We start from the raw sequence: 115,343 nt of genomic DNA, 5'->3' as shown, positions 1-115,343 counted from the left end.
CGGAGAACGCCGCCGCCGTCGCCGGCCGGGTCCGCAACGCAGGTGCGGTCTTCGTCGGCCCCTGGTCGCCCGTCTCCCTCGGCGACTACTGCGCCGGCTCCAACCACGTCCTGCCCACCGGCGGCTGCGCCTGCCACTCCTCGGGCCTGTCCGTGCAGTCCTTCCTGCGCGGCATCCACATCGTCGACTACTCGCGTGACGCGCTCGCCGAGGTCACCCACCACGTGGTGACCCTCGCCGAGGCGGAGGACCTCCCCGCCCACGGCGCCGCGCTCAAGGCCAGGTTCGGCTGGAAGGTTCCGCAAGCGTGACGAACAACAGCAACGCCTGGGACGCGCTCCCGATCCGTGACGAGCTGCGCGGCCAGTCCCCGTACGGGGCGCCCCAGCTCGACGTACCGGTCCGGCTGAACACCAACGAGAATCCGTATCCGCTGCCCGACGCGCTCGTGGACCGCATCGCCGAACGGGTCCGGGAGGCCGCGCGGAACCTCAACCGCTACCCCGACCGCGACGCCGTGGAGCTCCGCACCGAGCTGGCCCGCTACCTCACCCGCACCGCCGGGCACGAGGTCGGACACACCAACGTCTGGGCGGCCAACGGTTCCAACGAGGTGCTCCAGCAACTGCTGCAGACCTTCGGCGGACCCGGGCGCACCGCGATCGGCTTCGAGCCCTCGTACTCCATGCACGCCCTCATCGCCCGCGGCACCGGCACCGGCTGGATCTCCGGGCCGCGCAACGAGGACTTCACCATCGACGTGGAGGCGGCGAAGAAGGCCATCGCCGAGCACCGGCCCGAGGTCGTCTTCATCACCTCGCCCAACAACCCCACCGGCACCGCCGTCGACGCGGACACCGTCCTCGCCCTGTACGACGCCGCCCAGGCCGCCCGGCCCTCGATGGTCGTCGTCGACGAGGCGTACGGCGAGTTCAGCCACCACCCCTCGCTGCTCCCCCTGATCGAGGGCCGCCCCCACCTGGTGCTGTCGCGCACGATGTCCAAGGCGTTCGGCGCCGCGGGCCTGCGCCTGGGCTACCTCGCCGCCGCTCCGGCCGTCGTCGACGCGGTCCAGCTGGTGCGCCTGCCGTACCACCTGTCCTCCGTCACCCAGGCCACCGCGCTCGCCGCCCTGGAGCACACCGATACGCTGCTGGGGTATGTCGCGCAGCTCAAGAGTGAGCGCGACCGGCTGGTCGACGGGCTGCGGGAGCTCGGCTTCGCCGTGACCGACTCGGACGCCAACTTCGTCCAGTTCGGCCGCTTCGCCGACAGCCGCACCGCCTGGCAGCAGATCCTCGACCGGGGCGTCCTGGTCCGGGACAACGGCGTACCGGGATGGCTGCGGGTCTCCGCGGGAACCCCGGCAGAGAACGACGCGTTCCTCGATGCGGTGCGCGAACTGAAGAAGGAGCACGACGCATGAGCCGCGTAGGCAGGGTGGAACGGACCACCAAGGAGACCTCCGTACTCGTCGAGATCAACCTCGACGGGACCGGCAAGGTCGATGTCGCGACCGGGGTCGGCTTCTACGACCACATGCTCGACCAGCTCGGCCGCCACGGCCTCTTCGACCTCACGGTCAAGACCGAGGGCGACCTGCACATCGACTCGCACCACACGATCGAGGACACCGCCCTCGCGCTCGGCGCCGCCTTCAAGCAGGCGCTCGGCGACAAGATCGGCATCTACCGCTTCGGCAACTGCACCGTCCCGCTGGACGAGTCGCTCGCCCAGGTCACCGTCGACCTCTCCGGCCGCCCGTACCTGGTGCACACCGAGCCCGAGAAGATGGCGCCGATGATCGGCGAGTACGACACGACGATGACCCGGCACATCCTGGAGTCCTTCGTCGCCCAGGCGCAGATCGCCCTGCACGTCCACGTCCCGTACGGCCGCAACGCCCACCACATCGTGGAGTGCCAGTTCAAGGCCCTGGCCCGCGCCCTGCGCTACGCCAGCGAGCACGACCCGCGCGCAGCCGGGATCCTTCCGTCCACGAAGGGCGCCCTGTGACCGGCCTCAACACCGTGCTCATCGTCGTCGGCCTCTTCCTGGCCGGCGGCGTCTACTCCTTCTGGAAGCAGGGCATGCCCAAGGGCGTCGTCGTGCTTCTCGGGATCGGATCCGTGATGTGCCTGGTCGCAGGCGTCATGCGGATCCAGGGAATCTGGGACTGAGGGCAGGACTGTGAGCAACACCAAGAAGGTCGTCGTCTTCGACTACGGCTTCGGCAACGTGCGTTCCGCCGAGCGGGCCCTCGCCCACGTCGGCGCGGACGTGGAGATCACCCGCGACTTCGACACGGCGATGAACGCCGACGGGCTGCTCGTCCCCGGCGTCGGAGCCTTCTCGGCCTGCATGGAAGGCCTGAAGCAGGCACGCGGCGAGTGGATCATCGGCCGCAGGCTGTCCGGCGGCCGGCCCGTCATGGGCATCTGCGTCGGCATGCAGATCCTCTTCGAGCGCGGCATCGAGCACGGTGTCGAGACCGAGGGCCTCGACGAGTGGCCCGGAACCGTCGGCCCGCTCAAGGCCGACATCGTCCCGCACATGGGCTGGAACACCGTCGAATCCCCCGAGGGCTCCCAGCTCTTCGCCGGACTCGACCCCGGGGCCCGCTACTACTTCGTGCACTCCTACGCGGCGCACGACTGGTCCCTCGAAGTGACCAACGCCAAGATCCGTGCCCCCAAGGTCACTTGGGCGACACACGGAGAGCGGTTCGTGGCGGCCGTGGAGAACGGCGCGCTGTGGGCCACCCAGTTCCACCCCGAGAAGTCCGGCGATGCCGGCGCCCAGCTGCTGACCAACTGGATCGAGACGCTGTAATGCCGAAGCTTGAACTGCTCCCCGCCGTCGACGTCCGCGACGGCCAGGCCGTCCGCCTCGTCCACGGCGAGTCCGGCTCCGAGACCTCCTACGGCTCCCCGCTGGAAGCCGCCCTCGCCTGGCAGAGCTCCGGGGCCGAGTGGCTGCACCTCGTCGACCTGGACGCCGCCTTCGGCACCGGCGACAACCGCGCGCTGATCGCCGAAGTGGCCGGCGCCATGGACATCAAGGTCGAGCTCTCCGGCGGCATCCGCGACGACGCCTCGCTCGCCGCCGCCCTCGCCACCGGCTGCCGCCGCGTCAACCTCGGCACCGCGGCCCTGGAGACCCCCGAGTGGGTCGCCAAGGTCATCGCCGAGCACGGCGACCAGATCGCGGTCGGCCTCGACGTCCGCGGCACGACGCTGCGCGGCCGCGGCTGGACCCGCGACGGCGGCGACCTCTACGAGACGCTCGCCCGCCTCGACTCCGAGGGCTGCGCCCGCTACGTCGTCACCGACATCGCCAAGGACGGCACACTCCAGGGCCCCAACCTGGCCCTCCTGCGTGACGTCTGCGCCGCCACCGACAAGCCCGTCGTCGCCTCCGGCGGCGTCTCCTCGCTGGCCGACCTGCGCGCGATCTCCCTGCTCGTCCCGGAAGGCGTCGAGGGGGCCATCGTCGGCAAGGCGCTGTACGCGAAGGCGTTCACCCTGGAGGAGGCACTGAAGGCGGTCTCCGCATGACGGACTCCGTACGCCGCATCTCCTCGGGCGCCCCGTGGGAGGAGAAGTTCGGCTACTCCCGCGCGGTGGAGCTCCCCGGCGGTCTGGTGCTGGTCTCCGGCTGCACCTCCGTGGTCAACGGCCAGATCTCCGCGGGCGGTCCGTACGAGCAGACCGTCACCTCCTTCCAGGTCGCCTTCGACGCCCTGAAGCAGGCAGGGCTCGGCCGCGAGGACGTCGTCCGCACCCGGATGTACCTCACGCACGCCCGGGACGTCGACGAGGTGGGCCGCGCCCACAAGGAGCTGTTCGACGACGTGCGCCCCGCCGCCTCCATGCTCATCGTGTCCGGCTTCGTCGACCCCAGCCTGGTCGTCGAGGTCGAGGTCGAGGCCTTCCGGGCGGGTGAGCGATGACGCTCGCCGTACGGGTCATCCCGTGCCTGGACGTCGACAACGGACGCGTCGTCAAGGGCGTCAACTTCCAGAACCTGCGCGACGCGGGCGACCCCGTCGAGATGGCCAAGCTGTACGACGCCGAGGGCGCCGACGAGCTGACCTTCCTGGACATCACCGCCTCCAGCGGCGACCGCGAGACGACGTACGACGTGGTGCGCCGCACCGCCGAGCAGGTCTTCATCCCGCTCACCGTCGGCGGCGGGGTCCGCACTACCGAGGACGTGGACAAGCTGCTGCGGGCCGGGGCCGACAAGGTCGGGGTCAACACCGCGGCCATCGCCCGCCCCGAGCTGATCCGGGAGATCGCCGAACGCTTCGGGCGCCAGGTGCTCGTGCTCTCCGTCGACGCCCGCCGCACCCCCGAGGGCACCTTCGAGGTGACGACGCACGGCGGCCGCACGGGCACCGGCATCGACGCCGTCGAGTGGGCCCACCGGGCCGCAGAGCTCGGCGCGGGCGAGATCCTGCTCAACTCGATGGACGCCGACGGCACGAAGGACGGCTACGACACCGAGATGATCAAGGCGGTACGGGCGCACGTCACCGTTCCCGTCATCGCCTCCGGCGGTGCGGGCCGGCTCGCGGACTTCCCGCCGGCCGTCGGGGCGGGCGCCGACGCGGTCCTGGCCGCGTCCGTCTTCCACTTCGGTGACCTGCGGATCTCCGAGGTCAAGAGTGCCCTCCGGGAGGCCGGACACCCGGTCCGCTGACCCGGGCCGGGAAGGGGGCCGGTCGCGAAGACCGGCGATCTCGCCGATGTGCGCGCACGGGGTGCACCGCGAAAGTGGCGACCGCCAACGAATGACGGCGGTACCCACGCGGTGCACCCGAAGGCCCCAGGACGACGGGGCCGACGGCTGCCGCGTCGTGGTCCGCCACGACCGAGAGGACCCCCCTCGTGCAGCACCTCCCCTCCGGCGACACCTCCCCGCGCCGCCACCGGATGTCGAAGAGCCGCTCCGTCAAGCTCGGCCTCGCCGCCGCAGCCGCCACCGTCGGTCTCGTTACGGCGCTGATACCGGGCGGAGCCCAGGCCGCCGACAACCCGTACGAGCGCGGTCCGGCGCCGAGCAATTCGAGTATCGAGGCGAGCCGCGGCTCGTACGCCACGTCCCAGACGTCCGTGTCCTCGCTGAGCGTCAGCGGCTTCGGCGGCGGCACGATCTACTACCCGACGTCCACCGCCGACGGCACCTTCGGCGCGGTCGTCATCTCGCCCGGCTTCACCGCCTACCAGTCCAGCATCGCCTGGCTCGGGCCGCGCCTGGCCTCGCAGGGCTTCGTCGTCTTCACCATCGACACCAACACGACGGTGGACCAGCCCGACAGCCGCGGCAGGCAGTTGCTGTCCGCACTCGACTACCTCACCCAGCAGAGCTCGGTGCGCGGCCGGATCGACTCCTCCCGGCTCGGCGTGATGGGCCACTCCATGGGCGGCGGCGGCACCCTCGAAGCCGCGAAGAGCCGCCCCTCGCTGCAGGCGGCGATCCCGCTGACCGGCTGGAACACCGACAAGACCTGGCCCGAGGTGCAGACCCCGACGCTGATCGTCGGCTCGGACGGCGACACGGTCGCCCCGGTCGCCTCGCACTCGAAGCCCTTCTACAACTCCCTGCCCAGCTCGCTGGACAAGGCGTACCTGGAACTGCGGGGGGCCACCCACTTCACCCCGAACTCCTCCAACACCACGATCGCGAAGTACAGCATCTCGTGGCTGAAGCGCTTCATCGACAACGACACCCGCTACGAGCAGTTCCTCTGCCCGCTGCCGTCGACCAGCCTGACGATCGCGGAGTACCAGGGCAACTGCCCGCACACCTCGTAACCACGGGGGACGGAAAGGGGGCCGGGCCGCGCGTACCGCGGTCCGGCCCCTTCGCGCGGTCCGGCCCCCTCGGACCTCGCAGCCGAGCCCCCGGACCTCAGTCCTCGGACAGGAACCGGGTGAGGGACTCCGCGAACCCCGGGTCGCGTACGACCGTGAGATGGTCGCCCGGCAGCACGGTCAGCTCCGCCCCCGCGATCGCGTCGGCCAGCACCCGGGGGCGTATCGCCAAGGGGTCGCTGTCCCCGGCCAGCACGAGCGTGGGGACCTTGATCCCGTCCAGCGGGAGCGCGCCCCGGTGCACCGAACGGATCTGCGCGGCCAGCGCGAGCCGGTCCGCGCCCGACGCATCGGCCAGCACCCGGAAACCGCGCGTCCGTTCGGGGACGTCCGCCGCGTCGTCGGCCGTCAGCGCCGCCGACACCAGCTCCGGCGGCATCGCCCGGGTGTCCAGGCCGCCCACCTCCACCGCGCCCGCGCCGATCCCGCCGACCACCAGGCGGCTGATCCTGGTGTCGTCGGCCGTCGCGAGCAGCGCCACCACGGCGCCCATGGAATAGCCGGCCAGATGTACGCGGTCCGCGGCCACACGGTCGATCAGCAGGCGCACGTCACGGGCCATCAGCGCCTCCCCGTAGAGCGTGTCGTCGTGCGGCTTGTCCGAGTCGCCGTGACCGCGCGCGTCCAGGGCGTACACCCGGCGGCCCCGCGCCACCAGGGCCTCGACGATTCCCGGGCCCTCCCAGTTCAGCCGGGCGTGGACGGCGAAGCCGTGCAGCAGCACCACCGGCGGCAGGGCGGCGTCCGGGTTCCGCGACCAGGACCGGTAGCGAAGGGTCAGACCGTCGTGTGTACGGAATTCATCAGTCATGCACCGACGTTACGGGCGCGGTGCGGGCGGCCGGGCCCGACTGTGCCCGCGCACAGCCCGTACCGGCTTCTGTTGGGAGCGCGCACCGCACCCGGCCACCCCGGGACGGGGAGCGGACGCGAACCTTCCGACGCTGTTTACGCGGAAGTAACGTGAGAGCGTGACCCCATCGACGACCGTGCACAGTCCGCTCCGGCTGTACGGCCGCAGCGGTGAAATCGCCATTCTGGGTTCCCTGTTGGGACAGCTGCGGGCAGGGGACGGCGGAGCGCTCGTGCTGACCTCGCCGCCCGGCCTCGGCCGTACCGCCCTGCTGGGACAGACCGCCGCCGACTACCGCGCGGGACGTGCGGGGCCGGTGCTGTACGCCGCCGCGGCGCCCGCCGAGGAACGGCTGCCCTACAGCGGGCTGCACGCCCTGCTGTGCTCCGCCCCCGGCCCGCTGCCCGTCCCGCCCGACCGGGTCCTGCGCTCGGGCATCACCCCGGGCGGCCTGCTCGCGCTGCTGCGCGGCCTGGGGGCCGAACAGCCCCTGCTGGTCTGCGTGGACGACGCCCACGCCTGGGACCCCGACTCCCGGGCCGCGCTCGGCTTCGTGGCCCGCAGACTCGGCGCGGGCAGCCGGGTCGCCATGGTGATCGGCGCCGCCCACGAGACCTGCTTCGCCGGGCTGCCCGCGCTCCGCCTGGGCCCCCTCGACACCGACGCGTCGGCCGCGCTCCTGGACCGCCTCACCGAGGGCGCGGGCGACCTCGACCCCGTCGTACGCGACGAACTCGTGCGCGAGGCGGCCGGCAACCCGCGGCTGCTCGCCGGACTCGTCGGCCGCCTCACCCCCGACCAGCTGGCCGGGCGGACCGCGCTGCCCTGTCCGCTGCCCGGCGCCGAGAGCGTCCTGGACGCCCACGCCGCACAGCTCGACGGGCTCTCCCCGGACACCCGCACCCTCCTCCTGCTGGCCGCAGCGGCGGAGGAGCACGAGCCGGAGGGCGCGGGCGCGGACGCCGCCCTGCTGCTGCGGGCCGGTGCCCGCGCCGGGCTGACCGCCGCACACCTCGACCGGGTGCTGTTCGCGCCCGCGGGAAGCGCCGGCGCCCTCCAACGGGCGGGCAGCCGGGTGCACTTCAGCCACCCGCTGCTGCGCCGCGCGGTCCTGCACCGGGCGCCGCCCGGCCGCCGCCGGGCCGTGCACGAACTCCTCGCCACGCTCCTCGCAGGCCCCGGCGCACCCCCGCTGCCCGCACTCGTGCAGCGGGCCTGCGCCCTGCCCGGCCCGGACGCCGCGCTCGCCGGGCAGCTGGAGGCGGCGGCCACCGCCCCGCACCCGCACACCGAGCGGTCGGCCGCGCTGGCCCGCGCCGCCACGCTCTCCACCGACGACGCCGCGCGCGCCGCCCGGTTCACCGCCGCCGCCGACCAGGCCAGACTGGCCGGGGACGCAGGCCGGGCGCGTGCTCTGATGGCCCGCGTCGGCAGCGACCTCGCCGGGGGTACCGCACCCTACGTACGCGGCATGCTCGCCCTGCGCGACGGACCGGCGGCCGACGCCCGCGAAGCACTCCTGACCGCGGCGGTCCTGCTGGCCCCGCACGACGCGCGCCGCACCCTGGACGCCCTGTTCGGCGCCGCGGAGGCCGCCTGGGACATGGGGGACGCCATCGCCTACCTGGACGCCATGAACCGCATCCCCGTCCCCGCGGCCGACCGGCCCATGGCGCAGTACCGGGCCGGGATGTGCGCCGTGCTCGCCGGACGCACCGAACGCGGCCACGCGCTGCTGCGGTGCTGCCTGGACGCCGCCGAACGCGCCGAGGACCCGGGCGAGCTGCTGCGGGCGGGCGTGTCCGCCCTGGTGCTCGGCGAGGTGGACGCGGCCTGCCGGACCGGGGCCCGCGCCCTCGCCGCCGTACGCACCCGGGGGCCGGACTCCCTGCTGCCGCAGGCCCTGGAGCAGCTCGCGTACGCCGAACTGCGCGCCGGGCAGCACGCCAGGGCCCGCACCCACGCGCTGGAGGGGCTGCACGCCGCCCGGCGCACGGGCCAGCCCAACTCCGCCACCCACCTGCACGCCGTACTCGCGCTCGCCGCCTCCGTGGAGGGGCCCGCCGAGGCCTGCGCCGCCCATGCCGACGCCGCCCTGGCAGGCGCCGGACCGCACGGCCTGACCCAGGCGGCCATGCTCGCCACCTGGGCGGTCGCCCGCGCGGACCTGGCGGCCGGACGGCCGGGAGAGGCGGCGGCCCGGCTCGGACCGCTCGTCAGACCGGGCCCGAGGACCGGGCACTTCGCCACCCGGCTGCTCGCCGTACCCTGCTACGTCGAGGCCGTGGTCCTCTCCGGCCGCGCGGACGAGGGGGCCGGTGAACTCGCGGCTGCCGTCGGTGAGTTCGCGCTGTGGACCGCCCGGACCACCGACCCGCAGGCCCCCGCCCAACTGGCCCGCTGCCGCGCCCTGCTGGCGTCCCCTCAGGAGGCCGCCGCCCACTACGAGGAGGCGCTCGCCCACCACGAGCGCGCGGGCGGCGACTTCGAGCGCGCCCGCACCCAGCTGCTCCACGGCCAGTCCCTGCGCCGCCGCCGGCGCACCCGGGAGGCCCGCGGCCCGCTGCGCGACGCCCTCGTCGCCTTCGAACGCTGCTCCGCCCGCGCCTGGGCGGACCGGGCGGGCGGGGAACTGCGGGCGGCAGGCGAGGCGGTGGACGTGCCGGACCGGACCGGCACGGGACCGCTGGCCGGGCTGACCCCGCAGCAGCAGCGCATCGCCCGCTGCGTGGCGGAGGGCGCCACCAACCGCGAGGTGGCGCTGCGCCTCTCGGTGAGCCCGCGGACGGTCGACCACCATCTGCGCAACGTCTTCGCCGCCCTGGGGGTCCGGTCCCGGACGGAGCTGGCACGGCTGCTGGACCACTGACCCGGCCCCCGGACGGCACCGGCTGTTACGGCGAGGTTGCAGGACCGTGATGAGAAGAACGACGCAGACCCCTAGGTACCGACCGGGCGGTATGCCATTCTGCGGTCGTCAGGATCATTCGGTGTGCACCTGCCCAATGCCGGGGCCGGCCGCGCACCGGGCCGGCCTACCCGGAGCCGGCCGATTCCCGGTGGAGGCCGCCATGCCACAGGTCGTTCGTTCACGGATCAGGGCGCTGCACGTACCGCCCCCCGTCGCACCGCTGCCGCACCGCTTCCGCTCGCTGGCCGACCGCGAGGCCGTCGCCGTGCTCCACCGGGCGGCCCACGTGCTGCTCGAATCGCTGCCGGAGCTCACCGACCGGCTCGTCGAGGCGCTGCGGGAGCAGGAGCCCGCCTACCGCACCGCGATCGAGACCGAGCCCGCCGAGATCTGGCAGGAGGTCCACCACTCGCTGCGGCACAACATCGCCTCCCTGATCCAGCCCCGGGAATTCCGCGACGCCGCCCACCGCACCTCCCGGTGGATCGGCGAGACCCGGGCCGAGCAGGGCGTACCGCTCGACGCGGTCATGCACGCCTTCCGGATGGGCGGGGCGATGGTCTGGCAGGACCTGGTCGACGAGACCGCCCGCCGGTACCCCGAGGACGTCCGCCTGCTCGTCCATGTCGCGGCGGACGTCTGGAACTTCGTCGACGAGCACTGCGGGGTCGTGGCCGAGGCCTACCGGCAGGCCGAGCGGCGCCTCACCTGGCGCCGCGAGAACCAGCAGCGCCTGATGACGGCGGCCCTGCTGGACGGCACCGCCCGGATCGCCGACCTGCCCGACGCCGCGGCGGTGCTGGGGCTCCCCGTGCAGGGGCGGTACGCGGTGCTCGCGGTCGCCACCGCGCGCCGCGCCCCGCACGGCACGGACCGGCCACCGCTGACCCTGCCCGAGGGCACCCCCGTGCTCTGGCACACCGGGGGCGACGTCGAACTGGCCGTCCTGCCGCTGGGCACGGTGCCGGTGGCGGCCGAGGAGCCCGCCCCCGGCGAGGGGGAGGCGGACGCCGACACCACCGGCACGCCGCCCGGAACCCCGCGGCAGGACGAACTCGCCGCGGTGGCGGCGGAACTGGCCGCGCCGCCGGGCACCCGCATCGGGATCAGCTCCGTCGTCGACGGGCTCGCCTCGGTCGGCGACGCCCGGCGCCTCGCCGAGACGGCGCTCCGGGCCTGCCCCGCGTCCGGCGGCACCGTCCTGCTCGACGAGCACCTGCCGGCCGCCCTCGTCGTGTCCTCACCCGGCCTCGGCACCGCGCTGGCCGACCGGGTCCTTGGCCCGCTCGACCGGATCGACCCGGCGGACCGCGACGTGATCATCGAGACACTCACCGCCTGGCTCGACTCCGACGGATCGGCGCAGCGGGCGGGCGCGCGGCTGTACTGCCACCGCAACACGGTGCTGAACCGGCTGCGGAGGTTCGAGCAGCTGACGGGACGCTGCCTGACGCGCCCGTCGGACGCGGTCGAGGTGTCACTGGCGCTGGCGGCGCGCCAGCTGCTCGGCGGCTGAGGCCGGGGCGGGCGCCGCCCCGGCCCTGACGGCACAACTCGGAGGTCAGGGACCCGCGTTGTGCGGACGCACACATCCGGGCCGCGACGGCTGTACGGGCGCCGCGCCCGCGCTCCGTCCCCTGTACCGCACCCGCCCCGCCTGATGCCCTGGCCCGCATGCCATCAGCTGCCCCATGTACGGCCGAACCGGCGGAGCGAACCCGGTGAGCGGCGCGATCGACGGACGGTCCCTGGCCGTGGTCATCTTCCTCGGCTTCGTCGCCGTGTCCCTGCTGCTGTGCGGCCTGGCCGCGGCGGACCAGGACGACCCGGAGCACTTCTACGCGGGCGGCGCCTCCCTCGGCCCCGTCGGCGGCGGGCTCGCCATCGCCGGTGACTACGTGTCCGCGGCCACCCTCCTGTCCACCACCGGATCCGTCGCACTCGCCGGATTCGACGGCATCCTGTTCGCCCTGGCCACCGTCGCCTCGCTGGTCCTGGTCATGCGCGTCTTCGCCGAACGGCTGCGCCGCCAGGGCGTGTTCACTCTCGGCGACTTCCTCGCGGACCGGCTCGGGGACGGCTCCGTACGCCGCGCTCTCGGCGTCGCCACCCTCGTGGTCCTCGCCCCGCTGCTGCTCGTCCAGCTGACCACCGCCGGGCACGTCATGACGGCCATGTTCGGGCTCCCCGACGGGGCGCTCACCGGCTGCACGGTCGCCAGCGGCGCGCTGATGGTCTGCTACTCGGCGTTCGGCGGCATGCGCGGGACCGGCTTCATCCAGATCCTCAAGGTCGCCGTGGTGCTGGCCGCCGTCACCCTGCTCGCCGGACTCGTCCTCGCCCGCTTCGACTGGTCACCCTTCGCCCTCTTCGGCGCCGCCCGGGCGGGCAGCGGGGCGGGCGGCGACTACGCGCTGCCCGGGCTGCAGTTCGGCCACGGGCTCGCGGGCGGCCTCGACCTGGTCGGCTTCCAGCTCACCCTCCTCCTCGGCGCCGCCTGCATGCCGCACATCACGATGCGGCTGCACCCGGTACGCGACGCCCTGACCGCACGCCGGGCCGGGGTCTGGGCCGTGGCCCCGGTCGCCCTCCTGTGCACCGGCATCGTCGTCGTCGGGCTCGGCGCCTCCGCCCTGATCGGACGGGACCTGCTGCGCGCCGCGGACCCGGCCGGCGGCACCGCGCTGCTGATGGTGACCGGCGCCCTGGACCCGGGCGCCTCCGGGCCTCGGGACAGCCCGCTCTTCGCGCTCGTGGCCTGCGCCGCCTTCGCCACCACCCTCGCCGCGGTGGCCGGGATCACGCTGGCCGCCGCCTCGTCCCTGGCCCGCGACTTCGCGGCGAAGTCCGGCGCCCAGGGAGCCGGCAAGGCCTCCGGCAGGGAGATCCGCAGGGCCCGCTGGGCGGTCCTGGCGATCGGGGCGCTCGCCGTGCTCCTCTCGGCGTACACCCACGACCGGAACCCCCAGGTGCTGCTCTCCCTCTCGTTCGCCGCCGCGGCCTCGATCCTGCCGCCCGTCCTGCTGTACGCCCTCTTCCGGCCGGGCTTCAACGCCCGCGGGGTGCGGTGGACCGTATACGGAACGCTGCCGCTGATCGCGGTCCTGATGATCCTGTCGCCGGCGTTCTCCGGCACCCCGGTCGCGCTCTTCCCCGAGTGGGACTTCGCCGTGTTCCCGCTCCAGACCCCGGGCCTGGTCACGATCCCCGCCGGGTTCCTCCTCGGACTGCTGGGGTCGAGACCCGGGCGGGACACACCGCGGGACGGACCCCGCCACCGGGCCCGCTGGGCGCCCGTGGGGGCGGCCGGCGACGCCTGAAGCGGCAGCGGAGGCGCCCCCGGCCGCGCGGACGAGCCCCTACAGGCCGAGCTCCGCCGTACGCAGCCGGGCCAGCGCGTCCTTGTCGCCGTCCAGCTCCACCTGCGCGGCGTCCTGCCTGCCCGCCGCGAACAGCAGCAGCTCACCCGGCTCGCCGGTGACCGTCACCACCGGGGTGCCCTTGTGGGCGACCACCGTCTGGCCGTCCGGGCGGCGCAGCACCACACCGACCGGGGCCCGGCGGCCCAGCATCCGGGCCGTCTTCTCGGTACGGGACCACAGCACATCGGCGAAGACCGGGTCCAGCTCCCGCCGGGACCAGTCCGGCTGCGCCCGGCGGACATCCTCCGCGTGGATGTAGAACTCGACCGTGTTGGCCGCCTCGTCCAGCTGCTTCAGCCCGAAGGGTGACATCCGCGGCGGCCCCGTACGGATGAGCTGGATCAGTTCCTCGTACGGCTTCGCGGCGAATTCGGCCTGCACCCGCTCCAGCCGGTTCTTCAGCACACCCAGGACAATCCCGCCCGCGGCGTCCGCACGGCGCTCGCGCACCACGACATGGGCGGCCAGATCACGGGTCTTCCAGCCGTTGCACAGGGTCAGGGCCTCAGGACCCGCCGCCTCCAACAGGTCGGCGAGCAGAAGACGTTCACGCTTCGCATGGGTCGACATGCCCGCCAGCGTACGACCGGCGCCCATGGTCCGCCCAGTGGACGCACACCCGGACGGCCCCGCGCGGCGCGGCACAATGGGGCGCATGACCAGCACGCCCGGCACCACGCCCGCCAGCAACCTCGACCCGGCCGTCGCCGCCCGCCTCAAGCGCGGCCCCGACGGACTGGTCCCGGCCATCGCGCAGCAGTACGACACCGGCGAGGTGCTCATGCTCGGCTGGATGGACGACGAGGCGCTGCACCGCACCCTCACCACGGGCCGCTGCACCTACTGGTCCCGCAGCCGCCAGGAGTACTGGGCCAAGGGCGACACGTCAGGCCACATCCAGAAGGTCGTGTCCGTCGCCCTGGACTGCGACGCCGACACGGTCCTGGTGAAGGTCGACCAGACCGGTGCCGCCTGCCACACCGGTGACCGCACCTGCTTCGACGCAGACGTCCTCCCGCTCTCCGCGCCCCAGTAAGGTCAGCCGCCATGGATCTCGAGACCTTCCGCAAGCTCGCCGTCGACCGGCGCGTCATCCCCGTCAGCCGCCGGCTCCTCGCGGACGGTGACACCCCGGTCGGGCTCTACCGCAAGCTCGCGGCCGAGCGCACCGGCACCTTCCTCCTCGAATCCGCGGAGAACGGCCGGACCTGGTCCCGCTACTCCTTCATCGGGGTACGCAGCGCCGCCACCCTCACCGCCGTCGACGGACAGGCCCACTGGATCGGCACCCCGCCCGTCGGCGTCCCCCTCGACGGGGACCCGCTGCAGGCCCTGCGCGCCACCGTCGAGACCCTGCACACCCCGCGCGACCTGGTCGGCGGCGAAGGCCTGCCGCCGTTCACCGGAGGCATGGTCGGCTACCTCGGGTACGACATCGTGCGCCGGCTGGAGAAGATCACCGAGCACGGCGGCGACGACCTGAAGCTGCCCGAACTGACGATGCTGCTCACCTCGGACCTCGCCGTGCTCGACCACGGGGACGGCACGGTCCTGCTGATCGCCAACGCGATCAACCACAACGACCTGGACACCGGCGTCGACGAGGCCCACGCGGACGCGGTCGCCCGGCTCGACGCCATGGAGCGGGACCTGTCCCGGCCCGTGGAGAACGCCCCCGCCGTCCTGCCGCCCTCCGAACTCCCGCCGTACACCGCCCTGTGGGGCGGCCCGGCCTACCAGGACGCCGTCGACGACATCAAGGAGCGCATCAGGGCCGGCGAGGCCTTCCAGGTGGTGCCCTCCCAACGCTTCGAAACACCGTGCACCGCAACCGCGTTGGACGTCTACCGGGTACTGCGCGCCACCAACCCGTCGCCGTACATGTACCTCCTGCGCCTCGACGGCTTCGACGTCGTCGGCTCCAGCCCGGAAGCGCTCGTCAAGGTCGAGGACGGCCGGGCCATGGTCCACCCGATCGCCGGGACCAGGCACCGCGGCGCCACCCCGCAGGAGGACCAGGCGCTGGCCGACGAGCTCCTCGCCGACCCGAAGGAACGCGCCGAGCACCTCATGCTCGTCGACCTCGGCCGCAACGACCTCGGACGGGTCTGCGAACCCGGCAGCGTCGAGGTCGTCGACTTCATGTCCGTCGAGCGGTACTCGCACGTGATGCACATCGTCTCCACCGTCACCGGACGCGTCGCCGAGGGCCGCAGCGCCTTCGACGTCCTCACCGCGTGCTTCCCCGCGGGCACCCTCTCCGGCGCGCCCAAGCCGCGCGCCATGCAGATCATCGAGGAACTCGAACCCACCCGCCGGGGGCTGTACGGCGGCTGCGTCGGCTACCTCGACTTCGCCGGGGACTCCGACACCGCCATCGCCATCCGGACCGCCCTGCTCCGCGACGGCACCGCGTACGTCCAGGCCGGAGCGGGCGTCGTCGCCGACTCCGACCCGTTGGGCGAGGACACCGAGTGCCGCAACAAGGCCGCAGCGGTGCTGCGCGCCGTCCATACGGCGAACCGGCTCCGGTCCCACTGAGGCGGTAGGGGATAGTGGAGTACGTGAGCGCAGTCCCCGTACCCCAGCCCCGTGCCCGTGCCGCCTCCGCGCCCGACAGCGCGGGAAGCCGCCGCAGCCTGGGCGCCGGCCTGCTCCTCGGGGCCGCCGGCGCCACCGTCGTACTCCTCGCCTCCGGGCAGACCTGGGCGGAGGGCAGGGCGTCCGTCGGCGGCGGCACCCTGCCGCTGACCGCGGACGGCCAGGACGTCACCGGCCTCCCGGCCGCCCTGGCCGTCGTCGGCCTGGCCGCCCTCGTCGCCGTCTTCGCCGTCCGCAGCAACGGCCGGATGCTCGTCGCCGGACTGCTGGCCCTCAGCGGCCTCGGTGCCGGACTGAGCGCCTTCGCCGGAGCGTCGGACAGCGAGGCACTCGACGAGAAGGCCGCGCAGACCACGGGCGACGCCTCGGCCACCATCCAGGCCCTCAGCCACACCGCGTGGCCGTACGTCACGGCCGCCGGCGGACTGCTGATCCTGCTCGCCGGACTGCTCGCCCTGCGTTACGGCAGCCGCTGGCCCGCGATGTCCGGACGGTACGAGCGCGACGGCACCCCCCGCCCGCGCAAGGCCACCGGCACCGCCCCGGACCCCGACCGGCCCGAGGACCTGTGGAAGGCCCTGGACCGCGGCGAGGACCCGACGCGCGAGGCATGACCCCCCAGGCTCGGGTCCCACGGCACGTACGGGACAATGGCACCGAGCTTTCTGTACAGCGATACCTTCAGCGCAACACCAACGAGGAGCAACTCATGGCGGGCAGCAGCCACGGACACACCCCGGCCGCCTGGACCGGTGTCATCATCTCGTTCATCGGCTTCTGCGTCGCAGGCGTCTTCATGGTCGCGGCGAACCCGCTCGGCTTCTGGGCCGGTATCGTCGTCATCCTCCTCGGCGGGGTCGTCGGTCTCGCCATGAAGGTCGCCGGACTCGGCATGCCGAAGGAGCCGGCCGAGCTGGCCGCGGCCAGGGCCCGCGCCGGGCAGGCGCAGATCTCCTCCTGAGGACCGTGCCGTCCCAGGAACACGACGCGAGGCGCAGCCCGGGCCGGGCTGCGCCTTTCCGCGTCAGCGGGGACAATCGGCGGGTGGACGCTTCAGCATCTCCCGCGGCCCCCGTACCCGCCGAGCCCGAAGGGGCCGCCCCGGCGCACCCGGCCGGTCTCGGCCCCGTGTTCCCCCCGGCGCCCGTACCGGCCTCCCGGCTGCGGCGGCTCGCCACGCCCGTCGGGCTCATGGCCGTCGTCGTCGGAGCCTTCGGCTACGTGGCCGCCGTCGACCCCAACGAACCCGGCCACTACCCGGTCTGCCCCCTGCTCCGGTTCACCGGGGTGTTCTGCCCCGGCTGCGGAGGGCTGCGCAGCGCCCACGCCTTCGCCCACGGCGACCTCGTCGCGGCGCTGGGTGCCAACGCCCTGGCGGTCGTCGGCTACGTCGTCCTCGCGGCCGTGTGGCTGCTCTGGATGGTCCGCGCGAGCCGGGGTCAGCCCCTGCGTATCGGTCTCGGGCCTGTCGGCCTGTGGGGCCTGGGCGCCCTGCTGCTGGTCTTCTCGGTCGTCCGGAATCTGCCGTTCGGGTCAGGACTGGCGCCGTGACTGCCCAGGTAGTGGGACGTGGCGTCACCGGATGCGGGCCCTACGGCCTCCTGCGGATACCATCGAGAAGGCTGATCCTGTTCCCTCATCACCGTTCCGGAAGGGGGCCGCTCGCGTGAGTGTGCTCGACGAGATCATCGATGGCGTTCGCGCCGACCTCGCGGAGCGGCAGACGCGTGTCAGCCTCGACGAGCTCAAGGAACGCGCGGCGCGCGCTCCCCAGGCCAAGGACGGAGTCGCCGCCCTGCGCGGCGAGGGTGTGACCGTCATCTGCGAGGTCAAGCGCTCCAGCCCCTCCAAGGGGGCCCTGGCCGCGATCGCCGACCCTGCCGCACTCGCCGCGGACTACGAGGCCGGCGGCGCGTCCGTCATCTCGGTCCTCACCGAGCAGCGCCGCTTCGGCGGTTCGCTCGCCGACCTGGAGGCCGTCCGCGCCAGGGTCGACATCCCGATCCTGCGCAAGGACTTCATCGTCACCTCGTACCAGCTGTGGGAGGCACGGGCCTACGGCGCCGACCTTGCCCTGCTGATCGTCGCCGCCCTCGACCAGGAGGCCCTGGTCTCCCTGATCGAGCGCGCCGAGTCGATCGGCCTCACGCCGCTCGTCGAGGCGCACGACGAGGAGGAGGCGGAGCGTGCCGTGGACGCCGGAGCGAAGATCATCGGTGTCAACGCGCGTAACCTGAAGGACCTCAAGGTCGACCGTTCCACCTTCGAACGCGTCGCCCCCGAGATCCCCGACCACATCGTCAAGGTCGCCGAGTCCGGTGTCCGCGGCCCGCACGACCTCATCGCCTACGCCAACGCCGGCGCCGACGCGGTGCTGGTCGGCGAGTCCCTGGTCACCGGCCGCGACCCGCGGTCCGCCGTCGCCGACCTGGTCGCCGCCGGCGCCCACCCGGCGCTCCGGCACGGACGGGGCTGACCGCACCCGTGCACGACCGTCCCGCGCCCCGCGTCCGGCCGGGCCTGCGCCCCGCCGGGGCGACGGCCCGGGATCCGCACGTCCTGCCGCTGCCGCCCGGCTGCCGCCCGGCCGTCCCGCGCGACCACCCCCAGCCGAGGCGCTGCGCGCCTCCGTTCTGGCACCGCGGCTGCCGCGCCCCCGCCCGGCGGGTGCACGGCCGGCGCGTCCGGTACGTGATCGGCGACGAGCCGGGACAGGTCAACGGCATGCGATGGCGCACGGGGTCCGCGCCGTAGCGAACCCCGGCCGTCGCCCCTCCCTCCGCGCACCTCGCGCCCGGGGAGCCGCACGACCCACCGCACCGACCGCCCACCGGCCGGTACGGCACTCCGCTCACGGCGCATACGGTGAAACCACCCGTTGCAAGGTCGAGGAGTACGCCGCATGTCGTCCGACTTCTTCATTCCGGACCCCGAGGGTCTGATCCCCAGCGCCGAGGGGTATTTCGGTGCGTTCGGTGGCAAGTTCATCCCGGAGGCGCTGGTCGCCGCCGTGGACGAGGTCGCCGTCGAGTACGACAAGGCCAAGGCCGACCCGGCGTTCGCCGCCGAGCTCAACGAGCTCATGGTCCACTACACGGGCAGGCCCAGCGCCCTGACCGAGGTCCCGCGCTTCGCCGAGCACGCCGGAGGCGCCCGGGTCTTCCTCAAGCGCGAGGACCTGAACCACACCGGCTCGCACAAGATCAACAACGTCCTGGGGCAGGCGCTGCTCACCAAGCGCATGGGCAAGACCCGGGTCATCGCCGAGACCGGAGCCGGCCAGCACGGTGTCGCCACGGCGACCGCATGCGCCCTCTTCGGGCTCGAGTGCACCATCTACATGGGTGAGATCGACACCGAGCGGCAGGCGCTGAACGTGGCGCGGATGCGGATGCTCGGGGCCGAGGTCATCGCCGTGAAGTCCGGCTCCAGGACGCTCAAGGACGCCATCAACGAGGCGTTCCGCGACTGGGTCGCCAACGTGGACCGCACGCACTACCTCTTCGGCACGGTCGCCGGACCGCACCCTTTCCCGGCGATGGTCCGCGACTTCCACCGGGTGATCGGTGTCGAGGCCCGCCGCCAGATCCTGGAGCGCACCGGCCGGCTGCCGGACGCCGCGATCGCCTGTGTCGGCGGCGGTTCCAACGCCATCGGCCTCTTCCACGCCTTCATCCCGGACGCGGGCGTCCGGCTGATCGGCTGCGAGCCCGCCGGACACGGCGTGGAGACCGGCGAGCACGCGGCGACACTGACCGCGGGCGAGCCCGGGATCCTGCACGGCTCCCGGTCGTACGTCCTCCAGGACGACGAGGGCCAGATCACCGAGCCGTACTCCATCTCGGCGGGCCTGGACTACCCGGGCATCGGCCCGGAGCACGCCTACCTCAAGGACGTCGGCCGTGGCGAGTACCGCGCGGTGACGGACGACGCCGCCATGCAGGCGCTGCGCCTGCTGTCCCGCACCGAGGGGATCATCCCGGCCATCGAGAGCGCGCACGCGCTGGCCGGGGCCCTGGAGGTCGGTCAGGAGCTGGGCAAGGACGGGCTGATCCTGATCAACCTGTCCGGCCGTGGTGACAAGGACATGGACACGGCCGCACGGTACTTCGGCCTGTACGACCAGGAGGGGGAGAAGTGAGCGGCAACCGAGAGCTTCTTGAGGCGACGCTGGCGAAGGCGGCAGCCGAGGACAGGGCCGCGCTCATCGCCTACCTGCCCGGCGGCTTCCCGACCGTCGACGGCGGCATCGAGGCGGTCAAGGCGGTCGTCGCGGGCGGCGCCGACGTCGTCGAGGTGGGCCTCCCGCACAGCGACCCGGTGCTCGACGGACCGGTCATCCAGACCGCCGACGACATCGCGCTGCGCGGCGGCGTCCGGATCGCCGACATCATGCGCACGGTCCGCGAGGCGTACGAGGCCACCGGTGTCCCCGTCCTCGTCATGACGTACTGGAACCCGATCGACCGCTACGGGGTGGAACGCTTCACCGCCGAGCTCGCCGAGGCGGGCGGCGCCGGGTGTATCCTGCCCGACCTGCCGGTCCAGGAGTCCGGACTGTGGCGCGAGCACGCCGAGAAGCACGGTCTCGCCACCGTCTTCGTCGTCGCGCCGAGCAGTCAGGACGCGCGGCTCGCCGACATCACGGCAGCCGGCTCCGGCTTCGTGTACGCCTCCTCGCTGATGGGCGTCACCGGCACCCGCGAGTCGGTCGGCGAGCAGGCCCAGGACCTGGTGCGGCGCACCCGCGCCACCACCGACCTGCCGGTCTGCGTCGGCATCGGCGTGTCCACCCCCGAGCACGCCCGGCAGGTCGCGGCCTTCGCGGACGGGGTGATCGTCGGCTCGGCCTTCGTCAAGCGGATGCTGGACGCGCCGGACGAGGCCGCCGGTCTCGTCGCCGTCCGTGAGCTGGCCGCCGGGCTCGCCGAGGGTGTTCGAAAGCGCTGACCTCGGTCCGCACACGTACGGGTGAACCTGGAACCGGGGAGGCGCTGACGTGCCTCCCCGGTTCGTTTGCGCGGTGTGAGCGACAAGAACAACGAGCGAAAGAGAGCCGCGCGCGACCGGCTCGTACAGCAGCGTGAGCTGGACCGTGCGCGGGAGCGCCGCAGGCGCACGCTGATCGTCGCGACCGCCGTGGTGGGGGTGCTGGCGCTGGCCGCCGTCATCGGCCTGATCGCCGCCAACGCGGGCAAGGACGACGGTGACAGCCAGGCGGGCCCCGTGGTCACCCCGTCCGGCGCCACCGGCGAGGACGGCCTCACCCTCCAGGCCGGGGCGGACGACGCGCCGTCCACGCTCACGATCTGGGAGGACTTCCGCTGCCCGGTCTGCGCCCAGTTCGAGGACGCCTTCCGGGACACGATCGCGGAGCTGGCGGACAGCGGCCAGCTCAAGGTGGACTACCACCTGGCCACGATCATCGACGGCAATCTCGGCGGCAGCGGCTCGCTGCGGGCGGCCAACGCGGCGGCCTGCGCCCAGGACGCCGGCAAGTTCGCCGCGTACCACGACGTGCTCTACCGCAATCAGCCCGCCGAGTCGGACGACGCCTTCGCCGACAACAGCAAGCTGATCGAGCTGGCGGGCTCGGTGGACGGCCTGGACACGCCCGCCTTCCGTAGCTGCGTCGAGGACGGCACGCACGACAGCTGGGTCGAGAAGTCCAATACGGCCTTCGGCGAGGGCGGCTTCGAGGGGACTCCGACCGCGCTGCTCAACGGCGAGTCGGTCTTCCCGAAGAAGGGCGACGAGGAGATCTCCGTCGCGAACCTCAAGAAGTGGGTGGCCGAGGCCAACAAGGGCAAGAAACCGGCCACGCCGGGGGTGACACCCTCCTCATGAGGCGCCTCGTTACCCAGAAGTTGCCGGACGGCTTGCCGTACGTCCCGTCCGGCAGGGTAGCGTCGACCCCGTCATGAACCTTGCCTTCATTCCCAGCCCGTCGACCGGCGTGATCGAGCTCGGCCCGATCCCGCTCCGCGGCTACGCGTTCTGCATCATCATCGGTGTCTTCGTCGCCGTCTGGTTCGGCAACAAGCGCTGGATCGCCAGGGGCGGCAGAGCCGGCACCGTTGCCGACATCGCCGTCTGGGCCGTGCCCTTCGGCCTCGTCGGCGGCAGGCTCTACCACGTGATCACCGATTACCAGCTGTACTTCAGCGACGGTGAGAACTGGGTGGACGCCTTCAAGATCTGGGAAGGCGGCCTCGGCATCTGGGGCGCGATCGCGCTCGGCGCGGTCGGTGCCTGGATCGGCTGCCGCCGCCGCGGGATCCCGCTGCCCGCCTGGGCCGACGCCCTGGCACCCGGCATCGCCATCGCCCAGGCGATCGGCCGCTGGGGCAACTGGTTCAACCAGGAGCTGTACGGCAAGCCGACGGACGTGCCGTGGGCCCTGGAGATCAGCAAGGGCGCGAACCGGGTGGCGGGCACCTACCACCCGACGTTCCTGTACGAGTCGCTGTGGTGCCTCGGCGTCGCGGCCCTGGTCATCTGGGCGGACCGCCGCTTCAAGCTCGGACACGGCCGGGCGTTCGCGCTGTACGTCGCCGCGTACTGCGCGGGCCGTGCGTGGATCGAGTACATGCGGGTCGACGAGGCGCACCACGTGTTGGGCCTGCGGCTCAACGTGTGGACGGCGATCATCGTCTTCGTGCTGGCGGTGACGTACATCGTGATCTCGGCGAAGGTGCGCCCGGGCCGCGAGGAGATCGTCGAGCCCGCCGCCGCGGACCTGACGAAGACCGAGGCGGACGAGGACGGCGAGTCCGGCAAGGACGACGCCGAGGAGACGGCCGCCACCCAGGACGCCGACGCGGAGGACACCGCCGACGCGGAGGCGAAGGCGCCGGAGGGCGACGAGGCCCCGCAGAAGGCCGACAAGAGCTGACGCACCCGCACGCACAGGGGCCGCCGGACCGCGAGGTCCGGCGGCCCCTGTGCGTGTGCCACGACCGGGAGCCCACCCGGGGCACCCCCGGGTGTTGCCGTCAGGGGGCACGTCAGCAGGACCGAGCGCACACCCGGGCCCGCTCCGCTCCGGCGCACCCGCCCAGCAGGACTGGCAGGGGCATGCCGCCGGATGGCTCACCCCGGGGCGTCGCCGCCCCGGGGATCACCCCGGGCGTTACCGCCGACGCCGCCCCGGACGTCCCGCCGATGCGGCTTGGCCCGGGGCAGGTGGCCGACGCGGCTCGCCCCGGGTGTCCTGGCACCACTCACCCCGGGGCAGGTGGCCGACGCGGCTTGCCCCGGGTGTTCCGGCCCGCTCACCCCGGGTGTCCCGGACCGCTTGCCCCGGGTGTCCCGGCCCGCTCACCCCAGGCGTCCCGCCAGGGTCAGGGTGCGGCGGGCCGTGGCCACCACCGCCGCGTCGACGAATCTTCCGTCCGGCAGGGCCAGCGCTCCCGCCTCCGTCCGTGACGCCTCCATGATCTGTTCCGCCGCCTCGATCTCCTGGGCCGTGGGCCGGAACGCCCGCTCGATCACCGGCAGCTGCCGGGGATGGATCGCCGCCCGGCCGAGCAGCCCCAGCCCCCGCCCGTGCGCGCACGACGAGCGCAGTCCGGACAGGTCCTTGACGTCGGGGAACACCGACATGACGGGCGGGTCGAGCCCGGCCGCCCGGGCGGCGACCACGACGCGGCAGCGCGACCAGTCGAGCCCGGCGTCGTCCCGTACGCCCAGATCCGCCCGCAGGTCCGCCTCGCCGAGCGCGATGCCCCGGACCTCGTGATGGGCACCGGCGATCGAGTACGCGTGCTCGATCGCCAGCGCCGACTCCAGCAGCGGATACAGCGCGACCCCCGGTGCCAGCGCCGCGACATGGTGCACGGACGCCGCGTGGGTGATCTTGGGGAGCCGCATCCCGGACAGCCCGGGCAACTCCTTCAGGGCCGTCACGTCGTCCTCGCCGTGGACCCGGACATGGACCGGCACCGCCAGTGGGTCGGCCGTGACCGGATCCGTGAGGAGTTCCACGGTCGCGGCCCGTGCGTACTCCTTGCGGTCCGGCGCGACCGAGTCCTCCAGGTCCACGATCACCACGTCCGCCCCGGAGCCGAGCGCCTTACGGACCACCGCGGGCCGGTCCCCGGGGACGTACAGCCAGGTCAGCGCCACCGCCGGGGCACTCACAGCGCCCCCTCCTCCCGCAGCGCCGCGATCTTCGGGGCCGACAGGCCGAGTCCGGCCAGGATCTCGTCCGTGTCCGCGCCGTGCGGCCGGCCGGCCCAGCGGATCGCCCCCGGTGTCTCCGAGAGCCGGAACAGCACGTTCTGCATCCGCAGCGGCCCCAGCTCGGGGTCGTCGACCTCGGTGATCGTGCCCAGTGCCCGGTACTGGGGATCCTCCATCACGTCCCGCACGTCGTTGATCGGCGCGATGGCCGCCTCCGCCTTCTCGAACGCCGAGAGCGCCTCCTCCCGGGTGCGCCGGGCGATCCAGTGCCCCACGGCGTCGTCGAGTTCGTCGGCGTGCTCGGCGCGCGTGGTCCCTGCGGCGAACCACGGTTCGTCGATCAGGTCAGGGCGCCCCACCAGACGCATGACGCGCTCGGCGACCGACTGGGCCGAGGTCGAGACGGCCACCCAGTGGCCGTCGGAGGTCCGGTAGGTGTTGCGCGGGGCGTTGTTGCGGGAGCGGTTGCCGGTGCGTGGCTGGACGTAACCGAGCTGGTCGTACCAGAGCGGCTGCGGTCCCAGCACCGTCAGGATCGGCTCGATGATCGCGAGGTCGACCACCTGCCCCCGCCCGGTGAGGTCCCGCCCGGCCAGGGCCGTCATCACCGCGTACGCCGTGGCGAGCGCCGCGATCGAGTCGGCGAGCCCGAACGGAGGCAGGGTCGGCGGCCCCTCCGGTTCCCCGGTGACGGCGGCGAAGCCGCTCATCGCCTCGGCGAGCGTGCCGAAGCCGGGCCGGTGCGCGTACGGGCCGGACTGGCCGAAGCCCGTGACCCGGGCCAGCACCAGCCGGGGGTTGACGGCACGCAGTTCCTCCCAGCCCACGCCCCAGCGCTCCAGCGTCCCGGGCCGGAAGTTCTCGATGATCACATCGGTGTCCGCGGCGAGCCGCAGCAGAACGTCCCGCCCGCCGGGGCTGGACAGGTCGAGGGTCAGGGTGCGCTTGTTGCGGCCGAGCAGCTTCCACCACAGGCCGATCCCGTCCTTCGCGGGACCGTGCCCGCGCGAGGGATCGGGCCTGCGCGGATGCTCGACCTTGATGACCTCGGCGCCGAAATCTCCGAGCATGGTGGCCGCGAGCGGCCCGGCGAACAGCGTGGCGATGTCCAGGACCCGCAGGCCGGCGAGGGGAGCGGTCGTCGTGCTCATACGGCATCGATCTCGCTTCGGTACGGCATCGACGTGGAGGCGCCGGGTCTCTGCACGCAGAGCGCCGCGGCCGAGGACGCCCAGGCCAGCGCCTCCGGGACCGTCCGGCCCTCGGCGAGCGCCACGGCGAGGGTGCCGACGAACGTGTCACCGGCACCGGTCGTGTCGACCGCGGTGACCTCGGGGGCCGGGAACCGGATCGTCTCGCCGCCCCGGGCCGCGTACAGGCATCCCTTCCCGCCGAGGGTGATCAGGACCTCCGGGACCCGCCGGAGCAGGACCTCCGCCGCCGCACGCGGTTCCGCGCACCCGGAGAGCGCGGCGGCCTCGTGCTCGTTGGGGACCAACAGGTCGACGGCGTCGAGGAGCCCGGGGGGCAGCGGCTGTACGGGGGCGGGGGTGAGGATCGTCCGCACACCCCGGGCCTTCGCGGTCCGGGCCCCCTCCGTCACGACGGAGAGCGGGAGTTCCAGCTGGAGGAGCAGCAGACCGGCCGCGGCGATGGCGGCGTTCTCGCCCGGGCCGAGCGCGGTGACGGTCGCGTTGGCGCCGGGGATCACCACGATGGCGTTGGAGCCCTCGTCGTCGACGACGATGTGCGCCGTACCGCTCGGGCCGGCGACGGTGTGGAGCAGATCCGTGTCCACGCCCGCGTGTTCCAGGTTCGCGCGCAGCCGGGAGCCGTACTCGTCGGTGCCGACCGCGCCGATCATCACCACCTCCCCGCCCGCGCGGGCCGCGGCGACGGCCTGGTTGGCCCCCTTGCCGCCGGGTACGGTCCGGAACTCCCGTCCGGTGACGGTCTCCCCACGCCCGGGTGCCCGGGCGGTGTAGGCGACCAGATCCATGTTGGTGCTGCCGAGTACGGCGATCGCTGTCATGGGCGGCGTACCTCCTGGTAGGTCAGTCGGGCGAGGGTGTCGAAGCCGATGGAGCCGAAGCCGGACACGGACGTGGCGAGCCGGTTCTTGAGCGGGGCCGTCCACCGGTCGGGCAGTGCGGCGGGCCGCCCGGCCAGCAGGCCCGCGAGCGAACCGGCTGTCGCGCCGTTCGAGTCGGTGTCCCAGCCGCCGGACACCGCGCGGCAGACGGAACGGCCGAAGTCGCCGTCCGCGTGGGTGAGGGCCGCGGCCAGCAGCGCGGCGTTGGGCAGGACGTGCACCCAGTGGTGGGTGGCGGCGTATGCGGTGTGCAGCCGGTCCACGACCGTGTCGAAGTCCGGTTCGGCGCGGGCCGTCGCGATCCCGAGGCGCACCGCGTGCGCGTAGCGGGAACGGGGCGGCACCACGCGCAGCCCGGCCGCCAGGCAGCCGTGGACATCCGTCTCGCCGCCGGCCGCCTCGGCGATCGTGGCGGCGACGAACATCGCCCCGTACACCCCGTTGGAGGTATGCGTGAGCACCGCGTCCCGGTGCGCCTGCTCGGCGGCGGCCCCCGGGTCGCCGGGGTGGGTCCAGCCGTGCACGTCGGCCCGGATCTGGGCGCCGATCCACTCCCGGAACGGGTTGCGCCGACGGGCGGTGTCCGGTGGTTCGAGACCGTCGAGCAGATTGCGGTACGCGACGCGTTCGGCGGTGAAGACGCGGCCCGCCGGGAGTTCGTCCAGCCAGAGCCGGGCGAGGTCGGCCGTGGTGAAGCCGCGGCCGTGCCGCTGGAGCAACAGCACGGTGAGAAGGGGGAAGTTGAGGTCGTCGTCCTCCGGCATGCCGTCGATGTTCTCGGCGAGGGAGGTGGCCGCCGAGCGCCGGTTCCAGGGGTGGGCCGCGGCCAGTTCGGCCGGCAGCCCGCGGGCGGTGAACCAGGTGGTGAGCGGCCAGTTCCCGGTGGCGCGGGCCAGGGCGCGGATGCCGGCCAGGGGCAGCTTCTCGACGGGCTTGCCGAGCAGGCAGCCGGCCGCCCGGCCCAGCCAGGCCGCGTGCAGCTGTTCGGGACCGAGGGCCGAGGGGCGGGACCGGGGAGCGGGCCAGCGCGGACAGGCGGCCCGGACGGCGGCCAGTCCGGTCGGCTCGTACTCGGCCAACGGGCTCTCCAGCAGGGCGAGTTCGTCGAGCAGCCGCTCGGCGAGCGCCCGCAGCCCGGGGGGTGCGGGGGATTCCGAGGCCCCCGCACGCTCCGGTGCGGGGGAGCCGCCGGCCGCGTACCAGCTCCGCTCGATGTCCCCGGCGTCCCGGCCGTCCTGCGCGGCCTGGCGCAGCTCGTGCCCCACCAGGTCCTCGGGCTGGACCCACGTCAGCCGTACGGTCATCGGGGGCCTGCCAGCGTCGCGAACGCCGCCTCGTGGGCCCGGCGGCGGGCGGTGTCCCGTACGAAGACCTCGCGGGCGACCTCCGTCAGGGCCCGTGCCGGGGCGTGCAGATCGAGACGGCTGGCCTCGGCGACCGTCTTCACCCAGGCGTCGGGGATCGCCGGCTCGCCGTGGAGCGCACCCGCGAGCGCGCCGCTCATCGTCGCGATCGAGTCGCAGTCCCGGCCGTAGTTGACCGAGCCGAGCACCGTGTGCCGGAAGTCGCCGCCGCCGACGAGCAGCATCCCGAGCGCGACCGGCAGTTCCTCGATCGAGTGCAGCCGGGAAGGCCGCCGGGCGCCGAGCGAGGGGTCGCGGTAGTGCGGGCCCACCGTGTCGAACGGGGCCACCGCGGCGCGGATCGGCGCCAGCGCGGACTCGAAGTCGGTGTACCGGGAGGCCACTTCGCACACCGCCTCGATCGCCGACCGGGTGCCGTCCTTGGCGAGCGCCAGAGCGGCCGAGACGACGGAGCCGGGCGTGGCGCCCGGTACGCAGGCGGCGGCGACGGCCGCGGCGAGGACCCCGGCCGCCTCCCGCCCGTACGAGGACTGATGGGCACCCGCCACGTCCAGCGCCTCCGCGTACGCGGCCTCCGGATGGGCCGCGTTCACCAGCCCGACCGGGGCCATGTACATCGCCGCCCCGCAGTTGACGATGTTCCCGGAGCCGGCCTCGCGCGGGTCGGCGTGGCCGTAGTGCAGCCGGGTGACGATCCACTTCTCGGCGAGGAAGATCCGCTGCAGGGGGAGCGCCTCGGCCTCCAGCTCCGGGATCCAGCGCGGACGGGACATCAGATCCGGTACGAGGTGGTCGGCGACGGCGTACGCGTCGAGATGGCCGCGCACCGTCTCGTACACCCGGATCAGCGCATGGGTCATCAGGGTGTCGTCGGTGACGTGCCCGTCGCCCTTGTGGTACGGGGCGATGGGGCGTGCGGTGCGCCAGTCGTCGCCGTGCCAGGGGCCGACGATCCCCGTCACGCGGCCGCCGTGGCGTTCGGCGATCTGCTCCGGGGTCCAGCCCTCGACGGGGCCGCCGAGGGCGTCACCGACGGCCGCCCCGACGAGCGCACCGGTGATCCGCTCATCCAGGGTGAGCGTCGTGGGGGTCGTGCCTGCCGCGAGCGGTGCGGATGCTTTGGGTGTCATGCCGGAATTGTCCACCCGGGGTGACCGGTTCCGTGGCTGCCAGCAGCCCGGCGAGTTCGATGAGATCCGTACCGGCGAGCCGGGGCAGCGCGCACCCGGCCAGCGTGCGGCAGGCCTCGCGCCAGCCCGCGGGTACGGTGGCGATCCCGCCCAGCGCACCGGTCAGCGCTCCGGCGAGTGCGGGCGCGGAGTCCGCGACCCGGGACAGGCAGGCCGCGGCGGGCACGGCCTGGGCGATCTCGCCCCGGGCGGCGGTGGCCAGGGCCAGGGCGACCGGCACGGTCTCGGCCGCGGCGATCCCGTAGCTGTACACATGGTCGACGATCTGGTGTTCCAGCACAGGGACGAGGGCGAAGGCGCCCGCCGCCTCGCCCGCGAACTCCCGGGCCAGCCGCACGGCGTGGACGGCGTTGCGGGCGATCTCGGTGCCCTCGGGGAGCCGGTCGAGCGCCGCGTTCACCACGGTGTCGACGTCCGCCCCGGCCAGGGCCTCGGCGATCGCGGCGGCGATGGCGCGGGCACCGTGCACCCCGTCGCCGTCCTGCGTGTACCGGGCGTCGAACTCGGCGAGTTCGGCGGCGGCGGCCGGATCACCGGGGTGCACGACCGCGAGCACGGCGGCCCTGACACAGGCCGCGTCGTCGAAGTAGTGCGGGTTGTCGTGGCCGGTGGCGGGCGGGCGCAGCCCGGCGGCGAGATTCCCCAGCCCGGCCCGTACGGAGATCCGGGCCCGGAGCGGGAGGACGGCGGACTCGACCTCCGGCGCCCGCGCGCTGGCCGCGGCCACCTTCGCGGCCAGGGCGTTCCACGACCGGTCGATCGCGTCCCGCATCCGGTGGCCGGGGGAGAGGCCGGGCGCGTGGTCCGCGGCGGCGGCCAGCACGGTCCGGGCGGTGAACGCGGCCCACTCGGCGTCGTCGGAGGGGCCGAGCCGGAGCGGTTCGGGCGGCTGGTTGAGGGCGATGGGCACCGGCAGCGTGGTCGTCGCGTTCTGCTCGGCGAAGGTGTCCAGCTCCCGGGTGAGCCGCCGGGTCCACTCGGGCATCCGCGCCGCCCGGTGCCGCGCGGCGGGCCACCCGGCGGCGTCCCCGGCCGCCAGCCCGAGCAGCAGCCCCTCGATCCGGGCCTGCCGGCCGGTCGCCCGCGCGGCCGACCCGCCGGTGCGGGGGCGGTCGGCCGGGCCGGCGGTGATGTGGATGGCGACCCGGGGGACCGCGTCCGGTGCGGCGGCACCCTGGCGGGGGTCCGCCGCGGCGGTGCCCTGCCCGGGGGACGGGGTCTCCGGGGCGGGTGGGGCGGCCCCGCCCCCGTGCACGGCGGTCATCGGGCGGCTCCGTGGCAGGCCGCCGTGCCGTCCCACGGGGAGCCGGGGGCGTCCCGCGGCGGGGGTTCGGCGGGGCGGTCCCGGCCGGCCGGGGTGTCGTCCGCGTCGTCCGGGGTCAGCAGCTCCGCGATGTCCAGGACGTGATAGCCCCGCATCGAAGGCAGGCAACTGCCCCGCACCGGGCCGATCGCCGACGCCCAGTCCCGCGGGATCGCCGACTCCCCGTGCAGGGCGCCGGCCAGCGCCCCGGCCACCGCGGCCGTCGTGTCGGCGTCCCGGCCCATGTTCACGGCCGTCAGCACCGCCGTACGGAAGTCGCCGCGCGCCGCCGTGAACGCGCCGAAAGCCAGCCCCACCGCCTCCGGGGCCAGGTCCGTCCACGGATACCCGCCGATCACCACCGCGGAGCGCACCGCGCGTTCCCTCGTCAGCCGGTCCGGGTACGGCCGCTGCGCGGCGGTGACCGCGCGCCGCAGTGAACGGGCCGTCCAGGAGTCCATCGGCACGACCGAGAGCGCGGCGGCGATCACGGAGACGAGCCCGGCGCCCACCATCGCCGCGGCCACCCCCGCCGCGACCGCCTGGCCGCCGTAGATGCCCTCCCCCTCATGGCTGACCCGGCCGTCCACCGCCACCAGCCGGGCCGCCTCCGCCGGCCGCCCCGCCGCGAAGACGCCGAACGGCGCCGCCCGCATCGCTAGACCGTCGCTCCATGCGTGCCGGTGCTGCGCCGAGATGGGCGCGGCCAGGCCCCGTCGCAGATTCTCCAGCGTGCCGCGCTCGCTGAACCCCGCGCCGCGGAACGGGCCCTCGTCGAGGTCGGCGATCCAGTGGTGCCACGCCCGCTCGACGTGCGGGACCGTCAGCGCCGAACCGTGCCGTGCCAGCAGCAGCCCGGAGAAGATCGCGTACTCGGTGTCGTCCGTGCCGGCCGGGTCGTCGCTGACGAAGCCCTCGATCCGGCCCCAGCGCCGGCGGATCTCCGAGGGCCGCATGTTCTCCGCCGGGGCGCCGAGCGCGTCCCCCACCGCGAGCCCCAGCAGTGCCCCCCGGGCCCGGTCACCCGTACTGCCGGGCCCCGCACCCGGCAGCGGCCCCGCCGGACTGTCCGCCATCAGCTCCATCGCGTCGACCCTTCGCTCACCCCGGCAGATGCCGGCTGAGCGATCTGTGCCACGCGAAGGCCCCCACGAGCCGGATCACGGCAACAAAAGGGCCACACGGATGATGCCGCGAAGGAGGCCCCCGAGGCGGGTAAGTACGGCCTTCCTTGCTGGCGGGAGGCCTTTTTCATGCGTACGTTCGATCATGTCGAGCGGGGGCCGGAAGCGGGGAGCCCGCTTCCGGAGAAGGGGAGAACTGTGTCCATCATCGAGACCGACGCCGTACTGCACGAGGCGCACCGGGACAACCACACCCACCGCGACGTGAACGGCGGCTGGCTGCGGCCCGCGGTGTTCGGCGCCATGGACGGCCTCGTCTCGAACCTCGCCCTGATGACCGGGGTCGCCGGTGGAGCCGTCTCCCAGCAGACCCTCGTCATCACGGGCCTCGCCGGTCTGGCCGCGGGCGCGTTCTCGATGGCCGCCGGTGAGTACACCTCCGTCGCCTCGCAACGCGAGCTCGTCGAGGCCGAGCTCGACGTGGAGCGCCGTGAGCTGCGCAAACACCCCAAGGACGAGATGCGGGAGCTCGCCGCGCTCTACGAGTCCCGGGGCGTCGAGCCCACGCTCGCCCAGGAGGTCGCGCGCCAGCTGTCCAGGGACCCGGAACAGGCGCTGGAGATACACGCCCGCGAGGAGCTCGGCATCGACCCGGGCGACCTGCCCTCCCCGCTCGTCGCGGCCGTGTCCTCCTTCGGCGCCTTCGCGCTGGGCGCCCTGCTGCCCGTGCTCCCGTTCCTGCTCGGCGCCACCGCGCTGTGGCCCGCCGTGCTGCTGGCCCTGCTCGGCCTGTTCGGCTGCGGCGCGGTGGTGGCCAGGGTGACGGCGCGCAGCTGGTGGTTCAGCGGACTGCGCCAGCTCCTGCTCGGCGGGGCCGCCGCCGCGATCACGTACGGTCTGGGCAGCCTGTTCGGCGTGGCGGTGGGAAGCTGAGCGGCGTCCCGGACGTTGCACCGGTGTGACATACGTCTTGACGCACGTCACTGGGCGGATGGGGCAGTGCGGCCCTAAAATGAGATCCTATGCGGCGCTACACATAAGTAGCCGTTACCCAGCGGTTTCGATTCCATGACCGCAGGGCAAGAGCCGTAGACACCGCGGGCAACGACGCCTGTGCTCTCCGGTCCCCGCGGGCGGTGCTCCACAAGGAACCGTCCGATCGTGACCCACCTCCACCACGACTCCGTGGTGTCCGCATGCTGGAACGGACTATTCGCTTTTTGAGAAGCGTTCCATCATGTAACCTGCACGAAATTTCGCAGAGGGCCAACGTCGTCCCTCGGCACAGCACATGCCACGACGACGACGGGAGAGCCGATGCGTTCCGACGCCTGGTCGCCCATGGACGGTCGCCCCGCCCAGCAGGGGATGTACGACCCCCGTAACGAGCACGACGCCTGTGGCGTCGGGTTCGTGGCCACTCTGACCGGTGTGGCCAGCCATGAGCTGGTCGAGCAGGCGCTGACCGTACTGCGCAACCTCGAACACCGCGGCGCCACAGGATCCGAGCCCGACTCGGGCGACGGCGCCGGCATCCTGCTTCAGGTCCCGGATGCCTTCCTCCGTGAAGAGGTCACCTTCGACCTCCCCGAGGCGGGCTCCTACGCCGTGGGAATCGCGTTCCTGCCCGCGGAGGACTCCGCCGAGTCCGTCCAGCAGATCGAGAAGATCGCCGTCGAAGAGGGCCTCGACGTCCTCGGCTGGCGCGAGGTCCCGGTCACCCCGGACCTCCTCGGCAACGGCGCCCGCGCCACGATGCCCGAGTTCCGCCAGCTGATCGTCGCCGACGGCACCAGCACCGGTGTCGTCCTCGACCGCAAGGCCTTCGTGCTGCGCAAGCGCGCCGAGCGTGAGGCCGGGGTGTACTTCCCCTCGCTCTCCGCCCGCACGATCGTCTACAAGGGCATGCTCACCACCGGGCAGCTGGAGCCGTTCTTCCCGGACCTCTCCGACCGCCGTTTCGCCACCACGGTCGCCCTGGTCCACTCGCGCTTCTCCACCAACACCTTCCCGAGCTGGCCGCTCGCCCACCCGTACCGCTTCGTCGCGCACAACGGCGAGATCAACACGGTCAAGGGCAACCGCAACTGGATGAAGGCCCGCGAGTCACAGCTCGCCTCCAGCCTCTTCGGTGCCGCGCAGCTCGACCGGATCTTCCCCGTCTGCACCCCGGACGCCTCCGACTCGGCCTCCTTCGACGAGGTCCTGGAGCTGCTCCACCTCGGCGGACGCTCGCTGCCGCACTCGGTGCTGATGATGGTCCCCGAGGCGTGGGAGAACCACGCCTCCATGGAGCCCGCACGGCGCGCGTTCTACCAGTACCACTCCACGCTGATGGAGCCCTGGGACGGCCCGGCCTGCGTCACCTTCACCGACGGCACCCAGGTCGGCGCGGTCCTCGACCGCAACGGCCTGCGCCCCGGCCGCTACTGGGTCACCGACGACGGCCTTGTCGTCCTCTCCTCCGAGGTCGGTGTCCTGGACATCGACCCCGCCAAGGTCGTCCGCAAGGGCCGCCTCCAGCCCGGCAAGATGTTCCTCGTCGACACCGCCGAGCGCCGCATCGTCGAGGACGACGAGATCAAGGCGTCCCTCGCCGCCGAGCAGCCCTACGCCGAGTGGCTGGAAACCGGCGAGATCGAGCTCGAGGACCTCCCCGAGCGCGAGCACGTCGTCCACACCCACGCCTCGGTCACCCGCCGCCAGCAGACCTTCGGCTACACCGAGGAAGAGCTCCGTATCCTCCTCGCCCCGATGGCCCGCACCGCCGGCGAACCGCTGGGCTCCATGGGCACGGACTCGCCGATCGCCGCGCTCTCCGAGCGCCCCCGGCTGCTCTTCGACTACTTCACCCAGCTGTTCGCCCAGGTCACCAACCCGCCGCTGGACGCCATCCGCGAGGAGCTCGTCACCTCGCTGCGCTCCACGCTGGGCCCCCAGGGGAACATCCTGGAGCCGAGCCCGGCCGCGTGTCGCGCCGTCACGCTGCCCTTCCCGGTGATCGACAACGACGAGCTGGCCAAGCTCATACACATCAACGCCGACGGCGACATGCCGGGCATGAAGGCCGCCACCCTGGCCGGTCTCTACCGGGTCAGCGGCGGCGGCGACGCCCTCGCCGCCCGGATCGAGGAGATCTGCACCGAGGTCGACGCCGCCATAGAGGACGGCGCCCGCCTGATCGTCCTGTCCGACCGGCACTCCGACGCCGAGCACGCACCGATCCCCTCGCTGCTGCTCACCTCGGCCGTCCACCACCACCTCATCCGTACCAAGCAGCGCACCCAGGTGGGCCTGCTGGTCGAGGCCGGTGACGTACGCGAGGTCCACCACGTCGCCCTGCTGATCGGCTACGGCGCCGCTGCGGTCAACCCGTACCTCGCGATGGAGTCCGTCGAGGACCTCGTCCGCGCCGGTACGTTCATCGAGGGCATCGAGGCCGAGCAGGCCATCCGCAACCTGATCTACGCCCTCGGCAAGGGCGTCCTGAAGGTCATGTCCAAGATGGGCATCTCGACCGTCGCCTCCTACCGGGGCGCCCAGGTCTTCGAGGCCGTCGGCCTGGACGAGGCCTTCGTCGCGCAGTACTTCAACGGCACCGCCACCAAGATCGGCGGCGCCGGACTCGGCATCGTCGCCAAGGAGGTCGCCGCCCGGCACGCCAAGGCGTACCCCGCCTCCGGCATCTCCGCGTCGCACCGCGCCCTGGAGATCGGCGGCGAGTACCAGTGGCGCCGCGAGGGCGAGCCGCACCTGTTCGACCCGGAGACGGTCTTCCGCCTCCAGCACGCCACCCGCAACCGCCGGTACGACATCTTCAAGAAGTACACCGGCCGGGTCAACGAGCAGTCCGAGCGCCTCATGACGCTCCGCGGCCTCTTCGGCTTCCAGTCGGGCCGCGAGCCGGTCTCCATCGACGAGGTCGAGTCCGTCTCCGACATCGTCAAGCGCTTCTCCACCGGCGCCATGTCGTACGGCTCCATCTCGCAGGAGGCGCACGAGACCCTCGCCATCGCCATGAACCAGCTGGGCGGCAAGTCCAACACCGGTGAGGGCGGCGAGGACGCGGACCGGCTGTACGACCCGGCACGCCGCTCGTCCATCAAGCAGGTCGCCTCCGGCCGCTTCGGCGTGACCAGCGAATACCTGGTCAACGCGGACGACATCCAGATCAAGATGGCGCAGGGCGCCAAGCCCGGCGAGGGCGGCCAGCTGCCCGGCCACAAGGTCTACCCGTGGGTCGCCAAGACCCGGCACTCCACCCCGGGTGTCGGCCTGATCTCGCCCCCGCCGCACCACGACATCTACTCCATCGAGGACCTGGCTCAGCTGATCCACGACCTCAAGAACGCCAACCCGGCGGCCCGCATCCACGTGAAGCTGGTCTCCGAGGTCGGCGTCGGCACGGTCGCGGCCGGTGTGTCCAAGGCCCACGCGGACGTCGTCCTCATCTCCGGCCACGACGGCGGCACGGGCGCCTCCCCGCTCACCTCCCTCAAGCACGCGGGCGGCCCCTGGGAGCTCGGCCTCGCCGAGACCCAGCAGACCCTGCTGCTCAACGGCCTGCGCGACCGCATCGTCGTCCAGACCGACGGCCAGCTCAAGACCGGCCGCGACGTCGTCATCGCCGCACTGCTCGGCGCCGAGGAGTTCGGTTTCGCGACCGCGCCCCTCGTCGTCTCCGGCTGCGTCATGATGCGCGTCTGCCACCTCGACACCTGCCCCGTCGGCATCGCCACCCAGAACCCGGTCCTGCGCGACCGGTTCTCCGGCAAGGCCGAATACATCGTCAACTTCTTCGAGTTCATCGCCGAAGAGGTCCGCGAGATCCTCGCCGAGCTGGGCTTCCGCACGATCGAGGAGGCCGTCGGCCACGCCGAACTCCTCGACACCGACCGGGCCGTCACGCACTGGAAGGCACAGGGCCTCGACCTGGCGCCCCTCTTCTACGTGCCCGAGCTGCCCGAGGGCGCGGTGCGCCACCAGATCGCCGAGCAGGACCACGGCCTGGCCAAGGCACTCGACAACCAGCTGATCAAGCTCGCCGCCGACGCCCTGGGCGCCGACAGCGCCGAGGCCGCCCAGCCGGTCCGCGCCCAGATCGCGATCCGCAACATCAACCGCACCGTCGGCACCATGCTCGGCCACGAGGTGACCAAGAAGTTCGGCGGTGCGGGCCTGCCCGACGACACCATCGACATCACCTTCACGGGCTCCGCAGGCCAGTCCTTCGGAGCGTTCGTCCCGCGCGGTGTGACGCTGCGCCTGGAGGGCGACGCCAACGACTACGTCGGCAAGGGCCTCTCCGGCGGCCGCGTCGTCGTCCGCCCGGACCGCGGCGCCGACCACCTCGCCGAGTACTCCACCATCGCGGGCAACACCATCGCCTACGGTGCGACCGGCGGCGAACTGTTCCTGCGCGGCCGGACCGGCGAACGCTTCTGCGTCCGCAACTCCGGTGCGACCGTCGTCTCCGAAGGCGTGGGCGACCACGGCTGCGAGTACATGACCGGCGGCCACGCCGTCGTACTCGGCGAGACCGGCCGCAACTTCGCGGCAGGCATGTCGGGCGGTGTCGCGTACGTCATCGACCTGGACCCCGACAACGTCAACACCGGCAACCTCGGCGCCGTCTGCACGCTCGACGACACCGACAAGCAGTGGCTGCACGCCGTGGTGCGCCGCCACCAGGAGGAGACCGGTTCCACGGTCGCCGAGAAGCTGCTTGCCGACTGGGACACCGCGGTGGCCCGGTTCAGCAAGATCATCCCGTCCACCTACAAGGCAGTGCTCGCCGCCAAGGACGCCGCTGAGCTCGCCGGTCTCTCCGAGCAGGAGACCACCGAGAAGATGATGGAGGCGGCGACCAATGGCTGACCCCAAGGGCTTCCTGACCACCGGCCGCGAGGTCGCCGAGACCCGCCCCGTCGGCGAGCGCGTCAAGGACTGGAACGAGGTCTACGTTCCGGGCTCGCTGCTCCCGATCATCAGCAAGCAGGCCGGCCGCTGCATGGACTGCGGCATCCCGTTCTGCCACAACGGCTGTCCCCTCGGAAACCTCATCCCCGAGTGGAACGACTTCGCCTACCGCGAGGACTGGTCGGCGGCGTCCGAGCGCCTGCACGCCACGAACAACTTCCCGGAGTTCACCGGGCGGCTGTGCCCCGCTCCCTGCGAGTCGGCGTGCGTGCTCGGCATCAACCAGCCGGCCGTCACCATCAAGAACGTCGAAGTCTCCATCATCGACAAGGCCTGGGACAGCGGCGACGTCACCCCTCAGCCGCCCGAGCGCCTCTCCGGCAAGACCGTCGCCGTCATCGGCTCCGGCCCGGCCGGTCTGGCCGCCGCCCAGCAGCTCACCCGGGCCGGCCACACGGTCGTCGTCTACGAGCGCGCCGACCGCATCGGTGGCCTGCTGCGCTACGGCATCCCCGAGTTCAAGATGGAGAAGTCGCACATCAACCGCCGCATCGAGCAGATGCGCGCGGAGGGAACCAAGTTCCGCACGGAGATCGAGATCGGCCGGGACATCGACGCGGCGAAGCTGCGCCGCCGCTACGACTCGATCGTCATCGCCGCCGGTGCCACCGTCTCCCGCGATCTGCCCGTCCCGGGCCGTGAGCTGAACGGCGTGCACTTCGCGATGGAGTACCTCCCGCTCGCCAACAAGGTGCAGGAGGGCGACCTGACGGTCACCCCGATCACCGCCGAGGGCAAGCACGTCGTCGTCATCGGCGGCGGCGACACCGGTGCCGACTGCGTCGGCACCGCCCACCGGCAGGGCGCGGCCTCCGTCACCCAGCTGGAGATCATGCCTAAGCCGGGCGAGGACCGTAACGCCAACCAGCCCTGGCCGACCTTCCCCATGCTCTACAAGGTCACCTCCGCGCACGAGGAGGGCGGCGAGCGGGTCTACTCCGTCTCCACCACCCACTTCGAGGGCGACGAGGACGGCAACGTCCAGTCCCTGCACCTCATCGAGGTGGAGTTCAAGGACGGCAGGCTGGAGCAGAAGGCCGGCACCGAGCGGGTCATCCCCGCCCAGCTCGTCACCCTGGCCATGGGCTTCACCGGCACCGACCAGGCCAACGGCCTCGTCCAGCAGTTCGGCCTCGGCCTCGACGAGCGCGGCAACATCGCGCGCGACGAGGACTACGCGACCAACGTCGACGGCGTGTACGTCGCCGGTGACGCCGGCCGCGGCCAGTCCCTGATCGTGTGGGCCATCGCCGAGGGCCGCTCCGCGGCACGAGGCGTGGACCGCTTCCTCACCGGGACCAGCGCACTGCCGGCCCCGATCCGCCCGACGGACCGCTCACTGACGGTCTGATCACGGCACACACAGACGTCCCGTACAACGGCGTACGGAACTGAACACGGCGCCCGCCTCGTCCCCGACCGGACCATGGCGGGCGCTGTGGCGCGTCCGGGGCCGGTTCCTCCCGCCGGCGTACGCCGGACCGCCCCGCCACCGGACGGGGCGGAGCCGTACCGCGACGGGCCGTCAGGCGACGCCGGTCAGCGAAGCCGTCCGCAGGGCCACCACCAGCGCCAGCAGGGCGACCAGGACCACTCCGCCGGCCAACTGGGCCCCGGAGGTCCGTAGCTTCGCCGGGGCGTAGGCGAGCCCGTAGGTCACCAGGCCACCGGTCAGGAGACCGCCGAGGTGGCCCTCCCACGAGGTGAACGCGGCGGAGATGACCATCCACAGCAGGAACCCGGCCATGAAGCGGTTGACCGGCCGCATGTCCCGGCCCAGGCGGCGGTTGATGACGTAGAACGAAGCCGCCAGACCGAAGATCGCGCCCGAGGCACCCACCGCCGTCGTCTCCGGCGAGACCAGGTACACGAGCACCGAACCGCCCACCGCCGACAGCAGGTACAGCGCCAGATACCGTGCCCGGCCGAGCTGTCCCTCGACGACCCGGCCCAGATTCCAGAGCGCGAACATGTTGAACACCAGGTGCATCACGCCGAACGAGGCGTCCGGGGGCAGATGCAGGAAGGCCCCCGTCAGCAGCCGGTACCACTCGCCGTCGGCCACCCCGATCAGGTCGAAGCCGGGAACGGACCCGCCCTCGTAGTAGTACTGCCCGCCCTCCGGATCGACCAGCACCGCGCCGAGCATCCCGAACCGTTCCACGGTCTCGGAGCGGACCACCTCGACGACGTACGCGAGGATGTTCAGCACCATCAGCGTGTACGTCACCACCGGCGTCGCGGCCGTCGGCACCGCACCGCCGAACAGCGAGCGGGCCCGGCGGACCGAACGCTGCCCCTCCTTCACGCACTCCACGCAGTGATGACCGACCGCGGCCTCACGCATGCAGTCGGGGCAGATGTACCGGTCGCAGCGCGTGCAGCGCACATACGTCTCGTAGGACGGGTGGCGGTAACACGTGGTGGCGGCGGCCTCCATGGCCGACTCCTTCATTCGTTTGCGGAGCGGAGGGGCCGCTGGGGCGGCGGCGCTCAAGATAGCGAACGCCGGGGGTGACGGGCACACCTGGGTCGGCGGGCCCGTAGTCTCGAAGGTCCCGCCGCCGGAGCCGCGGCAGCCGAAACCCCCTGATCGGAGGCCGACATGGCCGACTCGTCCATCGTCCCGGGGCCGGCCATCAGCCTGAGCAAGGTGCGCGAGCGGGCACCGGCACTGGCCGGCCCGTACGAGAGCGCACGGGTGTCACTGGACAAGCACGGAGCGAGCGGCCTGCGCGCCGCCGTCTACCTTGTTCTCGACTACTCCGGCTCGATGAGGGAGTACTACCGGGACGGCAGCGTCCAGGCGCTGGCCGACCGGGTGCTCGGCCTGTCCGCCCACCTCGACGACGACGGCCGGGTGCCCGTCGTGCTCTTCTCCACGGACGTCGACGCGGTCACCGACATAGCGCTGGACAACCACCACGGCCGGATCGACGCGATCGTGGCGGATCTCGGACACATGGGGAAGACCAGCTACCACCTGGCCATGGACGCCGTCATCGACCACTACCTCGACAGCGGCTCCACCGCGCCCGCCCTCGTCGTCTTCCAGACGGACGGCGGACCGATCAGCAGGCACGCGGCGGAACGCTACCTCTGCAAGGCGGCGAAACTGCCGCTGTTCTGGCAGTTCGTCGGCTTCGGCGACAAGCGGAGCTCGCAGTTCGACTTCCTGCGCAAGCTCGACGAACTGGCCGTACCCGAACGGCGTCCCCTCGACAACGCGGGCTTCTTCCACGCCGGAGCCGACCCCAGGGCCGTCCCGGACTCCGAGCTGTACGACCGGCTGGTCGCCGAACTCCCGCACTGGCTCGCCGAGGCGCGTGCCCAGGGGGTCGTCCGATGACCCTGCGCGTACTGCGGGCGGCCGATCGCACGCCCGTGCCCTGGCACAACGGCGGGGGAGTGACCCGGCAGGTCGCGGCTGCCCCCGAGGACGCGGCTGCCGACACCGCCACCTGGCGGATCAGCCTGGCGGAGGTGTCCTGCGACGGCCCCTTCTCGCTCTTCCCCGGCCTGGACCGCACCCTGACCGTCGTCGAGGGCGAGGGCATGGACCTCGTGGTCGGCGGCGAGCACCACATCGTCGACGAGCCGTTGTGGCCGCACGACTTCCCCGGCGACCTGCCGACCGACGGCCGGCTCCTCGCCGGCCCGGTCGTCAACCTCAACGTGATGTACCGCAGGGACCGTCCAGCGGCGTCGACCGCCGTCGTACGCGGCACCGTCCGGCTGATCCCGCCCGACGGCGGCGCGGTCGTGGCCGTGGCGCTGGAGGACGGTGCGGTGCTGGAGGGCGCCACGGACGTCGAACTGGCCCGCTACGACGCGGTGCTGGCCGTCGGCGAGTCACCGGGCGTGCTGCGGACGTGCGGTTACGCGGTGGTCGTCACCCTGCCGGGGGTGTGAGGCGGCCGCACGGGAGGGCCGTCACGCACCGGGCACCCAGTAGCGGTGCACGGGGGAGACGGCCGGAGGCCCGGAGGCCGGGGGCAGACCCTGCTTCTCGGCGATCGGCATGATCAGCGTGCCGAACTTCTCCATGGCCTCCTCGGACTCCCAGAGGTCGTAGATCTCCAGGCCCGCATCGGTCGGCACACACACGTGCGAGAGGCATCCGGCGAACGTGTCACCGGGGAGCGCCTGCAGTTCCGCGTTGAGCGCGTCGTACTGCTCGGGCGTGGTGCCGGGCAGTACGGCCTTCATGAAGACCGCCATCTCACTCACCTCGGGTGGACCGGGGGCCCTCCCCGCCGCCGGGCGACGACGCACCCCTTCCAGCACACCACGACCGCACCGGGGCGGCATCCGTTCCGGTGACGTCCGGAGAGTCCCGGGAATCCCGACAGGGGATGTCGGGATCACAGGATTCGATGGACCCATGACATCGAGTTCGTGGCAGGACTTCCGGACGGCCGAGCCGGCCTTCGCCGACACCGTCCGGAAGCGGTTCCAGCAGTACAAGCACCATGTCCTGGCCACCCTCCGCAAGGACGGGTCGCCCCGGGTGACCGGGCTGGAGGTGGAGTTCCGGCTGGACGAGATGTGGCTCGGCATGATGCCGAACTCCCGCAAAGCACTGGACCTGCGGCGAGACCCCCGCTTCGCCGTCCAGGCCAACCCGGGACCCGACGCGGAGATGGCCGACGGCGACGTCCGGATCTCCGGCCGGGCGGTGGAGATCACCGACCCGGCCGTGCTCGCCGGCTTCGTCGAGGCGGTGACGCCGCCGGAACCCTTCCTCCTCTTCCGCGCCGAACCGCACGAGGTGGTCCGCACCGGGATCGACGGGGACGACCTCGTCGTCCAGGTCTGGCGGGCCGGCGCCCCGCTGCGCACCCTGCGCAGGGGCAACGACGACAGCCCGCCCCACGAGACGTGAGCCGATTCGCCGGCTCTCGTCCCGGGCATGACCTGAACCACCGCCCCGGCGTGACCTGACCGGTGCGGGGCCTCCGTCCGACCGGCTCCGGGCCGGTCGGACAATGGGCGGGTGCCCAACAAGAAGAAGTCCCCGGCGACCTCCTCACCGGAGCGCCGCGGCGAACTGCTCTCCATCGCCGCAGAGGTCTTCGCCGCACACGGATACGACGCCACCACCGTCCGCAGGATCGCGGACGAGGCCGGGATGCTCGCCGGCAGCCTCTACCACCACTTCGATTCGAAGGAATCGATGGTCGACGAGATCCTCTCCACCTTCCTGGCCGGGCTCCGGGCCGCGTACGACGGGGTGCTCGGCCCCGGCACCGGCCCGGATCCCGGCCCCGGGGAGACGATCGAGGCGCTGGTCACCGAATCGTTCCGGCAGATCGACCGGAACCGTGCCGCCGCCGCCATCTACCGGAAGGAGGCCGAGCACCTCTCCGCCCGGCCCGGCTTCGAGTACCTCGCCGACGCGCGGGCGGCCTTCGAGGAACCCTGGCTCCGCGCGCTGGAGCGGGGCGTCGCCGACGGCTCCTTCCGCGCGGATCTGGACGTCCCCATCACGGCCCGCCTCCTCCGGGACGCCGTCTGGGGCGCCGCCTCCTGGTACCGGCCCGGCGCCGGTCAGGACCCCGAGGAGCCGGCCCGCCGGTGCCTGTCCCTGATAAAGGACGGCATTACGTCGCGTACATGATGATTCCGGCCGCAGGCGCCGGTGGGAAGGTACCCGACCGGGGCAACGCGCACCGGGAACCTTGTGAGTCGGTCCGCCCGGTGCGTGCCCGCCGGGAGTGCGTGGACGTGGCGTTCGGGTGAATGTCCCTCCGGCCGGCCGGACCCGTGGACCCGGAGGTTCCGTTCCCCGCCGGAGGGCTCACAGCCCTTGGGAGAACAGTGCGGGAAGCATCCGGGAACGATTCCGGAACCCTCCGCCAACGGCCTCGAAGACCGCCCTGGTCAGCGAACCCTTCCGCGTGGCGGGCCGGCGGGACCTGCCGCTCGGCGACAGAACGTGCTACGGTTGCCCAGTTGCAGTTTTGGTACCCATGAACTTTATGTGCGCCTGACGGGAACCCTCCTCAGGCGCTTTATTGTTTTCCGGCTTTCTCCGGATGGGGCTCAATGCGGCGACTTGGAATTCGTAAAGTGCGGATTTCCGGCACTGCACCTCTTTTAGGAGAATGACATGGCTACTGGAACCGTGAAGTGGTTCAACTCGGAAAAGGGCTTCGGCTTCATCGAGCAGGACGGCGGCGGCGCCGACGTCTTCGCCCACTACTCGAACATCGCCACCCAGGGCTTCCGTGAGCTCCAGGAGGGCCAGAAGGTCTCCTTCGACGTCACGCAGGGCCAGAAGGGCCCGCAGGCGGAGAACATCGTCCCGGCCTAATTGCCGGACGCGTACCTCGCAGCCGGGGCCCGCACCGTGAAGGTGCGGGCCCCGGTTTGTGCTGTTTCCGGCTCATACCGTCCCCGGGCCGCTCCGTGTCCGGGACACCTGCTCTGTGCTTGCATCCTGGGGCGCACATCAAGCAGTCCACAGCAGTCGGCAGTAACCCCAGGAATCCCCCAGGAGGGCAATTCCGTATGACCCGCTCCGAACGCCAGGACCGACCCACCCGCAGCCGCCCGATAAAGGGGCGCGGCGCGGACAGGCCGCAGGCGAACACCCGAGGCGCCGGCAAGGCGCCGGCCCGTCGCAGGCCCGCACCGGCACAGGGCGGCGAATTCGCCCTGCCGGAGACCATGACCCCCGCACTGCCCGCCGTCGAGGCGTTCGCCGAGCTGGACATGCCCGCCGCGCTGCTGAAGACCCTCACCGCCCAGGGTGTGACCGACCCGTTCCCCATCCAGGGCGCCACCCTGCCGAACTCGCTGGCCGGCCGGGACATCCTCGGCCGCGGCCGTACCGGCTCCGGCAAGACCCTGGCCTTCGGCCTGGCCCTGCTCGCGCGCACCGCCGGACGCCGCTCCGAGCCGCACGCCCCGCTGGCCCTCGTCCTCGTCCCGACCCGTGAGCTCGCCCAGCAGGTGACCGACGCGCTGACCCCGTACGCGACGTCCGTGAACCTCCGCGTGGCCACGGTCGTCGGCGGCATGTCGATCAGCCGGCAGTCCGGCGCGCTGCGCCGCGGCGCCGAGGTGCTCGTCGCCACGCCGGGACGGCTCAAGGACCTCATCGAGCGCGGCGACTGCCGCCTCGACGAGGTCGCCATCACCGTCCTCGACGAGGCCGACCAGATGGCCGACATGGGCTTCATGCCGCAGGTCGTCGCGCTGCTCAAGCAGGTCGAGCCGGACGGACAGCGGATGCTGTTCTCCGCGACCCTGGACAAGAACATCGACCGGCTGGTCAAGATGTTCCTCACCGACCCGGTCGTGCACTCCGTCGACCCGTCCGCCGGAGCGGTCACCACGATGGAGCACCACGTGCTCCACGTCCTGGACGAGACGGACAAGAAGGCCGTCGCCACGAAGATCGCCGCCCGTGAGGGCCGGGTCATCATGTTCGTCGACACCAAGCGTGCCGCCGACCGCTTCGCCAAGCGGCTCCTCGCCAGCGGTGTACGGGCCGCGGCCCTGCACGGCGGCCGGTCCCAGCCGCAGCGCAACCGGACGCTGGACCAGTTCAAGAACGGGCAGGTCACCGCGCTCGTCGCGACGAACGTGGCGGCCCGTGGCATCCACATCGACGACCTGGACCTGGTCGTCAACGTGGACCCGCCCACCGACCACAAGGACTACCTCCACCGCGGCGGGCGCACGGCGCGCGCCGGGGAGTCCGGCAGCGTCGTCACGCTGGTGCTGCCCGAGGAGAAGCGGGACATGACCCGGCTGATGTCGGACGCGGGTATCGCGCCGCACACCACCCGGATCAAGTCCAGCGACGAGGAGCTCAGCCGGATCACGGGTGCCCGTGAGCCGTCCGGTGTCGCGATCGTCATCGAGGTTCCGCAGCCGACGCAGCCCAAGCCGCGTACGCGCGGCACCGGCTCGGGCTCGGCGGCGGGCGGAGCCTTCCGCTCGGGCAGCCGGGGCCGCGGCCGTCGCAGCGGTACGGGCGCGGGCACGGGTGCCGCGCAGGGCGGCGGCGGTGCGGCGCGCGGTGGTGCGGGCGGCGGTGCGGGTGGCGGTGCGGCGCGCGGTGGTGCGGGTGGCGGTGCTGCGCGCGGTGGTGCGGGCGGCGGCGCACGCGGTGGTGCCGGTGGCGCGGGCGGTTCTGCCCGTGGCGCCGGAGCCGGCCGGGCCGGTGGCGCCGGGCGGGGACGCCGGGCCGCGTAACGCGGAACTCCCGGGCACGGGGACCGGCTTCGGCCGGTCGCCGTGCCCGTTTGCATACCCGCTGTCATGTCCGGGCCCTGACGCTGCCCGTGCCCCGGCGCCGGGCTGCTCCGTGCCCCGCCCAGGTCCGTCTCCTCAGCCCGCAGGGCCGCCGGTCAGGCCGTACGGCTCCTCCGGCAGGTCGGCCGGTTCCTCGTACCGGCCGAGCGCCCCTTCCGCGGAGGCGACGACCACCGCGTCCACGGCCCCGCGCGCCAGCTCCCGCAGCAGGGGCACCGCACGCCCCGCGAACGGCCGCGCACCGGAACCGAATCCGAGCCGCGCCAGCACCTGCGCCCCGAACGCCTGCCGCAGCGGATCGCCGCTCGCCGTCCAGGCGGCCGCCGCCTGGAACGTCTCCTCGTCGCCGCGCAGCCACAACGCCCCGACGGACTCCTGCCAGTTGTCCAGCTCGGGGTCCCCGTACCGCAGTGCCCTGGCTGCCAGCTCCTCGTAGGAGGCCCGCAGCCCCAGCGCGTGTTCCAGCATCGTCGCGACCGCGCCGTGCCCCGTCTGCCGGTCCTGCCCCGCGAACGGCTCGCCGTCCCGCAGCAGTTCGACGGTGACGGTCACCCCGCCGTCCACGGCCGTACGGCGCACCGTGGTCCCGTGACGCGCGTCGTCCCCGTACAGCTCGGACAAGGCGTCCCGCAGATCCTGTTCCACGTCGAGTGCCAGCATGCGCCGGGCCTCCTCCAGCGCCGGGGCCAGGTCCGGGGCGCCGTGCCGGAGCAGGGCCCGTACGGTGAGCGCCGAACCCCGCCGGGCCGAGACGACCAGCGGGGGTTCGCCCTGCGGGCCGGGCAGGCCGGGGTCCGCGCCGTGGCCGAGCAGCAGCTCGGCGACCCGCGCGTGGCCCAGACCGGCCGCCCAGCGCAGTGCGGTGAAGCCGAATTCCTCGCGCAGGTCCGGCCACGCCCCGGCCGCCAGCAGCGCCTCGACGACCTCGGTGTGCCCGCCGCACGCCGCCCCGCACAGCGGCAGGTCACCGGCCCCCGGGCCGCTCGCCCGGTTCGGGTCCGCGCCCACGGCCAGCAGCAGCCGGACCGCACCCGGCAGGTCCTGCACCGACGCCAGGTACAGCGCGGTCGTGCCGTCCTCGTCGGTCGCCTCGGCGGACGCACCCGCGCGGAGCGCCCGTACGACGACGTCGTCACCCTCGTACAACGCCTCGAAGAGGCTGCTCGGGTCACCGGCCGGATCGTTCATCATGCACCGACCCTACGGCGGCCCCTGCCCGTGACCACGAATCAGGTGTCGCACTCCAGGACCGTGCGGCACAGCCCGCACCGGACGCGGACCCGGCCCCGGACCGGGACACGGATGCGCTGGTGACAGGTGGGACAGGGGAAGGAGACCCGGAGTCCGGCGGACCCGTTCTCGAAGGCGTAGGGCACGGAGGGGTCCTGGCCCGCCGCCTGGCGTTCCCCGGCCTGGCGCCGGTCCTTGGCGTAGCGGCGGCGGCCCGCCCAGCCCGCCGAGGCCAGCGGCGGCCGGTGACGGTCGTACCGGGCACGGTCCCGGCCCTTCGTGTACGCCGTGTAGGCCTGCGGGCTGGTGAACCACACGGACGGGTCCTCGTCGAAGACGAGCGCGCGCTCGGCGAGGACGTACCCGAACTCCTCGGGCGTGAGATAGCCGAGCTTCTGGCTGGAGGTCGCGTCCTCACGGAAGGCGTCCAGCAGGAGCCAGCCCGCGCCGAGATAGGCGGTCACCGTGTCGGTGAGGATCTCGTTGTCACGGGTGCCGGGGAACTCCAGCCCCAGCCGGTGCAGCAGGACATGGGTGATCTCGTGCGCCAGCGCCGCCCCGATGTCCCTGCGGTGCGTGCGGAACCGGTCGTTGAGCTCGATGAAGTACTCCGGGCCCGCCGTGAGTTCGACACTCGCGGCGTGCTCCATCGGCCGGAAGGCGACGATGACCCGGGCCTCCGGCAGGTGCAGGTGCTGCACCAGGGCGTGCGCCACCCGCTGGGCGCCGAGGTGCAGGTCGTCCCCGTCGGAGAAGGCCGCGTCGGCCGGGGCGAGGCTGGTGGCGTACCTGTGCACACCGTCGGGGGAGATCCGCCCGTAGAGCGCGGTGATCGCGGACCTGACGGTGCCGAGGTGCGGGAATCCGTGGACGACCGGACCGCCGCCGGTGCCGCTCCTGCTGTCGGTCACGTCCCAACTCCCCGTCGATCGTGCTCAACGGACCTCACTCTAGGCGGACGCGTGGGGGAGCGGACCGGTTGACCGGCTGGTGATCTTGGCCGGAATCCCTGTCTTGTGGCAGCGGTGATCGTCTCCCGATAATCGGATCGGTCTTGTCGGGAGCATGCCGAGAAATTGGCCGGCTGTGCCCCTGACCTGGACCTGCACGCCCGCACGCCTGCACCCGCACCCCCACCGAACCCCCCACCGAAAGCAGGCAGTCCCTTGAAGCAGCTTCTGCGCACCCTCAAAAGATGTTCCGTCGTCGCCGCGGTGGTCCTCGCCGGCCTCAGCCTCCAGCCCAGCGCCTCCGCGGCCCCCGCCCCCGTCGTCGGCGGTACCCGCGCCGCCCAGGGCGAATTCCCCTTCATGGTCCGGCTCTCCATGGGCTGCGGCGGCGCGCTCTACGCCCAGAACATCGTGCTGACCGCCGCGCACTGCGTGAACGGCTCCGGCAACAACACCTCGATCACCGCCACCGGTGGCGTCGTCGACCTTCAGTCCTCCAGTGCCGTCAAGGTCAAGTCCACCAAGGTTCTCCAGGCCCCCGGCTACAACGGCAAGGGCAAGGACTGGGCGCTCATCAAGCTCGCCCAGCCCATCAACCAGCCCACCCTGAAGATCGCCACCACCACCGCGTACAACACCGGCACCTTCACCGTCGCCGGCTGGGGTGCGGCCACCGAGGGCGGCGCCCAGCAGCGCTACCTCCTCAAGGCGAGCGTGCCCTACGTCTCCGACACCGTCTGCGGCCAGGCCTACGGCAGCGACCTCGTCCCCGCCGAGGAACTCTGCGCCGGCTATGTGAGCACCGGCGGCGTGGACACCTGCCAGGGTGACTCCGGCGGCCCCATGTTCCGCAAGGACAACGCCGGAGCCTGGATCCAGGTCGGCATCGTCAGCTGGGGCGAGGGCTGCGCACGCGCAGGCTACCCCGGTGTGTACACCGAGGTGTCGACCTTCGCCTCGGCCATCGCGGCAGCGGCCTCGACCCTCTGACCCGACTCACACCCGAGCATCCCCGGGGGCGCCCTTCCTGACGGGCGCCCCCGGGCCCACCTCCACCAACGGGGCCCCGGCCTCCTCCAGCTCCAGCACCCACACCTCGTTGGAACCCTCGCGGAGGACCGGCCCCGGGACGTACAGCGTGCGCTGCGGCCCCGCCGACCAGTAGCGGCCCAGGCAGAAGCCGTTCACCCAGACGAACCCACGGGTCCAGCCCGGCAGTTCCAGACCCGCGTGACCGGTCCCCGCCGCACCGCTCACCTCGAAGAACCCCCGGAACAGGCCCGTACGCCCCGCCTCCGCCGTACCCCCGAAGCGGACCCGCACCATCGCCCCGGGCTCCTCGAAGACATCCAGCCGCAACGCCCGCGCCCGGACCCCGTGCAGGAACTGCCGCTCGTGCAGCACCCCGCCCGTGACGCCCTTCGGCTCACCCAGCCGCGGCCCGTAGTTGACCCGGCCCAGCGACTCCACCCACAGCTCCACCTGCGCGGGACCCGCGACCGGCTCCTCCAGGGTGTCGTCCTCCTCCGTGAGCACCCCCGCCCGGACCCCGTCCACGTACACCACCGCCCGGTCCCGCAGCCCCGCCGCACGCAGCGGATACGGCTGCCGCGGCCCGGGGACGTCCACCCGGTAGCGCACCAGGCCCCGGTCGACGCCCAGCTCCTCGAACGTCGGCGGAACACCGCACTCCGGCCCCTCCGGATCGCCCAGCGCCTCCAGCACCCCGGCCAGCGGCGCCCCCTGCGTCAACGCGACCCGCACGGGCCGCGCCAGCCCCACGGGCTCCGGAGGCAGCGGCGGCAGCGGACCCTCGGCGTACTCGGCCAGCACCTTCCGCAGCTGCCAGAACTTCTCCGTGGGCCGCCCGTACTCGTCGACCGGCGCGTCGTAGTCGTACGACGTCACCGTCGCCGCCAACGCGCCCTCCTGCAGCGGACCGGAACGGTTGGCCCCCGCCCAGCCCGCGAAATTCGTCCCCCCGTGCGCCATGTACACGTTGACGGAGGCCCCGCACTCCAGGATCTCGCGCAGCGCGGCCGCAGTCTCCGCCGGATCCCGCACGACGGGCTCGGCACCCCAGTGCCCGAACCAGCCGCACCAGAACTCCATGCACATCAGCGGCCCCCGCGGCCGGTGCCTGCGCAGCACCCCGAACGCCTCACGCGCCCCCGAACCGAAATTCGCCGTCGCCGCCAGACCGGGCATCGAACCGCCCGTCAGCATGTGGTCCTCGGGCCCGTCGGACGTGAACAGCGGAACCGTCACCCCGCACCGGCGCAACACCCCCGCCAGTTCCTCCAGATGGACCCGGTCCGAGCCGTAACTCCCGTACTCGTTCTCCACCTGCACCATGATCACCGGACCGCCCCGGTTGATCTGGCGCTGCACCACCTGAGGCAGCAGCTCCCCGAACCAGCGCTCCACCGCCGCCGTGTACCCCGCGTCCCGGGTCCGCACCCGCCGGCCGAAACGGCCCGTCACCCAGGACGGCAGCCCGCCGTTCTCCCACTCGGCGCAGATGTACGGCCCGGGACGCACGATCGCCATCAGCCCCGCCCGGTGCGCCGCGTCCAGGAACCGGCCGAGCGCCCCCACGTCCCGGAAACGCCCCTGCCGCGGCTCGTGGAGATTCCACGGGACGTACGTCTCCACACAGTTGAGGCCCATCGCACGCAGCATCGACAGCCGGTGCCCCCACTGGTCCTCATGCACCCGGAAGTAGTGCAGCGCCCCCGACAGCAGCCGTACGGGCTCCCCGTTCAGCCGGAAGTGGTCGTCCCCCACGGTGAAGTCAGTCATCGTGCTCGTACGCTCCTGTGTGCGATCCTCGCCGGCCATCAGCATCGCTTCCGGTGCCCGGCCGGTCCATGGAGAAAGATCACCGGTGTTTGGACGCAACACCCGACCTGGAGGTGAAGGGCCGATGTACCACACCTGGATGCGTTTCTTCACACCCAGCCCGCTGCACCACCGCCTGGGACTGGCCTGCCTCGGAGTCGGCCTGCAGCACGGCGCCCTGCCCGCCGTCGGACCGCGCACCCTGGACCATCACGTGGCCGTCGTCATCAACGCGGGCAGCGGCTGGTTCGGCGGACCGGACGGCCGCAGGCTGCCCGTCACCGGCCCCAGCCTGATCTGGCTCACCCCCGGCACCCCGCACCACTACGGCGCCGACCCGGCCGGCTGGGACGAGAGCTTCGTCGACTTCACCGGCCCCGCCACCACGACCTACACCGAGCTGGGCTACATCGAGCCGGACCGCCCCCTCGTCCCGCTCTCCGACACCTCCGCGCCGCGCGCCGCCATCGGCCGCATCGTGCGCTCCGCACGCCGCGGGAACCCACTGCTGGAGGTGGAGGCGGGCGCCGCCGTCCACGAACTCCTCGTCTCGCTGCGCCGGGCACGCGCCGACGTGGGACCGGACGGCGACCCGGTACTGCAGGCCCTGGCACGGGACGCGTTCCAGCCGTTCTCCGTCGCCGAGCACGCGGCCCGCCATGGCATGACACCCGCCGAGCTGCGCACGGCGGTACGCCGGGGAGCGGGATGCAGCCCCAAGGACTACCTGCTGTCCATCAGGCTGGGCCGCGCCAAGGAACTGCTCGCCGCCACCGACCTGCCGGTCGCGGCGGTCGCCCGGCGTGTCGGCTACGACGACCCGGCCTACTTCTCACGGCTGTTCGCCCGCCGGGTCGGCACGGCACCGGTCCGCTTCCGCGCGCAGCAGGGGCGCAGCGTGCCGGGCGGCTGGAGCGACCGCGTACCGGACCCGGAGGACCCGCCGATGATCCCGCCCCTGTAGGTGCGGCTAGGCTCGTCGACCATGACCACGAGCGACATCGACGAGTCCGTCCGAGCGGAACTGAACCGGCTGCGCGAGAGCATCGACAACATCGATGCCGCAGTCGTCCATATGCTCGCCGAGCGTTTCAAGGCCACCCAGCAGGTGGGCCACCTCAAGGCGGCGCACCAGCTGCCGCCCGCCGACCCGGCCCGCGAGAGCCGTCAGATCGCCCGGCTGCGGCAGCTGGCGGAGAGCGCCAGGCTGGATCCCGCGTTCGCCGAGAAGCTGCTGAACTTCATCGTGGCGGAGGTCATCCGCCACCACGAGCGCATCGCGGAGGAGTCGGCGGGGGAGGCCGCGTCCCCCGGGGCCTGAGACAGGACCCGGGGCACGTCCTCGGGTGGGCACGTCACCAGGCGGGAGTGTCCCGGGAGGGGGTGTCCCGGGAAGGGCCGGACTGCGGCGGGTACGCCGGCCCGGACTGGGACGGGTACGCCGACCCGGGCTCGGCGGGCCGACCCGGGAACTGGGCCGGCCGGGTTCCCCGGGTCCGGTCCGCGGAACGGGGCCCGCCGGCCGGGGTGTCCGACGCGGACCACTCGCCCTCACCGAGGATGAGGAGCGGGTCGAACATCACGACGACACCGGCGAGGATCAGGAACGTCACGGGCCCGATCAGCAGCGGCAGCATGATCGAGTTCGCGGCGTCACCCATGACCGCCTGGGAGTTGTCGATGTTGTGCAGGTGCACGGCGATGCCGCTCATGCCCATGTAGTGCATGCCGGTGACGGCGACGCCCATGACCATGCTGGCACCGAGGCTCGCCAGGAAACCGTGGACCGACACGGCGGCCCAGAGCGCGGCGGTCGCAGCGGCGACGGCGATCAGGACGGAGAGCGTGACGGCCACGGTGTCGTACTCGATCCGGCCGTTGAGCCGTATGCCCGCCATACCGATGTAGTGCATCGCCGCGACACCGAGCCCGGTGATCAGGCCCGCCGATATCAGCGCCGGCCGGGTCGCACCCCGGTACCCCACGATGAAGACACCCACGCCGACCACCACGACCGCGACGACCAGGCTCAGGATCGTCTGCCGGAGGTCGTAGGTGACCGGGGCCTCCGCCACGTCGAAGCCCATCATGGCGACGAAGTGCATCGTCCAGATGCCCGAGCCGATCGAGGCCGCGCCGAGCGCGAGCCAGCCGAGCCTCCAGGCGCTGGTGTTGCGCAGGGAGCGGATGGTGCAGCGCAGCCCCAGCGCGCCGCCCAGGCATGCCATCACGTACGCCACCACGGGGGTCACGGCGCCGTAGTTGAAACCGTCGATCGTGCCTTGCATGAGCAGGCCGCTCCCTGACATGTGGAAGGTGTGAAGGAAGAGTGTGAGATGTGACTTTAAGGTCGCCTTAGTATTTGGCCAAATCTCGATCCAGGAAATTGCCGCAAAATGTATAAAAGTGATCGATTGAGGGGGTGTTGGGGGAGATTTCGGCGGTTCCAGCCTCAAGATCAAGATAAAACGAACGAGGGACTGCGGCATCGCGCCACCGTGAACACCCGCATCGGGCCACCGTGAACACCCGCATCGGGCCACCGTGAACACGCGCACCGGGCCACCGTGAACACCCGCACCGGGCCACCACGAACACCCATGACAACCACCCGCCCCGGCCACCCCCGCCCGTCAGCCCTGCGAGAACCCCACTGCACAGCTCCGGACCCGTACGGCAGCATGGGCGCCATGTCCGTACTGACGCGCAACGAAGCGCAGACCCGCGCCCAGCTCCTCGACGTACACCGGTACACGGTCGACCTCGATCTCACCGCAGGCGAGGAGACCTTCGACTCCAGGACCGTCATCAGGTTCACCGCCCGCACGGCCGGAGACACCTTCGTCGAGATCAAGCCGGAGACCCTGCGCTCGCTCAGTCTCGACGGACACACCCTCGACCCCGGCCTCCTCGACGGGAACCGTTACCCCCTCGACCGCCTCACCGAGGGCCCCCACGAACTCGTCGTCGACGCCTCCCTCCGCTACTCCCGCACCGGCGAAGGCATGCACCGCTTCACCGACCCCGCCGACGGCGAGACATACGTCTACACCCAGCTCTTCATGGACGACGTCCAGCGCGTCTTCGCCGCCTTCGACCAGCCCGACCTCAAGTCCGTCTTCGACATCACCGTCACCGCACCCGAAGGCTGGACCGTCCTCGGTAACGGCATCGCCACCCGCACCGCCCCCGGCCGCTGGACCATCGCCCCCACCCCGCCCATCTCCACCTACCTCGTCGCCGTCGCCGCCGGCCCCTGGCACTCCGTCACCACCCAGCACGCGGGAATCCCCTTCGGCATCCACTGCCGCCGCTCACTGGCACCCCACCTCGACATCGACGCCGACGAGATCCTCACCCTCACCCGCGCCTGCTACGACCGCTACCACGAAAAGTTCGACGAGCCCTACCCCTTCGACTCCTACGACCAGGCATTCGTCCCCGAATTCAACGCCGGCGCCATGGAGAACCCCGGACTCGTCACCTTCCGCGACGAATTCGTCTACCGCTCCGCCGTCACCGACACCGAACGCCAGACCCGTGCCATGGTCATCGCCCACGAGATGGCCCACATGTGGTTCGGCGACCTCGTCACCCTCACCTGGTGGGACGACATCTGGCTCAACGAGTCCTTCGCCGAATACATGGGCTACCAGACCCTCACCGAAGCCACCCGCTTCACCGACACCTGGGTCGACTTCGGCGTCGCCCGCAAGGGCTGGGGCTACGACGCCGACCAACGCCCCTCCACCCACCCCGTCGCCCCCGACCCCGAAGCCGTCCCCGACACCGCCTCCGCCCTGCTCAACTTCGACGGCATCTCCTACGCCAAGGGCGCCTCGGCCCTGCGCCAACTCGTCGCCTGGCTCGGCGAGAAGGACTTCCTCGCCGGAATCAACACCCACTTCGCCCGGCACAGATTCGCCAACGCCACCCTCGCCGACTTCATCGACAACCTCGCCTCCGCCACCGACCGCGACGTCCACGCCTGGGCCGCCACCTGGCTGCGCACCACCGGAATCGACACCCTCACCGCACACACCGAGGACACCGGCCACACCTGGACCCTCGCCGTCGAACACACCGGCAACCGCCCCCACCGCATCGCCGTCGGCACCTACGACCACATGCTCGACACCCAGTCCGGCACCGACCAACTCGTCCTGCGCGACCGCTTCGAACTCGACATCCCCCAGGACGACACCCCCACCACCCTGCCCGGCCGCCGCCCGGCCCTCGTCGTCCTCAACGACAACGACCTCACCTACGCCAAGATCAGGCTCGACCCCGCATCCTGGACCACCACCCTCGACCACCTCTCCGGCATCCCCGACGCCCTCACCCGCGCCCTCCTGTGGAACACCGCCCGAGACATGGTCCGCGACGGTGAACTCCACCCCACGGCCTACCTCACCGCCGCCCGCACCCACCTCCCGCACGAGACCGACCTCGCCCTCGTCCACGGCGTCCTCGGCTTCGCCGCCACCCACATCACCGACCGCTACCTCACCCCCCACGACCGCCCCGCAGCCCTCACCACCCTCACCTCACTCTGCCGCGACCTGCTCCGCCGCACCGAAGGCCTCACCGCCAAGGACTGGGAACAGCGCGCCGGCAGCACCGGCCCCGGCAACCCCGCACCCGGCCTCCGCCTCACCGCCGTACGCCACTTCATCGACGCGGCCACCCAGCCCGACGCCATCCAGGACTGGCTGAACGACGGCACCGTCCCCGGCGGACCCGAACTCGACCCCGAACTCCGCTGGCGCATCCTCACCCGCCTCGCCGTCCTCGGCGCCACCGACGAGCCAGCCATCGCCGACGAACTCGCCAAGGACCCCAGCGCCACCGGACAGGAAGGCGCCGCCCGCTGCCGCGCCGCCCTCCCCACCCCCGAAGCGAAGGCCACCGCCTGGCACGCCATGTTCACCGACGACACCCTCTCCAACTACCTCTTCACCGCCACCGCCCAAGGCTTCTGGCAACCCGAACAGGACGACCTCCTCCACGACTACGTCGCCCGCTACTACCCCGAAGCCACCGCCCTCGCCGTACGCCGCGGCCCCGCCATCGCCGAAGCCGCCGGCCGCCACGCCTTCCCCGCCTACGCCATCGACCCCCACAGCCTCCGCCTCGGCACCGACGCCCTCGACGACCAGGCACTCATCCCCGCCCTGCGACGCAAACTCACCGACCAGCTCGACGACCTGCGCCGCGCCCTCGCCGTACGCAACGCCCACTGACCCACCCACACCGCACCCCGACGGCGCGACACCCACCCACGACCCGCACCGCGCCGTCCACCTGCGCCACACCCACCCGGCGCACGACCTCGGCACACGCACCACCCACCGTGCCCGGCCCCACCCACACCCAGGGGCCGGGCACAGCCATGCGAGCAGCGCACACCTATACCAGGCACACCCCCGCCACCCCGCCGACACCAGGCAGCAGTACCCCTTTCGGGTTCAGATCGTTGGGCTCTTCGGCCGCTCCCCCCGAATCCCGGACAAGCTGGCACGCCCGCCCCCGCGCACCCGAAGGACCACCAGACCCATGCCCACCCCACCCCTGGCCGGAGGCACCGCAGGCCCCACCCACCTGCGCCCCCTCCTCGACACCGTCCTCACCGCACTCCACGACGGCGCCGCCCGCCGCAACGGCCCCCTCCCCCCAGGCGGCCCCGACACCGTCACCCACCACACCGACCACACCACCGGCCCCCTCATCCCCGACCACGGCACCGGCGCCCACCACGCCCTGCGCACCCTCGTCACCGCACTCACCGAAGGCGCCGCAGACCCCGCACACCCCCACTGCGCCGCCCACCTCCACACCCCACCCCTCGCCGTCGCCGCAGCAGCCGACCTCGCCGCATCAGCACTCAACCCCTCCATGGACTCCTGGGACCAGGCCCCCGCCGCCTCCGCCCTCGAAGCCACCCTCACCCGCACACTCGCCGCCGAGATCTACCCCCACACCACCCACCCCGACGCCCTCGTCACCACCGGCGGCACCGAAGCCAACCAACTCGCCCTCCTCCTCGCCCGCGAACGCCACGGCCCCATCCAGACCATCTGCGCCGCCAACGCCCACCACAGCATCGCCCGCGCCACCTGGCTCCTCGGCCTCCCCACCCCCCTCGTCATCCCCGCCCCCACCGGCACCATGGACCTCCCGGCCCTCGAAGCCACCCTCACCCGACACCAAGGCCCCCTCCTCGTCGCAGCCACCGCCGGCACCACCGACACCGGCCACATCGACCCCCTCCACGCCATCGCCGACCTCACCGAAGCCCACGGCGCCGAACTCCACATCGACGCCGCCTACGGCGGCCCACTCCTCTTCAGCCCCACCCACCGCCACCTCGTCCACGGCCTCCACCGCGCCCACAGCGTCACCCTCGACCTGCACAAACTCGGCTGGCAACCCGCATCCGCCGGCATCCTCGCCGTCCCCCACCACCACGACCTCGACGCACTCCACCACCAAGCCCCCTACCTCAACGCAGGCGACGACACCGACGCAGGCCTCCCCGACCTCCTCGGCCGCTCCCTGCGCACCACCCGGCGCCCCGACGCCCTCAAGATCGCCGCCACCCTCCAAGCACTCGGCCGCGACGGACTGGCCGACCTCATCGACCGCACCCTCGCCGCCGCCCACCACCTCGCCGACATCATCACCACAACCCCCCACCTCGACCTCTACGCCCGCCCCACCATCAGCACCGTCCTCTTCCGCCCCACCGACACCGACGACACCACCGTCGCCACCATCCGCCGCACCCTCCTCACCCAAGGCCACGCCGTACTCGGCCGCGCCCACGCCGACAACCGCCTCTGGCTCAAAGCCACCCTGCTCAACCCCCACACCACCCCCGAAGACCTCCGCCGACTCACCACCCTCGTCACCCACGCCCTCACCGGCCTCACAGAAGGCAGCACCCCCCGATGACCGACCAGCCCGCGGCCACCCCCGACCGGCCGCACGACCTCATCGGCATCGGCATCGGCCCCTTCAACCTCTCCCTCGCCGCACTCGCCCACGGCATCCCCACCGCCCCCGACAACCCCCACCCCCTCGCCGTCACCTTCTACGAACAGAACCCCGCCTTCCACTGGCACCCCGGACTCCTCATCGACGGCGCCACCCTCCAAGTCCCCTTCCTCGCCGACCTCGTCACCCTCGCCGACCCCACCAGCCCCTGGACCTTCCTCAACCACCTCCGCACCCAGGACCGCCTCTACCCCTTCTACTTCGCCGAGCGCTTCCACATCGAACGCACCGAATACGACGCCTACTGCCGCTGGGTCAGCCGACACCTCCCCGGCCTCCACTTCGGCCACCAGGTCGACACCATCCGCTGGAACACCGACCGCGCACTCTTCGAAGTCGACTTCACCCAACTCGACCCCCAGGGCGAAGCCGAAGCGCTCGGCCGCGCCTTCACCCGCCACATCGCCCTCGGCGTAGGCACCGAACCCTTCATCCCCGAACCCCTACGCCCCCTCACCGACGCCGCGACCCTCCCCGTCATCCACTCCGCCGACTACCTCCACCACCGCCAGGAACTCCTGGACGCCGAACACGTCACCGTCATCGGATCCGGCCAGTCCGGCGCCGAGATCTTCCTCGACCTCCTCCGCGCCCGCCCCCACGGCACCGAGAAGATCCACTGGCTCGCCCGCACCCCGGCCTTCGCCCCCATGGAGTACTCCAAACTCGGCCTCGAACACTTCACCCCCGACTACACCCGCTACTTCCACGCACTCCCCGAAGACGTACGCGACACCCTCGTCCCCAGCCAGTGGCAACTCCACAAAGGCATCGACACCGACACCATCGCCGCCATCCACGACGAGCTCTATCGACGCACCCTCCACGGCGGCTGGCCCGACGCCACCCTCACCCCCGGCGTCACCGTCCGCACCGCAGGCCGCATCTCAGGCACCCGCATCGAACTCCACCTCGAACACACCCAGCAGGCCACCCGCACCCGCCTCACCACCGACGCCGTCGTCCTCGCCACCGGCTACCGCGAACGCCCCCTCGACACCCTCCTCGACGGCATCGCCCCCCACATCCGCCGGGACACCTCCCACCGCCCCCGCGTCGACGAAGCGTTCCGGCTCGACCTCGACCCCGCCGTCACCGGCCACATCTACGTACAGAACGCCGAACGCCACACCCACGGAGTCGGCGCCCCCGACCTCGGCCTCGCCGCCTGGCGCAGCGCCACCATCCTCAACGACCTCACCGGCACCACCCCCTACCCCCTCCCACAACGCACCGCGTTCACCACCTTCGGCCTCACCCCCCAACCCGCCCCCCGCATCCCCGGCCAAGGCACCACACACACCACCCCCCTCCACCACCACTGAACCCGCCCACCCACGACAAAGAAGGGGCGGCCCGCACCCGCGGACCACCCCAAACGGCAACGGCGGGACCACCCGGAACATCACGGGCGGCCCCACCGGCCGGCACAACACTCGGAACGCCCGTAGCACCCAGAGCACCCCGAGCACCCCAACCACTCAGAACACCGGCAGACCCTCACGCGTCAGCCGCCAGTCCACCGAAGCGAACTCCGCCGGATCCACCGAACCCTTCGCCCGCACCCAACCGATGATCGTGTTCCGGATCTCGTCCGAATTCGCCCACAACTGCTTCGCACCCGGCACGTGCGGGAAGTTACCCCCACCACTCGCCCGGTAGTTGTTCACCGCGAACACGAACTCCGCAGCCGGATCCACCGGCTTCCCCTCGAACGACAACCCCACGATCCGCGAACCCGCCGGCTGTGCGATATCGATGTCGTACGACACACCCGACACCACGTCATAGTTGTAGTCCGGAATACCATCCGAATTCGTCAACTTCGACGTATCCACCGGCACACCCGAAGCCGTCCGCACATAATACTGTGCCGAATACTCCAGATAATCCTTCAGCTGCGCACCCGTCAGCAACCGCGCCTCAAGCGTGTTCTCGAACGGATACAGCCCCGCAGCATCCTTGATCGTCACCTCACCGGCCGGAATCGCCGCCGTACGCGAGAAACACGCCGCCTGCGACAGCACCGGCAACGCCGCGTACTCCCCACCGGCCAGCGCCTCCTTCACCGTGTCCGCCTGCACCAGGTTGATCAGATCGATGACCGGCTCGTCCTTCCACGGCGCATCCACCGTCGACATCGCCACCACCGACGTACCGATCACCTGATTCACATACGCCACCACCTTCGTGTGCTCGTCCCCGAGCATCGAGGTGATCCGCGGATCCTCCTCCACCGCGTTCGAATTCAGCACCTCCGCGCCGACCTTCTCCACGACCCAGCGACCCTTCTCCCACACCAGATCGAAGTCGAACAACGTCAACCGCTGCCCCCACTTCAACGGCTCCGAAAGAACGACCTGCTTACCCGTCTCCTTGTTCGTCACGAAGTACTCGGGAATCTCCGAATGTGCGTGACCCACCAGAATCGCATCGATACCCGGCACCTGCTCCGCCACCAGACCCGCCGCGTTCTCCACGTACGGCAACTGATCCCCGTACGAAGACGTACCCGACGAACCCGAATGCGCCGAAACGATGACCACATCCGCACCCATCGAACGAAGCTTCGGCACCCACTTCGCCGCCTGCTCCTCAAGACCCGGGAACACCATCTTCCCGCCCACGTTCGCCTTGTCCCAGATCGCGATACCCGGATTCGTCAACCCCAGCACAGCCACCCGCACATCACGGCCGTGCGGCGTACGCATCCGCTTGATCACATACGGGGCGAACGCCGGCCGCAACGTCTTGGCGTCCAGAGCGTTCGCACCCAGCAGCGGGAAATCGCACTGCTCCTCGAACTTACGCAGCACCGGAATGCCGTAATTGAACTCATGGTTGCCGAGCGCCGCGGCGTCGTACCCGATCCGGTTCATCGCCTGCGCCATCGGATGCACCGGACCACGCTTCGCCGTGATCGGATCGATCTTCGCGTAGTAGTACGACAACTGCGTGCCCTGAATCGTGTCACCCGCGTCGATCAGCAGCGTGTTCTGCCGCCCGCGCTCCTCACGGATCTGCTCCACCAGCGTCGAGATCTTCGCCAGGCCCACATCGTTGTGCGCCTTGTCGTCGAACTCCCTGTCCGTGAAGTAGTCCCAGTTGAAGACGTTGCCGTGCAGGTCCGTCGTCCCCATCACGGTGAACGAGTACCGCTTCGCCGGACGCCCGTGCCCGTGCCCCTTCGCCTCCGCGGCCCCGGCAGGCCCGGCGACAGCCCCGCCCGCCAGCGCCACACCCGCACCGGCGGCGGCCGACCGGCCCAGAAACGTCCTACGGTTCAACGGCATTCTTGACTCCTCGTCCAGACGAACAACGCGCGTAGATTCTGGCTCAGCCACCACACCCCGCAACACCCCACGCAGGTTTCGATCTGATGACCACCAGCACACGCCACCCCCGACGGCGGACGCCCGGGAGGGCCGGTCGCGGCACCCGGACCCACCCGGCAGTGACACCCGGAATGCTCATCGGAGCGCGCCGCCGCACAATTCAACACTTGTCAATAAGCCTTCACCCAAAGGTTGTTGGGCAGTCATGCAGGGCCAAATACCTACCCGTAGGTAAGGTCTAGGCTCGAATCATGCGCCGAGCGAAAATCGTTTGTACCCTGGGACCCGCAACCGACACATACGAGCAGATCAAGGCACTGGTCGAAGCGGGAATGGACATTGCCCGCCTCAACCTCAGCCACGGCACCTATGCCGAACACGAAGAGCGATACCACCGTGTACGCAAAGCATCCGAAGAGGCCGGACGCAGCGTAGGAATCCTCGCCGACCTTCAAGGCCCGAAGATCCGCCTCGGACGCTTCGCCGAAGGCCCCGTACTCCTTGAACGCGGCGACGACTTCACCATCACCGTCGAACCCATGGAAGGCGACCGCCACACCTGCGGCACCACCTACGACGGCCTCGCCGCCGACGTCACCGCCGGTGAACGCATCCTCATCGACGACGGCCGCGTCACCCTCGAAGTCACCGACGTCGACGGACCCCGCGTCCACACCACCGTCATCGAAGGCGGCATGGTCTCCGACCACAAGGGACTCAACCTCCCCGGCGTCGCCGTCTCCGTCCCCGCACTCTCCGAGAAGGACATCGACGACCTCCGCTGGGCCCTGCGCACCGGGGCGGACGTCATCGCCCTGTCCTTCGTACGCTCGGGACGGGACATCGACGACGTCCACCGCATCATGGACGAAGAGGACCGCCGGCTCCCCGTCATCGCCAAGGTCGAGAAGCCCCAGGCCGTCGAGAACATCGACGACATCGTCGCCGCCTTCGACGGCATCATGGTCGCCCGCGGCGACCTGGGCGTCGAAATGCCCCTGGAACAGGTCCCGATCGTCCAGAAGCGCGCCATCAAGCTCGCCAAGCGCAACGCCAAGCCGGTCATCGTCGCCACGCAGATGCTCGATTCGATGATCGACAACTCCCGGCCCACCCGTGCCGAGGCCTCCGACGTCGCCAACGCCGTCATCGACGGCACGGACGCGGTGATGCTGTCCGGCGAGACCAGCGTCGGCAAGTACCCCGTCGAGACGGTCCGCACGATGGCCCGCATCGTCGAGGCGGCCGAGGAGGACATCCTCGCCAAGGGCCTCCCGCCCCTCACCGACCGGAACAAGCCCCGCACCCAGGGCGGCGCGGTCGCCCGCGCGGCAGCCGAGATGGGCGACTTCCTCGGCGCGAAGTTCCTGGTGGCCTTCACCCAGAGCGGCGACACGGTCAAGCGGCTCTCCCGCTACCGCTCCCCGATCCCGCTCCTGGCCTTCACCCCGGACCCGGCCACCCGCGCGCAGCTGAACCTGACATGGGGCGTGGAGACGTTCCTCGGGCCGCACGGGGACTCGACGGACACGATGGTGGCGCAGGTGGACGAGGAACTGCTGCGGATCGGCCGCTGTAAGAAGGGGGACGTGGTGGTCATCACGGCGGGCTCACCGCCGGGAGTGGCCGGCTCCACGAATCTGGTGCGGGTGCACCACATCGGTGAGGACGACGGCCCGAAGTGACGGTCGTCAGTACTTCGGCCCGACGTGAGCGTCCATGAGCGCTACGGACGCCCGTCGGGCTACGGAGAGGTTCTTCCCCGCTGGTGTGCTTCCATTCGACCCCAACCTGGTCGAGCGTGCTGGTGAAGAGGCCCAGGATGTCTGCCGACAGGTTGGTGAAGAAGTACCGGGGGTACTCGTAGCGTTTCCGCTCACCACGGACGAGGCGGGTGGTCCAGTTGATGATCCGGCAGCCGTCGGAGTGGATGAGACCGCGGATGAAGTCCCACGGGTGGGCATCCACGATGTTCCGTTGCCAGGATTCCAGGACGATCTCGCGGTTGTGCTTCTTTCCGGGGCTGTGCTGAGGGAAAAGGCATGGCCAGTGCTTGCTCCAGCACGTGACGTACTGACAGCCCGGACTCGCTACCCGGCAAACCTTGTGTGACGGCCGCACCTTCAGTACGGCTGCGACGCAGGCGTCGATGAGGCCCGGCCATGCGTCGGCGCATGCGATTCGGAGAGAGTACACACCCCGTCGGTTGACGCTGATGCAGCCATCTCCGAGGTACAGGCCGAGTAAGTAGCTGTAAGCGACGGGATCTCGGGGTGCCACGGGTGTATCACTGCATCTGGGGCAAGGGGTGGAGCGGTCAAGAGGATCTATCCGGACAAGCCATGAGCGGATCGCGGCACGGGAGATGCCGGTCTGCTTACTTACGGAGTTCTGGCTGAAGCCCTGGTCGAGGAGGGCCAGCGCGCGTTTGCGCGTTTCGAGGTCGTACACACTTCCGAGCCTGGTCGGATTGTGGTGTGCAGAGGTGGAAACGGTGCTGCAGTCACACGATCACGTGAATGCGTGCCGTTTCCTTGCGACCTTCGAATCGAAGGAAAAGTGCCCCAGGTGGGATTCGAACCCACACTGTCGGCTGTTTGAGAGCCGCCTCTCTAACCAGTTGGAGTACTGGGGCCTTAGAAAGGAAGGGCCACGAGTGCCCCGCGTAGTGACACCATACCGCAGCTAGGTAGGCTCAAGGCAGCTGCATCTGCCCCGTAACGAGGAGCCCCGTGACCACCCCCGAGTCGCCCCAGCCCGTAGACGACGCCGACGACGACAAGTCGCACGTCCCGCCGCTGACGACCCGCGTCGTCATCGCCGAGGACGAGGCGCTCATCCGCCTCGACCTCAAAGAGATGCTGGAGGAGGAGGGCTACGCGGTCGTCGGCGAGGCCGGGGACGGGCAGCAGGCCGTCGAGCTGGCGCGGGAGCACCGGCCCGACCTGGTCATCCTCGATGTGAAGATGCCGGTCCTCGACGGCATCTCCGCGGCCGAGAAGATCGCCGAGGAGTCCATCGCCCCCGTCCTGATGCTCACCGCCTTCTCGCAGCGCGACCTCGTCGAGCGGGCCCGGGACGCCGGGGCGATGGCGTATCTCGTGAAGCCGTTCAGCAAGAGCGACGTGGTGCCGGCCATCGAGATGGCCGTGTCCCGCTTCGCGGAGCTGAAGGCGCTGGAGAACGAGATCGCCGACCTGTCCCAGCGGCTGGAGACCCGGAAGCTGGTGGACCGGGCGAAGAGCATTCTGCAGACGGACTACGGGCTCTCCGAGCCTGCCGCGTTCCGCTGGATCCAGAAGACGTCGATGGACCGCCGTCTGTCGATGCAGCAGCTCGCCGAGGCGCTGATCCAGGACGCCGAGGAGAAGAAGAAGGCGGCCGAGTAGCGCCGTACGGACATACGCAAGGAGGCCCGCCCCCGAACGACCGGGGGCGGGCCTCCTTGCGTATGTGCGGGAAGGGTCAGTCCTCGCCGAGGTAGGCCTTGCGGACCGACTCGTCGTGGAGGAGATCCGCGCCGGTGCCGGAGAGGACGACCTTGCCGACCTCCATGACGTGGCCCTGGTCCGCGAGGGAGAGGGCGGCCTGCGCGTTCTGCTCGACGAGCAGGATCGTGGTGCCCGCCGCCTTGAGCTGGACGATGGTCTCCATGATCTTCTGCATCATGATCGGGGAGAGGCCCATGGAGGGCTCGTCGAGCATGAGCAGCTTGGGCTGGGACATGAGGGCGCGTCCCATGGCGAGCATCTGCTGTTCGCCGCCGGAGAGGGTTCCCGCGGCCTGCTTCCGGCGTTCCCCGAGAATGGGGAAGAGGTCGTAGGCGCGCTGGATGTCCTTCTCGATGCCTGCCTTGTCGGTGCGGAGGAAGGCGCCGAGCTGGAGGTTCTCCGCGATGGTGAGGCGGGGGAAGATGTGGCGTCCCTCGGGGGAGTGGGCGAGGCCCAGTGCCACGATCTTGTGGGCGGGGATGCCGCTGAGGGGCTTCCCGTCGAAGAGGATCCGGCCGCCGGAGGGCTTGAGGAGTCCGGAGAGGGTGCGCAGGGTGGTGGTCTTGCCCGCACCGTTGGTGCCGATGAGGGTGACGACCTGGCCGGCTTCGACGCTGAAGGAGATTCCCTTGACGGCTTCGATCTTGCCGTAGGCGACCCTGAGGTCCTCGACCTCGAGCAGTGCGGTCACTGGCCTTCCCCTTCTGTGCTGGTGGTGCGCTTGGCCTCGTCCGTCTTCGGCGTTTCGGCCTCGGCGGTGTCCGCGGCCCCGGGCTCCGCCGCCGCTTCCGTCTTCCCGGCCTCGGTGCCGGCCTCCGGTGCGGCCTCGGCCTCGGGCGCGGTGTCGGCTTCGGGGGCCGGTTCCGGCTCGGGTGCCTCGGCGGGTGCGGGGGCGTCCTTCTTCTCGGGGGTGTCCCCTTCGAAGGGTGTGCCGAGGTAGGCGGCGATGACGCGTTCGTCGCCCTGGACGACGGCGGGTGTGCCTTCGACGAGTTTCTCGCCCTGGACGAGGCAGGCGACGCGGTCGCAGAGGTTGAAGATGAAGCGCATGTCGTGCTCGATGACGAGTACGGCGATGCCCATGTCCCGGATGGCGAAGATGAGTTCTTCGGTGACGCGGGTTTCCTGCGGGTTCATGCCGGCGGTGGGCTCGTCCAGGAGGAGGAGGCCGGGGTCGCTGGCGAGGGCGCGCGCGATCTCCAGCTTGCGCTGGTCTCCGTAGGGGAGGTTGCGTGCGAGGTGGTCGGCCTTGTCCTGCAGGCCGATGAACTCGAGGAGTTCCATGGCGCGTGCGTGGGAGGCGGCTTCGGCCCTCTTGAACCCGGGGCCGCGCAGGAGCGCGGACCAGAGGCCTTCCTTGGTCCTGGTGTGGCGTCCGACGAGGACGTTCTCCAGGACGGTCATGTTGGCGAAGAGCCGGATGTTCTGGAAGGTGCGGGCGATGCCTGCCTGGGTGACGAGGTGGGGCTTGGGCGGCAGGACGGTGCCCTTGTAGCGGACCTTGCCCTCGGTGGGGACGTAGAGGCCGGTGAGGCAGTTGAAGAAGGTGGTCTTGCCCGCGCCGTTGGGGCCGATGAGGCCGACGATCTCGCCCGCGTTGACCTTGAGGTCGACGTCGCGTACGGCGGTGAGGCCGCCGAAGCGCATGATGACGCCGCTCGCGTCCAGGACCGGCGTGGTGGTTTCGGTGGTGGTCGTCATGTCGTTCACGCCCCCGCCTTCACGGTGCCGACGCCGGATTCGGGCAGGGTGCCCTCGGGTGTGTCGAGTTGGCCGGTCTCGTGGAATTCGAGCTGGGCCCGCCGGTTGGCGATGAGGCCTTCGGGGCGGAAGCGCATCAGCAGGATGAGTGCGAGGCCGAAGCCGAGGAGCTGGTAGTCCTGGAGGAACTGCAGCTTCGCGGGGATCATGTACAGGAGCGTGGCGCCGATCAGGGGTCCGCTGATCGTTCCCATGCCGCCGAGGATGACCGCGGCGAGGAGGAAGGCGGAGTTGGGCGGCACGGGTCCGGCGAAGACGTACATCTCCGGGACGACGGTGCTCTGTACGTGGGCCTGGACGGTGCCGGCGAGTCCGGCGAGGGTGGCGCCGAGTGCGAAGGCGATGAGTTTGACGCGGAAGCCGTTGATGCCCATGGCGGTGGCGGCGGTCTCGTCCTCGCGGATGGCGACCCAGGCGCGGCCGATGCGGGAGCTGCCGGCTCGGCTGAAGACGAGGACCACGAGGATCATCGCGAGCAGCATGAGCAGGTAGTAGTTGGCGTATCCGCCGAGTTCGAAGCCCAGGACGGTGTGGGATTCGCCGAAGTCGTATCCGAAGAAGACGAGGTCGGGGATGTTCGGTACGCCGTTGGGGCCGTTGGTGACGCGGGGTCCGGATACGCCGTCGAGGTTGCCTACGGTGATGCGGAAGATCTCGCCGAAGCCGAGGGTGACGATGGCGAGGTAGTCGCCGCGGAGGCGGAGGGTCGGGGCTCCGATGACGACGCCGAAGATCAGGGAGACGGCGGCTCCGGTGAGGACCGCTGCCCAGAAGGGGAAGTGGACGTCGAAGGCGGATGCCGTGGTGCCTGAGACGAGTGCGGCGGTGTATGCGCCGACGCCGAGGAAGGCGACGTATCCGAGGTCGAGGAGTCCGGCGAGGCCGACGACGATGTTCAGCCCGAGTGCGACGGTCGCGAAGATGAGGATGTTGACCGCGATGAGGGTGTACTGGTCGGTGTTCTGGGTGAAGGGGAATGCTGCTGCGGCGACGAATGCGGCGGCCACGGCGATGGAGCGGTATTTGGTGGTGAGTGCCGAGAGCCGGGCCATGATGCCGGACTTGAAGAGGGCGCCGACGGCGAAGCCGGCGGTGAGCAGGTAGCCGGTGAAGAGTTCGGCGTACTCGGTGTCGATGCCGTAGGTGACGACGAAGAGGCCGACTCCGAAGGCGACGACGATGATGAGGATCTCGGCCCAGGAGGGGAGCTCCTTGGGGCGTGAGGCCTTGCGGGTGTCGTCGGGCAGGAGGAGGGCGACGAGCGGGATGGCGGAGGCCACCGCTGCTACGAAGCCGCCGGGCTCCAGGTTGACGATGCCGCCGAGTTCCACGGTGATGGCGATGACGGTGAACCAGGTGGTACCGAAGGCGCCGAGGGCGAGGAACTGGAGTGCTTTGGCGGTTCCGCTGGGTGCGATCCAGCGGAGGCCGGGGATGTCGAGGGCGGCGAGTGCGTACAGGAGTACGAGGATGCCTGCGACGAGGGTGAGGACCTGGAGGCCGCCGGGGTAGCCGTAGACGGTGAGGTCGCCGGGGAACTCGTCGGTGTAGGTCCAGGACGTGAATGTACTGGCGATGGTCGCGATGCCGCCGAGGGCGGTGAGGCGGCGCAGGCCGGTGGTCCGGGAGCCGGTGGCCGGGGTGGCGGCCGCGGTTTCGATGGTGTCGGTTGTCATGGCTCTCACGCCCGATCCGCGACGCGCTCACCGAGCAGGCCTTGTGGCCTGACGAGGAGGACGACGATGAGAAGTACGAATGCCCAGACGTTGGCCCAGGCGCCGCCGCCGAGCTGCTGCATGCCGGGGATCTCTTCGATGTAGGCGATCGAGAGGGCTTCGGCGAGGCCGAGGACGACTCCGCCGACCATGGCTCCGTAGATGTTGCCGATGCCGCCGAGGACTGCGGCGGTGAAGGCCTTGAGTCCGAGGAGGAAGCCCATCTCCCAGCCGATCTGGCCCTTGTCGAGTCCGTAGGCGACGGCTGCGACGGCTGCGAACGCGGCACCGATGGCGAAGGCCATCACGATGATGCGGTCGGTGTTGATGCCCATGAGCTTCGCCGTGTCGGGGTCCTGTGCGGTGGCCTGCATGGCGCGGCCGCTGCGGCTCTTGGAGACGAACATGCCGAGGGCGAGCATGCACAGGGGGGCGAGGACGAGGATGAAGGCGTCGGCGCGCTGGATGTAGAGGTTGTCGAACAGCTGGAAGGAGCCACCGTGGAATTCGGGGAAGCTGAGGGGCTTCTTCGCGTCGGGGTAGAAGCCCCAGACAAGCTGCTGGAGGACGATCGAGAGGCCGATCGCGGTGATGAGGGGTGCCAGTCGGGGGGCTCCGCGCAGTGGTCGGTAGGCGAAGCGTTCCGCGGCTGTTGCTACGGCGACGGAGGCGATTGCGCCGCCGACGATCATGAGGGGTATGGCCACCAGGAGAGACGTTCCGCTGGGGAGCGCCAGGTAGGTGGTGAGGGCGCCGAAGCCCCCGATCATGAAGATCTCGCCGTGGGCGAAGTTGATGAGCTGGACGATGCCGTACACCATGGTGTACCCGATGGCTATGAGGCCATAGAGCGCGCCGAGTGCGAGACCGTTGGCCAGCTGTTGCGGCAGTTCGTTCACCGCAGTGCCTCCGATGAGCTTGTCGGATATGACACCGCGCGAGGGCGCTGTTTGCGCCCTCGCGCGGTCAGGAGCATGTGCTGTGGGTGTGCTGGGTGATCAGTCTTCGAACGTGGCGCTCTTGACGTCCTTCCAGGCGCCCTTCTGGACCTCGTAGACGGTGAGCTGCTTGTTGGTGGTGTCACCGAACTCGTCGAAGGAGACCTTGCCGGTCACGCCGTCGAAGGAGACCTTGGACATGGCCTCGGTGACCTTGGCGCGGGCGTCCTCGGGGAGCTTGCCGTCGTTGTCGGCGACGACGGCCTTGACGGCCTGGATGATGGCCCATCCGGCGTCGTAGGAGTAGCCGCCGTAGGCCGCGTACGGGTCCTTGTAGCCGCCGGCCGCGTAGTCCGTGATGAACTGCTTGGCGGTCGGGAGGGCCTCGACGGGGTAGCCGATGGACGTGGCGAGGTCGCCGTCGTTGGCCTCACCGGAGGCGCTGATGAAGGCGGGGTCGTAGATGCCGTCGCCGCCCATGGTGGGGATCTTGGCGCCGGTCTTCTTGATCTGGTCGGAGAGCAGGCCGCCCTCGGGGTACTGGCCGCCGTAGTAGACGGAGTCGGCGCCGGAGCTCTTGACCTTGTCGGCGGTGCTGGAGAAGTCGGTCTCCTTCACCGTGACGTGGTCGGTGCCGACGACCTTGCCGCCGAGGCGCTCGAACTCCGCGGAGAAGATCGCGGCGAGGCCGGCGCCGTAGGTCTGCTTGTCGTCGACGACGTAGACCTTCTTCTTCTTGGCGTCGTTGTACAGGTACTGGGCGGCGAACTTGCCCTGGACGACGTCGGTGGCGCAGGTGCGGAAGTAGGTCTTGAAGGTGCGCTTGGGGTCGCCGGTGGCCCAGTTGTCGCCCTGGCTGAGTGCCGGGTTGGTGTTGGCGGGGGAGACCTGGGCGAGGTCTGCCTTGTCGAAGACGCCCTGCATGGACTGGGCGACGCCCGAGTTCAGCGGGCCGACGGCTCCGAGGACGTCCTTGTTGCCGACGAGCTTGGTGGCGTTGGCCTGTCCGGAGGCGGGGACGGCCTGGTCGTCGAGGGCTTCGATCTTGAACTCGATGCCGGGGACTTCGTTGTTCTTGTTCGCGGTCTTGGCCGCGAGGTCCACGGAGTTCTTGATGCCCTGGCCGAGTGCGGAGAGGGAGCCGGTCAGCGGGGCGTCGACACCGATGACGACGGTGGTCTTGCTGTCGCTGTTGCCCTTGCTGTTGTCGTCGCGCGACCCGCAGGCGGTGAGAGTGAGTGCACCGGTGGTGAGCACTGTGGTGAGGATGATCAAAGAACGGTGTCGCACGAAAGGTCCTTTCCCTGGCGCGGCCTCCTCTGCATGAGGTGCCGTGACTTCGCCGGGCTGTACTGGTCGATACAGGGCCGTGAGCAGACACGCCCGGCGGCGCGGTGACTGGCGGTGACTCTATGGGCAGGGGCGGGGTCGGGGACGGGGGTGGAGCAGGATGTGACTGTCTTGTTATGCCCTTGAGCAAGGCTTGAGGTGGCTGTGTGGACATGTACGGCTTTCTGCTGGACGGCGAAGTGACCGCATCGTGAGAACGCGCAGCTCTGCTAAGGGGCTTGGGTGGATCTTGGTGCTGTCGCACGAATCGGGGCGCAAGGGGCGTGACGAGGTTGCGCCGACGGGTCGGCGGGGGGTGAGGGGGGCGTTTTCGTGTATTGCGCACTTGTTACGCAGTGTTACATCTGGAGATGTGTTCGATTCGCTGCGGCTGCCTGAGCGGCTGCCTGAGCGGCTGCTGAAGAGCCTCATGGAACATGTGCGCCGGTCAGGGGGTGTTGACCGTGCGTGTCCGGCAACATTCGGGAAATGCTTCGGATATGGGTCCGCCCGGTCCGGAATGCGGTGTGCATTCCGGACCGGGCGGCAGGTTCCGGGGTCGGGTCGTCAGCCGGCGGCGGGCCGTTCCGTCTCGCGCAGGAGGCAGGTGAGACGGGCGGTACAGACCCGCTTGTCCAGTTCGTCGGTGATGACGATTTCGTAGGTGGCGGTGGAGCGGCCGCGGTGCACGGGGGTGGCGACGCCCGTCACGAGTCCGCTGCGTGCGCCGCGGTGGTGGGTGCAGTTCAGGTCCACGCCGACGGCGATCTTGCCGGCTCCGCCGTGGAGCATGCTGCCGATGGATCCGAGGGTCTCGGCGAGGACGGCCGAGGCGCCGCCGTGGAGCAGGCCGTAGGGCTGGGTGTTGCCCTCGACGGGCATGGTGCCCACGACGCGCTCGGCGGACGCCTCGACGATCGTGACGCCCATGCGCTCGCCGAGGTGCCCGGCGGAGAAGAGGGCGGGGAGGTCGACGCCGAGTGCGGCGTACTCGTCGATGATCTCCTGGGGGAACGTGGGTGCGGTGTGCTCGCCCATGGGGTCCGGCTCCGATCGTCTGTGGTTGTTCGTTGCTGTGTGCCCTGTTCCTATCAGACGGCTGAGCGAACGCTTAGGGGCCGGTGTCCGCGGTCCTCGTCCCGGTCGGGCTCAGTGGCCCGGCTCCTCCCCTGCCTGCTCGAAGCGGACGACGACCGACTTGCTGGCCGGGGTGTTGCTGGTGTCCGCGGTGGCGTCGAGCGGGACGAGCACGTTGGTCTCGGGGTAGTACGCGGCGGCGCAGCCCCGTGCGGTCGGGTAGTGCACGACGCGGAAGCCCGGTGCCCGGCGCTCGACGCAGTCCTTCCACTCGCTCACGAGGTCGGTGTACGAGCCGTCGGCCAGCCCGAGCGCGCGGGCGTCCTCGGGGTTGACCATGACGATGCGGCGGCCGCCCCTGATGCCGCGGTAGCGGTCGTCGAGGCCGTAGATCGTGGTGTTGTACTGGTCGTGGGAGCGCAGGGTCTGCAACAGCAGCCTGCCTTCGGGGAGTTCGGGGTACTCGACCGGTGCGGCGGTGAAGTTGGCCTTGCCGGTGGCGGTGGGGAAGCGGCGTTCGTCGCGCGGGGCGTGGGGCAGGGCGAAGCCGCCCGGTCGTGCGACGCGGGCGTTGAAGTCCTCGAAGCCGGGCACGACGCGGGAGATCCGGTCGCGGATCGTCCCGTAGTCCTTCTCGAAGTCCTCCCAGGGTGTGGCGGACCGGGGGCCGAGGACGGCGCGGGCCAGGCGGGCGACGATGGCGGGTTCGGAGAGCAGATGGGGGCTCGCGGGGGCGAGGTTGCCGCGCGAGGAGTGGACGAGGCCCATGGAGTCCTCGACGGTGACGAACTGCTTCGTTCCCGCCTGGACGTCCTTGTCGGTGCGTCCGAGGGTGGGCAGGATCAGGGCGCGGGTGCCGGTCACGGCGTGGGAACGGTTGAGCTTGGTGGACACGTGGACGGTGAGCCGGGCGCGGCGCATCGCGGCTTCGGTGACGGCGGTGTCGGGTGTCGCGGCGACGAAGTTGCCGCCCATGGCGAAGAAGACCTTGGCTTCGCCGTCGCGCAGTGCCTGGATGGACCGGACGACGTCGTAGCCGTGGTGGCGCGGTGAGGTGATGCCGAATTCCTGGTCCAGGGCGTCGAGGAAGGCGGCCGGGGGCCGTTCGAAGATGCCCATGGTGCGGTCGCCCTGGACGTTGGAGTGGCCGCGTACGGGGCACACCCCGGCGCCGGGCCGGCCGATGTTGCCGCGCAGCAGGAGGAAGTTGACCACTTCGCGGATGGTCGGTACGGAGTGCTTGTGCTGGGTGAGGCCCATGGCCCAGCAGACGACGGTGCGCTTCGAGGCGAGGACCATGGCGAGGGCCTGCTCGATGGCCTCGCGCTCCAGGCCGGTGGCGGCGAGGGTCCCGGCCCAGTCGGCGGTGCGGGCGGCCTCGGCGAACTCCTCGTACCCGTGGGTGTGTTCGGCGACGAATGCGGTGTCGACGGCTCCTTCGGTCTCCAGGATCATCTTGTTGAGGAGGCGGAAGAGGGCCTGGTCGCCGCCGATGCGGATCTGCAGGAAGAGGTCGTTGAGGGCCGCGCCCTTGAGCATGCCGCGGGCGGTCTGCGGGTTCTTGAACCGTTCCATACCGGCCTCGGGCAGCGGGTTCACCGAGATGATCTTCGCTCCGGAGGCCTTGGCCCGTTCCAGGGCGGAGAGCATCCGGGGGTGGTTGGTGCCCGGGTTCTGTCCGGCGACGATGATCAGGTCGGCCTGGTGGAGGTCCTCCAGGCTGACGCTCCCCTTGCCGATGCCGATGGTCTCGGTGAGGGCCGATCCCGACGACTCGTGGCACATGTTGGAGCAGTCCGGAAGGTTGTTGGTGCCGAACTCCCGGGCGAAGAGCTGGAGCAGGAACGCGGCCTCGTTGCTGGTGCGGCCCGAGGTGTAGAACAGCGCCTCGTCGGGGGAGTCGAGCGCCGTGAGCTCCTCGGCGAGGATCTTGAAGGCGCGCTCCCAGGTCACGGGCTCGTACCGGTCGGCGCCCTCGGGGAGATACACAGGTTGCGTGATGCGGCCCTGCTGGCCGAGCCAGTAGCCGCTGCGGCCTGCCAGGTCGGCGACGGGGTGCGCGGCGAAGAAGCCGGGGGTCACACGGCGCAGGGTCGCCTCCTCGGCGACGGCCTTGGCGCCGTTCTCGCAGAATTCGGCGGTGTGCCGCTTGTCGCCTTCCGGCCAGGCGCAGCCGGGACAGTCGAAGCCGTCCTTCTGGTTGACCTTGAGGAGGGTCTGCGCGGTGCGCCTTACCCCCATCTGCTGCTGGGCGATGAGCAGACTGTGGGCGACGGCGGGCAGCCCTGCGGCTGCGCGCTGGACCGCTTCGACCTGCGGGGCGTCCTGGACCGGGTCACCGGTCGGGGGCTTGGTGGCCATGGTTGCTCCCCTTCGAGCGCTTCTTCCTCCTTTGATCGTGTCATGCACCTGTGCCGGGGTGCCTGGTGGGAAGTCGGGGATCCGGGAGGTCCCGGCGGGAGCTGTGCCACCGGGCTCGACCGGTGCGCGAGTGGGGGACGAGCGGCGGCCGGTCCGGATTGTCAGTGGTCCGTGGCAGGATCGGGGGCGTGGCTGAGACGGCATCGAAGAAGACGGCAGACAACCGACCGCGCCTGCTCCTGATGGACGGGCACTCCCTGGCGTACCGGGCGTTCTTTGCGCTCCCCGCGGAGAATTTCACGACCGGCACGGGGCAGCCGACGAACGCCGTGTACGGCTTCGCGTCGATGCTGGCGAACACGCTGCGCGACGAGGCGCCCACGCACTTCGCGGTGGCGTTCGACGTGTCCCGCAAGACGTGGCGTTCGCAGGAGTTCCCCGCGTACAAGGCGAATCGTTCCAAGACCCCCGACGAGTTCAAGGGGCAGGTGGAACTGATCGGCGAGCTGCTCGACGCGATGCACGCCGACCGGTTCGCCGTCGACGGCTTCGAGGCGGACGACGTCATCGCGACGCTGGCCACGCAGGCCGAGGCCGCGGGTTTCGAGGTGCTGATCGTCACGGGTGACCGGGACTCCTTCCAGCTGATCACGGACAACGTGACGGTGCTGTACCCGACGAAGGGTGTCTCCGAGCTGACGCGCTTCACCCCGGCGAAGGTCGAGGAGAAGTACGGGCTCACCCCGCGGCAGTATCCGGACTTCGCGGCGCTGCGTGGCGACCCGTCGGACAATCTTCCGGGCATCCCGGGTGTCGGTGAGAAGACCGCCGCGAAGTGGATCAACCAGTTCGGTTCGTTCGACGACCTCGTGGCGCGTGCCGAGGAGGTCAAGGGCAAGGCCGGGCAGAATTTCCGCGACCATCTGGACGCGGTCCGGATGAACCGCCGGCTGACCGAGATGGTCCGCGACGTGGAACTGCCGAAGGCCCCGCAGGAGCTGGAGCGCGCTCCGTACGACCGCACGGCGGTCACCGGTGTGCTGGACGTCCTGGAGATCCGTAACCCGAGCCTGCGTGAGCGGCTGATGGCCGTCGACCCCGGTGCGGCCGGGCAGGAGGAGGTTCCCGAGCCCGCGTCCGGTGTCGAGCTGGACGGTTCGGTGCTGGGTCCGGGCGAGGTGGCGCCCTGGCTGGAGGCCCACGGCGGGCAGCCGCTCGGTGTCGTCACGGTCGACACCTGGACGCTGGGGACGGGCAGCGTGACCGAGGTGGCGCTGGCCGCCGCGGACGGGGCCGCAGCCTGGTTCGACCCCGCGCGGCTCGACGAGGCCGACGAGCGGGCGTTCGCCGCGTGGGTCGCCGACCCGGAGCGCCCCAAGGTCATGCACAACGCGAAAAGTGCCATGCGGGTCTTCCCCGAGCAGGGCTGGCGGATCGACGGCGTCACGATGGACACCGCGCTGGCCGCCTACCTGGTCAAGCCCGGCCGCCGCTCGTTCGCCCTGGACGCGCTGTCCGTGGAGTACCTGGGCCGTGAGCTGGCCCCCGCCGCCGCGTCCGACGGCCAGCTGGCCTTCGGCGCCGACGACAGGGCCGAGGCCGACGCGCTGATGTCGCAGGCCCGTGCCGTCCTGGATCTGGGCGACGCGTTCACGGTGCGTCTGCGGGAGGTCGGTGCAGCGGATCTGTTGCACGACATGGAGCTGCCCACGTCGATCCTGCTGGCCCGTCTGGAGCGGCACGGCATCGCGGCCGACCAGGAGCATCTGGAAGGCATGGAGCAGCAGTTCGCGGGCGCGGTGCAGCAGGCGGTGAAGGAGGCGCACGCCGCGGTGGGCCGCGAGTTCAACCTCGGCTCGCCCAAGCAGCTCCAGGAAGTCCTCTTCGGTGAGCTGGCGCTGCCCAAGACGAAGAAGACGAAGACGGGCTACACGACGGACGCCGACGCGCTGGCCTGGCTGGCCGCGCAGACCGAGCACGAGCTGCCGGTCATCATGCTGCGCCACCGTGAGCAGGCGAAGCTGCGGGTCACGGTCGAAGGCCTGGTCAAGACGATCGGTGCGGACGGCCGCATCCACACCACGTTCAACCAGACGGTCGCGGCGACCGGTCGGCTCTCCTCCACGGACCCGAATCTGCAGAACATCCCGGTCCGTACGGACGAGGGGCGGGCGATCCGCAGGGGCTTCGTCGTCGGCGAGGGCTTCGAGACGCTGATGACGGCGGACTACAGCCAGATCGAGCTGCGTGTGATGGCGCACCTCTCGGAGGACGCCGGTCTGATCGAGGCGTTCACCTCGGGGGAGGACCTGCACACGACGGTCGCCTCGCAGGTGTTCGGCGTCGAGAAGCCGGCCGTCGACGCCGAGATGCGCCGCAAGATCAAGGCGATGTCGTACGGACTGGCGTACGGGCTCTCCGCGTTCGGGCTCTCCCAGCAGCTGAACATCGAGCCCGGCGAGGCGCGCGGGCTGATGGACACCTACTTCGAGCGGTTCGGCGGTGTCCGCGACTATCTCCACCGTGTCGTGGAGGAGGCCAGGTCCACCGGGTACACGGAGACGGTCTTCGGCCGCCGCCGGTATCTCCCCGACCTGACCAGTGACAACCGCCAGCGGCGCGAGATGGCCGAGCGGATGGCGCTCAACGCCCCGATCCAGGGGACCGCGGCCGACATCGTGAAGGTCGCGATGCTCAAGGTGGACAAGGCGCTGACCGAGGCGAAGCTGACCTCGCGGATGCTGCTCCAGGTCCATGACGAAATCGTCCTGGAGATCGCCGGGGGCGAGCGCGAGCGGGTCGAGGAGATCCTCCGCAGGGAGATGTCCACGGCGGTCGAGCTCCGTGCTCCGCTGGACGTCTCGGTCGGGGTCGGCACGGACTGGGAGTCGGCAGCCCACTGACGGCCCCGTCACCCGCCGGCGAGGGCGTCCTCCTCATGCGGGGAGGGCGCCCCTCGTCACCTACGGAGGGCGTCCTCGCCGGCCAGGCGGCCCGGTGCGGTCTGCGTGCCGGGGCCGTCCGTCGGGCGGAGGGCGGTCCGGTTGCGCAGCCGCATCCACACCCCGTACAGCACGAGCCCGACGGCGAGTCCCGCACCGGCGCCGAAGCAGGCGGTCGGGATGATGTCGAGCGGTGTGTCGATGTGCCCGAAGTAGGCCCACCAGCGGGCGCACCGGTGGACCACGCCGAGCAGGACGCACACGGTGAGCAGCGTGACCGCCCAGCGGCGCTCCGCCCGGCCGAGCACCGGCACGGACTCCGGCACCGGCAGGGGCGCGGTCCGCCGCAGCCCCGAGTACGTGAACCAGGCCAGGACCGTCAGCGCCACGGCCGAACTGCCGTACTGGACCAGCTGGAACACCGGGAAACCGCCGACGCTCCGGCTGAGGGCCGGCACCAGTTCGGTGCCCCACCGGCTGTGATGTGTGAAGGCGTCCCACACGACATGGGTGCCCGAGCCGATGACCGCGGACAGTGCGAACCACGCCGCCGCGGGGAGGACCGGAGCCCCGGGTTCCCGCCGCCGGCCCCGTACGAAGGTGTGCACGCGGCCCTGCCACGACGCCGGCAGCAGGGCGACCAGCGGTTCGCGCAGCAGCAGCCACAACGCCACGACCGCACCGGTGATGAACACGTCCACGGTGAACACGCCCCACACGGAGTGCGTCACCTCGCCGAACTCCATCGCCCCGGGGATCGCCGTGTCCGCGTAGTACGTCATGTCGGGGGCGAACGAACCCGCGACGAGGGCGGAGGCGACCAGCGGGCCCCGGCCCGTCCCGGACCGGCGGATCCCCGGGAGTACGGCCGCGGCGTGGCTGAGGGTGAAGGGCATGGCGGCAAGTATGCGTGAGCCCCCGTCACCGCCCGTCCGGGTTGCCGTACAAGTTGCCGACGGGAAGGTGAAGAATCAGTAAGAACCGGTCATGGGCCGGTGTTCGGGCGGCGCCCGTTGCCGTAGGGTCGCCTGAGTCCTCGCGCTGGGGAGCGCGAACAGCCGTCGACGGGGAGGGACCAGAACGTATGGCAGCGCAATTCGGCCGCCGGCTGCGCAGGGGGGCCACCACCACCGCTGTGGCCGCCGCCGCGGTGGCCGCCCTCTCCGCATCGCAGGCTCCCGCGGCGCCACTGGCCGCGAGTACGGCGGGCGGTGACCCGGCGGCAGCCGGTGAGACCCCGCCCGGCGACAGCGCGGCCACCGGCAACTCGCCGTACTACACGGACCTGCCGCCGCTCACCACGCCCAACAAGCCCGGTTCGTCCGTGAATCTTCCGGTGACCGGCAGTGCGGAAGCGGGCATACCGGCCACGATCCTGGCGGCGTACAAGAAGGCCGAGCAGGACCTCGCGAGCACCGACGCCGCCTGCCGGCTGCCGTGGCAGCTCCTCGCCGCGATCGGCAAGGTCGAGTCCGGCCAGGCGCGCGGCGGCAAGGTCGACGACAACGGGACCACGTTCTCCCCGATCCTCGGCCCGGCCCTCAACGGGCAGGGCTTCGCCCTGATCAAGGACAGCGACGGCGGGGCGTACGACGGGGACTCGACCCACGACCGTGCGGTCGGCCCGATGCAGTTCATCCCGCAGACCTGGGCCACCTGGGGCCAGGACGGGAACGGCGACGGCCGCAAGGACCCCAACAACATCTACGACGCGGCGCTGTCCGCCGGGCGCTACCTCTGCGCGGGCACCCGCGACCTGGCCCTGGCGGCGGACCTCGACCAGGCGGTGCTGAGCTACAACCACTCGCGGGAGTACCTGCGTACGGTGCGCTCCTGGTTCGACTACTACAAGCGCGGCACCCACGAGGTCCCGGACGGCACCGGTGTCCTCCCGGCCGGCACGGGCAGCGGTTCGTCCACGCCGTCGCCGTCCCCCACCCCGCCGGCCACCCCCGGCGGCGGTACGACGCCGAGCCCGGACCCCACCCCGCCGAAGCCGACCCCGCCGCCCACGAAGCCGCCCACGACCCCGCCGACCACGCCGCCGACGACCCCGCCGGCCCCGGCCGACAGGTTCGGCAGCATCGAGAAGACGGGCACCGGCACCCTCACCGCCACGGCGGGCGAGGCGTTCGCCGAGCGCGTCAAGGTGCGGGCGAGGAACACCCTCGGCGACCCGCTCGCCAAGACCCCCGTCACCTTCGCGATCACCGGCGACACCGACACCCGGTTCGCCGGCGGGAAGACCACGGTCACGCTGTCCACCGGAGCTGACGGCACCGTCACGGCGCCCGTACTGACGGCGGGCGAGAAGACCGGTGAGTTCGTCGTGACGGCGGTCGCCGGCACCACCGCGCCGCGCGTCCTCACCTACATGGCGAACGTCACCGCCCGGCAGGCGGACGCCCTCGCCCGTACAGACGACAAGGCACTCAGCGCCGTCGTCGGTACCGGGTTCGCCGACGCGGTCGAGGTCAGGGCGACGTACAAGGGGACGGGCCTCGCGGGCACCGCCCTCACCGCCACGATGATCACCGACGGGGAGACGCCCGCCGAGAACGACAAGGGCCCGTACTTCAAGAACGCCGCCGGTGACCCCGTGCGCACGCTGACGGACCTGAAGACCGGTGCCGACGGAGTCCTGAAGCTCCCGGAGATCTTCGCCGACGACACCGCGGGCACCTACACGCTGCGGCTCACCACGGCGAGCGGTGTCACGCTCACCGTCGAGCTCAAGGTCGAGGCGGCACCCGCAGCCTGACCCGCAGCCGCACCACCGCGGAGCAGTCCCCGGCCACCGGCCGGGGGCTGCTTCCGTCCCGCCCCGGGACGGGACGTCAGTCCCGGCGCAGCCGCGCCGACGTGTAGCGGGTCGCCTCCACCGTCGTCGGGTCCTCCGGCCAGGGATGCTTCGGGTACCGGCCGCGCAGCTCGGCCCGCACCGCCCGGTAGCCCTCCCGCCAGAACGACGCCAGATCCGCCGTCACCGCCGCGGGCCGCCCGGCGGGGGAGAGCAGGTGCACCAGGACGGGCACCCCGGCCACCCTGGGCGTCTCACGCAGCCCGAACAGCTCCTGGAGCTTCACAGCGAGTACGGGCTGCTCACCCCCGTACTCCACCCGGATCCTCGACCCGCTCGGCACCGCGATCCGCTCCGGGGCCAGCTCGTCGAGCCGGGCCGCGTCGCCCGTCGCCCACGGCAGCAGCCGGCGCACCGCCTGCCCGGCGTCGATCCGCGCCAGGTCCGAGCGCCGCCGTGCCCGCGACAGCTCGGGCTCCAGCCACTCCCCGGCACGCGCGAGCAAGGCGCCGTCCGAGACGTCGGGCCACGGCGCCCCCAGCACCCGGTGCAGGAAGGCGAGCCGCAGCCGCAGCTGCTCGCTGTCCCGGGTCCACCGCAACAGCCCCGGCCCCTCACGCCGCAGACCCTCCAGCAGCGCCCCGCGCACCAGATCGGGAGCCGGCCGCTTCAGGCCCCGCACCGACAGCTCGACGGCCCCGAGCCGCTCCACGGAACGGGCCACCACGTCGCCGTCCACCCAGCGGACCTCCTCGCCCGAGAACCGCAGGTGCCCTGCGGCCAGCCGCGCCGTGTCCTCGTCGACGACCGCAGCCAGCCGCACCCGGGCGGACGCCGCGTGGGCCGGCCGGTCGGCGACCGCGACGGCCAGCCACGGCGCGCTGCGCAGCCCGGAACCGTCCCGGAGCTCCGCCCCCGTGCCCGACACCATCAGGAACGCGCCCTCGCCCCGGGCCCGCGCCACCCGCTCCGGGAACGCCAGCGCCGCCACCAGTCCGGCCGCCGTGTCGTCCGACGAACCCCCGCCACCGGCCTTGCCGAGCGAGGACGACAGCCGCCTCACCTCCTGCCGCCAGCGCGCCGCGTAACCGTCCCCGCCCCGCCGGGCCGTCCGCAGGGCCGCGGCCAGATCGTCGCCGTACTCCCGTGGCGGCTCCTCGCTCAGCAGCGCCACCACCTCCGCGGCCAGCCGTCCGCCCACCTCGTCCGCACCGTCCAGCAGCGCCCGCGCCAGCCTGGGATGCAGGCCGAGCCGGGACATCCGCACACCCCGGTCGGTCACCCGCCCCGCCGCGTCCACCGCGCCCACCGCCGTCAGCACCTCCCGCGCCGCGCCCATGGCCCCGGCGGGCGGCGGATCGAGCAGCGCGAGACCGGTGGCGTCCGGAGCGCCCCAGCACGCCGCCTGCAGCGCGAACGCCGTCAGATCGGCCACCTTGATCTCCGGTGACGGGAACCGGGCGAGCCGTCCGTCCTCCGCCTGCTCCCAGCAGCGGTACACCGCACCCGGCGCCTCGCGCCCCGCCCGGCCCGCCCGCTGGCGCCCGGCCGCCTGCGACGCCCGTACGGTCGTGAGCGCGCTCAGGCCCCGCGCGTGGTCGGTACGCGGCTCCCTGGCCAGCCCGGAGTCCACGACCACCCGCACGCCCGGCACCGTGAGGGAGGACTCCGCCACGGACGTCGACAGCACCACCCGGCGCCGCTCGGACGACCCGGCCAGCACCGCGTCCTGCACGGCCGCGGGCGCCCGCCCGTGCACCTGGAGCACCTCCGCGTCCACCCCCGCGAGCTGCCCGGCCACCCGGCCGATCTCCCCGACCCCGGGCAGGAAACAGAGCACGTCGCCGTCCCGCTCGGCCAGCGCCCGGCGCACCACGGCCGCCACGTGCGTCAGCAGCGCGGGATCGACGCGCATCCCGTGCGGCGGGCGCACCGACCCGGACGGCGGCGCCCACACCACCTCGACGGGATGGGACACCCCTTGCGCCTCGACCACCGGGGCGTCGCCCAGCAGCCTGGCCCAGCCTTCCGCGTCCGTCGTCGCCGACGCCGCGACCAGCCGCAGATCGGGCCTGATCGCCTCCCGTACGTCGAGGAGGAAGGCGGCGACCGTGTCCGCGTCCAGATGCCGCTCGTGGCACTCGTCGATGATCACCACGTCGACGCCTGCCAGCTCCTGGTCGCGCTGCAGCCGCTGGAGCAGCACCCCGGTGGTCACGACCTCGACCACCGCGCCGCGCCCCACCACGCGCTCCCCGCGCACCGTGAAGCCGACCCGCTCGCCGGTCCGTTCCCCGAGCAGCCACGCCATCCGCCGCGCCGCGGCGCGGGCCGCGATCCGCCGGGGCTCGGCGACGAGCACCCGGCGCACCGGGCCGCCACCGGTCAGCCCGGCGAGTACCAGGGGGACGAGCGTCGTCTTGCCGGTCCCGGGGGGTGCGCAGAGCACCGCGACCCCCCGGTCGTCGAGCGCCCGCTCCAGGGCGGGCAGGGCGGTGCGTACGGGCAACTGGTCCAGGGCGTCGGTGCGGATCACGCCCCCAGTCTCGTACGCCGCTCCCTCACGCGGACCGGTGGTCCCGCTCCCTCACGCCCTGCCGGTCCCGTTCGCAGACGAAGATCGCGGTCCCGGGGATGAGGTGGCCGCGCAGGGGGGACCAGCCGCCCCACTCCTGGCGATTCCACTCGGGCCACTCCGGTTCCACCAGGTCGACCAGGCGGAAGCCGCCCGCCACCACGTCCCGGACGCGGTCGCCGAGCGTCCTGTGGTGCTCGACGTACACCGCGTCGCCGTGCTCGTCCTGCTCGACGTACGGCACGCGGTCGAAGTAGGAGGCGGCGACGGAGAGTCCTTCGGGGCCGGGCTCGTCGGGGAACGCCCAGCGGATCGGGTGGGTCACCGAGAAGACCCAGCGTCCCCCGGGACGCAGCACCCGGCGCACCTCGCGGAACACCTGCACGGGGTCCGCGACGAAGGGCACCGCGCCGTAGGCGGAGCAGACCAGGTCGAAGGAGGCGTCGCGGAACGGCAGCCGGCCCGCGTCCGCCTCCACCAGGGGGACGTCGTCGCCGATCCGCAGCGCGTGCTGGAGCTGGCGGTGGGAGAGGTCCAGGGCCACCGGGCGGGCGCCCTGCGCGGCCAGCCAGCGCGAGCACTGGGCGGCGCCGGCGCCGATCTCCAGGACGTCCCGGCCCTTCAGGGCGGACGCGGGGCCCAGCAGGGCGGCGTCGGCCTCGTCCAGGCCCTCGGGGCCCCAGACGAAGCGGTCGTCCCCGAGGAAGGCCCCGTGGTCGCTCTGGTACTCGTCGGCGTTGCGGTCCCACCAGCCGCGACTTGCCCGGCTGCTCTCCGCTTCACCGGCCTCCCGGCGCGTCGCCTCAGGTTCGAAGTCGTAGGTCTCTTGGCTCATCGTGCCCGTCGTTGTAGTTTGCCTTCACCCGCCGCAGACGGTGTCCCCCCGTGTCCTACGGGCGGATACGTCCGAATGCGCGCGACACACCGATGAGGCTGATGTGGCCTCGGTGAACGTGAGTTGTGCCGGGATTGGGGCGTTGTGCCCCGGGTGTGCGCCTTCGCGCATTGACCCTGTCCGGCTGCCCCCGTATGCTACAAGTTGCGCTGCGAGCCTGCGCGCTTCAGACCTAGCAGGCCGCGCTCGCGTCTGTTGCATGTCCCCTCGGTTGTCGAGGCGCCTTTCCGGTCAGGTTGGGTGCACTCCAGGCTGTCCGGCTTCTGCAGAGGCGATACGGGCTTTCGGCGTAGCAGTACCTACGACTCACTGTCCGTACCGGAGCCCTTTCCCACATGACGAGCAGCACCGAGACCACCGCCACCACTCCGCAGGTTGCGGTCAACGACATCGGCGACGCGGACGCGTTCCTCGCGGCGATCGACGAGACGATCAAGTACTTCAACGACGGCGACATCGTTGACGGCGTCATCGTCAAGGTTGACCGGGACGAGGTTCTCCTCGACATCGGTTACAAGACCGAAGGCGTCATCCCGAGCCGCGAGCTCTCGATCAAGCACGACGTCGACCCGAACGAGGTCGTCAAGGTCGGCGACGAGATCGAGGCCCTGGTCCTCCAGAAGGAGGACAAGGAAGGCCGCCTGATCCTCTCGAAGAAGCGCGCTCAGTACGAGCGTGCCTGGGGCACCATCGAGAAGATCAAGGAAGAAGACGGCATCGTCACCGGTACCGTCATCGAGGTCGTCAAGGGTGGTCTCATCCTCGACATCGGCCTCCGTGGCTTCCTGCCGGCGTCCCTCGTCGAGATGCGTCGTGTCCGCGACCTCCAGCCCTACGTGGGCAAGGAGCTCGAGGCCAAGATCATCGAGCTGGACAAGAACCGCAACAACGTGGTCCTGTCCCGCCGCGCCTGGCTCGAGCAGACCCAGTCCGAGGTGCGCCAGACGTTCCTCACGACCCTGCAGAAGGGTCAGGTCCGCTCCGGCGTCGTCTCCTCGATCGTCAACTTCGGTGCCTTCGTGGACCTGGGTGGCGTCGACGGTCTCGTGCACGTCTCCGAGCTCTCCTGGAAGCACATCGACCACCCCTCCGAGGTCGTCGAGGTCGGTCAGGAAGTCACCGTCGAGGTTCTCGACGTGGACATGGACCGCGAGCGTGTCTCCCTGTCGCTCAAGGCGACGCAGGAAGACCCGTGGCAGCAGTTCGCCCGTACGCACCAGATCGGGCAGGTTGTTCCCGGTAAGGTCACCAAGCTCGTTCCGTTCGGTGCGTTCGTGCGCGTCGACGAGGGCATCGAGGGTCTGGTCCACATCTCCGAGCTGGCCGAGCGCCACGTGGAGATCCCGGAGCAGGTCGTCCAGGTCAACGACGAGATCTTCGTCAAGGTCATCGACATCGACCTCGAGCGCCGCCGCATCAGCCTCTCGCTGAAGCAGGCCAACGAGGCCTTCGGTGGCGACCCGGCCTCGGTCGAGTTCGACCCGACCCTGTACGGCATGGCCGCGTCGTACGACGACCAGGGCAACTACATCTACCCCGAGGGCTTCGACCCCGAGACCAACGACTGGCTCGAGGGCTTCGAGGCGCAGCGCGAGGTCTGGGAGACCCAGTACGCCGAGGCGCAGACGCGCTTCGAGCAGCACCAGGCCCAGGTCATCAAGTCCCGCGAGGCCGACGAGGCCGCTGCGGCCGAGGGCGCAGCTGCCCCGGCCGGCAGTGCCCCGGCTGCCTCCGGCGGCAGCGGTGGCGGCGGCGGTTCGTACTCCTCGGAGTCGGCGGACAACGCCGGCGCCCTGGCGTCGGACGAGGCCCTGGCGGCCCTGCGCGAGAAGCTGGCCGGCGGCCAGAGCTGACGCTCTGACCCCAGTCGCTCATCGGCTGCAGTAGCTGTAGAGCTGTAAGTGAGGCCCGCCCCCTTCGGGGAGCGGGCCTCACTCGCGTTTCCGGGGCCCGTCGTCCTCGACAGTGCCCCTGGGCGTCAGGCGTGTCCCGGGCGTTGGGCCCCCGGCCCAGGCGTCACGTCTGCGCCCCGGGCGCGGTGTTCAGGGCGTCACCGCGATGTTCGTCAGGCCCCTGCCGCCGGTGACCGTGTTACTGCTGTGGACGGTGGTGCGGCAGCCGGTGCTCTGGTTGGTGACGTTCACGGCGAGCTGTCTGTCCCCGGTGGCGCCGGTCAGGTCCGAGGTGTTGCCGCGGAAGACGGTCCCGCAGCCCCAGCCGCTCTGCTGGGTGTGCGTCTCGTAGCCGTTGTTGCTCGTACGGAAGCCCTTGTTGTCCTCGACCAGGACGTCGTTGCCCTTCACATCGACCCAGGAGTCGTCGTAGTTGGCGCCGGTCAGCCCGCCGCCGTCGAAGGTGTTGCCGATGATCCGTGACCCGGTGGTGCCTTCCTTGATGTCGATGTTCTCGCCGCCCACGCCCGGACCGATCGTGTTGCCCAGTATGTGGATCCGGTCGCTCCGGTCGGAGAGGTCACCCGCCGAACCGACGTACACGCCCTCGCCCATGCCGCGTCCGTCGTGGCCGGTGTCGTGGATCCGGGAGTTCCTGATGACCCCGTCCGTGCTGGACCTGCGGAAGTGGACGCCTTCCATGTCGAGGTCGTGGACGCTCACCGAGTCGATGACCACGCCTTTCGCGGCGTCCGCCATGATCCCTTTCTGCCCGCCGGTGACGGTGATCCCGTACACGGTCCAGTAGGAAGCACCGTTGAGGTGCAGGCCGTAGCCGGCGCCCGCGGTGAGGACCGCCTTGTCGGACCCGGTGAGGGTGATCCGGGCGGCAGCGGTGGCGGGGGCCGTCGCCTTGAAGTTGCCGGTGTACGTGCCGTCCGCGAGCCGGATCGTGTCGCCGGGGGCGGCGGCGGTGAGCGCCGCCTTGAGCTGGGCGGCGGTGGTCACGTCGATGACCGTCGCGGCCTGTGCGCCGCCGGCCGTGGCGAGGGCCAGGCCACCGGTGGCGAGCACGGTGGCCAGCAGGGCGGGGAGCGGCGTGCGGGTGCGCATGGGGGTGCCTTCCCGTCGAAGAGTCCAAGGATTCGCGTGCGTTCTCGTACATGAACATGGGGCGAGTTTCTGAATGCCTTGCCGGGTGACGCTAGGGGGGAGGGATGGGCATGTCAAGGTCTGGACCATTGCCGGGGTGGAGGGGTGAACAGGGAAGGCCGCGCGGGTGTCTGACGGTCCGGAACACGCGCGCGGGCACGTCGGCCGTTCGTCCGGGCCGCGAAAAGTGAGGTGGTCGGGAATGCCGGTGCCGAACGGGGCGTTCTTGTCCAGGAACACGAGGAGGAGCGGTAACCGTGCCTGATCCGCAGAGTTTGTACGAATGGGAGCCGAAGGGCCTGGCCGTCGTCGACATGGCGCTCGCCCAGGAGTCGGCCGGCCTGGTCATGCTCTACCACTTCGACGGATACATCGACGCGGGCGAAACCGGCGAACAGATCGTCGACGGCCTGCTCGAGACGCTGCCGCACCAGATCGTGGCCCGCTTCGACCACGACCGGCTGGTCGACTACCGCGCCCGGCGCCCGCTGCTGACCTTCCGGCGCGACCGCTGGACGGCGTTCGAGGCGCCGACCCTGGACGTCCGGGTGGTGCAGGACGCCACGGGCGCACCCTTCCTGCTGCTGTCCGGGCCCGAACCGGACGTGGAATGGGAGAGGTTCGCCGCCGCCGTCGAGCAGATCGTGGAGCGGCTCGGTGTGCGCCTCGCGGTCAACTTCCACGGCATCCCGATGGGCGTCCCGCACACCCGCCCGGTCGGCATCACCCCGCACGGCAACCGCACCGACCTCATGCCCGGACACCGAAGCCCGTTCGACGAGGCGCAGGTCCCCGGCTCCGCCGAGGCCCTCGTCGAGTACCGGCTGATGGAATCCGGCCATGACGTCCTCGGTGTCGCGGCCCATGTGCCGCACTACGTGGCCCGCTCCTCGTACCCGGACGCGGCCCTCACCGCCCTGGAGGCGATCACGGCCGCCACCGGCCTGGTGCTGCCGAGCGTCGCGCACACGCTGCGCACCGAGGCGCACCGCACCCAGACCGAGATCGACCGGCAGATCGGGCAGGGCGACGAGGAGCTCGTGTCGCTCGTCGAAGGGCTGGAGCACCAGTACGACGCGGTCGCGGGCTCCGAGACCCGGGGCAATCTCGTCGCGGAACCCGTCGACCTTCCCTCGGCCGACGAGATCGGCCTCGAATTCGAACGCTTCCTCGCCGAACGTGAAGGCGATTCCTGAGGGTGATTCCTGAGGGGGCGCGGGACGGCGACCGGGCCGGAGGCTAGGCTCGGCGCATGCTGAAAGTGGGCCTGACCGGCGGGATCGGCGCCGGCAAGAGCGAAGTGTCGCGGCTGCTCGTGAGCTACGGGGCCGTCCTGGTCGACGCCGACCGGATCGCGCGCGAGGTCGTCGAGCCCGGGACGCCGGGGCTCGCGTCCGTCGTCGAGACCTTCGGCCCCGGCATCCTGGCGGCCGACGGCACGCTGGACCGGCCGGCGCTGGGTGCGATCGTCTTCGCCGACCCCGAACGCCTGGCCACCCTCAACGCCCTGGTCCATCCGCTCGTCGGCGCCCGGTCCGCCGAACTGGAACGGGCCGCCGGACCCGACGCGGTGGTCGTCCACGACGTCCCGCTCCTCACCGAGAACGGCCTCGCCCCGCTCTACGACCTGGTCGTCGTCGTGGACGCGACCCCGGCGACACAGCTCGACCGGCTCGTACGACTGCGGGGCATGACCGAGTCCGACGCCCGCGCCCGGATGGCCGCACAGGCCACCCGCGAGCAGCGGTTGGCCGTCGCCGACCTGGTCGTCGGCAACGACGGACCGCTGGAGGACCTGGAACCCCAGGTCCGCAAGGTCTGGTCGGAGCTGACGGCGCGGGCAGCCGCCGCAGGCTGAGGTGCTGCCCGGCCCGCGACCCCAGGAGCTGCGACCGTCCTGTCCGGCCCGCGACCGGTTCTGCTCGGGCCGCGACCGTACGGGCCGCGGCTGTTCTGCTCGGCCTGCGACGTACGGGCCACCACCGGCCGGAGCGCCGCGTGGCTGCCGCGTGCCGAGGTGCTGCCGCGCCCGGAATACCGGATGGCGGCCGGACGTTGAAGTGCGGAGCGTGATGGGAAGGATGTGACCGTGCCCGACAGGAACCCGGAGACGCACGTCATCGACTTCCGTGCGGCGGAGCAGTTGCTCGCCGCGCGGGATCCGAGAGGTGCTGTCAAGCTGCTCGACTCGGTGATAGCCGCCCATCCGGAGAACACTGCCGCCCGGCTGCTGCGCGCCCGGGCCTTCTTCGCTGCCGCCCAACTGCGCCCGGCCGAGCTCGAATTCGAGCTGGTCCTGGAGCGCGAGCCGGACAACGCCTTCGCCCACTTCGCGCTGGCCCGCACCTTCGAGCGCGCCGGCCGCCCCGAACAGGCCACCCGTCACTTCCGGCTGGCTGCGGCGCTCGACCCGAATCCGGAGTACCTGCGGGCGGCCCGCTTCGACGACCGCTCCTGACCCCCCGCCCGGCCCGCTTCGACGACCGCTCCCGGCTCCCGCTCGTCCCGCAACCGGTCCGCCGCGGTTCCGTCAGTGCCCCGGCGGGTCCGGCGCGCCCCGGTCGGGTTCGTACGGTGGGACATCGCGCCCCGGCTGGAAGTGCGGGCCCTGGCGGATGCGGTGGACGACGACGCAGAAGTCCGTCAGCGAGACCGCGAGCAGCAGCCCACAGGCCGTCGCCCAGCCGGCGCGTTGCGTCACCACGAAGGCCACCAGGCCGAACGCGGCCCAGGCCATGCCCCATAGACTCAGCCAGAGTCGCATCCGCAGGGGACTGCGCGCAGTGGACGGTTCACTCCCGGTACGCATCCGCATCGCCTCTCCTCCCAGCATGAACCCGCGGCGCGGCGCACGGAAATCCATACCGGACGACGGGGAGCGGGCTGTGGACGTGACAGGTCAGGGGAGCGCGGCATGGGGCGACAGCGTCGCCCGCAGGGCCCGGGTGCGCGGTGCCCTGCTCGGCGGCGCGATCGGGGACGCGCTCGGCAACCCGGTGGAGTTCCTCTCGCTCGACGGGATCCGCCGCACCCACGGGGAGCGGGGCGTACGGGGGCTGGTCAAGGACGCGGACGGGGTCGTCGGGCGGATCACGGACGACACCCAGATGACGCTCTTCACGGCCGAGGGACTGATCAGGGCCCATGCCAGGGCCCGGTCCAAGGGAATCGGCGGCGCCGAGGCCGAGCTCGTACGCAACGCCTACCGGCGCTGGCTCGACACCCAGAACCACCCCGCCCCGCCGGCGCGCGGCGGGGAGGACCCGGTACGGACCGGATGGCTCAGGCAGCAGCCCTGGCTGTACGCGCGCCGGGCGCCCGGCAACGCCTGCCTGACGGGGCTCGCGGTCGGCCACGTACCCGCCCACGGCACACCGTTCGGGGTACCCGGCCCGGTCAACCCGCAGTCCAAGGGCTGCGGCACGGTGATGAGGTCGGCGCCCTTCGGCCTGCTCGGCGAGGACGCCGCCACCGGCTTCGAACTGGCCGCCCGGTGCGCGCAGATCACCCACGGCCACCCCACGGGGGCGTACGCGGCAGGGGCGCTCGCCGCGATTGTCACGCATCTGCTGGAGGGCGATTCCCCGGAAGGCGCCGTCCTGCGTGCCATGCACCTGCTGGCCCGCCACCACGGCCACGAGGAGACGACGGCCGCCCTGCGTGGCGCCGTAGACCTGGCCGCCCGTGGCGGCCCGACGGCGGAGCGGGTGGAGTCGCTGGGCGCGGGCTGGGTCGCCGAGGAGGCCCTCGCCATCGCCGTCTACTGCGCGCTCGTGCTGCCCGGCGCGGACGACGTGGGCGAGGCCCTGCTGCTCTCGGTCAACCACTCGGGCGACAGTGACTCCACGGGCTCGGTCTGCGGCAATCTGCTCGGCGCACGCCACGGGGACGTACGGCTGCCGGCCTCGTGGCTGGCCCGTACCGAGGGCAGGTCCGTGATCGCCGAGCTCGCCGACGACCTGTGCCTGGAGTTCGAGCAGCGGGTGGCGTGGCCGGACGGGCGCTACCCGGAGTGCTGACAGAACACGTTCCGTCACATTCCGGGAACGGCGCCGGACGCCCGTACGTTCTGCCGGTATGAGCGGACAAGTGACACGCCAGGGACATGAGGGGACGGGGCCGGGCTCCATCACGCCCGACGGCTGCGCGGTGGAGCTGTACGCGCGGCTGTCCCCGGGAAGCGAACCGGATGTGATCGGAGCAGCCGTGCCCCACGGTGCGAGCCTGCTCGAACTGGGCTGCGGGGCGGGCCGGGTGACGCATCCTCTGGTCGCGCGGGGCCTCTCGGTCACCGCAGTGGACGAGTCGCCTCAGATGCTGGACCGCATCCGCGGCGCCCGCACCGTACTGAGCCCGATCGAGTCGCTGGACCTCGGCGACGAGCGGTTCGACGCGGTCGTCCTCGGGTCGTTCCTGGTACACACGAGCGATCACCGGGTCAGGGAAGGGCTGTTGCGGACCTGCCGTACGTACGTCAAGGACGACGGGGTCGTGCTCATCCAGCGTGAGGGCGCCGACTACCACTCCGACCTCCCCCGGGAGCGTGAGGACCCGGCGGCAGGCTGCACCATACGGATGGTCTCGGCGGAGCCCGTCGGCGACGGGGTCGACGAGGTGCGCGCCGAGTACGTCTTCGAGGACGCGCGGTGGACCCAGACGTTCCGGTCGCGCCAGCTTTCCGTGGAGCAGTTCGAGGCCCATCTGGAAGCGGCCGGGCTCCGCGTCGAGCGCTATCTCACCGACGACGGCGTCTGGGCGAAGGCCCGGCCCGACCAGCCCTGAGAAAAGGCGAATCGGTGGTCGGGGACGCGATGAGTTCCCGGCCCCGGTCCGGTCTACCTCTGTGAAAGCGCCGAGGGGGCGAAGCGGGCCGAGCCGCTTCCCGCCCGCACCGGCGCGCGTCCCCATACGACCTCCGAGGAGACCTCCATGCCCGAAATCACCGCCGCCGCCGTCTCTCCCGCCACGACCACACCTGCCGCAGCACCCATGGCGACCGCACCCACCGCGACCGCACCCGCCGCCGCACCGCGACGGGGGCGGCGCGTCGCCCTGACTGCGGCCCGTGTCGTTCTCGCGCTGTTCTTCGGATTCAGCGCGGTGGCCAAGATCGCCGCCCACGAGTCCGCCGTGGAGTCCTTCGACCGGATGGGCTGGAGCAGCGGGGCCATGTATGCGATCGGTGGCCTGGAGATGGCCGGTGCCGTGGCCCTGCTGATCCCGCTGCTGGCCGGGGTGGCGGCGATGGCCTTCGGCGGGCTGCTGGCCGGTGCGTCGATCGTCCAGCTGACCCTGCTGGACCCGCCGAACGCGGTCATGCCCGCCCTGCTCATCGCCGTGGTCGTCCTGATCGCCCGGGACCGCAGGGAGCGGACCGCGGAGCTGTTCGCGCCGCTCCGCGGCCGGACAGGTGCGCGGCGCGACGGTCAGTGAACGAAGCGGTAGCTGCGCCAGGGCAGGCTCCGCGGCGCGTTGGCATCGGTGACCGTGGTCGGCACGTAGGTGGTCCCTCGGCCGGAGCAGTCACGGGTGCGGTAAAGGATCATGTCGATCAGCGTCAGGTTGGCGACCTCGTGCGCACCTGCGGGTGCCATGCGGTGGCACCCGTTCACCGACGGGCTGTTCACACTGACGACCCGGTCGCGTTCGGTGGTGTAGGTGACCGGCCCGACAGCGGTGCGTCCGAGGCCGGAGCACCCGGTGGCGGCGAGGGTGAGCAGGGCCGCCCCGGCGGCGATGCCGGCGCGGCGGCGCCGGCGGAGATCGGTGGGGGTCGCGGTCGCGGTGACGGACATGGGCGGGTCCTCGTCTGCTCGTCCGGCTCATCGGTACGTCACAGGGACGTGCTGGCGCTGGCCACCCTGCCCGCTCCCCGCAGGCCCGGCACCCGGTGCGCGGCCGGTCGGGGCCACCGGCACCCGGACAGAGGTTCGACGGGTGCGGATACCGGGCATATCGTGGTAATAGGGCGCGATGGTGGGCGCTCTCGGACTCTGGGAGCCGTGATGGTCGAGGAGCTGGTGATCGCAGCGGTGGCGGCGGCGTCGGGCTGTGCGGTGTACGTGATGGCTGCGGCCCGGGTCGTCAAACAGTACGAACGAGGCGTCGTGCTCCGCCTCGGAAGGCTTCACGACCAGGTGCGGACCCCGGGCTTCACCATGATCGTTCCTGGCGTCGACCGGCTCCGCAAGGTGAACATGCAGATCGTGACGATGCCCGTGCCCGCGCAGGACGGGATCACGCGGGACAACGTCACGGTGCGCGTGGACGCCGTCATCTACTTCAAGGTCGTGGACGCGGCGAGCGCGGTGGTCGAGGTGGAGGACTACCGGTTCGCGGTCTCGCAGATGGCACAGACCTCCCTGCGGTCGATCATCGGAAAGAGCGACCTGGACGACCTCCTCTCGAACAGGGAGAAGCTGAACCAGGGCCTGGAGCTGATGATCGACAGTCCCGCCGTCGGCTGGGGCGTGCAGATCGACCGGGTGGAGATCAAGGACGTGTCGCTCCCGGAGACCATGAAGCGCTCCATGGCCCGGCAGGCCGAGGCTGACCGGGAGCGGCGCGCGAGGGTCATCAACGCCGACGCGGAACTGCAGGCGTCGAAGAAGCTGGCCCAGGCGGCCCAGGAGATGTCCAGCCAGCCGGCGGCACTGCAGCTGCGACTGCTGCAGACTGTGGTCGCGGTCGCGGCCGAGAAGAACTCCACCCTGGTCCTGCCGTTCCCCGTCGAGCTCCTCCGCTTCCTGGAACGCGCCCAGCAGGGCCAGCCGCCACAGATCCCGGCCGAGATGCGGCCCTCGCAGGGCACACCCGGGCAGTCCCCGCAGATGGAGAAGCCCCCGTCGAAGGAACAGCCGCCACGTGCCGCCCCCTCCCCGTACCGGCCCATGCCGTACGAACGCGATCGGACCGCGCCGCAGCCGCAATCCGTCCGCGAGCCCGAGCGGCCGTCCAGCGGCGCGCACGCCAAGCCGCTCACCCCTCACTGACCCGTCCCGCGACCGTCCCTTCCGCCTGCCCTGACCTGTGGAAACACCTGGCCGGGGCGGGCCTTGTCGTACCTCCCGCCTAGACTCACGAAGACAGGACCACCAGGGATCCACGACCGGGCGCAGGCGGAAGGGGGCGGCGGCGGACATGGCACAACAGACACAGGACACGGCCGTCGACCGACTGCTGCGGTGCGCTGCGGTGTTCCTGCCCGCAGCTCTGCCCCGGGAGGGCAGGATCGCCTTCTGGGCCCCCGAGGGGACCGCTGACATCACGGGCGCCGACGGGCCGTTCCCCGAGGAGCGGACGGCCGGTCCGGGGGAGCCTGCGTACACGGTCACGGAGCTGACGGTCGTCGGACGGCACGGCGCGGACGGTGCCCGCCGCCGCACGGTGCCCGCCGTGCTGCTGTCCGTCGCCGAGGCGGTGCCCCTGCTCGCCCGTGCCCGGCACCGCACCATCGCCCACCCCGCCACCCGCGCCTGGGGCGCCGCGGCACTCCACGCACTCACCCTGGTGGCGCGCGGCAGACTCCTGCCCGGTCTGACGGCCGACGACCACGACGCCTGGCGGGCCGGACCGCGTGACGCCGAGGACATCGCCCATCTGCGGGCCGTCGCCGCCGCCATGCCGCCCGAGGGGCACGCGGCCCCGCTGGACGGCACCCCCCTGCGGGTCCCCGAGCCCCAGGCACTGCTCGGAGCCTTCCTCGACGCCGTCGCCGACGCCCTGCCCCGGACACCCGCGGCGGCCCACGCGATGGGGGCGCCGTTCGCCGCCCGCGAGGCACAACAGCTGACCGACGCCCGCGCCTGGGCCGTCGAGGTGGCCGCCGGACTCGACGCGGGAGTGCGCGTCTCCCTGCGCCTCGACTTGTCCGCGTACGAACTGTTCGACACCGCAGGCATCGCAGGCACCGCAGGCAACGCGGGCACCGCGGGCACGGACACCCCGGCCGCCCGGCACGCCGCCGCTGCCGTCACCCAGGTGCACAGCCTCGCCGACCCCACCTACGTCACCGACGCGGCCACGCTGTGGAGCGGCGGGGCCGGGGAGCCGTTCGGACCGAGGGCCAGGATCGACGCGGTGCTGGCGCTGCGGCGCGCGGCCAGGGTCTGGCCCCCGCTGGAGCGGCTGCTCGACCAGCCCGTCCCCGACGTCCTCGCACTCACCGAGGACGAGCTGTACGAGCTGATCGGCGACGCCGGGGTGCGGCTGGCCGCGGCGGGCGTCGCCGTGCACTGGCCCCGTGAGCTCGCCCGCTCGCTCACCGCCGCGGCCGTCGTCCGGACCGCGCCGGGCTCGGCCACCGACGGCACCTCCTTCTTCGACGCCGAGCACCTCTTCGCGTTCAACTGGCAGCTGTCCCTGGGCGACGAGCGGCTCACCGAGGCGGAGATGGACACGCTGGCCGAGGCCCACCGGCCGGTGGTGCGGCTGCGTGACCAGTGGGTGGTCGTGGACCCGGCGCTCGTACGGAAGGCGCGCAAGCGGGAGCTCGGTCTGCTGGACCCCGTGGACGCGCTCGCCGTCGCCCTGACGGGCAGCGCCGAGGTCGACGGCGAGCAGGTCGACGCCGTACCGGTCGGAGCCCTCGCCGCGCTCCGCACGCGCATCCTGGACGAGGACGCCACCCTCCCGCCGCCGCCCGGCCTCGACGCCACCCTGCGCGACTACCAACTGCGGGGCCTGGCCTGGCTGGACCGGATGACCTCGCTCGGCCTGGGCGGCTGCCTCGCCGACGACATGGGCCTGGGCAAGACCATCACCGTCATCGCGCTCCATCTGCACCGCGCGCACGCCGCCCCCACCCTGGTGATCTGCCCCGCCTCCCTCCTGGGCAACTGGCACCGGGAGATCAACCGCTTCGCGCCCGGCGTCCCCGTGCGCCGCTTCCACGGCACCGACCGGACCCTCACCGACCCGGACGGCGGCTTCGTCCTCACGACCTACGGCACGATGCGGTCCAGCGCGGACCGGCTCGCCGAGCACACCTGGGGACTCGTCGTCGCCGACGAGGCGCAGCACGTGAAGAATCCGCACTCCTCCACGGCCAAGGCGCTGCGCACCATCCCGGCCCCGGCCCGTGTCGCCCTGACCGGCACCCCCGTCGAGAACAACCTTTCGGAGCTCTGGGCCCTGCTCGACTGGACCACTCCCGGGCTGCTCGGCCCGCTCAAGGCGTTCCGCTCCCGGCACGCCCGGATCGTCGAGAACACCGGCACCGCGGCGGGACTGGGCAACGAGGAAGCGGTGGAGCGGCTCTCCCGGCTGGTCCGCCCCTTCCTGCTGCGGCGCAAGAAGTCCGACCCGGGCATCGCGCCGGAGCTGCCGCCCAAGACGGAGACCGACCACCCCGTCTTCCTCACCCGCGAGCAGGCAACGCTCTACGAGGCGGCCGTCCGCGAGACGATGGCCTTCATCGAGCAGTCGGAAGGCATCGCCCGGCGCGGGTTGATCATGAAGCTGCTCGGTTCGCTCAAGCAGATCTGCAACCACCCCGCGCAGTATCTGAAGGAGGAGCCGACCCGGCTCCCCGGACGCTCGGGCAAACTCGCGCTGCTCGACGAGCTCCTCGACACGATTCTCTCCGAGGGCAGCTCCGTCCTGATCTTCACCCAGTACGTCTCGATGGCCCGCCTCCTCTCCGCCCACCTGGCCTCCCGCGCCATCCCCTCCCAACTGCTGCACGGCGGTACGCCGGTGCCCGAGCGGGAGCGGATGGTGGACCGCTTCCAGTCGGCCGAGGTCCCGGTCTTCCTGCTCTCCCTCAAGGCGGCCGGCACCGGACTGAACCTCACCCGGGCCGCCCACGTCATCCACTACGACCGCTGGTGGAATCCGGCGGTCGAGGAACAGGCCACCGACCGCGCGTACCGCATCGGCCAGACCCAGCCCGTGCAGGTGCACCGGCTGATCGCGGAAGGCACCGTCGAGGACCGGATCAGCGAACTGCTGGAATCCAAGAGGGTCCTCGCCGACGCGGTGCTCGGCTCCGGCGAGGCCGCCCTGACCGAGCTCAGCGACCGTGACCTGGCCGACCTTGTCTCGCTCCGGAGGACGGCATGAGCCCCGGCGCGGGCCCCCGCCCCGCGGCCCGCCCCGGCCCCGACGACCTGCGGCGCACCTTCGAGGCCGTGCCCGCCCGCGCCGGACACGCCGACGGCCCCTTCGCGGACAGCTGGTGGGGCCGGGCCTGGGTGGACGCCCTGGAGTCCCTGTCGATGGACGAGGGGCGGCTCGCCCGCGGTCGTACGTACGCGGACGGCGGGCACGTCGCCGCGATCACCGTGACGCCGGGCCGGGTCATCGCGTACGTCCACGGCAGCCGCCCCCGCCCGTACCGTGCGGAGCTGCGCCTGCGTACGTTCTCGGCCTCCGACTGGGACACCTTCCTGGACGCCGCCGCGGCCCGGCCCGGGCATCTGTCCGCCCTGCTCGACAAGGAGATGCCGCACTCCCTGGTCGACACGGCGGGGGAGACCGGCATCCGGCTGCTTCCCGCCGCCGGAGACCTCGACCCCGACTGCTCCTGCCCGGACCGCGGCTGGCCCTGCAAGCACGTGGCGGCGCTCTGCTTCCAGACGGCCCGGCTCCTGGACAGCGACCCGTTCGTCCTCCTGCTGATGCGCGGCCGGGGCGAGCGGGAACTCCTCGACGAGCTCGGCCGCCGCAACGCCGAGCACTCCGCCCGCGAGCGTCCCGCCGTCCCCGCCATGCCCTCGGTCCCGGCGGGCGAGGCACTGGCCGACCGCTACCTGCCCCCGCTCCCCACACCGCTGCCCGTGCCCGCGCATCCCGGGCAGCCGCCCTCCTACCCGGACCTGCCCGGCGCCCGCGACCCGCTGTCCCTGGACCACCTCGCCTCGGACGCGGCGGCCCGCGCCCACGCGATCCTGACCACCGGGGACGACCCGCTCGCCGGGCTCAGCACCTGGCAGGACGCGGTGCGCATCGCCGCGTCCCGGCCCACCGCCGGCCTCACGGCCACCACCCGGGCCCTCTACCGCGAGCTGGCCTTCGCCACCGGCCGCAGCACCACCGACCTGGCCCGCGCCGTCGCCGCCTGGCGTCAGGGCGGCGCGGAGGGCCTCTCCGTCCTGGAAAGCCCGTGGGACCCGCCGGCCGGGCCGTTCGACCGGGCGCGCCCCGCCCTCGCCGCGGCCGACTTCCCGCGCTTCCAGCCCTGGCGCAACCACCTGACCAACGCCGGGGGCACTCTCCAGCTCCGCTTCGGCCACGACGGCCGCTGGTACGGCTACGAGTCCGACCCGGGTGCGGACGACTGGTGGCCCCGGGCCACCCCGGACACCGATCCGGTGGGCGCGCTCACCACCCTGCGCGGCTGACGCACCATCAGCTCTGTGCGTAGTAGGTGAGCAGTCCGACCACCAGGAGCGCGCACAGGGGCAGCATCACCCAGCGGGCCTTGCGGAACGACTCGTTCTCCTGCTGGGACAGCCCGCGGTCGGCACCGTGGACGGTGGCCAGATGCTCCCCGGCCATGTCGACGAGCTTCCTCGTGGTCAGCAGCGACGGCGACCAGTCGCAGTGCGCGCACACGAGGAAGTCGCGGTACGGGTCGTACCGGAAGTCGCGTTCGATGTTCACCGTGAAGACCCGGTCGTCCGGTCCGACGGCGGTGTAGTGGCGTATCGCCGCACCCATGAGACTGTCTCCCCTGCTCGGCTGTCGTATACCCGTTACCCGTTACCCGTGCGCGCGCACGCGATGGCGGGACGATACGGCACGGAAGTGTGACCGCGGGCGTCAAGGCCTGGCCGTGCCCCCAGCCGCGCCCGTGACGCCGGGCAGGGACACCCCACGGCCCGCGAAGAACCGTTCGAACACAGGCAGCGGCAGCTCGGCCGCACGCGTGGCCGCCGTCGTCCCCGACGGTTGTGGAAGTGCACCCCCGTCCCGTCGGCGGTGCGCGAGGTCAGCAGGACCAGATGCCCGCCCCGCCCCGGAGCCGGCAGCTCCGGATGCCGGATCCCGTAATGCGCGGACGCCATCACGCTCCTGCCCTCGTCCAGCAGGCCGGTGATGCCGGCGGGGGAGAGGTGCCGGTGGACGACCGCGTCGAGGCCGTGCGCCTCGGACACGTACGCGGCGAGCGGGGCGTGGACCAGGCCCCGGATCACCCCCTCGGCGTCCTCGGTGTACGCGCCGTGCTCCAGGGCCCGTCGCGCAGTGCGAACAGGCTCGGGGCGCCGGTGCCGAGCGCCATGCGCAGGCAGGTGATACCGCACAGATGACCTGCCCAGCGCCCGTACTCCTCGGGTGAGGCCGCGCCCGAATCCGCCCGGCCCGGGTCCTTTGCCGGATCGAGCCCGCCCTCCACGATCGCCCCCACCGGGCCGGGCGACGCGAACTGCGTGTGGACGGGGGCCGGACAGGCCGCGCAGATCACTGGCGGTATCCGCTCAGGAAGCGCCCGATACGGCTGATCGCGGCGTCGAGGTCGTCGGCGTGCGGAAGGGTCAGGATCCGGAAGTGGTCCGGGCGCGGCCAGTTGAAGCCGGTGCCCTGTACCACCTGGATCTTCTCCCGCAGCAGCAGGTCCAGGACGAACCGCTCGTCGTCGACGATGTCGTGCACCTTCGGGTCGATGCGGGGGAACGCGTACAGCGCGCCCTTCGGCTTCACGCACGAGACCCCGGGGATCTCGTTCAGCCGTTCCCAGGCCCGGTTGCGCTGCTCATGGAGCCGGCCCCCGGGAGCGACGAGCTCACGGATCGACTGCCGTCCGCCGAGCGCCGCCTGGATCGCGTACTGCGCGGGGGCGTTGGGGCACAGCCGCATCGAGGCAAGCATGGTCAGCCCTTCCAGATAGCTGCGGGCGTGCTGCTGCGGGCCCGACACCACCATCCAGCCGGAGCGGAATCCCGCGACGCGGTACGTCTTGGACAGCCCGCTGAAGGTGAGGCACAGCAGATCCGGAGCCAGGACCGCCACGGAGTGGTGCTCCGCGTCGTCGTAGAGGATCTGGTCGTAGATCTCGTCGGCGAACACCATCAGGCCGTGCCTGCGCGCCAGATCGAGCATGCCTTCGAGGATCTCGCGGGGGTAGACGGCGCCCGTCGGGTTGTTCGGATTGATGATCACCATGGCCCTGGTGCGGTCGGTGATCTTCGAGGCCATGTCGGCCAGGTCCGGGTTCCAGTCCGCAGCCTCGTCGCACGTGTAGTGCACGGCCTTGCCGCCCGCGAGGGTGGTGACGGCCGTCCACAGCGGATAGTCGGGGCTCGGGATGAGGATCTCGTCGCCGTCCTCCAGAAGTGCCTGGACGGACATGGAGATCAGCTCGGAGACACCGTTGCCGAGGAAGACGTCGTCGACGTCGACATCGGCCAGCCCCATCGCCTGATAGCGCTGCGCCACGGCCCGGCGCGCGGAGAGGATGCCGCGCGAGTCGGTGTAACCGTGTGCCTGCGGGAGCATCCGGATCATGTCCTGGACGATCTCCTCGGGAGCCTCGAACCCGAACAGTGCCGGATTGCCCGTGTTGAGGCGGAGCACGCTGTGGCCCGCCTCCTCGAGGGCGTTGGCCTGTTCGATGACCGGGCCCCGGATCTCGTAACAGACCTCGTTGAGCTTGCTGGACTGCCGGAACTCCATGCGGTGCCTCCCCGACCCTGAATTGCGATACTTGGTTTTACCAAGCTTGAGCTTGGAAAGTCCAACAACATGTCTAGACTGCGTCGCATGCCACGTCAGCAGCAGCCAGCAGCACGCCCTGTCCGCCGCCGGAGTTACGACCAGTTCTGCGCCACCGCCCGGGCCCTCGACTCCGTCGGGGACCGGTGGACGCTGCTGATCGTGCGTGAACTGCTGGCCGGTCCGCGCCGGTACACGGATCTGCACGCCGACCTGCCCGGTGTCAGCACGGACGTACTGGCCTCCCGGCTCAAGGACATGGAACAGGGCGGCCTGGCCGTGCGCCGCCGCCTGCCGCCGCCCGCCGCCGCCGCGGTGTACGAACTGACCGAGCACGGCCGCGGACTGCTCCCGGTCCTCACCGCACTCGCCCGGTGGGGCGCCCCCGCGCTCGCCGAACGCCGCCCGACGGACGCGGTGCGGGCCCACTGGTTCGCCCTGCCGCTGCTGCGCGCCCTGGACGGCCTCACGCGTCAGGGTGTCGTCGAGGTCAGGGTCGACGAGGGGGAGTTCCACATCCGCACGGGCGGTGGCGCGGTGGGGGAGGACGCGTACGGATACGGTCCCGCCACGGACCCGGACGCCTGCCTCGTGCTCGACGCCGAGCTCTGTCTGGCCCTCGGGCGCGGCGAGCTGACCCTTGCCGAAGTGGTCCGGGACGGCCGGGCCGAAGTCCTGGGCGAGGGCCCGCTCGCCGTCGAACTCCGCGGCGGCAGGTGACCGTGTCTCCGGTGCTCGCGGGCCAACTCGCGCGTAGCGTGGGCATGTTCGATGGGCCCGGATGCTGAGGGAGTCGGTCATGAGGTTCGGTGGCACGGTCGGTACGAAGAAGCGCGTAACACTGCGCAAGGTCATGCTCGTGGGGGTCTGTGTGGCGGCGCTCGGCCTCGTGCCGGCGGCGGCGGTCGCGACACCGGGCAGCGGGGTGAGCGGCACGGTCGTCGCGGAGGGCACGTCCGAGGGCAAGCTCAAGGTGAAGACCCCCAAGGGCCGCACGGATGTGACCTTCCGGAAGATCACGGTCGAGCCGGGCGGCTCCACCGGCTGGCACACCCATCGCGGACAGCTGATCGCCGTCGTCAAGGCCGGGACGCTGACCCGGACCCTCGACGACTGCTCGGTCGAGGTGACGCCCGCGGGGACGTCGTTCATCGAGCCGTCCGGGGCCGGCCACCGGCACATCGGGCGCAACCTCGGCACGGAACCCGTCGTGCTGTGGGTGACCTATCTGCTTCCCGAGGGCAGCGAACTGTCCGACGACGCCGACGCGGTGGACTGCCCGGTCGCGTAGGACGCGGCCACGGGACGCCGGGGCGCGCGGCCCCGGCCGGCCGGGGGCGATGATGGACGGGTGCGATTCGAACCGATCACCTGGGAACGGCTGGCCGAAGCCCTCGCCGAGCACGCCGACGGGACGGAACCGGCCGACGGCGGGGCGTGGCTCAGGATCGGCATCGACGGCGCCCCGGCCGCCCGCCCCGGCGAACAGGCCGAGCGCGTCGCCGGGGCGCTGCGGGCCCGCGGGCGCCCGGTCCTCACCGTGTCGACCGGAGGATTCCTGCGCCCGGCGAGCCTGCGCTACGAATACGGGAAGCAGGACCCCGACGCGTACGCCGACAGCTGGTTCGACACCGGCGCGCTGTGGCGGGAGGTGTTCCGGCCCCTGGAACCCGGCGGCAGCGGACGGGTGCTGCCCGACCTCTGGGACCCCGTGACGGACCGGGCCACCCGCAGCCCCTACCGGGTCCTGCCCGAGGGCGGGGTGCTGATCCTGTACGGCCCGCTGCTCCTCGGACACTGGTTCCCGTTCGACCTCGGCGTCCATCTGAGCCTGTCGGCGGGAGCGCTGCGGCGGCGCACCGAGGACGGTGAACGCTGGACCCTGCCCGCCTTCGCGCGGTACGAGGACGAGGCGGCACCCACCGAACGCGCGGACGTGGTCGTCCGGACCGACGACCCCAACCACCCCGCCTGGACAGGGCTCGGCGGTTAGGTCCCGCCGCCCGGACCCGCGCGTCACACCGGCCGGCCGCCGACCGTCGCGACCGCCTCGGCCCCCGCCCGGCAGCCGGCCGCGGTCGCCGTCGCGTCGTCCGCCCCCGCCAGGAGGGCCGCGAGGAAGCCACCGGTGAAGGCGTCCCCCGCACCCGTCGAGTCGACCGGGTGCCGGACGGCCGGGGCGGGGACGCGAGCGGTCACCGTGCCCCCGGCCGCAAGCAGGGCGCCCCGGTCCCCGAGGGTGACCACCACCCGGCCGGCGTGCCGGCTGAGCTTCGCCGCCGCGTCGGCCGGTTCCGGCAGCCCGGTCAGCTCGCGGGCCTCGTCCGCGTTCGGCAGCAGCAGATCCACTCCCTCGACCAGGTCCAGGAACGCCCCCGCGCCCAGTACGGCGAGGAAGCCCGCCGACGCCGGGTCCACGCTCACCGGCACGCCCCGCCGCCCGGCCTCCCGCAGAGCGAGGAGCGCCGTCGCCCGGCTCGTCGCCGCGAAGAGGAGATAGCCGGAGACATGGAGCCGGGCGACGCCGTCGAGCAGCGACGGCGACCAGTCGTCGGGGGAGAGGCGCAGGACCGCTCCGCCGTCGGTGAGGAAGGTGCGCTCGGCCGAGGAGTCGACCAGGGCGACCACCGTGCCGGTCGGCGTCTCCTCGTCCACGGCCAGCAGCGGGCGCACCCCGGCCCGTTCCAGCGCGCCCCGGTGCCAGGCGGCCGAATCGGCCCCGGCCCGGGCGAGCAGCCGTACGTCCCGGCAGCCCGAACGCGCCGCCCAGCAGGCGACGTTGGCACCGGCTCCGCCCGGCAGCGTGCTGATCCGCGCAGGCGTGTCCGTACCGTGGACCAGGGCCGAACCGTGCCGTACGACCACATCGGTCACCACGTCCCCGACGACGAGCAGGGCGCCCCCGGTCACCGTGCCGCCGCCGTCGCGATCTGCGCGGCGAGCCGCACATTTCCCCGTACCGCGGCCAGATTGGCCTCCAGGGACGCGCCGTCGGTCTCCCGCATCAGGAACTCCAGCAGGAACGGTGTGACGGCCTGCCCGACGATGCCGCGCTCCCGGCAGGCGTCCAGCGCCCGGGCGAGCACCCGGTCGTGCACCGCGGGGTCCAACTGTTCCTCCTCCGGTACGGGGTTGGCGACGATCAGCGCCGCGGCGGGACCGCCGAGCTCCTCCCGGGCCCGCATCACGTCCGCCACCTCCTGCGGCGTACGGACCGTCCAGTCGACCGGTTCGCCCGAACTGCTCAGGTAGAAGCCCGGGAAGTGGTCCGTGCCGTAGCCGAGGACGCCGACGCCGAGCGTCTCCAGGCGCTGGAGGGTGGCCGGAACGTCCAGGATCGACTTCACCCCCGCGCAGACCACCGTGATGCCGGTCCGGGCGAGCAGCCGGAGATCCGCCGACTCGTCCTGGGTCTCGGTCCACTCCCGGTGTACGCCGCCGAGTCCCCCGGTCGCGAAGACACCCAGTCCCGCCCGCGCCGCCAGGAACGCGGTCGCGGACACGGTCGTCGCGCCGCTCGCACCCGTGGCCAGTGCGGGCGCCAGGTCACGGTGGCCCAGCTTCCGCATCGCCGGGTCCGCCGCCACCCGTTCCAACTGGTCCGCCGTCAGGCCCACATGGGCCCGGCCGTCCAGCACGGCGACCGTGGCGGGCACGGCACCCGCCTTGCGTACGATCTCCTCCAGCTCCTCCGCGACCCGGAGGTTGCGGGGGCGGGGCAGACCGTGCGCGATGATCGTCGACTCCAGGGCGACGACGGGGCGCCCTTCGGCGAGGGCCTCCCGCACCTCGGCGCAGAGCACGGGGGCGTGGCGGTCGGTTTCCTGCGACGTGGATGCCGATGGGTTCCGATGCATGCCCCATCCCTGTCGCAGGCGCGGTGCCCGCAAACCCGGACGGCGGAGCCGGGCGGTCCCTCAGGCCTTATCGGTCACCGCGGACGGCCGGTTCAGGGCCCGCCGCAGGGCGAGCGCGGCCATCGGCAGCAGCAGGCAGGCGGCGGTCATGTTCAGCCAGCCGTAGCTCAGTCGGGAGACGATCACTCCGGCGACCGCCCCACCGATGCCCGCCGCCGCGTTCATCGTGAGGTCCGAGAGGCCCTGCACCGCCGCGCGGGCGGCCTGCGGCACCGAGTCGGTGAGCAGCGCCGAACCGGCGACCAGACCCGCCGACCAGCCGAGACCCAGGACGAACAGACCCGCGGCGGTCCGGCCGTGGCCCGCGCCCGAGGTACCGGCCAGCAGGGCGGCGCAGCACAGCAGCCCGACGGACAGCCCGATGACGGACAGCCTTCCCACCCGGTCGGAGAGCCAGCCCATCACCGGGGAGAACGCGTACATGCCCGCGATGTGGCCGCTGATGACCAGCCCGATCAGCTGGATGTCCGCACCGTGGTGCCCGAGATGGACCGGAGTCATCACCATGATCGAGACCATGGCGGTGTGCGACACGGCGACGGTCACCAGCGCCAGTTGGGCCATCGGGGAGGCCCGTACCGCCGCGACGCCCGCCCGCAGGGAGCGCTTCGTGGCCGCCCCGGTGTCCTGCGGCGCCAGTGCGCGGGCGGTGAGCAGCGGATCGGGGCGCAGCAGGACGGCGACCATGATGCCGGTGAGCAGGAAGATGCCGGCGGCCCAGGCGAACGGGCCGGCCGTCTCCGGCACGGAAGTGCCCCGGAAGACCCGGCCGGCCGGAGCCGAGATGTTCGGGCCGAGCACCGAACCGATCGTGGTGGCCCAGACGACCGTGGAGATCGCCCGGCCGCGACGGTCCGGCTCGGCGAGATCGGCCGCGGCGAACCTGGCCTGGAGATTGGCCGACGAACCGGCGCCGAACCCCGCCATGCCGAGGAGCAGCAGCGGGAAACTGCCGACCACCGCGGCGGTCACCACCAGGGCCGCGCCCAGGGCCCCGATCAGATAGGCGAGAACGAGGCCGGGGCGCCGGCCACGCGAGGTCATCAGGGCGGCCAGCGGCAGGGACAGCAGCGCCGTGCCCGCCACGGAAGCGGTCGGAGCGAGCCCGGACAGTGCCTCGGAGCCGCTCACCTCCGCCGCCAGGACCGGGGCCAGGGCGATACCGATGGCCACGCCGAGGCCGCCGAGTATCTGGCTGCCGATGAGGACCGCGGATGTCCTGCGCCGCAGGGCAGGGAGGTCCGCGGCCGTGATCCGGGGGGTGATCGGGGCGGTCGTCACCGCCGCAGTGTGCCAGCTCGCGCACCGATGCGACATCGGGCGTCCGGCCCTGCGCGGGGGCCGATACCTAGAACAGCGGTTGCGGGAGTATCCCCTCAAGGGCGAGCAGCTGCCGCTTGGTCTCCAGCCCGCCGCCGAACCCGCCGAGCCCGCCGCCGCTCTCCACCACCCGGTGGCAGGGCACCACCACCGGCAGGGGGTTGGAGCCCATGGCGGCGCCCACGGCCTGCGCCGCTCCCGGCTGCCCCACTCGGCCCGCGAGGTCCCCGTAGCCGACGACCGTGCCGTAGGGCACGCCGGACGCCAGCTCGCGGAGCACCTGGCGGTTGAATCCGGAGGAGAGCGACCAGTCCAGGTCCAGCGAGAACGTCCGGAGGTCGCCGGCGAAATACGCGGCGAACTGACGCTCGGGCTCGGCGAGGCGGGCGGAGCCGGGTGCCTGGACGGGTTCCGTGCCCAGCCGCGTCCGCAGCCGCGCGAGCACCGAGTCCCGGACCCCGGGGCGCGCGTGGAAGACGACGCTCACCAGACCCGCGTCCGTCGCGGCGAGCAGCAGCGGCCCGATGTCGCTGGACACGACGGACCACTGCACGCCCTGCTCGTTGCTGTCCATGGGACCACCCTACGGGCGGCCACCGACAGTCCCGCCGTTTTCGGCCGTACGCGGATCCCTCAGCGGGTGGCGTCCCGGACCACGTCAGGGTTGTTCGTGATGATGCCGTCGACCCCGAAGCCCGCCACCTCGGCAGCCTTCGCCGCGTCGTTGACCGTCCAGGTGTTCACCCGCAGCGGCTTGCCGTGGGCGCCCTTCAGCTTCTGCACCGCGGCGACGTAGTCGGCGTCGATCGTCGTGTACGACGGATTGATCTGGTCGGTGAACGCCGCGTACGACGGCAGATCGGCCGGAGCGGGGGTGCCCAGGAAGCCCGTCACGACGTCGGGGCGCTGCGCGTGGACAGATTTCACACTCTCTGCACCGAAGCTCTGGACGACCAGCCGGTGCTTCACGTGTTCGCGGTCGAGCCACCCCTCCGCGCGCAGGACCCGCAGGGTCTCCCGCTCGATCCCCGGGTAGGTCGCCGGGGACTTGATCTCCAGGAGCAGCTTCTGGCGGTTGCGCTCCACGCGGTGCAGATACTGCACGAGCGTCGGCACCCGGGCGCCCGCGAACCGCTCCCCGAACCAGCTGCCCGCGTCCAGCTTCGCGATCTCCGCCGCGGTGAAGTCCTTGACCGCCCAGGACGTGCGGCCGGGGTAGACCTGCTCGGCGTCGGTGGTCCGCCTCAGGTCGGTGTCGTGCACCACGACCAGCACACCGTCCCTGGTGAGCTGCACGTCGTTCTCCACCCAGGCGATGCCGAGGTCGTCGGCCGCGTCCACGGCCGCCAGGGTGTTCTCCGGGGCGTAGGCCGACGCGCCGCGGTGGGCGAAGACGACCGGGCCGGGCCGGTGGCCCTCGGCCTGCGCCTGTGCGGCGGGCAGCAGGACGCAGCCGCCCAGCAGGGCTGCGACCGCGGCGGAGGTGGTTGCTGTGCGTGCGGACACGTGTACTCCTCGAGTCGGGATGTGGACAGGGAGAGACTCCCAGCCCGTACCCAACGGAGTGCAGGCCGATGATGACCATGATGTGAACGCATTGTCGGGGACCGGAGCATCGGCCGCCACGCAGGCGGATAAAATGCCGTTCTTATGTTTGCTTGGCGGGCCTTGCCCCTTAGGGTCACCCCCGAACCCGGGCCTCCGCGAAGGGCGTACCAGCATGCAGGGCACAGTTGACGGATTCAGTTACGGCCTCGTGACCCCGGTCGTGGCATTCCTCATGGCATGCCTCGGCGCGGCTCTCGGCCTGCGCTGCACCACGCGCTCCCTGCGCACCCGGGGCGCCACCAGAGCGGGCTGGCTCGCCCTCGGGGCGACCTCCATAGGCTCGGGCATCTGGACGATGCACTTCATCGCCATGGTGGGCTTCAGCGTCGAGCGGACGACGATGAGCTACGACAGGCCGCTCACCTTCGCCAGCCTCGCGGTGGCCGTCGTCATGGTCGGGATCGGGATCTTCCTCGTCGGCTACCGGGGCGCGACCCGCATGGCGCTGGTCACCGGCGGCACGATCACCGGCCTCGGCGTCGCCTCCATGCACTACCTCGGCATGGCCGGAATGCGCTTCGAGGGTGAGTTCACCTACGACACGTTCACGGTCTCGCTGTCCGTCCTGATCGCCGTGGTGGCCGCGACCGCCGCGCTGTGGGCAGCCGTCTCCATCCATGGCTTCCTGCCCAGCCTCGGCGCGAGCGTGGTCATGGGCGTCGCGGTGAGCGGGATGCACTACACCGGAATGGCCGCGCTCCAGGTGCACCTGCACCCCGCCGCCGTACCGGGCGCGGCGGCCGACTCACCCACCGCACTGCTGATCCCGATGATGATCGGCCCAGGCTGCTTCCTGCTCCTCGCCGGAGTGATCGTGCTGTTCGACCCCCTCGCGGTCACGGGGGAACCCCGCGGTACCACCGGCCGGCCCGGACAGGCCCCCCGCGGCCCCGGACAGGTCACCGCCATCCCCCTCCAGCGCCGCCGCACGTCCGCCGGTACCCCCGCCGGCAGGGGGTACCGACGGCCCCGGAACAGCTGATCCGGCACCGTTGTCAGTGGTGGGTCGTACGGTGGATGCATGCGGCCAGTTTCGAAGATCGAACGCTCGATGGCGCCTTTCGAGGTCATCAGTCCCTACCAGCCCAGCGGTGACCAGCCCACGGCCATCGCCGAGCTGGAGCGGCGCGTCCGCGCCGGGGAGAAGGACGTCGTGCTCCTCGGCGCGACCGGCACCGGCAAGTCGGCGACGACGGCCTGGATGATCGAGAAGCTGCAGCGCCCCACCCTGGTGATGGCACCGAACAAGACGCTGGCCGCCCAGCTGGCCAACGAGTTCCGCGAACTCCTCCCGAACAACGCCGTCGAGTACTTCGTCTCGTACTACGACTACTACCAGCCCGAGGCGTACGTCCCGCAGTCGGACACCTACATCGAGAAGGACTCCTCGATCAACGAGGAGGTCGAACGGCTGCGCCACTCCGCCACGAACTCGCTGCTGACCCGGCGCGACGTCGTCGTGGTGGCCTCCGTCTCCTGCATCTACGGCCTCGGCACGCCCCAGGAGTACGTGGACCGGATGGTCCAGCTCAAGGTCGGCGACGAGATCGACCGCGACCAGCTCCTGCGCCGCTTCGTCGAGATCCAGTACACCCGCAACGACCTGGCGTTCACCCGGGGCACCTTCCGGGTGCGCGGCGACACCGTCGAGATCTTCCCGGTCTACGAGGAGCTCGCCGTCCGCATCGAGATGTTCGGCGACGAGATCGAGGCCCTCTCCACCCTCCACCCGCTCACCGGCGAGGTCATCAGCGAGGACGAGTCGCTGCACGTCTTCCCCGCCAGCCACTACGTCGCGGGTCCCGAGCGCATGGAGAAGGCGGTCGGCGGCATCGAGAAGGAGCTGGAGCAGCGCCTCGCCGAGCTGGAGAAGCAGGGCAAGATGCTGGAGGCCCAGCGGCTGCGCATGCGCACCACGTACGACATCGAGATGCTCCGCCAGATCGGCACCTGCTCCGGTGTCGAGAACTACTCGATGCACTTCGACGGCCGTGACCCCGGCACCGCCCCCAACACCCTCCTCGACTACTTCCCCGAGGACTTCCTCCTCGTGCTGGACGAGTCGCACGTCACCGTGCCGCAGATCGGCGCGATGTACGAGGGTGACGCCTCCCGCAAGCGGACCCTCGTCGACCACGGCTTCCGGCTGCCGTCCGCCCTGGACAACCGGCCGCTGAAGTGGGAGGAGTTCCTGGGCCGGATCGACCAGACCGTCTACCTCTCCGCCACCCCGGGGAAGTACGAGCTCTCCCGGGGCGACGGCTTCGTGGAGCAGATCATCCGCCCTACCGGACTCGTCGACCCGGAGGTCGTCGTCAAGCCCACCGAGGGCCAGATCGACGATCTGGTGCACGAGATCCGCAAGCGGACCGAGAAGGACGAGCGGGTCCTGGTCACCACCCTCACCAAGAAGATGTCCGAGGACCTCACGGACTACTTCCTGGAGCTCGGCATCCAGGTCCGCTACCTGCACAGCGACGTCGACACCCTGCGCCGCATCGAGCTGCTGCGCGAGCTGCGCTCCGGCGAGTACGACGTGCTGGTCGGCATCAACCTGCTGCGTGAGGGCCTCGACCTGCCCGAGGTGTCGCTCGTGGCCATCCTCGACGCGGACAAGCAGGGCTTCCTGCGGTCGGGCACCTCGCTGATCCAGACCATCGGACGCGCCGCCCGTAACGTCTCCGGCCAGGTCCATATGTACGCGGACAAGATCACTCCCGCGATGGCGCAGGCCATCGACGAGACCAACCGCCGCCGTGAGAAGCAGATCGCGTACAACACCGAGCGAGGGGTCGACCCGCAGCCGCTCCGCAAGAAGATCAACGACATCGTCGCGTCCATCGCCCGCGAGGAGGTCGACACCGAACAGCTGCTCGGCAGCGGTTACCGGCAGGCCAAGGACACCAAGGCCCCCGTCCCCTCCCTGGGCGGCAGGGCCGCCGCGGGGGGTAAGACGAAGAAGGGCGGCGTGGCCGTCACCGACCGGCCCGCCACGGAGCTCGCCGGGATCATCGAGGAGATGACGGACCGCATGCGCGCCGCCGCCTCCGACCTGCAGTTCGAGGTCGCCGCCCGGCTGCGCGACGAGGTGGGGGAACTGAAGAAGGAACTGCGGCAGATGAGGGAGGCGGGCCTGGCCTGACCCCTGCGCACCAGGTGTGTTGCAAGAGCGACACAAAAACGGCCCTCCCCTCCTGCCGCCCTCGCCGGACTGCGTAGGGTTCGGGGAAACCGCACACGGACGGTTGCGGGGCAAAGCGGAGAGGGGACAGCGCGTGACGGTCAATATGACCAAGGGTCAGGCCATCAGCCTGCAGAAGAGCGACGGGGGGACCCTGACCGCGGTACGGATGGGGCTCGGCTGGCAGGCGGCTCCGCGCCGCGGACTGTTCGGCTCGCGCACGCGGGAGATCGACCTGGACGCCTCGGCGGTGCTCTTCGCCGACAAGCAGCCGGTGGACGTCGTCTTCTTCCGCCACCTCGTCAGCGACGACGGCTCGGTCAAGCACACCGGTGACAACCTGGTCGGCGGCGCCGGCTCGGGCGGCGACGACGAGGCGATCCTGGTCGACCTGCAGCGCATCCCGGTCCACATCGACCAGATCGTCTTCACGGTGAACTCCTTCACCGGCCAGACGTTCCAGGAAGTGCAGAACGCCTTCTGCCGCATCGTCGACGAGACCAACGGCCAGGAGCTCGCCCGCTACACGCTCGACGGCGGCGGGCAGTACACGGCGCAGATCATGGCGAAGGTGCACCGCGCGGGCAGCGGCTGGCAGATGACGGCCCTCGGTAACCCGGCCAACGGCCGGACCTTCCAGGACCTGATGCCGTCGATCCTGCCGCACCTCTAGGACCTTCCGTCCGGCTCGGGCCGGACCCTGTGAGCCCGGCCCGGTCCGAACGGGAACCACCGGGCTCGCGGGACGCGGCCGGGCGACTCCGGACCCGGTCCACATCTGTACCGCGCAGCTCCCGGAGGCATCCGCCGCCGGGAGCTGCGCCCATGGCAGGGCACCACAACGAACGTCGAGGGGACAGGGCGATGACGGCCGAGCTGGTCCGGGGGCAGAACCACACGTTGCCCCAGACCCGTCTGGAGATCAGGGTGTCGGCGGGATCCCCCGTCGTGGCCGGGGCCACCCTCGGGGACGAGCGGGGCACGGTCCACGGTGCGGAGTGGATCGTCCACCCCGGATCGCCGCAGCTCCCCGGACTGGAGGTCTCCCGGCAGGCCGCGGCCGACCACCGGCTCGCGGTGGACCTCGACGCCCTGCCCGACGCGGTGCACCGCGTCACCGTGCTCCTGGCCCTCCCCCTGGGGACCGGCCGGCCCGTCACGTTCGGCTCGGTCGCCGCGCCGTTCGTCGCCGTCACCGGACTCGACGGCACCGAGATCGCCACCTTCACCCTCACGGGCCTGGAGGCGGAGTCCGCCGTCACGGCCCTGGAGCTCTACCGCCGCCAGGGCGCCTGGAAGGTCCGCGCCGTCGGCCAGGGATACGCCGCCGGACTGGCCGAGATGCTCGCCGACCAGGGCGTGGCCCGCGCCGCGGAGCTCGCCGCCTCGATACAGGAGGCCGTCGCCTCCGGGCTCGCCCGCTCCGTGACACCCCCGCCGCCCCGCACCCCGGACGGTGAGCGCGTCCGTCACCCCTCCCGCCCCGCACCGGCGGCGGGCGGCGGGCAGCCGCCCGTGCCGCCCGCGACCGGCGACCGGTACCCCGCCCCGGGCTCCGACCCGCTCGGGGAACCCTCCCCGGCCCCGGCCGCGGACCCCACGCCGGGCGGCCCCATCAACTACGCGCACCCGCGCCGACAGACCTCCGCCCCGCCCCCGCCCCCTCCGTCGGCCCCGCCCGCCGCCCCCGGACAGCCCGCGCAGCCCGTCGCCGGTGACGCCACCGGCTGGTCCATGGACGAGCGCCTGTACAACCAGATCTGGGGCATGTTCGAGGACCTGGCCCGTGCCGTCGCCGCCTACCGCAGCGCCGTCGACTTCGCCGAGTCCCGGATGGACCAGGAGCTCGACCGGACCCTCTCCGACCCGCGCAGCCGGATCGGCGGCGCGGGCGACCGGGCCCGGGAGGCGGCCAGGGCCAAGCGCGACGAACTCACCACCCGGGCCCGTGAGGCCCTCGACCGCGATCTGGCCCAGCTCGCCGCCGAGTCCGCCGTCGTGGAACCCGCCCTCCCCGCCGCGTACGCGGGCTGGGACAACCCCGTCTGGCACGGCTACCGCGTGCCGATGGAGATCCCCATGGCGCTGCGCATCGGCGACCTGCATCTGCCCGAGCGCGCCGACCTGCGCATCCCGCTCCTGGTACGGCTGCCGCTGGAGCGCGGGATCTGGATCGACAGCGGCCGTACGGCCTCCGAGGCCTCAGCGCCGACGGACGGCGACCAGCTGCGCAGGCTGGGCATGGAGACCGCGGTCGCCCTGGCCGCCCGGCTGCTCGCCGTCTACCCGGCGGACGAGTTCTCGGTGCACGTCATCGACCCCGCGGGTTCCGCCGCCGCCGCGCTCGCCCCGCTGACCGGCTCCGGTGTGCTCGCCGGGCCGCCGGCCGCCGGAGCCGGGGGAGTGGCCTCCGTGCTCGCCCACCTGACCCGGCGCGTCGACCTGGTGCAGATGGCGATCAGGGCCGGCGCCGCGGACTCGCTCCCGCCGGACCTGGACACGGGCGAGCAGTTGCTGATCGTCAACGACTTCCCGCACGGCTTCGACGACCGGGCCGTCACCCAGTTGCGCTATCTCGCCGACGAGGGCCCCGCCGTGGGCGTACACCTGCTGATGGTCGCCGACCGTGAGGACGCCCGCGCCTACGGACCGGTGCTCGACCCGCTGTGGCGGTCGCTGCTGCGGATCACCCCCGTGGCGGACGACCACCTTGCTGACCCGTGGGTGGGTCACGCCTGGACGTACGAGCCGCTGAGGGCGCCGCAGGGGAGCCGTGTGGTGGAGCAGGTCCTCGCGCTGGTGGCCGCGGCGCGCGGCGCCGGCTACCGCTGAGGGGAGGACGGGGTCGGTTGCCGCTGACGGGAAGCGGTGCCGGCTACCGGCCGAGGAGGAGCAAGGCAAAGCCTCTGAACTGGTGTTTTGATCATCCCTTGCCTGCGACTTTACCTAATCTTGGTGTTTCCTGTACTGTTCTTTGGGCGGAGGGGAGTACTCCCGATCGCGGCGTTCCCGTCAGTACGGACTGTGACCGGTCCCGGGGCGCCGGCCCGGCGCGCAGCCCGCGCGTCCTGGGTGGAAGAGACCTCCGGCAGCGACGACGCTGATCCATAGCCGTAGCGAACTGCCGGAGGCGCAGTGGACGTTTCATTGAATGTTTGGGTGCTGACCATCGTTGGTCTTCTCGCCCTGATCGCTGTCGACTTCTTCATCGGGCGCAAGCCCCATGACGTGTCGACCAAGGAAGCCGGAATCTGGACGGTCGTCTGGATCATCCTGGCCGTACTCTTCGGAATCGGTCTGCTGATCTTCGGTGACAGCAAGGCCTCGGGCGAATTCTTCGCGGGATACATCACCGAGAAGTCGCTCAGTGTCGACAATCTCTTCGTCTTCATCCTGATCATGGCGAAGTTCTCGGTGCCCTCCCACCTCCAGCAGCGGGTGCTGCTCGTGGGTGTGCTGATCGCCCTGGTGCTCCGTACGATCTTCATCGTCGCCGGTGCCGCGGTCATCGCCAACTTCTCGTGGGTCTTCTACATCTTCGGCGCGTTCCTGATCTACACCGCCTGGAAGCTGATCCAGGAGGCGCGATCCGACGAGGAGGAGGACGACTTCGAGGAGAACCGCCTCCTGAAGTCGATCGAGCACCGTTTCGGCGTCGCCGACAGGTACCACGGGACCAAGCTCTTCATCCGGAGCAACGGCAAGCGCGTCCTGACCCCGCTCATGGTGGTCATGCTCGCCATCGGCACCACCGATGTGCTGTTCGCGCTGGACTCCATCCCCGCGATCTTCGGCCTGACCCAGGACCCGTACATCGTCTTCACTGCCAACGCGTTCGCCCTGATGGGTCTGCGGCAGCTGTACTTCCTCATCGGCGGTCTGCTGAAGAAGCTGGTCCACCTCAGCTACGGGCTCTCGGTGATCCTCGGATTCATCGGCGTGAAGCTGGTGCTGCACGCACTGCACGAGTCCGGGGTGCACGTCCCGGAGATCGGCATCGCGTTCTCCCTCACCTTCATCGTCCTCGTCCTGGCGGTCACCACGATCACCAGCCTGATCGCCGGCAAGAAGCAGGCGGCGGCCGAGTCGGCGAAGACGGCCGGCGACGAGAACGAGAACGTCGGCGCCGAGAAGTAGCCGAAACGGCGGCCCGGAGGCGACAGCCTGGAGGCGGTCGAAGGACGGCGGCGGCCGGGGCCCGAAAGGGCTCCCGGCCGCCGCCGTCCCGTCATGTGTCGCGCTCCTCGGCGGCCTCCGGCCGGCCGGGGGGCCCGCTCGGGGCTTCTACCAGCCCCGCGCCCGCCACTCGGCGAGGTGCGGGCGTTCGTCACCGAGGGTGGTGTCGTTCCCGTGGCCCGGGTAGACCCATGTCTCGTCCGGAAGGGTCCCGAAGATCTTCCCTTCGAGGTCGTCCATCAGGGACGTGAAATCCGTGGGACCCGCGGTCCGCCCGGGGCCGCCCGGGAAGAGGCAGTCCCCGGTGAACAGGTGCGGAGCCCCGTGCGGGTCGTCGTAGACCAGTGCGACGGACCCCGGGGTGTGCCCGGTCAGACGGCGGGCGGTCAGCGAGACCCGGCCCACCCGGATCGTGTCGCCGTCCTCGACGCGTACGTCCGTCGGGACCGGGATGCCCTCGGCGTCGTACGCCCCTGCGTAGGTGCGCGCCCCGGTGGCGCCGACGACCTCGCCGAGCGCCTGCCAGTGGTCGCCGTGCCGGTGCGTCGTGACGACGGACGCGATGCCGTCCGCTCCGATCAGCCGCAGCAGGGTCCCGGCCTCGTCGGCCGCGTCGATCAGGAGCTGCTCACCGGTGGCCCGGCAGCGCAGCAGATAGGCGTTGTTGTCCATCGGACCGACGGCGACCTTGGAGATCATCAGATCCGTCAGCTCGTGCACGTCCGCAGGCCCGCCGACCTTCACCGTTCCGCTGTACGTCATACGTCTCAGCCTATAGCGCGGGCAGAGCGGGAAGAGGGCCGCCTTCCACCGTGAGTCCGGAGCCGTCACGACGTCCGCAGAGCCAGCCGAGGATGTCGTGGACCGTGCCCCGGACGACGACCGATCCGCCGTCGCCGCCGCCGCCCGTGGTCCAGAGCCGGCCGTCCTCGGTCACCGCCGTCGTGGGCACCACGTGGGGATGTCCGGCGAACCGCTCCGCCAGGAAGTCGTTCTCCCTGATCACGAACTCCTCCGGGAGGTCCTCCAGCTCGTAACCCACCGCCAGGTCGACATGGTGCAGCTCGACCTCGGCCCGGCGGCGGAACGGGATCCGGGAGGCCGAGTCCGTGACGCCGTTGCGCATCGTGACCGTGCGGGACCAGTCGGCCGGCCCGGCCGCCGCGGCGAGGAAGCCGGCCCCGCTGTCCCGCAGGTCGGCGAGCTGCTCGGCGAGCGGCCGGGGCGCGTCGCGCGCGATGTCGGCGTCCCGGGTTTCGCTGCTCGCGTACATCGGGTGTCCCCGGAGAACGTTTACGAGGGCGTCGGCGTTACGTGACAGGTGGGCGAGAACATGGCCGCGGCTCCAGCCCGGCAGCCGTGACGGCTCGGTGAGCGAGGCGTCGTCCAGTCCGCCCGTCGCCCGGAGCAGCCGACCGGTCGCTTCACGTACGGCTTCCAGGTCGTGCGCATGATCAATCATGAGCCGAGCGTAGCCCGGCCACTCATTCGGGTGAAGGAGTCTGCAGCCGTCCGTAAATCGAATGCGCGTGCTATACGCTCGAAGTCGAAAGCTTCCTACATCGCTGTGGCGCCCCCCATACCCTGGGCAGCGGCTCAGTTCCCCCCGATTCTCTCCAGAAAGGTGCGGACCGGCGTGGCCGACCGTCTCATCGTCCGTGGCGCGCGCGAGCACAACCTGAAGAACGTCTCGCTCGACCTCCCCCGTGACTCCCTCATCGTCTTCACCGGGCTCTCCGGGTCGGGCAAGTCCTCCCTCGCGTTCGACACGATCTTCGCCGAGGGCCAGCGGCGCTACGTGGAGTCGCTCTCCTCGTACGCCAGGCAGTTCCTCGGCCAGATGGACAAGCCGGACGTCGACTTCATCGAAGGCCTCTCGCCCGCTGTCTCCATCGACCAGAAGTCGACCTCGCGCAACCCGCGCTCGACCGTCGGCACGATCACCGAGGTCTACGACTACCTCAGGCTGCTCTTCGCC

99 protein-coding genes, 1 tRNA gene and 2 pseudogenes (2 of these 102 running past the window's edge) are annotated in these 115,343 nt (G+C 71.7%); 61 read left to right on the top strand and 41 right to left on the bottom strand.

The genetic code is table 11. The features are described from left to right. From hisD to OG524_RS09345, 9 genes are all read left to right on the top strand, one after another. Positions 1–311 carry the 3' portion of a histidinol dehydrogenase gene (hisD, locus tag OG524_RS09385; protein ID WP_405809800.1) on the top strand. Its footprint begins 1,012 nt before the window's first position, so 311 of the gene's 1,323 nt are visible here — the last part of the coding sequence; its start codon lies off the left edge, out of view; the stop codon is at positions 309–311. After that, positions 308–1,426 (top strand): histidinol-phosphate transaminase, encoded by a 1,119-nt coding sequence (locus tag OG524_RS09380; protein WP_405391398.1) that lies wholly within the window; start codon positions 308–310, stop codon positions 1,424–1,426. The genes hisD and OG524_RS09380 overlap by 4 nt, the downstream gene beginning before the upstream one ends. Beyond that, positions 1,423–2,016 (top strand): imidazoleglycerol-phosphate dehydratase HisB, encoded by a 594-nt coding sequence (gene hisB / locus OG524_RS09375; protein ID WP_405391399.1) that lies wholly within the window; start codon positions 1,423–1,425, stop codon positions 2,014–2,016. Before OG524_RS09380 ends, hisB begins: the two co-directional genes overlap by 4 nt. Beyond that, on the top strand, positions 2,013–2,180 hold the full coding sequence (locus OG524_RS09370; protein WP_351170823.1) for a hypothetical protein: 168 nt from the start codon (positions 2,013–2,015) through the stop codon (positions 2,178–2,180). Before hisB ends, OG524_RS09370 begins: the two co-directional genes overlap by 4 nt. A 10-nt stretch (positions 2,181–2,190) precedes the next feature. Then, positions 2,191–2,832, top strand: a complete 642-nt coding sequence (gene hisH / locus OG524_RS09365) for an imidazole glycerol phosphate synthase subunit HisH (RefSeq protein WP_405391400.1) — start codon at positions 2,191–2,193, stop codon at positions 2,830–2,832. Then, positions 2,832–3,557 (top strand): bifunctional 1-(5-phosphoribosyl)-5-((5-phosphoribosylamino)methylideneamino)imidazole-4-carboxamide isomerase/phosphoribosylanthranilate isomerase PriA, encoded by a 726-nt coding sequence (gene priA / locus OG524_RS09360; protein ID WP_405391401.1) that lies wholly within the window; start codon positions 2,832–2,834, stop codon positions 3,555–3,557. Before hisH ends, priA begins: the two co-directional genes overlap by 1 nt. Beyond that, positions 3,554–3,952, top strand: coding sequence for a RidA family protein (locus OG524_RS09355; protein WP_405391402.1), 399 nt, complete (start codon positions 3,554–3,556; stop codon positions 3,950–3,952). Before priA ends, OG524_RS09355 begins: the two co-directional genes overlap by 4 nt. Next, positions 3,949–4,704 (top strand): imidazole glycerol phosphate synthase subunit HisF, encoded by a 756-nt coding sequence (gene hisF, locus OG524_RS09350; RefSeq protein ID WP_405809796.1) that lies wholly within the window; start codon positions 3,949–3,951, stop codon positions 4,702–4,704. Before OG524_RS09355 ends, hisF begins: the two co-directional genes overlap by 4 nt. A 233-nt stretch (positions 4,705–4,937) precedes the next feature. Continuing rightward, positions 4,938–5,819 carry an alpha/beta hydrolase family protein gene (locus tag OG524_RS09345; protein WP_405393257.1) on the top strand — a complete coding sequence of 294 codons (882 nt, stop codon included), beginning with the start codon at positions 4,938–4,940 and terminating at the stop codon, positions 5,817–5,819. A 97-nt stretch (positions 5,820–5,916) separates the two neighbouring features. Here OG524_RS09345 and OG524_RS09340 read toward each other — a convergent pair whose 3' ends face one another. Continuing rightward, positions 5,917–6,690, bottom strand: coding sequence for an alpha/beta fold hydrolase (locus tag OG524_RS09340; protein ID WP_405391404.1), 774 nt, complete (start codon positions 6,688–6,690; stop codon positions 5,917–5,919). 160 nt (positions 6,691–6,850) lie between these two features. On the opposite strand from OG524_RS09340, the gene OG524_RS09335 reads away from it, so the two are divergent. The 3 genes from OG524_RS09335 to OG524_RS09325 all read left to right on the top strand — a co-directional run bounded on the left by OG524_RS09335 (position 6,851) and on the right by OG524_RS09325 (position 12,963). Then, complete coding sequence (locus OG524_RS09335) at positions 6,851–9,601, top strand: LuxR C-terminal-related transcriptional regulator (RefSeq protein WP_405809794.1); 2,751 nt, start codon at positions 6,851–6,853, stop codon at positions 9,599–9,601. Between the two features lie 202 nt (positions 9,602–9,803). Further along, positions 9,804–11,159, top strand: a complete 1,356-nt coding sequence (locus OG524_RS09330; protein WP_405809792.1) for a helix-turn-helix domain-containing protein — start codon at positions 9,804–9,806, stop codon at positions 11,157–11,159. Between the two features lie 205 nt (positions 11,160–11,364). Continuing rightward, on the top strand, positions 11,365–12,963 hold the full coding sequence (locus OG524_RS09325; RefSeq protein ID WP_405391407.1) for a cation acetate symporter: 1,599 nt from the start codon (positions 11,365–11,367) through the stop codon (positions 12,961–12,963). A 39-nt stretch (positions 12,964–13,002) separates the two neighbouring features. Here the strand turns inward: OG524_RS09325 and OG524_RS09320 are convergent, their stop codons facing one another. Beyond that, entirely contained in the window at positions 13,003–13,635 is a 633-nt protein-coding gene (locus OG524_RS09320) for a TIGR03085 family metal-binding protein (RefSeq protein WP_405391408.1), read from the bottom strand. Between the two features lie 85 nt (positions 13,636–13,720). Here OG524_RS09320 and hisI point away from each other — a divergent pair, with 85 nt between their 5' ends. From hisI to lgt, 11 genes are all read left to right on the top strand, one after another. Continuing rightward, positions 13,721–14,101 (top strand): phosphoribosyl-AMP cyclohydrolase, encoded by a 381-nt coding sequence (gene hisI / locus OG524_RS09315; RefSeq protein WP_405809789.1) that lies wholly within the window; start codon positions 13,721–13,723, stop codon positions 14,099–14,101. Positions 14,102–14,112: 11 nt separating this feature from the next. After that, on the top strand, positions 14,113–15,606 hold the full coding sequence (locus OG524_RS09310) for an anthranilate synthase component I (RefSeq protein ID WP_405391410.1): 1,494 nt from the start codon (positions 14,113–14,115) through the stop codon (positions 15,604–15,606). A 14-nt stretch (positions 15,607–15,620) separates the two neighbouring features. Beyond that, a complete protein-coding gene (locus OG524_RS09305) occupies positions 15,621–16,280 on the top strand; it encodes a TIGR02234 family membrane protein (protein ID WP_405809787.1) in 660 nt (219 codons plus the stop codon). 95 nt (positions 16,281–16,375) lie between these two features. Then, positions 16,376–16,627, top strand: coding sequence for an HGxxPAAW family protein (locus tag OG524_RS09300; protein WP_405391412.1), 252 nt, complete (start codon positions 16,376–16,378; stop codon positions 16,625–16,627). Positions 16,628–16,710: 83 nt separating this feature from the next. Next, positions 16,711–17,217, top strand: coding sequence for a DUF2752 domain-containing protein (locus OG524_RS09295; protein WP_405391413.1), 507 nt, complete (start codon positions 16,711–16,713; stop codon positions 17,215–17,217). A gap of 115 nt (positions 17,218–17,332) precedes the next feature. Further along, on the top strand, positions 17,333–18,142 hold the full coding sequence (gene trpC, locus OG524_RS09290) for an indole-3-glycerol phosphate synthase TrpC (protein ID WP_405391414.1): 810 nt from the start codon (positions 17,333–17,335) through the stop codon (positions 18,140–18,142). Positions 18,143–18,150: 8 nt separating this feature from the next. Continuing rightward, the gene (gene trpM / locus OG524_RS09285) at positions 18,151–18,420 is read left to right on the top strand and encodes a tryptophan biosynthesis modulator TrpM (protein WP_405391415.1); all 270 of its coding nucleotides are present in this window, start codon (positions 18,151–18,153) and stop codon (positions 18,418–18,420) included. 148 nt (positions 18,421–18,568) lie between these two features. Then, complete coding sequence (gene trpB / locus OG524_RS09280; protein ID WP_405391416.1) at positions 18,569–19,807, top strand: tryptophan synthase subunit beta; 1,239 nt, start codon at positions 18,569–18,571, stop codon at positions 19,805–19,807. After that, positions 19,804–20,616 (top strand): tryptophan synthase subunit alpha, encoded by an 813-nt coding sequence (gene trpA / locus OG524_RS09275; protein WP_405391417.1) that lies wholly within the window; start codon positions 19,804–19,806, stop codon positions 20,614–20,616. Before trpB ends, trpA begins: the two co-directional genes overlap by 4 nt. A gap of 75 nt (positions 20,617–20,691) precedes the next feature. Next, a complete protein-coding gene (locus OG524_RS09270) occupies positions 20,692–21,513 on the top strand; it encodes a DsbA family protein (RefSeq protein WP_405391418.1) in 822 nt (273 codons plus the stop codon). A gap of 73 nt (positions 21,514–21,586) precedes the next feature. Continuing rightward, positions 21,587–22,561: a prolipoprotein diacylglyceryl transferase gene (gene lgt / locus OG524_RS09265; protein ID WP_405391419.1), complete on the top strand. Its 975-nt coding sequence runs from the start codon at positions 21,587–21,589 to the stop codon at positions 22,559–22,561. A 425-nt stretch (positions 22,562–22,986) separates the two neighbouring features. Here lgt and OG524_RS09260 read toward each other — a convergent pair whose 3' ends face one another. The 7 genes from OG524_RS09260 to OG524_RS09230 are packed head-to-tail and all read right to left on the bottom strand — an operon-like array spanning position 22,987 to position 30,884. Continuing rightward, positions 22,987–23,808: an HpcH/HpaI aldolase/citrate lyase family protein gene (locus OG524_RS09260; RefSeq protein WP_405809783.1), complete on the bottom strand. Its 822-nt coding sequence runs from the start codon at positions 23,806–23,808 to the stop codon at positions 22,987–22,989. Further along, the gene (locus OG524_RS09255) at positions 23,805–25,001 is read right to left on the bottom strand and encodes a CaiB/BaiF CoA transferase family protein (RefSeq protein ID WP_405391421.1); all 1,197 of its coding nucleotides are present in this window, start codon (positions 24,999–25,001) and stop codon (positions 23,805–23,807) included. The genes OG524_RS09260 and OG524_RS09255 overlap by 4 nt, the downstream gene beginning before the upstream one ends. Next, positions 24,998–25,882, bottom strand: coding sequence for a ribokinase (rbsK, locus tag OG524_RS09250; protein ID WP_405391422.1), 885 nt, complete (start codon positions 25,880–25,882; stop codon positions 24,998–25,000). Before rbsK ends, OG524_RS09255 begins: the two co-directional genes overlap by 4 nt. Beyond that, positions 25,879–27,246 (bottom strand): ADP-ribosylglycohydrolase family protein, encoded by a 1,368-nt coding sequence (locus tag OG524_RS09245; RefSeq protein ID WP_405391423.1) that lies wholly within the window; start codon positions 27,244–27,246, stop codon positions 25,879–25,881. Before OG524_RS09245 ends, rbsK begins: the two co-directional genes overlap by 4 nt. Beyond that, entirely contained in the window at positions 27,243–28,436 is a 1,194-nt protein-coding gene (locus OG524_RS09240; RefSeq protein WP_405391424.1) for an ADP-ribosylglycohydrolase family protein, read from the bottom strand. The genes OG524_RS09245 and OG524_RS09240 overlap by 4 nt, the downstream gene beginning before the upstream one ends. Next, positions 28,372–29,760: an ADP-ribosylglycohydrolase family protein gene (locus OG524_RS09235; RefSeq protein ID WP_405809780.1), complete on the bottom strand. Its 1,389-nt coding sequence runs from the start codon at positions 29,758–29,760 to the stop codon at positions 28,372–28,374. Before OG524_RS09235 ends, OG524_RS09240 begins: the two co-directional genes overlap by 65 nt. Next, complete coding sequence (locus tag OG524_RS09230) at positions 29,757–30,884, bottom strand: ADP-ribosylglycohydrolase family protein (RefSeq protein ID WP_405391426.1); 1,128 nt, start codon at positions 30,882–30,884, stop codon at positions 29,757–29,759. The genes OG524_RS09235 and OG524_RS09230 overlap by 4 nt, the downstream gene beginning before the upstream one ends. A gap of 237 nt (positions 30,885–31,121) precedes the next feature. Here OG524_RS09230 and OG524_RS09225 point away from each other — a divergent pair, with 237 nt between their 5' ends. From OG524_RS09225 to OG524_RS09215, 3 genes are all read left to right on the top strand, one after another. After that, positions 31,122–31,856: a VIT1/CCC1 transporter family protein gene (locus OG524_RS09225; protein WP_405391427.1), complete on the top strand. Its 735-nt coding sequence runs from the start codon at positions 31,122–31,124 to the stop codon at positions 31,854–31,856. 384 nt (positions 31,857–32,240) lie between these two features. Then, positions 32,241–36,800, top strand: a complete 4,560-nt coding sequence (gene gltB, locus OG524_RS09220) for a glutamate synthase large subunit (protein WP_405809777.1) — start codon at positions 32,241–32,243, stop codon at positions 36,798–36,800. After that, complete coding sequence (locus OG524_RS09215) at positions 36,793–38,253, top strand: glutamate synthase subunit beta (RefSeq protein WP_405391429.1); 1,461 nt, start codon at positions 36,793–36,795, stop codon at positions 38,251–38,253. The genes gltB and OG524_RS09215 overlap by 8 nt, the downstream gene beginning before the upstream one ends. A 174-nt stretch (positions 38,254–38,427) precedes the next feature. On the opposite strand, the gene OG524_RS09210 is transcribed toward OG524_RS09215, so the two are convergent. Next, complete coding sequence (locus OG524_RS09210; protein ID WP_405391430.1) at positions 38,428–39,342, bottom strand: rhomboid family intramembrane serine protease; 915 nt, start codon at positions 39,340–39,342, stop codon at positions 38,428–38,430. A gap of 165 nt (positions 39,343–39,507) precedes the next feature. Here OG524_RS09210 and OG524_RS09205 point away from each other — a divergent pair, with 165 nt between their 5' ends. Both OG524_RS09205 and OG524_RS09200 read left to right on the top strand, forming a co-directional pair. Then, a complete protein-coding gene (locus tag OG524_RS09205) occupies positions 39,508–40,251 on the top strand; it encodes a VWA domain-containing protein (RefSeq protein ID WP_405391431.1) in 744 nt (247 codons plus the stop codon). Beyond that, the gene (locus tag OG524_RS09200; protein ID WP_405391432.1) at positions 40,248–40,814 is read left to right on the top strand and encodes a HutD family protein; all 567 of its coding nucleotides are present in this window, start codon (positions 40,248–40,250) and stop codon (positions 40,812–40,814) included. The genes OG524_RS09205 and OG524_RS09200 overlap by 4 nt, the downstream gene beginning before the upstream one ends. Before the next feature lie 21 nt (positions 40,815–40,835). Here the strand turns inward: OG524_RS09200 and OG524_RS09195 are convergent, their stop codons facing one another. Beyond that, on the bottom strand, positions 40,836–41,123 hold the full coding sequence (locus OG524_RS09195) for a hypothetical protein (RefSeq protein WP_405809775.1): 288 nt from the start codon (positions 41,121–41,123) through the stop codon (positions 40,836–40,838). A gap of 163 nt (positions 41,124–41,286) precedes the next feature. Between OG524_RS09195 and OG524_RS09190 the strand changes: the two genes are divergently transcribed. The 4 genes from OG524_RS09190 (at position 41,287) to OG524_RS09175 (ending at position 45,110) form a co-directional block, all read left to right on the top strand. Beyond that, positions 41,287–41,787, top strand: coding sequence for a pyridoxamine 5'-phosphate oxidase family protein (locus OG524_RS09190; RefSeq protein WP_405391434.1), 501 nt, complete (start codon positions 41,287–41,289; stop codon positions 41,785–41,787). 111 nt (positions 41,788–41,898) lie between these two features. Continuing rightward, entirely contained in the window at positions 41,899–42,522 is a 624-nt protein-coding gene (locus OG524_RS09185) for a TetR/AcrR family transcriptional regulator (RefSeq protein ID WP_405391435.1), read from the top strand. A gap of 492 nt (positions 42,523–43,014) precedes the next feature. Beyond that, on the top strand, positions 43,015–43,218 hold the full coding sequence (locus tag OG524_RS09180; protein WP_015607926.1) for a cold-shock protein: 204 nt from the start codon (positions 43,015–43,017) through the stop codon (positions 43,216–43,218). 197 nt (positions 43,219–43,415) lie between these two features. Continuing rightward, positions 43,416–45,110, top strand: a complete 1,695-nt coding sequence (locus OG524_RS09175; protein WP_405809773.1) for a DEAD/DEAH box helicase — start codon at positions 43,416–43,418, stop codon at positions 45,108–45,110. A gap of 135 nt (positions 45,111–45,245) precedes the next feature. On the opposite strand, the gene OG524_RS09170 is transcribed toward OG524_RS09175, so the two are convergent. Continuing rightward, positions 45,246–46,361 (bottom strand): ankyrin repeat domain-containing protein, encoded by a 1,116-nt coding sequence (locus tag OG524_RS09170; RefSeq protein ID WP_405809771.1) that lies wholly within the window; start codon positions 46,359–46,361, stop codon positions 45,246–45,248. A 38-nt stretch (positions 46,362–46,399) separates the two neighbouring features. Further along, on the bottom strand, positions 46,400–47,311 hold the full coding sequence (locus OG524_RS09165) for a hypothetical protein (RefSeq protein WP_405391439.1): 912 nt from the start codon (positions 47,309–47,311) through the stop codon (positions 46,400–46,402). Positions 47,312–47,566: 255 nt separating this feature from the next. On the opposite strand from OG524_RS09165, the gene OG524_RS09160 reads away from it, so the two are divergent. Further along, positions 47,567–48,340: a S1 family peptidase gene (locus OG524_RS09160; protein ID WP_405391440.1), complete on the top strand. Its 774-nt coding sequence runs from the start codon at positions 47,567–47,569 to the stop codon at positions 48,338–48,340. A gap of 6 nt (positions 48,341–48,346) precedes the next feature. Here OG524_RS09160 and OG524_RS09155 read toward each other — a convergent pair whose 3' ends face one another. Then, positions 48,347–50,152 (bottom strand): glycoside hydrolase family 35 protein, encoded by a 1,806-nt coding sequence (locus OG524_RS09155; protein ID WP_405391441.1) that lies wholly within the window; start codon positions 50,150–50,152, stop codon positions 48,347–48,349. Between the two features lie 124 nt (positions 50,153–50,276). On the opposite strand from OG524_RS09155, the gene OG524_RS09150 reads away from it, so the two are divergent. Together OG524_RS09150 and OG524_RS09145 are read left to right on the top strand one after the other, a co-directional pair. After that, on the top strand, positions 50,277–51,155 hold the full coding sequence (locus tag OG524_RS09150) for a helix-turn-helix domain-containing protein (RefSeq protein WP_405809769.1): 879 nt from the start codon (positions 50,277–50,279) through the stop codon (positions 51,153–51,155). Between the two features lie 21 nt (positions 51,156–51,176). Beyond that, positions 51,177–51,512, top strand: a complete 336-nt coding sequence (locus tag OG524_RS09145) for a chorismate mutase (RefSeq protein ID WP_405391443.1) — start codon at positions 51,177–51,179, stop codon at positions 51,510–51,512. A gap of 34 nt (positions 51,513–51,546) precedes the next feature. Here OG524_RS09145 and OG524_RS09140 read toward each other — a convergent pair whose 3' ends face one another. Then, positions 51,547–52,479, bottom strand: coding sequence for an MHYT domain-containing protein (locus OG524_RS09140; protein ID WP_405809767.1), 933 nt, complete (start codon positions 52,477–52,479; stop codon positions 51,547–51,549). 402 nt (positions 52,480–52,881) lie between these two features. On the opposite strand from OG524_RS09140, the gene pepN reads away from it, so the two are divergent. From pepN to OG524_RS09125, 3 genes are all read left to right on the top strand, one after another. After that, positions 52,882–55,434 (top strand): aminopeptidase N, encoded by a 2,553-nt coding sequence (pepN, locus tag OG524_RS09135; RefSeq protein ID WP_405809765.1) that lies wholly within the window; start codon positions 52,882–52,884, stop codon positions 55,432–55,434. Positions 55,435–55,747: 313 nt separating this feature from the next. After that, positions 55,748–57,145: a pyridoxal phosphate-dependent decarboxylase family protein gene (locus tag OG524_RS09130; RefSeq protein WP_405391446.1), complete on the top strand. Its 1,398-nt coding sequence runs from the start codon at positions 55,748–55,750 to the stop codon at positions 57,143–57,145. After that, on the top strand, positions 57,142–58,572 hold the full coding sequence (locus OG524_RS09125) for a lysine N(6)-hydroxylase/L-ornithine N(5)-oxygenase family protein (protein ID WP_405391447.1): 1,431 nt from the start codon (positions 57,142–57,144) through the stop codon (positions 58,570–58,572). The genes OG524_RS09130 and OG524_RS09125 overlap by 4 nt, the downstream gene beginning before the upstream one ends. Before the next feature lie 156 nt (positions 58,573–58,728). Here the strand turns inward: OG524_RS09125 and OG524_RS09120 are convergent, their stop codons facing one another. Continuing rightward, on the bottom strand, positions 58,729–60,540 hold the full coding sequence (locus OG524_RS09120; RefSeq protein ID WP_405809762.1) for a bifunctional metallophosphatase/5'-nucleotidase: 1,812 nt from the start codon (positions 60,538–60,540) through the stop codon (positions 58,729–58,731). 293 nt (positions 60,541–60,833) lie between these two features. Between OG524_RS09120 and pyk the strand changes: the two genes are divergently transcribed. After that, the gene (gene pyk / locus OG524_RS09115; protein ID WP_405391449.1) at positions 60,834–62,267 is read left to right on the top strand and encodes a pyruvate kinase; all 1,434 of its coding nucleotides are present in this window, start codon (positions 60,834–60,836) and stop codon (positions 62,265–62,267) included. A gap of 6 nt (positions 62,268–62,273) precedes the next feature. Here the strand turns inward: pyk and OG524_RS09110 are convergent. Together OG524_RS09110 and OG524_RS09105 are read right to left on the bottom strand one after the other, a co-directional pair. Then, positions 62,274–63,033: pseudogene (locus OG524_RS09110) on the bottom strand (transcriptional regulator). A gap of 109 nt (positions 63,034–63,142) precedes the next feature. Further along, a tRNA-Leu gene (locus tag OG524_RS09105) sits at positions 63,143–63,217 on the bottom strand. Positions 63,218–63,314: 97 nt separating this feature from the next. On the opposite strand from OG524_RS09105, the gene OG524_RS09100 reads away from it, so the two are divergent. Beyond that, complete coding sequence (locus OG524_RS09100) at positions 63,315–63,971, top strand: ANTAR domain-containing response regulator (protein ID WP_405391451.1); 657 nt, start codon at positions 63,315–63,317, stop codon at positions 63,969–63,971. A gap of 76 nt (positions 63,972–64,047) precedes the next feature. On the opposite strand, the gene OG524_RS09095 is transcribed toward OG524_RS09100, so the two are convergent. The 7 genes from OG524_RS09095 to OG524_RS09065 form a co-directional block, all read right to left on the bottom strand. After that, positions 64,048–64,764, bottom strand: coding sequence for an ABC transporter ATP-binding protein (locus OG524_RS09095; RefSeq protein WP_405391452.1), 717 nt, complete (start codon positions 64,762–64,764; stop codon positions 64,048–64,050). Further along, positions 64,761–65,783 (bottom strand): ABC transporter ATP-binding protein, encoded by a 1,023-nt coding sequence (locus OG524_RS09090; RefSeq protein WP_405391453.1) that lies wholly within the window; start codon positions 65,781–65,783, stop codon positions 64,761–64,763. The genes OG524_RS09095 and OG524_RS09090 overlap by 4 nt, the downstream gene beginning before the upstream one ends. Then, positions 65,780–67,510: a branched-chain amino acid ABC transporter permease gene (locus OG524_RS09085; protein WP_405391454.1), complete on the bottom strand. Its 1,731-nt coding sequence runs from the start codon at positions 67,508–67,510 to the stop codon at positions 65,780–65,782. Before OG524_RS09085 ends, OG524_RS09090 begins: the two co-directional genes overlap by 4 nt. A 5-nt stretch (positions 67,511–67,515) precedes the next feature. Further along, on the bottom strand, positions 67,516–68,448 hold the full coding sequence (locus OG524_RS09080; protein ID WP_405391455.1) for a branched-chain amino acid ABC transporter permease: 933 nt from the start codon (positions 68,446–68,448) through the stop codon (positions 67,516–67,518). Between the two features lie 99 nt (positions 68,449–68,547). Beyond that, positions 68,548–69,777 carry a branched-chain amino acid ABC transporter substrate-binding protein gene (locus OG524_RS09075; protein WP_405391456.1) on the bottom strand — a complete coding sequence of 410 codons (1,230 nt, stop codon included), beginning with the start codon at positions 69,775–69,777 and terminating at the stop codon, positions 68,548–68,550. A 606-nt stretch (positions 69,778–70,383) separates the two neighbouring features. Then, entirely contained in the window at positions 70,384–70,854 is a 471-nt protein-coding gene (locus OG524_RS09070; protein ID WP_405809760.1) for a PaaI family thioesterase, read from the bottom strand. A gap of 111 nt (positions 70,855–70,965) precedes the next feature. After that, positions 70,966–73,254: an FdhF/YdeP family oxidoreductase gene (locus tag OG524_RS09065; protein ID WP_405391458.1), complete on the bottom strand. Its 2,289-nt coding sequence runs from the start codon at positions 73,252–73,254 to the stop codon at positions 70,966–70,968. 188 nt (positions 73,255–73,442) lie between these two features. On the opposite strand from OG524_RS09065, the gene polA reads away from it, so the two are divergent. Beyond that, a complete protein-coding gene (gene polA / locus OG524_RS09060) occupies positions 73,443–76,157 on the top strand; it encodes a DNA polymerase I (RefSeq protein WP_405809759.1) in 2,715 nt (904 codons plus the stop codon). A 56-nt stretch (positions 76,158–76,213) separates the two neighbouring features. Here polA and OG524_RS09055 read toward each other — a convergent pair whose 3' ends face one another. After that, positions 76,214–77,092: a DUF4184 family protein gene (locus tag OG524_RS09055; RefSeq protein ID WP_405809757.1), complete on the bottom strand. Its 879-nt coding sequence runs from the start codon at positions 77,090–77,092 to the stop codon at positions 76,214–76,216. 188 nt (positions 77,093–77,280) lie between these two features. Between OG524_RS09055 and OG524_RS09050 the strand changes: the two genes are divergently transcribed. Then, complete coding sequence (locus tag OG524_RS09050) at positions 77,281–78,957, top strand: lytic transglycosylase domain-containing protein (RefSeq protein ID WP_405809755.1); 1,677 nt, start codon at positions 77,281–77,283, stop codon at positions 78,955–78,957. Between the two features lie 76 nt (positions 78,958–79,033). On the opposite strand, the gene hrpB is transcribed toward OG524_RS09050, so the two are convergent. Then, positions 79,034–81,532 (bottom strand): ATP-dependent helicase HrpB, encoded by a 2,499-nt coding sequence (gene hrpB / locus OG524_RS09045; RefSeq protein ID WP_405391463.1) that lies wholly within the window; start codon positions 81,530–81,532, stop codon positions 79,034–79,036. A gap of 25 nt (positions 81,533–81,557) precedes the next feature. After that, positions 81,558–82,406: a class I SAM-dependent methyltransferase gene (locus OG524_RS09040; RefSeq protein WP_405809753.1), complete on the bottom strand. Its 849-nt coding sequence runs from the start codon at positions 82,404–82,406 to the stop codon at positions 81,558–81,560. A 395-nt stretch (positions 82,407–82,801) separates the two neighbouring features. On the opposite strand from OG524_RS09040, the gene rpsA reads away from it, so the two are divergent. After that, positions 82,802–84,319 carry a 30S ribosomal protein S1 gene (gene rpsA, locus OG524_RS09035; protein ID WP_405391465.1) on the top strand — a complete coding sequence of 506 codons (1,518 nt, stop codon included), beginning with the start codon at positions 82,802–82,804 and terminating at the stop codon, positions 84,317–84,319. Positions 84,320–84,508: 189 nt separating this feature from the next. On the opposite strand, the gene OG524_RS09030 is transcribed toward rpsA, so the two are convergent. Further along, entirely contained in the window at positions 84,509–85,471 is a 963-nt protein-coding gene (locus OG524_RS09030) for a right-handed parallel beta-helix repeat-containing protein (protein WP_405391466.1), read from the bottom strand. Positions 85,472–85,767: 296 nt separating this feature from the next. On the opposite strand from OG524_RS09030, the gene OG524_RS09025 reads away from it, so the two are divergent. From OG524_RS09025 to OG524_RS09015, 3 genes are all read left to right on the top strand, one after another. Continuing rightward, complete coding sequence (locus OG524_RS09025; RefSeq protein ID WP_405391467.1) at positions 85,768–86,706, top strand: PAC2 family protein; 939 nt, start codon at positions 85,768–85,770, stop codon at positions 86,704–86,706. Between the two features lie 56 nt (positions 86,707–86,762). Then, a complete protein-coding gene (coaE, locus tag OG524_RS09020; protein WP_405391468.1) occupies positions 86,763–87,368 on the top strand; it encodes a dephospho-CoA kinase in 606 nt (201 codons plus the stop codon). 231 nt (positions 87,369–87,599) lie between these two features. After that, on the top strand, positions 87,600–87,968 hold the full coding sequence (locus tag OG524_RS09015) for a tetratricopeptide repeat protein (protein WP_405391469.1): 369 nt from the start codon (positions 87,600–87,602) through the stop codon (positions 87,966–87,968). A gap of 72 nt (positions 87,969–88,040) precedes the next feature. Here the strand turns inward: OG524_RS09015 and OG524_RS09010 are convergent, their stop codons facing one another. Continuing rightward, on the bottom strand, positions 88,041–88,274 hold the full coding sequence (locus OG524_RS09010; protein ID WP_405809750.1) for a DUF6343 family protein: 234 nt from the start codon (positions 88,272–88,274) through the stop codon (positions 88,041–88,043). 127 nt (positions 88,275–88,401) lie between these two features. On the opposite strand from OG524_RS09010, the gene OG524_RS09005 reads away from it, so the two are divergent. The 3 genes from OG524_RS09005 to OG524_RS08995 all read left to right on the top strand — a co-directional run bounded on the left by OG524_RS09005 (position 88,402) and on the right by OG524_RS08995 (position 90,943). After that, positions 88,402–89,529, top strand: coding sequence for an ADP-ribosylglycohydrolase family protein (locus OG524_RS09005; RefSeq protein WP_405812444.1), 1,128 nt, complete (start codon positions 88,402–88,404; stop codon positions 89,527–89,529). A 58-nt stretch (positions 89,530–89,587) separates the two neighbouring features. Continuing rightward, entirely contained in the window at positions 89,588–90,292 is a 705-nt protein-coding gene (locus OG524_RS09000; protein ID WP_405809748.1) for a class I SAM-dependent methyltransferase, read from the top strand. A 147-nt stretch (positions 90,293–90,439) separates the two neighbouring features. Continuing rightward, entirely contained in the window at positions 90,440–90,943 is a 504-nt protein-coding gene (locus OG524_RS08995; RefSeq protein ID WP_405809746.1) for a DoxX family protein, read from the top strand. On the opposite strand, the gene OG524_RS08990 is transcribed toward OG524_RS08995, so the two are convergent. Beyond that, entirely contained in the window at positions 90,937–91,305 is a 369-nt protein-coding gene (locus tag OG524_RS08990) for a hypothetical protein (RefSeq protein WP_405391473.1), read from the bottom strand. The two genes, OG524_RS08995 and OG524_RS08990, sit on opposite strands and share 7 nt — an antisense overlap. A gap of 210 nt (positions 91,306–91,515) precedes the next feature. Between OG524_RS08990 and OG524_RS08985 the strand changes: the two genes are divergently transcribed. The 3 genes from OG524_RS08985 to OG524_RS08975 all read left to right on the top strand — a co-directional run bounded on the left by OG524_RS08985 (position 91,516) and on the right by OG524_RS08975 (position 96,852). Next, entirely contained in the window at positions 91,516–92,502 is a 987-nt protein-coding gene (locus tag OG524_RS08985) for an SPFH domain-containing protein (RefSeq protein ID WP_405393260.1), read from the top strand. Between the two features lie 148 nt (positions 92,503–92,650). Then, complete coding sequence (locus OG524_RS08980) at positions 92,651–95,572, top strand: SNF2-related protein (protein WP_405809744.1); 2,922 nt, start codon at positions 92,651–92,653, stop codon at positions 95,570–95,572. Beyond that, entirely contained in the window at positions 95,569–96,852 is a 1,284-nt protein-coding gene (locus OG524_RS08975; RefSeq protein WP_405809742.1) for an SWIM zinc finger family protein, read from the top strand. The genes OG524_RS08980 and OG524_RS08975 overlap by 4 nt, the downstream gene beginning before the upstream one ends. A gap of 7 nt (positions 96,853–96,859) precedes the next feature. Here the strand turns inward: OG524_RS08975 and OG524_RS08970 are convergent, their stop codons facing one another. The 3 genes and pseudogenes from OG524_RS08970 to OG524_RS08960 form a co-directional block, all read right to left on the bottom strand. Continuing rightward, positions 96,860–97,171 (bottom strand): hypothetical protein, encoded by a 312-nt coding sequence (locus OG524_RS08970; RefSeq protein ID WP_405391476.1) that lies wholly within the window; start codon positions 97,169–97,171, stop codon positions 96,860–96,862. Positions 97,172–97,273: 102 nt separating this feature from the next. Further along, a pseudogene (locus OG524_RS08965) lies at positions 97,274–97,916 on the bottom strand (peptidase). Further along, the gene (locus OG524_RS08960; RefSeq protein WP_405391477.1) at positions 97,913–99,124 is read right to left on the bottom strand and encodes a pyridoxal phosphate-dependent aminotransferase; all 1,212 of its coding nucleotides are present in this window, start codon (positions 99,122–99,124) and stop codon (positions 97,913–97,915) included. The pseudogene OG524_RS08965 and the gene OG524_RS08960 overlap by 4 nt, the downstream one beginning before the upstream one ends. Before the next feature lie 87 nt (positions 99,125–99,211). On the opposite strand from OG524_RS08960, the gene OG524_RS08955 reads away from it, so the two are divergent. The 3 genes from OG524_RS08955 to OG524_RS08945 all read left to right on the top strand — a co-directional run bounded on the left by OG524_RS08955 (position 99,212) and on the right by OG524_RS08945 (position 101,156). Further along, positions 99,212–99,883 carry a winged helix-turn-helix transcriptional regulator gene (locus tag OG524_RS08955; RefSeq protein WP_405391478.1) on the top strand — a complete coding sequence of 224 codons (672 nt, stop codon included), beginning with the start codon at positions 99,212–99,214 and terminating at the stop codon, positions 99,881–99,883. Positions 99,884–99,962: 79 nt separating this feature from the next. Continuing rightward, entirely contained in the window at positions 99,963–100,454 is a 492-nt protein-coding gene (locus OG524_RS08950) for a cupin domain-containing protein (protein ID WP_405391479.1), read from the top strand. Positions 100,455–100,514: 60 nt separating this feature from the next. Continuing rightward, positions 100,515–101,156: a uridine kinase gene (locus OG524_RS08945; protein WP_405391480.1), complete on the top strand. Its 642-nt coding sequence runs from the start codon at positions 100,515–100,517 to the stop codon at positions 101,154–101,156. Between the two features lie 23 nt (positions 101,157–101,179). Here the strand turns inward: OG524_RS08945 and OG524_RS08940 are convergent, their stop codons facing one another. Genes OG524_RS08940 through OG524_RS08920 form a run of 5 tightly spaced genes read right to left on the bottom strand, consistent with a single transcriptional unit; the run spans position 101,180 to position 105,906 of the window. Then, complete coding sequence (locus OG524_RS08940; protein WP_405809739.1) at positions 101,180–102,073, bottom strand: carbohydrate kinase family protein; 894 nt, start codon at positions 102,071–102,073, stop codon at positions 101,180–101,182. Further along, positions 102,070–103,020, bottom strand: a complete 951-nt coding sequence (locus OG524_RS08935) for a pseudouridine-5'-phosphate glycosidase (RefSeq protein WP_405391482.1) — start codon at positions 103,018–103,020, stop codon at positions 102,070–102,072. The genes OG524_RS08940 and OG524_RS08935 overlap by 4 nt, the downstream gene beginning before the upstream one ends. 60 nt (positions 103,021–103,080) lie before the next feature. After that, positions 103,081–104,397, bottom strand: coding sequence for an MFS transporter (locus tag OG524_RS08930; RefSeq protein ID WP_405391483.1), 1,317 nt, complete (start codon positions 104,395–104,397; stop codon positions 103,081–103,083). Between the two features lie 31 nt (positions 104,398–104,428). Further along, entirely contained in the window at positions 104,429–104,974 is a 546-nt protein-coding gene (locus tag OG524_RS08925) for a methylated-DNA--[protein]-cysteine S-methyltransferase (protein WP_405391484.1), read from the bottom strand. Positions 104,975–105,033: 59 nt separating this feature from the next. Continuing rightward, positions 105,034–105,906: a glycerophosphodiester phosphodiesterase gene (locus OG524_RS08920; RefSeq protein WP_405391485.1), complete on the bottom strand. Its 873-nt coding sequence runs from the start codon at positions 105,904–105,906 to the stop codon at positions 105,034–105,036. A 214-nt stretch (positions 105,907–106,120) separates the two neighbouring features. On the opposite strand from OG524_RS08920, the gene OG524_RS08915 reads away from it, so the two are divergent. The 5 genes from OG524_RS08915 (at position 106,121) to OG524_RS08895 (ending at position 113,326) form a co-directional block, all read left to right on the top strand. Next, positions 106,121–106,990, top strand: coding sequence for an MHYT domain-containing protein (locus OG524_RS08915; protein WP_405809736.1), 870 nt, complete (start codon positions 106,121–106,123; stop codon positions 106,988–106,990). 39 nt (positions 106,991–107,029) lie between these two features. Further along, entirely contained in the window at positions 107,030–109,150 is a 2,121-nt protein-coding gene (uvrB, locus tag OG524_RS08910) for an excinuclease ABC subunit UvrB (RefSeq protein WP_405809734.1), read from the top strand. A 133-nt stretch (positions 109,151–109,283) separates the two neighbouring features. Beyond that, the gene (locus OG524_RS08905) at positions 109,284–109,862 is read left to right on the top strand and encodes a TerD family protein (protein ID WP_033303139.1); all 579 of its coding nucleotides are present in this window, start codon (positions 109,284–109,286) and stop codon (positions 109,860–109,862) included. A gap of 191 nt (positions 109,863–110,053) precedes the next feature. Beyond that, on the top strand, positions 110,054–112,021 hold the full coding sequence (locus OG524_RS08900; RefSeq protein WP_405809732.1) for a TerD family protein: 1,968 nt from the start codon (positions 110,054–110,056) through the stop codon (positions 112,019–112,021). A 303-nt stretch (positions 112,022–112,324) separates the two neighbouring features. Beyond that, a complete protein-coding gene (locus OG524_RS08895) occupies positions 112,325–113,326 on the top strand; it encodes a TerC family protein (protein WP_405391488.1) in 1,002 nt (333 codons plus the stop codon). A gap of 147 nt (positions 113,327–113,473) precedes the next feature. Here OG524_RS08895 and OG524_RS08890 read toward each other — a convergent pair whose 3' ends face one another. Next, a complete protein-coding gene (locus tag OG524_RS08890; RefSeq protein WP_405391489.1) occupies positions 113,474–114,127 on the bottom strand; it encodes an MBL fold metallo-hydrolase in 654 nt (217 codons plus the stop codon). 10 nt (positions 114,128–114,137) lie between these two features. Further along, on the bottom strand, positions 114,138–114,827 hold the full coding sequence (locus OG524_RS08885; RefSeq protein ID WP_405391490.1) for a maleylpyruvate isomerase family mycothiol-dependent enzyme: 690 nt from the start codon (positions 114,825–114,827) through the stop codon (positions 114,138–114,140). Between the two features lie 174 nt (positions 114,828–115,001). Here OG524_RS08885 and uvrA point away from each other — a divergent pair, with 174 nt between their 5' ends. After that, on the top strand, positions 115,002–115,343 hold the start of the coding sequence (gene uvrA, locus OG524_RS08880) for an excinuclease ABC subunit UvrA (RefSeq protein ID WP_405809729.1). It continues 2,682 nt past the right edge of the window; only the first 342 of its 3,024 coding nucleotides appear in the window; the start codon lies at positions 115,002–115,004; its stop codon lies off the right edge, out of view.

The organism is Streptomyces sp. NBC_01520, from assembly GCF_045040375.1.
Taxonomy (GTDB): domain Bacteria; phylum Actinomycetota; class Actinomycetes; order Streptomycetales; family Streptomycetaceae; genus Streptomyces.
The sequence above is the reverse complement of the archived record's forward strand: the minus strand, read 5'-3'. Positions and strand labels throughout refer to the sequence as shown.

Excerpts from the sequence above, each read along its gene's own strand:
- OG524_RS08935 (WP_405391482.1), bottom strand. The coding sequence starts at position 103,020 with ATGCATCGGAACCCATCGGCATCCACGTCGCAGGAAACCGACCGCCAC.
- rpsA (WP_405391465.1), top strand. The coding sequence starts at position 82,802 with ATGACGAGCAGCACCGAGACCACCGCCACCACTCCGCAGGTTGCGGTC.
- OG524_RS08885 (WP_405391490.1), bottom strand. The coding sequence starts at position 114,827 with ATGATTGATCATGCGCACGACCTGGAAGCCGTACGTGAAGCGACCGGT.
- gltB (WP_405809777.1), top strand. The coding sequence starts at position 32,241 with ATGCGTTCCGACGCCTGGTCGCCCATGGACGGTCGCCCCGCCCAGCAG.
- OG524_RS08985 (WP_405393260.1), top strand. The coding sequence starts at position 91,516 with ATGGTCGAGGAGCTGGTGATCGCAGCGGTGGCGGCGGCGTCGGGCTGT.
- OG524_RS08955 (WP_405391478.1), top strand. The coding sequence starts at position 99,212 with ATGCCACGTCAGCAGCAGCCAGCAGCACGCCCTGTCCGCCGCCGGAGT.
- OG524_RS09320 (WP_405391408.1), bottom strand. The coding sequence starts at position 13,635 with ATGTCGACCCATGCGAAGCGTGAACGTCTTCTGCTCGCCGACCTGTTG.
- OG524_RS09340 (WP_405391404.1), bottom strand. The coding sequence starts at position 6,690 with ATGACTGATGAATTCCGTACACACGACGGTCTGACCCTTCGCTACCGG.
- OG524_RS09050 (WP_405809755.1), top strand. The coding sequence starts at position 77,281 with ATGGCAGCGCAATTCGGCCGCCGGCTGCGCAGGGGGGCCACCACCACC.
- uvrB (WP_405809734.1), top strand. The coding sequence starts at position 107,030 with ATGCGGCCAGTTTCGAAGATCGAACGCTCGATGGCGCCTTTCGAGGTC.
- OG524_RS09180 (WP_015607926.1), top strand. The coding sequence starts at position 43,015 with ATGGCTACTGGAACCGTGAAGTGGTTCAACTCGGAAAAGGGCTTCGGC.
- OG524_RS09310 (WP_405391410.1), top strand. The coding sequence starts at position 14,113 with ATGGATCTCGAGACCTTCCGCAAGCTCGCCGTCGACCGGCGCGTCATC.
- OG524_RS09210 (WP_405391430.1), bottom strand. The coding sequence starts at position 39,342 with ATGGAGGCCGCCGCCACCACGTGTTACCGCCACCCGTCCTACGAGACG.
- OG524_RS09330 (WP_405809792.1), top strand. The coding sequence starts at position 9,804 with ATGCCACAGGTCGTTCGTTCACGGATCAGGGCGCTGCACGTACCGCCC.
- OG524_RS09355 (WP_405391402.1), top strand. The coding sequence starts at position 3,554 with ATGACGGACTCCGTACGCCGCATCTCCTCGGGCGCCCCGTGGGAGGAG.
- OG524_RS09345 (WP_405393257.1), top strand. The coding sequence starts at position 4,938 with ATGTCGAAGAGCCGCTCCGTCAAGCTCGGCCTCGCCGCCGCAGCCGCC.
- OG524_RS09200 (WP_405391432.1), top strand. The coding sequence starts at position 40,248 with ATGACCCTGCGCGTACTGCGGGCGGCCGATCGCACGCCCGTGCCCTGG.
- coaE (WP_405391468.1), top strand. The coding sequence starts at position 86,763 with ATGCTGAAAGTGGGCCTGACCGGCGGGATCGGCGCCGGCAAGAGCGAA.
- OG524_RS09040 (WP_405809753.1), bottom strand. The coding sequence starts at position 82,406 with ATGAGCCAAGAGACCTACGACTTCGAACCTGAGGCGACGCGCCGGGAG.
- OG524_RS09240 (WP_405391424.1), bottom strand. The coding sequence starts at position 28,436 with ATGACACCCAAAGCATCCGCACCGCTCGCGGCAGGCACGACCCCCACG.
- OG524_RS08970 (WP_405391476.1), bottom strand. The coding sequence starts at position 97,171 with ATGGGTGCGGCGATACGCCACTACACCGCCGTCGGACCGGACGACCGG.
- OG524_RS09145 (WP_405391443.1), top strand. The coding sequence starts at position 51,177 with ATGACCACGAGCGACATCGACGAGTCCGTCCGAGCGGAACTGAACCGG.
- OG524_RS08975 (WP_405809742.1), top strand. The coding sequence starts at position 95,569 with ATGAGCCCCGGCGCGGGCCCCCGCCCCGCGGCCCGCCCCGGCCCCGAC.
- OG524_RS09230 (WP_405391426.1), bottom strand. The coding sequence starts at position 30,884 with ATGGAGCTGATGGCGGACAGTCCGGCGGGGCCGCTGCCGGGTGCGGGG.
- pyk (WP_405391449.1), top strand. The coding sequence starts at position 60,834 with ATGCGCCGAGCGAAAATCGTTTGTACCCTGGGACCCGCAACCGACACA.
- OG524_RS08930 (WP_405391483.1), bottom strand. The coding sequence starts at position 104,397 with ATGTCGCATCGGTGCGCGAGCTGGCACACTGCGGCGGTGACGACCGCC.
- OG524_RS09065 (WP_405391458.1), bottom strand. The coding sequence starts at position 73,254 with ATGGCCACCAAGCCCCCGACCGGTGACCCGGTCCAGGACGCCCCGCAG.
- OG524_RS09000 (WP_405809748.1), top strand. The coding sequence starts at position 89,588 with ATGAGCGGACAAGTGACACGCCAGGGACATGAGGGGACGGGGCCGGGC.
- OG524_RS09300 (WP_405391412.1), top strand. The coding sequence starts at position 16,376 with ATGGCGGGCAGCAGCCACGGACACACCCCGGCCGCCTGGACCGGTGTC.
- OG524_RS09150 (WP_405809769.1), top strand. The coding sequence starts at position 50,277 with ATGTACCACACCTGGATGCGTTTCTTCACACCCAGCCCGCTGCACCAC.
- OG524_RS08990 (WP_405391473.1), bottom strand. The coding sequence starts at position 91,305 with ATGTCCGTCACCGCGACCGCGACCCCCACCGATCTCCGCCGGCGCCGC.
- OG524_RS08980 (WP_405809744.1), top strand. The coding sequence starts at position 92,651 with ATGGCACAACAGACACAGGACACGGCCGTCGACCGACTGCTGCGGTGC.
- OG524_RS08925 (WP_405391484.1), bottom strand. The coding sequence starts at position 104,974 with ATGGACAGCAACGAGCAGGGCGTGCAGTGGTCCGTCGTGTCCAGCGAC.
- hisI (WP_405809789.1), top strand. The coding sequence starts at position 13,721 with ATGACCAGCACGCCCGGCACCACGCCCGCCAGCAACCTCGACCCGGCC.
- OG524_RS09155 (WP_405391441.1), bottom strand. The coding sequence starts at position 50,152 with ATGACTGACTTCACCGTGGGGGACGACCACTTCCGGCTGAACGGGGAG.
- OG524_RS09175 (WP_405809773.1), top strand. The coding sequence starts at position 43,416 with ATGACCCGCTCCGAACGCCAGGACCGACCCACCCGCAGCCGCCCGATA.
- priA (WP_405391401.1), top strand. The coding sequence starts at position 2,832 with ATGCCGAAGCTTGAACTGCTCCCCGCCGTCGACGTCCGCGACGGCCAG.
- OG524_RS08950 (WP_405391479.1), top strand. The coding sequence starts at position 99,963 with ATGAGGTTCGGTGGCACGGTCGGTACGAAGAAGCGCGTAACACTGCGC.
- hisB (WP_405391399.1), top strand. The coding sequence starts at position 1,423 with ATGAGCCGCGTAGGCAGGGTGGAACGGACCACCAAGGAGACCTCCGTA.
- OG524_RS09235 (WP_405809780.1), bottom strand. The coding sequence starts at position 29,760 with ATGACCGCCGTGCACGGGGGCGGGGCCGCCCCACCCGCCCCGGAGACC.
- OG524_RS08960 (WP_405391477.1), bottom strand. The coding sequence starts at position 99,124 with ATGGAGTTCCGGCAGTCCAGCAAGCTCAACGAGGTCTGTTACGAGATC.
- OG524_RS09070 (WP_405809760.1), bottom strand. The coding sequence starts at position 70,854 with ATGGGCGAGCACACCGCACCCACGTTCCCCCAGGAGATCATCGACGAG.
- OG524_RS09245 (WP_405391423.1), bottom strand. The coding sequence starts at position 27,246 with ATGACCGTACGGCTGACGTGGGTCCAGCCCGAGGACCTGGTGGGGCAC.
- OG524_RS09030 (WP_405391466.1), bottom strand. The coding sequence starts at position 85,471 with ATGCGCACCCGCACGCCGCTCCCCGCCCTGCTGGCCACCGTGCTCGCC.
- OG524_RS08900 (WP_405809732.1), top strand. The coding sequence starts at position 110,054 with ATGACGGCCGAGCTGGTCCGGGGGCAGAACCACACGTTGCCCCAGACC.
- OG524_RS09010 (WP_405809750.1), bottom strand. The coding sequence starts at position 88,274 with ATGCGACTCTGGCTGAGTCTATGGGGCATGGCCTGGGCCGCGTTCGGC.
- OG524_RS09055 (WP_405809757.1), bottom strand. The coding sequence starts at position 77,092 with ATGCCCTTCACCCTCAGCCACGCCGCGGCCGTACTCCCGGGGATCCGC.
- OG524_RS09215 (WP_405391429.1), top strand. The coding sequence starts at position 36,793 with ATGGCTGACCCCAAGGGCTTCCTGACCACCGGCCGCGAGGTCGCCGAG.
- OG524_RS08890 (WP_405391489.1), bottom strand. The coding sequence starts at position 114,127 with ATGACGTACAGCGGAACGGTGAAGGTCGGCGGGCCTGCGGACGTGCAC.
- trpB (WP_405391416.1), top strand. The coding sequence starts at position 18,569 with ATGTCGTCCGACTTCTTCATTCCGGACCCCGAGGGTCTGATCCCCAGC.
- OG524_RS08915 (WP_405809736.1), top strand. The coding sequence starts at position 106,121 with ATGCAGGGCACAGTTGACGGATTCAGTTACGGCCTCGTGACCCCGGTC.
- OG524_RS09190 (WP_405391434.1), top strand. The coding sequence starts at position 41,287 with ATGACATCGAGTTCGTGGCAGGACTTCCGGACGGCCGAGCCGGCCTTC.
- OG524_RS09170 (WP_405809771.1), bottom strand. The coding sequence starts at position 46,361 with ATGATGAACGATCCGGCCGGTGACCCGAGCAGCCTCTTCGAGGCGTTG.
- OG524_RS09140 (WP_405809767.1), bottom strand. The coding sequence starts at position 52,479 with ATGCAAGGCACGATCGACGGTTTCAACTACGGCGCCGTGACCCCCGTG.
- OG524_RS09130 (WP_405391446.1), top strand. The coding sequence starts at position 55,748 with ATGCCCACCCCACCCCTGGCCGGAGGCACCGCAGGCCCCACCCACCTG.
- pepN (WP_405809765.1), top strand. The coding sequence starts at position 52,882 with ATGTCCGTACTGACGCGCAACGAAGCGCAGACCCGCGCCCAGCTCCTC.
- lgt (WP_405391419.1), top strand. The coding sequence starts at position 21,587 with ATGAACCTTGCCTTCATTCCCAGCCCGTCGACCGGCGTGATCGAGCTC.
- OG524_RS08995 (WP_405809746.1), top strand. The coding sequence starts at position 90,440 with ATGCCCGAAATCACCGCCGCCGCCGTCTCTCCCGCCACGACCACACCT.
- OG524_RS09255 (WP_405391421.1), bottom strand. The coding sequence starts at position 25,001 with ATGAGCACGACGACCGCTCCCCTCGCCGGCCTGCGGGTCCTGGACATC.
- OG524_RS09195 (WP_405809775.1), bottom strand. The coding sequence starts at position 41,123 with ATGGCGGTCTTCATGAAGGCCGTACTGCCCGGCACCACGCCCGAGCAG.
- hisF (WP_405809796.1), top strand. The coding sequence starts at position 3,949 with ATGACGCTCGCCGTACGGGTCATCCCGTGCCTGGACGTCGACAACGGA.
- OG524_RS09085 (WP_405391454.1), bottom strand. The coding sequence starts at position 67,510 with ATGACAACCGACACCATCGAAACCGCGGCCGCCACCCCGGCCACCGGC.
- OG524_RS09205 (WP_405391431.1), top strand. The coding sequence starts at position 39,508 with ATGGCCGACTCGTCCATCGTCCCGGGGCCGGCCATCAGCCTGAGCAAG.
- OG524_RS09125 (WP_405391447.1), top strand. The coding sequence starts at position 57,142 with ATGACCGACCAGCCCGCGGCCACCCCCGACCGGCCGCACGACCTCATC.
- rbsK (WP_405391422.1), bottom strand. The coding sequence starts at position 25,882 with ATGACAGCGATCGCCGTACTCGGCAGCACCAACATGGATCTGGTCGCC.
- OG524_RS09120 (WP_405809762.1), bottom strand. The coding sequence starts at position 60,540 with ATGCCGTTGAACCGTAGGACGTTTCTGGGCCGGTCGGCCGCCGCCGGT.